Origin of the sequence: Ramlibacter sp. (assembly GCF_035655895.1) — a bacterium.
In the GTDB taxonomy this organism is placed as follows: domain Bacteria; phylum Pseudomonadota; class Gammaproteobacteria; order Burkholderiales; family Burkholderiaceae_C; genus Ramlibacter.
Genome location: NZ_DASRTN010000014.1, coordinates 55,015 through 169,186 on the forward strand (window position 1 = coordinate 55,015; position 114,172 = coordinate 169,186).

The window sequence follows — 114,172 nt, forward strand, 5'->3', positions numbered from 1 at the left end:
TGCAGGCGCATGCACCGGGCCTGACCCTGCTGCCGGTCGACGACGACGGCATCCTGGTCGACATCGACACGGTCCAGGCGCTCGCCCACGCGGAGCAACTGCTGGCCGCGCGCGGCGGCGGCTGACCGCCGGCCCCGGCCGACCGCCGGCTCTGCGCAAGGGTCAGCAGCCTCGACGCACGGGATCGCCCGGGCCGGGCTGTCTGCACAGGGGCACGGCCGCGGCCCTGCGCTGCCGGCGTCAGGTCTTGGTGATCACCGCGCAGGCCAGCCGCGGCCCGGCGTTGCCGGTCGGCTGGGTGGTGTAGTCGTCCGGGTCGCGGTGGACGATCAGGCCCTTGCCGACGATGTCGGCGGCGCCGCTGCCGACGCCGATGGTGGACGAGGTGAAGTCGACCCTGGCCACCCCGTTGGCATCGGCCTTCAGGGTCTGCAGGTCGCCGGCGTGGTGCGTGCCGGCGCCGTGGCGGCCGTGCGGCGCGCCGCCGGGGTTGTAGTGCCCACCCGCGCTCATGCCGTCGCCGCTCGAGCAGTCTCCCTTCTCGTGCACGTGGAAGGCGTGCTCGGCGTTGGGCTTGAGGCCGCGCACCTCGCCCGACACGCGCACCTTGTCGCCGGCCTGCGCGAAGCGCACCTGGCCGCTGGCCGTGCTGCCGCGGGTGGGTTGGAGCTCGGCGGTGGCGGCCGGGCCCGGCGAGGACAGGCCGGCACAGCCGGCCAGGACGAGGGCGGTCGTGGCGGCGACCAGGGGCAGGACTGGGGTCATGGGTGTCTCCGGTGGAAGTGGCCAGGCCGACTGTAGCCGGCACCCGCCGTCGAGCTGGCTCAGCCGCTCACCAGGCGCATCAGCCGTTCGAGGTGGCGGTCGCGGATGTTGTGCCGGCGCAGTTCCTCGAGCGTGCGTGTCGCGTATTCCATGGTGGTGCCGTACTTGCCGCAGGCGTCGCTGAAGATGCGGCGGTATTCCTCGGCCGTCAGGACCCCGGCGTGGCTGGGGCTCTTGCGCGACAGCGTGAAGGCCAGCGCGTTCACCGGGCCGTGCGGGGTCTGGCAGGGGAGCCAGCGCGGGTCGTAGACGGCCATCGCCATCTCGCGTGCCCACAGCCGGGTCATCACCTCGCGGCCTTCGGCCTGGGGGATGCGGAACACCATGCCCTGGCAGCTGCCGCCGGACAGCAGCCCGAACACCAGGCCCGGGCATTCGGGGGTGCCGCGGTTGATGCGGCTCCACATCTTGAGGGCGCGGTGCCAGCCCTGCACGCGCGCCGGGCGTCGCTCGGCGTAGTCGAACTCGGGCCGCCAGATGAGCGAGCCGTAGCCGAACACCCAGAGGTCGCGGTGGCCACCCCACTCGGCAAGGGCCCGCTCCAGCAGGGCTGCCGGATCACGCAGGGGCTGCAGCGCACTCGTCATGGAGTCACTGTAGCGGCTGGCCCGGCCGGTTCGTAACCTGTTCGTCACCGCGGGCCCTGCGCGGCCGTGGCTTGCAGGTAGGATGCCCCGTTCCCTTTGCCAGACTGCAACACCATGCCCCTCCATCCCGTGGTGGCCCGCGTCACCGACCGCATCCGCGAACGCAGCGCGGCGGGCCGCGACCGTTACCTGCGCCTGGTCGACCAGATGGCGGCCCGCGACCGTGGCAGCGACCGGCTGGGCTGCGCCAACGTGGCCCATGCGTTCGCGGCAGCGCCTGCCGACGACAAGTTCAAGATCGTTGTCGAGCGCGCGCCCAACATCGGCATCGTCACCGCGTACAACGACATGTTGTCCGCGCATGCGACGTATGCCCACTTCCCCGACCTGCTCAAGGACGAGGCGCGCCGCCAGGGCGCCACCGCGCAGGTGGCCGGCGGCGTGCCGGCCATGTGCGACGGCGTCACCCAGGGCACGCCGGCGATGGACCTGTCTCTCTTCTCGCGCGACGTCATCGCGATGGCCACGGCCGTTTCGCTCAGCCACGACGTCTTCGACGGCGCGCTGATGCTCGGCATCTGCGACAAGATCGTGCCCGGCCTGCTGATCGGCGCGCTGCACTTCGGTCACCTGCCGACCGTGTTCGTCCCGGGCGGGCCGATGACCAGCGGCCTGTCCAACTCCGAGAAGTCGAAGGTGCGCGAGCTGGCGGCCCAGGGCAAGGTCGGCCGCGAGGCGCTGCTCGAGGCCGAGCAGCAGGCCTACCACTCGCCCGGCACCTGCACCTTCTACGGCACGGCCAACAGCAACCAGATGCTGATGGAGGCCATGGGGCTGCACGTGCCCGGCGCCGCCTTCGTCAATCCGGGCAACGCCCTGCGCGAGGAGCTCACGCGCGAGTCGATGCGCACGGTGCTGCAGCTGACCCGCGGCCGCCGTTTCACCCCGATCGGCCGCCAGGTCGACGAGCGCTGCATCGTCAACGCGATGGCGGCGCTGCTGGCCACCGGCGGCTCGACCAACCACCTGATCCACTGGGTGGCCGTGGCGCGCTCGGCCGGCATCACCATCGACTGGGACGACTTCGCCGAGCTGTCGGCCGTGGTGCCGCTGCTGGCCCGGGTCTACCCCAACGGACAGGCCGACGTGAACCAGTTCCAGGCCGCCGGCGGGCCCGGCTACGTCATCCGCGAACTGCTCGATGCGGGCCTGATGCACGAGGACGTGCTCACGGTGCGCGAAGGCGGGCTGCGCGAGTACACGCGCGAGCCGCAGGAGGAAGGCGGCCGGCTGCAGTGGCGCGACATCGGCCCCAGCCGCGACCTCGGCGTGGTGCGCCCCGCCACCGACCCGTTCAGCCCCACCGGGGGCCTCAAGCTGCTGACGGGCAATCTCGGCCGCAGCGTGATCAAGGTGTCGGCCGTGCCGCAGGACCGCCACGTCATCGAGGCGCCGGCGCGCCTGTTCGACACCCAGGAGGCGCTGATGCAGGCCTTCGCGGCGGGCGAGCTGGAGGAGGCCTGCCGCAGCAACGGGGCCAACGGGCTGGTGTGCGTGGTCCGCTGGCAGGGTCCGCAGGCCAACGGCATGCCGGAGCTGCACAAGCTGACCCCGCCGCTGGCCGTGCTGCAGGGCAAGGGCTACCGCGTCGCGCTGGTCACCGACGGGCGCATGAGCGGCGCCTCGGGCAAGGTGCCCGCCGCCATCCACGTCTCGCCCGAGGCGGCGGCCGGCGGACCGCTGGCGCTGCTGCGCGACGGCGACGTCGTGCGCCTGGACGCGGTGACCGGCCGCCTGCAGGCCGACGTCCCGCACGAGGAGTGGATCCGCCGCGAGCCGGCGCGCATCGATGCCGCCCAGCGCGACGCCAGCGGCGCCGGCCTCGGACGCGAGCTGTTCGCCTCCTTCCGCCGCAACGCCACCGAAGCCGAACAAGGAGCCTGCACATGGGCGTGAACCCCGCCACCCAGCTGACCGCGCTCGACGTGATGCGCGATGCCGCCGTCATCCCCGTCATCGTGCTGGACGACGTGGCCCATGCGGTGCCGCTCGCGCGCGCGCTGGTGGCCGGCGGGATCCGCATGCTGGAGGTGACGCTGCGCACGCCGGCGGCGCTCGCCTGCATCGAAGCCATCTCGCGCGAGGTGCCCGGTGCGGTGGCCGGTGCCGGCACGGTGCGCAGCGCGGCCGACGCGCAAGGGGCGGCTGCCGCGGGCGCCCGGTTCGCGGTCAGTCCCGGCTACACCCGGGCCGTGGGCCAGGCCTGCCGCGACCTGGGACTGCCGTTACTGCCGGGCGTGGCGACCGGAAGCGAGGTGATGGCCGCGCTCGAGGGCGGCTACACCGAGCTGAAGTTCTTCCCCGCGATGCAGGCTGGCGGGCCGGCGATGCTCAAGGCCTTCTCGGGGCCGTTCCACGACGTGCGGTTCTGCCCCACGGGCGGGGTGAGCGCGGCCAACGCCCGCGACTTCCTGGCCCTGCCCAACGTCGTGTGCGTGGGCGGCTCCTGGCTGACGCCGGCCGAGGCGGTGGCGGCCGGCGACTGGGACCGCATCACACGGCTCGCCCGCGAAGCGGTGCAGTTGCGCACCGCCGGCTAGACGCCCGGCTCAGGCGGCACGCAGGCCCGACGGCGAGCCGCCGTGCAGCGTGAACACGCCCACGGCCTCGACCAGCCGCGTCGCCTGCTGGTTCAGGCTGGTGGCCGCGGCGGCGCTCTGTTCCACCAGCGCCGCGTTCTGCTGCGTCACCTCGTCCAGCCGGCCGACCGCCTCGCCGACCTGGCCGATCCCGGCCGACTGCTGCTGGGTGGCGGCGCTGATGTTGGCGATCAGGTCGTTCACCCGGCGGACCTGGCCGACGATCTCGGCCATGGTGCGGCCCGCGCGGGTGACCTGGGCACTGCCCGTCTCGACCTGCTGCACGCTGTCGGTGATCAGCGCCTTGATCTCGCGCGCCGCCTCGGCCGAGCGCTGCGCCAGGCTGCGCACCTCGCCGGCGACCACCGCGAAGCCGCGGCCCTGCTCGCCGGCGCGGGCGGCCTCGACCGCCGCGTTGAGCGCCAGGATGTTGGTCTGGAAGGCGATGCCGTCGATCACGGCGGTGATGTCGGCGATCTTGCGGCTGGCGGCCGAGATGCCTTGCATCGTGGCCACCACCTCGCCGACCACCTCGCCGCCCTGCGCCGCGATCGAGCTGGCCGTGCTGGCCAGGTCGGTGGCCTGGCGCGCCGTGTCGGCGTTGGCCTGCACGGTCGAGGTGAGCTGCCGCATCGACGCGGCGGTCTCCTGCAGGCTGGAGGCCTGCTGCTCCGTGCGCTGGCTCAGGTCGGCGTTGCCGGTGGCGATCTGGCCCGAGCCGGTGGCGATGCTGTCGCTGCTCTGGCGGACCTCGCCGACCAGCCGCACCAGGCCTTCGTTCATCGTGCGCAGGGCCAGCAGCAGCCTGGCGGTCTCGTCCCGCCCATTGGCGCGGATGTCCGAGCGCAGGTCGCCGGCCGCGACCGTCTGCGCGACCTTCACCGCCTGGCCGATGGGGCCGGTGATCGAGCGGGTGACCAGCCAGCCGGCGAGCACGGCGAAGGCGATGGCCAGGGTGGACGCCGCGACCAGGAGCGTGCGGTCGCTGCCGTACCGGTCGTGCGAGGCGCCCACCAGCTCCGACGAGACTTTCTCCGTCAGTGCGGCGTAGTCGTCGGTTGCCCGGATCAGCGCGGCCAGCAGCGGGCGGCATTTCGCGTTCATCTCGGCGATCGCCTCGGGCTTGCGGCCCGTGGTCGCCAGCTCGAGGATGTGCTCGGCCACCGGACCGTAGTTGCGCTCGATGCGCTCGATCTCGGCCACCTTCTCGCGTGCCAGCGGGGACACGCCGGGCGCCCGGGCCATGCTGGTCAGCTGCGCGAGCAGCTTCTGGACGTCGCCGTGGGCCTGCAGCACCACCGCCTTCTCGGCCGCGAGTTCCGCCGGCTGCTCGACCAGCACCAGGTTGCGGGCGGAGATCGCGCGGACGTCGACGGCCTTGCGCAGCGCCGCTGCCGTGTTGGCGCGGGCGTTGACACCTTCCACGAACTCCTGGAACCGCGTGTCCGAGCCGCCCAGCGAGCGCAGGGCGAACCCCGAGACGGCGAGCACGATCAGGACGAGCGCGGCGAAAGTGGTGCCCAGGCGGGCTCCGATGGAAAACTGCGAGAACTGCACGGCGGATCCGGGAAGGAGGAGGGCGGGTCCTTGCATGCTGCGGCGGGCGACGTCCGGGCGATCGTGTGACGAGCGCCGGATCGTCGCCGGACATCGGGGGACTGCGCTGCGGACGGATGTGCCAGCCGCGATGGCGACCGCGGATCAGGCCGCCGAGGCTGCTGCCGCTGCGGCCCCGCCACCAGCACCTGCGCGTAGGCGTCCAGCGCCGCGCGGGCCGCCTGGCGCCAGCCGTCGATCTCGCCGGGGGGCAGCAACCCGGCTTCGGCCGTCCCCAGCAAATGCCCGAGCCGCGCCGCCCCGACCAGCACGGCGGACCCGCGCAGCTTGTGCGCCAGTGCCGCGATGCGGCCGTGGTCCGCGCCCTCCAGCGACGCCTCCACGTCCTGCAGCAGCCCGGTGGCGCTGGCCAGGAACAGCGCCCGGGCCCGGCCGTACAGCCGTTCGTTGCCACGGTAGACACGTTGCACCACGTCGCGCGAGAAGCCTGGCGGCTCGGGCAGTGCCATGGCCATGGCGGGCGGGGCGGCGGACGTCAGGATGGACGCCGCCCCGGCGGCCGCCGCTGGTGGCGTGGACCGCGTCTCCCGGCCGGCGGGGCCGCCGGGGCGTTCTGCGGGGTCGGGGGAAAGGAACGGCATGGGCGCGCTGGTCGACGCCGCGCAGTGCGCGGCAGCAAGCCCGACAGTAACATTTTGTAGCCTGCTGGCGCTAAGCCGTTTGCCTAGCCGCCCGCCGCCGGATTCAGCGGGGCCGCGGGTCGGCAGGACGGGCCGCGCGGCCCAGATGGGTGCCGCTGTCCAGCAGCAGCAGCTCGCCGGTCACGGTGCGCGCGCCGGCCACCAGCCAGACGATGGCCTCGGCCACGTCCTCCGGCGTGCAGGCACGCCCCAGCGGCACCTCGGCCTCGTAGGCACGGCGCACCTTCTCGTAGCCTTCCTCGCCGATGCCGCGCGCGAACCAGCGCGAGGTGATCAGGCCGGGGCAGACCGCGTTGACGCGGATCTCGGGCGCGAGCGTGCGCGCCAGGTGCAGCGTCATCGCGTTCATCGCCCCCTTGGATGCGATGTAGGGCATCGACGACCCGATGCCCAGGGCGCCGGCCACGGAGGACACGTTGACGATGCAGCCCTGCACCGCCTTCAGGTGCGGCACGGCGGCGCGCACCATCTGGAACGTGCCCACGGTGTTGACGCCCAGGATGTGCTGGAACGCCTGCGCATCCAGCGCGTCCCAGCGGGCGGCATCGCCGAACACCGAGGTGCCGGCGTTGTTCACCAGCGCGTCGAGGCGGCCCCAGCGGCCCACCGCCGCGTCGACCAGCGCGCGGCACTGCGCGTCGTCGGCCACGTCGGCCTGCACCACCAGCGCCTCGGCGCCGGCGTCGCGGCAGGCCTGCGCGGTGGCCTGCGCCTCGTCGGCGCTGCGCGAATAGTTGATGACCACGTTCCAGCCGCGGCCGGCCAGTTGCAGCGCGGTGGCGGCGCCGACGCCGCTGGCCGAGCCGGTGATGACGGCGGTCTGCCGGTCCTGCATGGAAGCTCCTTGAACGCGAAAGGGGCCCAGTCTAGGGCCCCTTGCGGCGTCAGAAGCGCATGCCGACGCCGACCCGCAGCACGTCGGGGTTGAGCTTGGTGCTGATGGTCTGGCCGGTGGACAGGGTGGCCGTGGTGCGCAGCAGCGACCGGGCGTACTGCAGGTCGACGAACCAGCGGTCGTCGATGGACGCGGTCACGCCCAGGCCCGGCGTGAAGCCGAACTTCGACTCCACCGACAGGCCCGTGCCGCCGGCCGGGTTCAGCGGATTGAGCGCATTGAGCGTCGCGCTGCCGTGCTCCTTGTGGAAGTAGGCGTAGGTGGCGCCCAGCATCGCGTAGGGCCGGATGCGCGAGGTCGGCGCCAGGAACCGGTACTGCAGGAAGACCGTGGCGGGCAGCACCCGCACGGTGCCGATCGCGCCGACCCCGGCGATGGCGCCGGCGCCGGTGATGGTGTGCTTGAACGCGGGGCCGATCGGCACCTCGACCGACCAGTGGTCCGTGAGCATGCGGCCCACCGCGAGGGTCGGCCGGGTGTCGGCGTCGATGTCGACCGTGGTGCCGGGCGGCGAGGGCGCAGCCAGCGTGCCGCTGGACACGTCGGGCGCGATGCGGGTGATGCCGCCGCTCACCATCCAGGTGCCGGCCGTCTGGCCCTGGGCGGAGAGCGCGCCGGCGGCCAGCGCGGCGGCAAAGGCCACGCGGGCCGGCAGGAATCGGATCGTCATGGAAGCGGTCTCCTCGGGCACGGGGTTCACAGCCAGCCGGCGCGCGCCAGGGCGCGGCTCACGGTGGCGGCCAGCAGGCGGTGGCCGTACGGCGACGGATGGAAGCCGTCGGAGAAGGCCCAGGTCTGCCACCAGCCGGCCGAGGCGCCGGCCGGCGGCGCGGCGTCGAGCGCGGCGGAGGTGCAGGCCGGGAAGCTGTAGGTCGGCAGGCCGGAGCTGTCCGTCCCCGTGGCCGGGCACGACGCCGCCGTGGCATTGGTCAGCCCGTAGGCGGTGAAGTTGGCGACTTCGTCGGTGAGGTCGGCGTAGAAGTCGACCAGCGCGATGCGTGCATCGCCCGCCACGCGGGCACGCAGCCGGTCGTTGAAGGCGGTGATCCACTGGCGGATGGCGCCCTGCAGCGTCGCCGCCGCGGCCGCGCCCGTGCTGCCGCCGCCGCTCGCCGCGGCGACGCCGGCCAGCGCGGCACGGAAGCGCGGCGTCAGGGTCACGTCGGGCATGTTCAGCACCGCCACGTGGGTGGCGCCCTTGTCGAGCGCCTGCGTCTTGATCGCCTCGTAGTAGGTGTCGGCCACCTTCTGCATGTACAGGCCGGCGGCGAGCGCGGGGCCGTTGGTCTGCGGCAGCGTGGCGGCCAGCGTGGCGCTGTCCAGCTGCTGGCCGAGGAAGGCCTGGTAGTTGGCCAGGCCCGGCGCGCCGGCCGACAGGCCCAGGTAGGCGCCGATCAGGTCCTTGGCATCGTTGCCGCCGCCGTCCACCAGGATCAGGTCGCTCGCGGACCAGCGGCCGCCCGCCGCCGTGGCCGCCTGCGACAGCTGCAGCGGGATCGACTGCGGGCCGGCGGCGCCGCCCTGCGACGCGGGATTGACGATGTAGCCGTTGCCGATCGCGAAGTTGGTGCAGCCGGGCGTGCTGTTGGGGGCAAAGGTGGAGCCCGTGAACCGGTAGAAGTTGCACTGGCCGGTCAGGCCGTAGCTCTGCGCGACGATCTCCGGGAACAGCGGGAAGCCCTTGGGGTCGGCCGAGTTCTGCACGGTGGCCTTGGCGCCGAACGTGCCGACATCGGCCAGGCTGTCGCCGGCCACGACCACGCGCGAGAACGAGCTCTTCGGACCCGCGGCATCGCCGCCACCGCCGCAGGCGGTCAGCACCGCGAGCGCGGCGAACGAGGCGGCGGCCAGGGCCGTCGTCGACTTCTTCCAATCCATGGTGTCTCCTGTTGAAGTAGAACGAACCACTGAATAGAACGACCGTTCGTTCTTTTGGGAGGCGCAGGATAGCCCCGCCACGCCGCAGCGGGCCTCAGGGTTTGTGCGCAGGTCTCCTCCTGTCAGAGTTGACAGGGGCGGCGGCCGCCGCGCGCGTATGCTGTGTTCCGTGCGCGTCCCGTCGTTCGACCTCTGGGCACCGAGAACGCTGCGCCGGAGCATCCTGGCGCCGCTGCTCGCCGTGGCCGTGCCTTTGCTGGCGGTCAGCGTCGCGCTGTTCCTGCTGCTGGCGCACGACCAGCGCGAGGAACTCTGGCAGCGCCACTTCACGATGGCCCGCGCGACGTCGGCCGCCGTCGCCCGCGAGATCGACGGAACGCGTGCGCGGCTCGACTCGTTCGCGGCCGGCAGCCTGCTGCTGTCGCTGGAGCCGGGCCAGTTCCGGCAGGATGCCGCCGAGCTCCTGCGCGTGCGCCGCGACTGGCGCACGCTGCTGCTGACCGATGCGCAGGGCAATGCACTCGCGGCCGCGCCCGCCGTCGCCCGGCCGGCCGCACCGCTGGCGCTCGCGGCCGAGGCGGCCCGCACGCAGCGGTCGCTCGTCTCCGCGCTGTACGACTCGGCCGACGGCCGCCAGGTGGTGAGCATCGCGGTGCCGGTGCGTGGCCGCGGCGAACGGCGCGTCATCGTCGCGGAGCTGCGGGTCGAATGGCTGGACACGCTGCTGGCCGACTTCCTCGCGCCGCCGAACGTCGGCGGCCTGCTGGACCAGAACCTGCGCGCGATCGCCCGCAACGTCGATGCACTGAAGTACCGCGGCCGGCAGCCGGCCGAGCCGATGCTCGAGGGCCTGCGCCGTTCCGGGGAGGGCCGGGTGCATGCCCCGACGTTCGAAGGCCGCTCCGCCGACGTGGTCTGGGTGCCGGTCACGGGCACGCCGTGGCGGCTCGCCTTCGCCTATCCGACCGAGGCGCTGCTGGCGCCGGTGCGCAACCGGCTGCTGCTGGTCGCGGTGCTGGCCGGCCTGGCCAGCACCGCGGGCATCGCGCTGGCCCTGGCCACCAGCCGCCGCCTGCGCGCGGCGCTGCGCAAGGTGGGCGCCAGCGCCGAAGGCGCGATCACCGGCCGCGAGATCGACCCGCCGACGACCGGCGTCGAGGAACTCGACCGGATGGGCGAGGCGCTGGCCCAGACGGCGCGCGTCGTGCGGCAGGGCGAGATCCAGCGCGAGCAGCTGCTGACGCGCGAGCACGAGGCCCGGCTGGTGGCCGAGCGCGCCAGCAAGGACAAGGACGACTTCATCGCGATGCTCAGCCACGAGCTGCGCAACCCCGTCACGCCGATCCGCTATGCCGTGCGGCTGCTGCGCGACGACATGCCCCCCACCGCGCTGGCCCGGGCGCGCGACGTCATCGACCGGCAGACGGCGCACCTGGCGCGGCTGCTGGACGACCTGCTGGATGTCAGCCGCATCACGCGCGGCAAGATCGACCTGCAGCGCGAGCCGTTCGACCTGCGCGAGGCCGTGGCGCTGGGGGTCGAGATCGCGCGCCCGCTGGTCGACGCCGCCGGTCACACCCTGACCGTGCGCCAGCCCCCCGGACCGGTGCCCGTGGTGGGCGACAAGGCGCGGATCGCCCAGATCGTGAACAACCTGCTGCACAACGCCGTGAAGTTCACGCCGGGCGGCGGCCGCATCGAACTCGACCTGGCCAGCATCGCCGAGCACGCGGTGATCTCCGTGCGCGACAACGGCATCGGCATCGCGCCCGACCAGATCGAGCGCGTGTTCGGCCTGTTCGCCCAGGCGCACGAGCGCACCAACGGCCCGCAGGGCGGCCTGGGCATCGGGCTGGCGGTGGTCAAGGCGCTGGCCGAGCTGCAGGGTGGCAGCGTCACCGTCACCAGCGAGGGCCGCGGCAAGGGATCGGTGTTCGAGGTCCGCCTGCCCGCGGTGGAACCCGAGCTGCTGGTCTCGATCCCGGCGGCGGGGCTGCCGCAGGCCAGCCCGGGCGTGGCGCAGCTGATGGTGGTCGACGACAACGTGGATGCCACCGACGCCCTGGCGGAGGTGCTGCGCGCGGACGGCTACGCCGTGCAGGTGGCGTACGACGGCATCGCCGCCATGGAGCTGGCGGCCATCGTGCAGCCGCAAGCCATCGTGCTCGACCTGGGCATGCCGCGCGCCTCCGGCTACGACGTGGCGCGCTGGGTCCGCCAGCAGCCCTGGGGGGCGCGCACCTTCATCGTCGCCGTCACGGGCTGGGGGCAGGAACGCGACCGCGAGCGGACGCAGGCGGCCGGCTTCGACGCGCACCTCATCAAGCCGGTCGAGCCGCGGCAGATCGAGGAACTGCTGTCCGCCGCCATCGCCGACCGGGCGCGCACCGCGGCCTGAGCAGGCCGCCTCAGGACATCGACTGGGCCACGCCGCTGATCGCGGCGGCCTGCGGCGCCAGGCCCTCCGTCAACCGCTGCTCGGCCAGCGCCGACGCTGCCGGTGCCGCGGTGGCGGCCGGCGCGGCGGCCGGCATGGACGTGGCGGGCATGGCGGCCGCGGCGCGGCGCAGCCGGCGCGCGATGCGCCAGTCTTCCAGCGGCGTGGTCACGCGGGCCACCAGCATCGCAAGTGGTTCGGTCGCGTGCACCGACAGGCGCGGCAGCCGCAGCGGCTCGTCGTTCCAGCCGGCGCGCGCGCTCACCACCGTGACCGCGCGGGTGAAGCCCGCCTCCCGCACCATCTCCACGTGCTGGGCGGCGTGCAGGCCGTGCGGGTAGGAGAAGCTGCGCACCTCGGCGCCGAGCACGTCTTCCAGCTCCTGGCGGCAGCCGGTGATCTCGTCGCGTGCCTTCGCGTCGGTGCAGGCACACAGGTTGACGTGGTGGCGCGTGTGGCCGCCCACCTCCATGCCGGCCGCCGACCATGTGCGCAGGTGCGCCACGTCCATGAGCGGGGCGGGCGGCACCCCGTTTGCGTGGTCCCACACGTTGCTGCCCCCCAGCTGCGAGCTCACGGCGAAGGCGGTGGCGGTGAACCCCAGCTCGCGCAGCACCGGCAGCGCGTGGTCGAAGTTGTTGCGGTAGCCGTCGTCCAGCGTGATGCCGAACACCCTGCCGGTGAGGCGGCCCGCGAGGTAGGGCTCCAGGTCGCGCAGCGACAGCCCGCGCCATCCGAGCAGGCGCAGGGCGCGCAGCTGGCGTTCGAACTGCGCGGGGGGCAGCACCAGGGATCGGTAGGGTGTGCCACGCGCCGGCGGCGTCGCCGTCTGGTGGTACGACAGGATCGCGATGGGCGCGCGGTGTGGACGGACACCGGCGACGCCCGCGGGGGCGCAGTCCTGGAGCATGGCGTGTCTCCCTTTGTTGTCTCAACCATTCTGGGCGCCTCCACGGCGCTCGGGTAGTAGCCCGGTCGGACTACCCGGCCCGGTCTAGACTTGGCCGCCACACAGGAGACCGCCCATGGCCCTCGCATTGCACGGTTCGCCGATCTCGAACTACTACAACAAGGTCAAGCTCGCGCTGCTCGACAAGGGAGTGCCCTTCGATGAGGTGCTCACCCCGACGGGCCGCACGGACGAGGCTGTGCTCGCCGCCTCTCCGCTGGGCAAGATCCCCTTCCTGCGGCTGGACGACGGCCGCGCGCTGTGCGAGAGCCAGCCCATCCTGGAGTGGATCGAGGCGAGCTGGCCGACGCCGGCGCTGCTGCCCGCCGACGCCTTCCAGGCCGCGAAGGTGCGCGAGCTTGCCACCTTCATCGACTGGCATCTGGAGATCACCGCGCGCAAGCTCTACGGTCCGGCCTTCTTCGGCGCCGACCCCCTGGCGCCCGACGAGGCGGCCCGCCTGCGCCGCGAGCTCGAGGAGCGCATCCGCGCCTTCCGGAGGCTGGCGCGCTTCGCCCCGTTCGTGGCCGGTGACGCGTTCACCCTGGCCGATTGCTGCGCCTTCAACCACCTGCCGCTGGTGGGCCTGGCCACCCGGGCGGTCTTCGGAGAGGACCTGCTGGTGGCCGGTGGCATCGACTACAAGGGCTACCTGCGGCTGGTGGGTGAGCGGCCCTCCGCGCAGAAGGTGGTGGCCGACCGCAAGGCGGCGCAGGCGCTGCTGCGCTGACCGCCTGCTGCGCCCGTCCGCCACCGCAGCGGCGGGCGCGCCGCTTGCCCCTGTCCAGCATGGAGACTCCCCTGATGCCCATCCCGAACGCCGACCTCATCCAAGCCGTGCTCGACGGCAAGGTGGTGCAGGTCACACCGAACGAGGACGGCTGGACCGACATGGAGCCGGGTGCGGCGATCGTGACGCTGGTCCGCGCGGCCCCGGGCCTGCGGTTCCGCGTCAAGCCGCGCGCGGTGGTCAACTGGCTGCCCGTGGTGCGCCACGAGTCGGAAGGCGCGGCGCTGGGCAATGTCTACGTGGACCGCGGCCTGATCCCGCGCGAGCTGCCCTCCGGGCCGGTGGTCAAGGTCATCCGCCTCGAGCTGGATCCGAACACGCTGGAGCCGGTCTCGGTGCGCACCGAATCCCTGCTGCCGCCCGAGGTGCCTCCCCAGGCGTGACCGGGTGCGGGCCGTCGTGCGTCACGTGCGCGCGATGCCGGAGCGCCGGTCTGACGGCAGCCGGTGCGCCGCTGCGGCCAGCGCGTCGGCGCGTTGCAGCGCCGCGTCGAGCGCGGCGGCCACGCCGCGCACCTGCGGGCCCATCAGGTCGAGGTGCCCGCCGGACACCCGCACCACGTCCAGGCCCGAGCGCGCGATGCGGCGCCACACCGGCAGCGGGTCGTCGTAGCCGCCCAGCGGCATCCGGGCCCGCAGGTAGGTGACCGGTGCGCCGGCGAACGGCTCGGGCCGGTATTGCGCCAAGGCCTGCAGCAACGTGTCGTAGACGGCGCGCTGCGCATCGGACAGCCCCGTCGGCGGCTGCAGGCCGGTCGCGGGCGACTCGGCGCCGCGGCCCGCCAGGCGACGCGCGGCTCCCGCGACATAGGCCGGCCACTCGCGCGCGGGCAGGGCGGCCACCGTGCGCCAGCCGCGGCGCCCGCGCGAGAGCGCGCGTGCCAGGGGCGCCAGGTCCTGGTGCACATAGGTGTCGAGCAACGCCACCAGCTCGAGCGTCTCGCCGGCCTGCGCCAGCGCGCGCGCGATCTCCAGGGCGACCAGGCCGCCGAACGAGTAGCCGCACACCGCGTACGGCCCCTGCGGCTGCACGGTGCGCAGCGCCTGCACGTACGTCGCGGCGATGTCTCGCACGTCGCCCTGCGGCGGCTGCGTGCCGTCCACCCCCAGCGCCTGGAAGCCGTACACCGGCCTGGACGTGCACAGGGCCTGCACCAGCGCCCGGCATTCGAGGACGGTGCCGCTCAGGCCGTGGACCAGGAAGAGGGCGGGGCCGGCGCCATCGCGCAGCCGCACCGCCGGCCCCTGGGACATCGCATCGGGCCGGGAGCGAACGAGCTGCGCGAGCTGGCCCAGGGTGGGCGCCTGCAGCAGCGCCGACAGGGGAAGCTCCAGGCCGCTGACCGCCTTCACGCGTGCCATCAGCCGCGCCGCCATCAGCGAATTCCCACCGAGCTCGAAGAAGTCGTCCTCCGGCCGCACCGCGGTCAATCCGAACAGCTCGGCCCAGGAGGCTTCGAGCTCGCGTTCCAGCGGCTGCGTGCCGGCCGCCGCAGAAGCGGCCGCCGTCTGCAGCTGCGCGTGCCGCCGGATGGCGTCGATGCTCTCGGGATTGCGCAGCGCCGACAGGTTGGCGGGGGCGCCGCCCGCGAGGGCGGCGCGCGCGGCGGCATGCGAGAGCTTGCCGTTCTGGGTGACCGGCAGGGCCGGGACTTCGAGGACCCGATCGGGCACGTGCGCCGCCGAGAGCCGGCCCGCCACCTCGCGCCGCACGCGGGCGACGAAGGCCGCACCCGTGTCGACGCCCTCGGCCACGACCACCAGGGCGACGGTCACCGCCTCGCGCGCGGGGGACTGATGCTCCACCACCATCGCTTCGCGGACTCCGGGCATGGTGTGCAGCACCCGTTCGATCTCGCCGGGCGAGACCTTGATCCCGCGCACATTGAGCACGCCGTCCACGCGGCCGTGCAATCGCGCCCCGCCTGCGGGCGAGAACTCGATCAGGTCGCCGTGGCTCCACACGCCGGGGTTCTGCGCGAAGTACGCGGCATGGAAGCACGCGCCGTCGGTGTCGCCGAACAGGCCGAGCGGCCGCGAAGGAAACGGGTTCGCGCACACCAGCTGCCCGATCCCGTCGACCGGGCTGCCGTGGTCCCAGGCCTGCACGTCCAGGCCCAGGCTCCTGCACTGCGCCTCGCCGGGGTGCACCGGCAGGTCGGGGTGGCCCAGGACGAAGCAGCCGATGATGTCGGTGCCGCCCGAAATCGACTGCAGCGGCTGCGGACCGACCGCCTGCGCGACCCAGTCGTACTGCCGGTCATGCAGCACGGAGCCGGTCGAGAGGATCGCGCGCAGCCGCCGCAGGTCGAACTGCGACCCCGGCACCAGGCCGGCCTCCTGCGACATGCGCAGGTAGGGCGGGCTGGTGCCGAAGACCGTCACGGCCTCGTCGGCCGCCAGGCGCCAGAGCCGGTCGACGGTCGGGATGGGTCCGTCCCAGGTGACGATCTCGGCGCCCGACGCGAGGGCGGAGAGCTGCCAGTTCCACATCATCCAGCTGCAGCTGGTGTGGAAGTACAGGCGGTCCTCCGGCCGCAGGTCGGTGTGCAGCCGGTGCTCCTTCACGTGTTCCAGCAACGTGCCGCCGGCCCCGTGCACGATGCACTTGGGGCGGCCGGTCGTCCCCGAGGAGAACATGACGAACAGCGGATGGTCGAACGGGAACGGCTCGAATGCGAACGCGTCGGCGTCCCCGTCGGCCAGCAGGCGGTCCATCCGCTCGACGGCGCAGGTCGCGGCCGCGAGTTCGCCGTCGATGAGGACGACGGCCTGCAGCGAGGGCAGCGCGCGGCACAGGGCGTCGAGCTTCTCGGGCAGGGCCGGACCGCTGTCGAACGGCTGTGGCGCGGCGTGCGCGACCAGGACGCGGGGCGCGAGCGGCGCGAAGCGGTCGATCAGGGCCTCGACGCCCATGTCGGGCGAGGCGGTGGAGAGCGTCGCGCCGACGGCGGCCACCGCGAGCCCCGCCAGGACGGCCTGGCCGTCGTTGCGCAGCACCGCGGCCACCCGGTCGCCCACGCGCAGGCCCAGCGCGTGGAACGACTGCGCGAGCCGCTTCACGGCGTCGCGCAGTTCGCCGCGTCGCCAGCGCACGCGGCGGCCGTCGGCATGCACCGACGTCAGCGCGGGAGCGTCGGCGTCCGCGACGCGCAGGTTCAGGAGGCTGTCGGCGTAGTTCAGCCGCAGCCCCGGGAAGAAGCGTGCGTGCTCGCAGTCGTCGCCGACGCACACCGGCTCGGGCTCGCCCACCAGGCCCAGCGAGTCGCCCGCCCAGTCCACCACCGCGCGCCAGAACCGGCGGAAGTGGCGCACCGAGTGGGCGTGCAGCGCGGCGAAGTCGGTGAACCCGCGCTGCTCCTGCGCGGCGAGCGCGCGGGTGAACTGCGACAGCTGGGAGGCCGGGGCGGGCGGCGGTGCTTCGCGCGCGTGCCCCTCGCTGCCCTCGTCGGCCGGCTCGCGCGGCGGTGTCCCCGCCTTGCCCTCGGATGCGGCCCGTGCCGGCCCGACCACCAACTCGGCCATGCGGTTCTCCCAAAACGACCTGGGAGACAAGTGTGGGCCGAACCCGGCCCGTTCGGGCTGGCCCTAACGGGCCCTTGCGGGCTGCGGACGGATGGGGTCGAGACGGTGCGCCGTCCGGCGCGCCGTCGACGCCTGCCTCAGCGGTAGAAGGCTTCGACCTGGCCCTTGAGCTTGATCATCAGCGGCTGCCCGCGGCGGTCCACCGTCTTGCCGGCGGGCACCCGCACCCATCCTTCGCTGATGCAGTACTCCTCGACGTCCCCGCGCTCCTTGCCGTTGAAGCGGATGCCGACCTCGTGCGCGAAGACAGCCGGCACGTGGAACGGGCTGCGGGGATCGATGGAGAGGCGGTCGGGGAGGGCTGGGCGTGCGGTCTCGGTCATGGCCCGCGATTGTGCCGCGCCGCCGCGGCACGCCGGCGCGCCCGCGCCAGCGCCCCGGCCCGCCCCGGGCTCACTTCACCAGCAGCACGGGGATCGGCGACTCGGCCAGCACGCGCGTGGCCACGCTGCCCATCACCGCACGGCCGAGCATCCCGTAGCCATGGGTGCCCATCACGATCAGATGGGCCTTGGCCTTCTGGGCGGCGGCCACGATCTGCGAGGCCGGTTCGCCCGCCTTCCATTCGCAGCTGGCGCTGATGCCCTTGCGCTGGAGGAACTTCTCGATCGGCGCCAGCACCTTGGCTGCCTCCTCCTCGTGGTAGCCGTTCACCGCGGCGGCGCCGACCATGGTGCGCACCCGTGGTGGCATCGGCGGCTGCACGTTGACGACCACCACCTCGTCGTCGGGGCCGGCCAGGGATTCGTGGGTGGCGAGGAAGGCCAGGGCCTTCTTGGTGAACTTGCTGCCGTCGGCGGCGAGGACGATGCGCATCGGGTCTCCTTCGTGTTGTCGAGGTTGTGCTTGGAACGGCGGTCAGCGTAGCACCAGCACGGGCGTGCTGGCGTGCGTCAGGACATGCTGGGTTTCGCTTCCCAGCAGCACGCGGCTGAGCCCGCGGCGGCCGTGGGAGGCCATCACGATCAGGTCGCACTTGTGCCTGCGGGCGGCGGCGACGATGGCGTCAGCCACGGCGTCGGATCGGGTGACCACGGGCCGCGCCCTGACCCCGGCTTCGCCGGCCTCCTCGGCGACGGCATCGACCACGGCCCGGCCCTTGTCGGCCCATTGCTGCTCGATGCGCGCGATCTGCTCGGGCTCCAGGGCCACGGCGCCTTCGAAGAAGCTCAGCGGATAGCGTGGCACCACGTGCAGCGCCACCAGGTCGGCCCGGGTCGCCGCGGCCAGCCCGATGGCCGACTGCACGGCCTTGCGCGACAGCTTGGAGTCGTCGGTGGCGACGAGGATGCGGCGGTACATGGCGGGCTCCTGCGTTGTCGGATGGCCCGCAGCGTAGGTCTGCGCCGGGTCCCCGGCCTTGACGAAGGTCAACGGCCGGGCACGGCCGTGCCAGGCGCACGGCTCGGACCTGCATGCATCGCGCATGGACCGCGGCCGGCAGCAGCGCCGCAGACCGGGCCGGCGGCTGCCGGCGCGCGCGTGATCGCGTTCCTACTCGCGCGCGCGCCGTCTTCTCACCGCCGGCCCGCCGCCGCGGCGGCAATCTTGGCCAGCCCGCCGCGCGGAAGGCGGGGCAAGGAGTCCCGATGCCTTTCCTGCACCGGCTCATCGCCGTCCTGTTCACGCTGCTCGTCGTCGCCGTCGGCGGCACCGCCGCCCGGGCGCAGTCGGAGCCCACCGTCGACCAGATCTACCAGGCCGCCAACAGCGGCCGGCTGGCGCAGGCCCGGACCATGGTCGACCAGGTCGTGCGCAACCATCCGGACAGCGCCAAGGCGCATTACGTGCGGGCCGAGATTGCCGCCCGTCAGCGCGACGCCGGCCTGGCGCAGCAGGAGCTGGCGGCCGCCGAGCGGCTCGCGCCGGGCCTGCCGTTCGCGCGGTCCGACGCCGTGCAGGCGCTGCGCACCCAGGTCGACCGCCTGGCGCAGGGGCCGGCCGACACCCGCGCGATGGGCGGCCCCGGCGCGCCGGGCGATGTCCGGTCCGCGGCGTCGGCCGGCCCTGGCCTGCCATGGGGCACGCTGGCGATCGGTGCGGCACTGGTGGTCGGGGCGCTGGCCCTGCTGCGCCGGCGCCAGGCCGCACGCACCGCGCCGCTGGGCATGCCGCCCGCGGGCAGCTTCGGCACACCTGGCGCCGGCCCGCACGGCCCGCAAGGCCCGGGTACACCGGGCGCCACGCCCTACGCGGGCCCGGGCATGCAGCCAGGCCCCGCCGGCGCGTGGACGGGCGCGGCCCCTGGCGGTGGGTGGGGACCGGGGGCGCAGGGCCCATCGATGGGATCGGCGCTCGGCCGTGGCCTCGCCACCGGGCTGGCGGTGGGCGCCGGCGCGGTCGCCGCCCACGAGATCGGCCGTCGCATGTTCGACCAGCACCCCGGGCCGCCCGCCCAGCCGGCCGGCAACGACACCGCCGGCTGGTACCCCGGCCCGGACGGCATGGTCAACGCCGACATGGGCGGGCAGGACTTCGGCATCCAGGAGCCGGGGTCCTGGGATGCGGCCCCGGACAATTCGGCCGGGCTGGATGCAGGCGACGTCGGCGGCGGCGGCGACTGGGACACCTGAGCCGCTCGGCGCGCAGGCCCGCGGACGGCCCGCCACCCGCCCTCAGCGCCGGGCCCGACCGGCGCCCCGTTGACCTGCATCAACAGGGTCGGCCGGCTGCGCCGGTAGCCTCCCCGCATGCAGTCCGTCAGCCTTCCCGCGCCCGCGACCACCGTGCCGCCGCCGGCCGCCTGGGTGGCCCTCGACGAGCCCGCCGCCTGGGAGGAGTTCAGCCGCCCGGTGCGCGACCACGAGGGTTGCTGGGAGTCCTACCTCGCGATCGAAGGCATGTTCTGCGCCGCCTGCACCCTGACGATCGAGGAGGCACTGTCGCGCCTGCCGGGCGTGCAGGCGGTGCAGGTCAATGGCGCGACGGCCACCGCGCGCATCGTCTGGGCGCCCGCGCGGACGCGGCCGTCCGAGTGGCTGGTGGCGCTGCAGCGGGCCGGCTACGGCGCGCTGCCGGCCGGCGACCAGCTGGCCGCCGAGCCGCGCCAGCAGGCCCGCCGGCGGCTGCTGTGGCGCTGGCTGGTCGCCGGCTTCTGCATGATGCAGGTGATGATGTACGCGTACCCCGCGTACATCGCCCAGCCCGGCGACATCACGCCCGACATCCAGGCGCTGCTGCGGTGGGCCTCGTGGATGCTGACCGTCCCGGTGGTGCTGTTCTCGTGCTGGCCGTTCTTCGGGTCGGCGCTGCGCGACCTGCGCAACGGCGGCATCGGCATGGACGTGCCGGTCGCCGCCGGCATCGCGATCGCGTTCGGCGCGAGCACGGTCGCCACGCTCGACCCGGCCGGGCCGCTCGGCCGCGAGGTCTGGTACGACTCGCTGACCATGTTCGTGTTCTTCCTGCTGTCGGGCCGGCTGCTGGAGCAGCGCCTGCGCGATCGCACCGCCGGCTCGCTCGAAGCGCTGATGCGCCGGCTGCCCGCCACCGTCGAGCGACGGCGCGAGGACGGCAGCTTCGAGCGCGTTGCCGTGCGCCGCCTGCGGGTGGGCGACCGCATCCGCGTGCTGCCCGGGGAGGCGTTCCCGGCCGATGGCCGCGTGCTCGAAGGCAGCAGCCGCGTCGACGAGGCGCTGCTCACCGGCGAATCCGAACCGCTGCCGCGCACGGCGGGTGACGCCGTGGTGGCCGGCAGCCACAACCTGGCCGGCGCACTGCTGGTCGTCGTCGAGCGGATCGGCGACGACACGCGCTATGCGGCCATCGTGGCGCTGATGGAGCGCGCCGCCGTCGACAAGCCCCGGCTGGCGCAGCTGGCCGACCGCATCGCCGGGCCGTTCCTGGTGGCGGTGCTCGCCGCCGCCGCGGCAGCGGCCTGGGCCTGGTGGCCCGGCGGCGCCGGGCACGCACTGGGCATCGCCGTTGCGGTGCTGATCGTGACCTGCCCGTGCGCGCTGTCGCTGGCCACGCCGGCCGCCACCCTGGCGGCGGCCGGCGCGCTCGCGCGGCGCGGCATCCTGGTGCGGCGCCTGGAGGCGCTCGAGGCCGCCGCGTCGATCGACGTGGTGGTGTTCGACAAGACCGGCACGCTCACGCGCGACCGGATGCAGGTGGCTGCGATCGCCACGCGCGACGGAACGGATGCCGCGCAGGCGTTGCGGCTGGCTGCGGCCCTCGCCCGGCAGTCCCTGCACCCCGCCTCGCGCGCCCTGGCTGCCGCCGACGACGCCGGCGATGGTCCGGCCGAGGCGGCCGAGGTGCAGGAGTTCGCCGGCCGCGGGCTGGCCGGCCAGGTGCGGGCCCGCCCCGGGGCCGTGCCCCGGTCGCTGCGGCTCGGGTCCGCGGCGTTCTGCGGCGCACCCGATCCGGCCGGCGACACCGCCCAGGTCCACCTTGCCGACGAGAGCGGCTGGCTGGCGGCCTTCACGCTCGACGAGTCCCTGCGGGACGACGCGGCCGCCGCGGTCGCACGGCTGCACGCCGACGGGCTGGACGTCCAGCTGCTCTCCGGCGACCGCGCCGCGGCGGTGCGCCGGCTGGCCGCGCGTGCCGGCATCGAACGCTGCTGGGGCGGCCGCTCGCCCGAGGACAAGCTCGCGCACGTGCGGCAGCTGCAGGCGCAGGGGCACCGCGCGGCGATGGTGGGCGACGGCATGAACGACGGGCCGGTGCTCGCGCGGGCCGACCTGTCCGTCGCGATGGGGCAGGCCGCGCCGCTGGCCCAATCGGCCGCCGACGTCGTGGTGCCGGGCGGGCAGCCGGACGCGGTGGCCACGCTGCTGGCGGTGGCGCGGCGCACGCGCCGCATCGTGCGCCAGAACCTCGCCTGGGCGGCGGCCTACAACGCGGTGTCGGTGCCGCTGGCCCTCGTCGGCTGGATGCCGCCCTGGGCGGCCGGGCTGGGCATGGCGGCCAGCTCGCTGTTCGTGGTCGCCAACGCCGCGCGGCTGGCCCGCATCCCCGACGGCGCGCCGCCGCGTTCCACCCTCCGCGCCGACCGCACCGGCGCGCCTGCGGCCGGCGCAGCGGCCCTGCCGGCCGCGGCGCGCTGAGCGCTGGCGCCACCAGGACCTGCCATGGACATCCTCTTCCTGCTCATTCCCTTGTCGGTCGGCCTTGGCCTGCTGATCCTCGGGGCGCTGGGCTGGGCCGTCTGGCGCGGCCAGTTCGACTCGCTCGACGCCGAAGCGCAGCGGATTCTCGACGCCGATTGATGTGCATCAACGGGCGCCGCGCCCGTGCGTTCGACACTGGGAGCGTCACGATCAAGGTGCTCTCAATGAACGACAACTCCCTCCCGGCTGCCCAGTACCACGACACCGTGGTGCGGCAGTTCTCGCTGATGGCCGTCGTCTGGGGCGTGGTGGGCATGCTGGTCGGCGTGTTCATCGCGGCCCAGCTCGCCTGGCCGGAACTCAACTTCGGCATTCCATGGCTCAGCTACGGCCGCCTGCGGCCGCTGCACACCAACGCGGTGATCTTCGCCTTCGGCGGCTGCGCCCTGTTCGCCAGCAGCTACTGGGTCGTGCAGCGCACCTCCCACGTGCCGCTGTTCCTGCCGAAGCTGGCCTCCTTCACCTTCTGGGGATGGCAGGCCGTGATCGTGGCGGCGGCGATCAGCCTGCCGCTGGGCTACACCTCCGGCAAGGAGTACGCCGAGCTCGAGTGGCCGATCGACATCCTGATCACGGCGGTGTGGGTCTCGTACGCGCTCGTGTTCTTCGGCACGATTGGCACGCGCAAGGTGCGCCACATCTACGTGGCCAACTGGTTCTACGGCGCCTTCATCCTGGCCGTGGCCATCCTGCACCTGGTCAACAGCGCCGCCATCCCGGCCGGCTGGATGAAGTCGTACTCGGTGTACGCCGGCGTCCAGGACGCGATGGTGCAGTGGTGGTACGGCCACAACGCGGTCGGCTTCTTCCTGACCGCCGGCTTCCTGGGGATGATGTACTACTTCGTCCCGAAGCAGGCCGAGCGCCCGGTCTACAGCTACCGCCTGTCGATCGTGCACTTCTGGGCGCTGATCTTCACCTACATGTGGGCGGGCCCGCACCACCTGCACTTCACCGCGCTGCCCGACTGGACCCAGTCGATCGGCATGCTGTTCTCGCTGATCCTGCTGGCCCCCAGCTGGGGCGGGATGATCAACGGCGTGATGACGCTCTCGGGCGCCTGGCACAAGCTGCGCGACGACCCGGTGCTGCGCTTCCTGATCGTGTCGCTGTCGTTCTACGGCATGAGCACCTTCGAGGGCCCGATGATGTCCGTCAAGACCGTCAACGCCCTGTCGCACTACACCGACTGGACCGTCGGCCACGTGCACTCCGGCGCGCTCGGCTGGGTGGGCCTGATCTCGATGGGCACGCTGTACTACCTCATCCCGCGCCTGTTCGGCCAGAAGAAGATGTACTCGGTGCCGGCGATCGAGCTGCACTTCTGGATCGCCACCGTCGGCATCGTCCTGTACATCGCCGCCATGTGGATCGCCGGCGTGATGCAGGGACTGATGTGGCGCGCCATCAACGGCGACGGCACGCTGACCTACACCTTCGTCGAGTCGGTCAAGGCGACCTATCCCTTCTACGTCATCCGCGTGCTCGGCGGCCTGCTGTACCTGGCCGGCATGCTGGTGATGGCCTGGAACACCTGGATGACCGTGGCCAACGGCCGTGCGGTGCGCGCGAGCGTGCCGGTGGCGCAGCCCGCCTGAACGAGAGAACGACACCATGAGCAACCAAGCCCAACCCGCCGGCTTCACCCACGAGAAGGTGGAGACCAGCAACTTCCTGATGATCGTGCTGATCCTGCTGGTGGTCGCCATCGGCGGCCTGGTGGAGATCGTCCCGCTGTTCTTCCAGAAGTCGACCACTGTCGCGATCGAGGGCGTCAAGCCGTACGGCGCGCTGCAGCTGGCCGGCCGCGACATCTACCTGCGCGAGGGTTGCTACAACTGCCACTCGCAGATGATCCGGCCGTTCCGCGCCGAGACCCTGCGCTACGGGCACTACTCGGTCGCCGGCGAGTCGGTGTACGACCACCCGTTCCAGTGGGGCAGCAAGCGCACCGGTCCCGACCTGGCCCGCGTGGGCGGCAAGTACAGCGACGAGTGGCACCGCATCCACCTGAACAATCCGCGCGACGTGGTGCCCGAGTCGAACATGCCGGCCTACCCGTGGCTGGAGAAGACGCCAGCCGACGACGCCACGATCGCCGCCCACATGAAGGCCCTGCGGGTCGCCGGCGTGCCCTACACCGACGAGCAGATCGCCAAGGCCCCCGCCGAGGTCAAGGGCAAGACCGAGATGGACGCGCTGGTGGCGTACCTGCAGTCGCTGGGCCTGGCCCTGAAGTGAACACCTGAGCCGAGACCGGACACCACCATGGACGTCACCACCCTGCGCATCGCCGCCACGCTGGCCTGCTTCGCGACCTTCATCGCCATCTTCGCCTGGGCCTACGCCCGCTCCAACCGTGCCCGCTTCGAGGAAGACGCGCACATCCCGTTCCAACAGGACTGAGACGAGGCCGTCATGAGCGACTTCACTGGCAATTTCTGGCCGGCCTACGTGGCCGGCGTCACCCTGGTGGGCATCGTGGCCTGCCTGCTGCTCCTGTGGATCACCGCCCGCAAGAAGGTGGTGGCCACCGCCGACAACACCACCGGCCATGTCTGGGACGAGGACCTGACCGAGATGAACAACCCCATGCCGCGCTGGTGGATGTGGCTGTTCGTGCTGACGATCGTCTTCTCGCTGCTGTACCTGGTCGCCTATCCGGGCCTGGGCACCTACGAGGGCCAGCTGCGCTGGAGCTCCCGCGAGGCCTACGTCAGCGAGGTCGAGAAGGCCAACCGCGAGCTTGCGCCGCTGTACGCGCAGTTCACCGCCCGCAAGGTCGAAGAGGTGGCCGGGGACCCGCAGGCCATGGCGATCGGCGAGCGCCTGTTCATGAACAACTGCGCCCAGTGCCACGGCTCCGACGCGCGCGGCAGCAAGGGCTTTCCCAACCTGACCGATCCCGACTGGCTGCACGGCGGCACGCCCGGGAAGATCGCCGAGACCATCAAGGGCGGCCGCCAGGGCGCGATGCCGCCGATGGCCGCGACCGTCGGCACCCCCGACGACGTCAAGAACGTCGCCAACTATGTGCTGTCGCTGTCCGGCGCGCCGCACGACTCGGTGCGCGCGCAGCTGGGCAAGTCCAAGTTCACCGCCTGCGCCGCCTGCCACGGCATGGACGGCAAGGGCAACCAGGCGATCGGCGCGCCCAACCTGACCGACGACGTCTGGCTGCACGGCTGGGGCGAGCAGGCGATCATCAACATCGTCAACAACGGCAGGACCAACGTGATGCCGGCGCAGGACGGCAAGCTCACCGATGCGCAGATCCACGTGCTGGCGTCGTACGTCTGGGGGCTGTCCAACAAGCCGGTGCCCGCAAAGCCCTGAGTCCCTGACCGCCACCGGTCGCAGAGCCCCGCCCGCGTGCCGACGCGGCGGGGCTTTGCGTCGGGCGCCCCGCGGGGGCGGGCCTGCCAGGCGGCGCGGCGGCCGAAAGCGCCTGCCCCTGATCTAGCGCAAACGCCGGGCGGTCGCGCGGCGGCACGATCGGGGCGTGGGATCGAACCCCCACCCGAGACGCCGGCCATGAACCAGAAAGTCATCCCCATCCTCCCCGTGCCCGCCGCGCAGGAGCAGTCGCTCTACGAGGCGCACAAGAAGATCTACCCGCGGGCGGTGACCGGGCTGTTCGCGCGCTGGCGTTGGGCGTCCGTGTGGCTGACGCAGCTGGTCTTCTACGGCCTGCCTTGGCTGTCCTGGTCGACCGAGGCCGGCAGCCGCCAGGCCGTGCTGTTCGACCTGGCCTCGCGGCGCTTCTACCTGTTCGGCTACGTGCTGTACCCGCAGGACTTCATCTACCTCACCGGGCTGCTGGTGGTCAGCGCGCTCTCGCTGTTCCTCTTCACCGCCGTAGCCGGCCGTCTGTGGTGCGGGTTCGCCTGCCCGCAGACGGTCTACACCGAGATGTTCCTGTGGATCGAGCGCCGCGTCGAGGGCGACCGCCCGCAGCGCATGAAGCTGGACGCCGGCGACCTCACGCTGGAGAAGCTGGTCAAGAAGTGGTTCAAGCACCTCCTGTGGGGCGCCCTGGCGATGTGGACCGGCTTCACCTTCGTCGGCTACTTCACGCCGGTGCGCGAGCTGGCCATGGAGTTCCTGCAGACGCGCATGGGGTCGTGGGAGGTGTTCTGGGTGTTCTTCTACGCCCTGGCCACCTACGGCAACGCCGGCTTCCTGCGCGAGCAGGTCTGCAAGTACATGTGCCCGTACGCGCGCTTCCAGAGCGCGATGTTCGACCGCGACACCCTGATCGTCAGCTACGACGCCGGGCGCGGCGACCCGCGCGGCACCCGCGCGCGCAACGCCGAGCCGAAGTCGCTGGGCCTGGGCTCGTGCATCGACTGCGGGTTGTGCGTGCAGGTGTGCCCCACGGGCATCGACATCCGCAACGGGCTGCAGTTCGACTGCATCGGCTGTGCCGGCTGCATCGACGTGTGCGACACGGTGATGGACAAGATGCACTACCCGCGCGGGCTGATCCGGTTCACCACGCAGAACGCGCTGGCCAACGGCTGGAGCCGGCGCGACATCGTGCGGCACGTGCTGCGTCCGCGCATCCTGGCCTATGCAGCCATCCTGGGGACCCTGTGCCTGGGGCTCGCCTTCAGCCTGGCCGTGCGCACGCCGCTGAAGGTCGACGTGGTGCGCGACCGCGCGGCGCTCTCGCGCATCGTCGCCGGCGGGCGGCTGGAGAACGTCTACCGGCTGCAGGTGATGAACGCGACCGAGGAGACCCAGCACTACCGCATCACGCCGGGCGGCCTCCCGGGACTGGCGATCGCCTCCGACGCCGACGTGACCGTCGGGCCGGCGGAGTCGCGCTGGGTGCCGGTGCGGCTGCAGATCCCCTATGGCTCGGCCGCGCCTGGCTCCCATCCCATCCACTTCGACATCGAAACCCGCAACGGCGATGCGCACGTGCGCGAGAAGTCCGTCTTCCTCGTGCCCCGCTGACGCCAGGAGAACCGCATGCCCCCTGACGCTCCCCCTTCCCGCCCGCCCGCGCCCTGGTGGCGCCACGGCCACGTCTGGCTGGTCGTGGCCGGCCCCGCCGTGGTGGTGGTCGCCTCGGTCGTCACTGCGGTGATCGCCGCGCGCGGCGCCGACACGATGGTGACCGACGACGCCTGGCGCGGCGGCATCGAGATCGGCAAGCAGCTGGCGCGCGACCGCGCCCGCCTGCCGGCCAACCAGGCGCGCAACCATGCCGCCACGCCCACCGCCGACCGCTGAGGCCGACATGCCCGGCCGCAAGCTCATGCGCATCGCCTGGCCGGCGTTCCTGGCCGCCTGCCTGCTGCAACTGGTCGTGTTCGCCCTGGTCGATCCACTGGAGCTGCAATGGGCGGGGCAGGGACTGGGCTGGTCGCGGCAGGCGGTCCATGCCGCCGGCCTCTTCGTGTTCTGGGGTGCCTGCATGCTGGCCAGCGGCCTGACCCTGCTGCTGGCGTCCGACGAGGGCCCCGAGCCCTCGCCGGTGCGGCCGGGCTCGGCCGGCTGACCCGGGCGGCATCGCCGGCGGGGCAGCCGGCAGCGACGGTGCGGTGGCGGGACAGCCCGCAGCGGCCGTGCGGTGGCTCGGCAGTGGCGCCGCAGTGGTGCGGCAGTGACCGGGCGTCGCCCCGGCAGGGGGCGGGCGTGTGCTGTAATTTCAGCCCGATCCGTGCCCATGTCCCCAATGGTTCCTTCCTCCAGCGGCGACGCCCTCGCCGCCCGGCTGTCCGGCCTGCTGGACTCGGCCATGGACGCCATCCTGTCCATCGACGAGTCGCAGGCCATCGTGCTGTACAACCGCGCCGCCGAGAAGATCTTCGGCTGGACGGCTGCCGAGGTGCTCGGCAAGCCGATCGAGCTGCTGCTGCCCGAGCGCTTCCGCGAAGGCCACGCCGCGATGGTGCGGCGGTTCGGCCAGACCGGCGTGACCTCGCGCCGGATGGGCGACGGCACCGTCATCAAGGGGCTGCGCAAGAACGGGGACGAGTTCCCCATGGATGCCTCGATCTCGCAGCTGTCGCTGCCCGAGGGCAAGCTCTACACGGTGATCCTGCGCGATGTCACCGAACGGGTTCGCGCCCGCGAGGAACTGGCCGCCTTCGCGGCCGAGGCCAGCGGCGTGCGCGAGCAGGAGAAGACCCGGATCGCCCGCGAGCTGCACGACGAGCTGGCGCAGTCGCTCACCGCGCTGAAGATGGACACGATCTGGGTGCGCGACCACCTCGGCAGCGAACCGTCGGCGGCCGCGGCCAAGTTGTCGGAGATGCTGGCCATGCTCGACGCCGCGGTGGCCGCCACGCGCCGCATCGCCGCCGACCTGCGGCCGCTGCTGCTCGACGACCTCGGGCTCGCCCCCGCCATCGAGTGGCTGGTGCAGAACTTCCAGCAGCGCACCGGCGTCGCCTGCGAGCTGGACATCGACGAGGACCTGGAACTGGCCGAGCCCTATGCCACCGGCGTGTTCCGCATCGTGCAGGAATCGCTGGTCAACGTGGGCAAGCACGCCCGGGCCTCGCGCGTGCAGGTGCGCGTCGCGCGGGAGGGCGCCGAGATGGTGCTCAGCGTGCAGGACAACGGGATCGGCTTCCGTACTGGCGCGCCGCGCAAGCCGCAGTCGATCGGCCTGGTCGGCCTGCGCGAGCGGGCCCACCTGCTGCAGGGCCGGGTGCAGGTGGCCAGCACGCCGGGAGAGGGCACGCGGGTCGAGGCGCGCATCCCGGTGCAGGAGCCGGCGTGATCCGCATCGTCATCGCCGACGACCACGCGATCGTGCGCGAGGGCCTCAAGCGCATCGTGACCGACGCGGCCGACCTGCAGGTGGTCGGCGAGGCGGGCGACGGCACCGAGGTCATGCAGCGCGTGCGCGAGCTCGCGTTCGACGTGCTCGTGCTCGACCTGTCGATGCCCGGGCGCAGTGGCATGGAGCTGATCAAGCTGGTCAAGGCCGAGAAGCCGCGCCTGCGCATCCTGGTGCTGTCGATGCACCAGGAAACGCAGTACGCGGTGCGCGCCATCAAGGCCGGCGCGAGCGGCTACCTCACCAAGGAGAGCGCGCCGGCGCAGCTGGTGCAGGCGCTGCGCAAGATCGCGGGCGGCGGGGCCTACATCAGCGCCGAGGTGGCCGAGCAGCTGGCGCTCGGTGCCATGCCCGGCGGCGGCGCCGGCGCGCCGCACGAGAGCCTGTCCGACCGCGAGTTCCAGGTCATGCAGCGGCTGGCCGCCGGCGATTCGGTGAGCGACATCGCCGCCGCGCTCACCCTGTCGGTCAAGACGGTGAGCACCCACAAGGCCAACCTGATGGCCAAGATGGGCCTGGGCAACCAGACCGACCTGGTGCGCTACGCCCTCAGGCACGGGCTGATCGCGCAATAGCGCGCGCACGCTGGCCAGCACTCCCGCTGCGGGAGGCCACGGGCGGCCCGGGTCAGCGCTCCACCCGCGCCCACGACAGGCAGCCGGCCGCGACCACCGAGCCGGTCACCAGCCAGGCGCCGTGGCCGTACAGCGCCCGTCCGGCACGGGGCTCGGGCAGCTTCACGGCCCACAGCGAACCGGTGGGATCGACCCAGACCACCCGGCCGTCCACCCGGCTGAAGGCGTCGAACGCCGAGGCCGGCCGCGTGCCCGGACCGAACAGCACCAGCACGTCGCCGCTCTCGGCCGGAGGCGGCCAGGCGGCCAGCAGGCCCGCCGCCAGCACCGCGACCGAGAGGGCGGCGGCCCGGCGCTGACCGCCGCCCGGCGCCGCACCGCCCGAGCGCAGCAGCCGCCAGCCCAGCACCATCACCGTGGCGCCGAGCACCGCGAAGCCCACGTCCCAGGCGACCGGCTGCGGGCTGTCCATGCGGATGTGGTGGATGCCCAGGATCCAGTGGAAGACCACCGCGTCGGCCACGTGCCAGCCACCGAAGCCGATGACCAGCCAGCCGCGCAGCAGGCGTTCGCCGCCGGGGCGGGCGAAGGCGTCCCGGGAGCGCCAGAACACGACCAGGCCGGTCACCGCGATGAGGTACATCAGCACGTGGAAGGCGCCATCGGCCATCACCTGCACCCGCAGATCCTGCAGCCCGGGCCGGTCCACCTTGCTGAGCAGGTGATGCCACTGCAGCACCTGGTGGAACAGGATGCCATCGAGGAAACCGCCGAGCGCCACGCCGAGCAGGACGCCAGCAAGGGGCAGGTGGCGGGAGGCGGGGGACGTCATGCGCGGCTCCGGGACAACGGGAGGCGCCAGTATTCGGGGCGGGGGCCGGGCGGCGGCGGCCTGCCGGCCGAATGCTTACGTCTGTTGCGGCATGGACGACCTGGCATCGCCCCCAGCTGGCCGGCCGGCCAGCCGCCATGTGAGGCCGTGGTGCGAGAAGCGGCGGGCTCAGTTCAGCGGCTGGGGCGCGACGGCGCAGCGGCCCAGCCAGCGCGCCACCACCTCGCCCAGCCGCTGGGCGTCGATCGGCTTGGCCAGGTGGTCGTCCATGCCGGCCTGCAGGCACTCGGCCACGTCCTGCGGGTCGGTGCTGCCGGTCAGCGCCACCACCGGCTTGCGAAAGCCGGCCTGGCGCAACCGGCGCGTGGCCTCCAGGCCGCCCATCCGCGGCATGAGGCAGTCCATCAGCACCAGGTCGGGTTCATGCGCTGCGCAGAAGGCCAGCGCCTCGTGCCCGTCGGCAGCGGTGTGCACGTCGGTGTAGCCAAGCGTCTGGAGCAGCACCTGGCCCACCATCTGGTTGATCGAGTCGTCCTCGACCAGCAGGATGACCGGCTGCGGCGCCGCGGCGCCCAGCGGCGCCTGCGACGGGCTGGCGGGCGCACGGGTGGGGATCGGGTCGGCGGGCGTCATGGCGCAAGGGTCCTGGTGACGATTGGGGCACGGCGCGGTCGCAGCGGCCTAGGCGAATTGCCTAAGCGGCCTGCCGGATTTGCGCAAGGTGGCGCTCAGCCAAGCGCGCGCAGCGTGTCCTCGATCGCCGAGGCGACCTGCTGCGCGCACTGGTCGTGGTAGCCCTGGCCACTGCGCAACTGCGCCTCGGCGTGCTGCGCGGCGACGGCCAGGCTGGCCGCGCCCATCGTGCCGGCCATGCCCTTGATGCTGTGGATCACCCGGCGCAGCTCCTCGTGGGCGGCGCGCTCGCGGGCCGACGCCAGTTCCTGCGTGGATTTCTGCAGGTTGCCGCGGAACACCGGCAGCAGCCGCTCGAACAGCGCGCTGTCGCCTCCCAGGCGCTCGATGGCACCGCGCCGGTCGAGCAGCGGCGGGACCGCCTCGGCGGAGAACGCTGCGGACCGGGCCGCCTCCGATGCGGCCGGTGCGGCCGATGCGGATGTGCTGGCGGCCGGCGCGGCAGCGGCCCTGCGCTGCACATGGCGCAGGAGGGTGGCGATGACCTCGGCCAGCACGACCGGCTTGCCCACGTGGTCGTTCATTCCGGCGGCCAGGCAATCGAGGCGGTCGCTGTCCATCGCGTTGGCGGTCATGGCCACGATCGGCAACTGCAGGCCCAGGTCCTGGCGGATGCGCGACGTGGCGGTCAGGCCGTCCATCACGGGCATCAGGACATCCATCAGCACCGCGTCGTAGGCGCTGTCGGCGGCCAGCCGGTCGACCGCCTTCTGACCGTCCTCGGCGACCTCGACGCGGGCACCCTGCGCGGCGAGCAGTTCGCGGGCGATCTGCTGGTTCACCGGGTTGTCCTCCACCACCAGCAGTCGCAGGCCGGCCAGCGGCTGCGGCGCCTCGCGCACCACCGGCGCGCCGGCGCCGGCGGTGCCGTGCAGCGCGCGCGCCACGGCGTCGCGCAGCATCACCGCCGTCACCGGCTTGACCAGGAAGCCGTCGAGCAGCGCCTGCTCGCGCACCGGGCGCTGGCCGAGCATCTCGCGCCCGTGCGCGGTGACCATCACCACCACCGGCGTGCGCCCGCCGCTGGGCAGCGAGCGGATGCGCATGCTGGCTTCCCAGCCGTCCAGGCCGGGCATGCGCCAGTCGACGAACACGGCCTGGTAGGGATCGCCGTCGGCGGTCGCGCGCGTCAGCAGCGCGATGCCCGCCTCGCCGCTGGCGGCGACGTCGGGACGCCAGCCCTGCGAGCGCGCCAGCGCGGCCAGCGAGACGCGTGCCAGTTCGTTGTCGTCGACGATCAGCACGCGCCCGATGTCGCATTGCGGGTCGGCCGGGCCGGCCGTCGGCTCGCCCGCGACCGGAAACGTCACGCTGAAATGGAACGTGCTCCCCTGGCCGACGGCGCTCTGCAGCTGCAGCTTCGAATCCATCAGCTCGGTCAGCCGGCGGCAGATGCCCAGGCCCAGGCCGGTGCCGCCGAACTGGCGTGCGGTCTGGCTGGTGGCCTGCACGTAGTCGCCGAACAGGCGCTGCTGCTCCTCCACGCTGATGCCGATGCCGCTGTCGACGACCTGGAACTCCACCGTGGCCTGGCCTTCGCGGCGCTCGACCAGCCGGGTGCGCAGGATCACCTCGCCCTGGCTGGTGAACTTGAGCGCGTTGCCGCCGAGGTTGATCAGGATCTGGCGCAGGCGCATGTCGTCGCCGACCAGCTGGTCGGGCACCGCGGGGTCGAGGTCGTACAGCACCTCGACCTCCTTGGCGCCCAGGTTCGCCGAGAGGATCACCGACAGCTCCGACAGCAGCTTCTCCAGCGAGAACGGGCGGCAGTCCAGCTGCATCTTGCCGGCCTCGATCTTGGAGTAGTCGAGCACGTCGTTGAGCAGGCTGAGCAGCGAGCGGGCGGCCCCTTCGGCCTTGACCGCGTAGTCCTCCTGGCGGTCGGTCAGCGGCGTGGAGCGCAGCAGGGTCAGCATGCCCAGGATCGCGTTCATCGGGGTGCGGATCTCATGGCTCATGCTCGAGAGGAACCGGGTCTTGGCCCGGCTGCCCTCCAGCGCCTGGTCGCGCGCGCGGCGCAGCTGCGTCACTTCGTTGGCCAGCGAGAAGAAGCCCTGGACGCGGTCGCCCGGCATGTCCGGGATCAGGTGGACCATCCAGGTGCTCTCGCGTCCGTCGGGCGAGTGCACCACGTGCTCGAACTGCTGCGGCATGCCGTCCATCACGCCTTCGAAGCGGCGCTCGATGGCCTCGAGCGTGTCGACGGGCAGGTCGCGCACGCCGATCGCCTCGTGGGGCTTGCCCTGCAGCCCGAAGATCTCGCGGAAGCGCTGGTTCACGAACAGGCAGCGGCCGTGCTCGTCCCAGTAGGAGATGCTGGCCGGGACGTTGTCCGCAATCGTGCGCATCATGTGCTCGCTGCCCTTCAGGCGCAGTTCGGCCTCCTTGCGGCGGGTGACGTCGACGGCGATGCCCATCCAGCCGAGCGGAGAGCCACCGGCGTCCACCTCCCGCTGCAGCGTGAGCTCGGTCCAGTAGGGCGTGCCGTCTGGTCGCTTTCCGGCCAGCTCCATGCGCCGGCTGCGGCTGTCGCCCGGATCGGCAGCGGGATCGCTCGTGGCGCACGCCTGCGCGTCCTGCCGCGTGCCCAGCACGTCAACCGCGGCTTGGCCGAGCAGCGCCTCCTGGGGGCGGCCGACCAGGCCGACGAAGCCGGCGTTGACCCAGGTCAGGCGGCCCTGCAGGTCGGTGGAGAACACGGCGCTCTGCGTGCGCTCCACGATGGACGCCATGCGCTTCATGTCGGCCCCCATGGCCGCGGCGGCCGCGAGCGCCCGCATCTTGCCAGCCGCCAGCAGCCAGGCCAGCACCGCCAGGCCGATGCTGAGCAGCGCGCCGCCACTGGCGATGATCCAGGGCCCGCCAGCCCAGTCGCCCTCGGCGGTCTCGCGGATGTCCAGGGTGAGGACGCGGTTGCCGATCACGACCGGCCGGACGCTGCTGCGTTCCGACCCGGCCAGCCGCAGCGGCAGGCCGTCGTAGATCAGCCGCCCGTCCGGCGGCGTGCCGTCGTAGAGGCGGAAGGCCAGCTGGCCGCCGGCCGACTCGGCCACGGGCGCCAGCAGTTCGTCGGTGACCATGGGCGAATACAGCAGGGCGACCAGCGCCGAGCGCCGCTGCTCCACGGTGGTGGGCTTGCCGCGGTAGACCGGCACGAACAGCAGCCAGCCCTTGCCGCGGCGCTCGTCCTGCAGCAGCGTGACCGGCTCGGTCATCCAGGACATGCCGCTGTCGATGGCGGCCTGCGCGGCGTCCCGCCGCGTCGGATCGGAGGCGGCGTCGTAGCCGAGCGCGGCCCGGTTGTCCGCGATCGGGGCGATGCTGCGGATCACCAGCAGCTCGGGATGGTCGCCGTCGCTGCGCACCGCGAAGTCGGGCTGGCCACCGGCCTGCTGGCGCCGCACGAACCTGGGCAGGTCGCGGCGCTGCACCCGTTCCACCACGCCGAAGCCGCGCACCCCGGGGAACTCGCGTCCCATGTCGCGGGCGCCCACGTAGGTGTGCAGGTCCTTGTCGTCCAGGCGGCCGGCCATCAGCCAGGCCGCGCGCAGGCTGCGCATGCCGTATTCGGCGCGGCCCATGCGGCGCAGGAACTCGGCCTCCAGCCCATCGGCCTGGCGGTTGAACCGCGCGCGGGCTTCGGACTCCAGGACCTTCGCGTTGCCGTGGGCGGCGACCCAGGTCAGCGCCAGGCCACCCGCCAGGACGGCCAGCGGGAACAGGAAGGTGCGGACCAGTCCGCGTCGGGCATCGGCTCTCATGGGGCCCCTCATCAGGCGCAAGGCGCGGCTCGCACGGGACGCACTCGCCTGGCGCCCGCTGCCGCTGCCTCGCATGCTGGCGGAACGCCGTTCGGCGCGATCGCCGGAAAAGGGGAGGGAAGGGCGGGCTTCTGCGCGCCCGGCGGCGGTCCTCGGAATCGTCCTAGGCCGCCTCGGTCGACGCCGGCCGGCATTCCGGAGTTGTCCGAGCCCTGCAATCAGCCGGCGCCGATGTCGGACACGTCCGACAGGCGGCAAAGTTCATCCCATGCCAGCCAACGCCCCCGTCAGAGTGTTCCTTGCCGACGACTCGGCTCCCATCCGCCAGCGGGTGGCCCAGCTGCTGTCGGTGCGCGCCATGGCCATCGTCGGGGAAGCCCGCACGCCCGAGGCTTCGATCGCGGGCATCCTGTCCGCCCATCCCGACGTCGTCGTGCTCGACGTCCAGCTGGAGGGCGGCACCGGTCTGCAGGTCCTGCGCGCGGTGCGCCGCGCCGACCCGGGCATCGCATTCGTCGTCTTCTCCAACAACTCCGGCCCGGCCTACCGCAAGCGCTACCTCGGCGAGGGCGCGCGCTGCTTCCTCGACAAGTCCAGCGAGTTCGACCAGCTCGCCGCCGTCGTGGCCGACGCCTCGGCCCGCACCGTCCATTGAATCGCCCCGCACCAGGATCCGCCATGAACGCCACCATCGCCCGCCCCGCCGCCGCCCCGATCCACTTCATCGCCACCCGCGAGGAGCCGTCGCCCGCGCCGGCCCCGCTCACCACGCTGTGCTCGAGCTGCCACCTGAAGGACCTGTGCCTGCCGTGCGGCCTGGCCGGCGACGAGGTGCAGCGGCTGGACGGCCTGAAGTTCAGCCGGCGCAAGATCAAGGCCGGCCAGACGCTGTACCGCGCGGGCGACGGCTTCCACAACATCTACGCCGTGCGCAGCGGCACCTTCAAGTCCAGCCTGGCGCTGGCCGATGGCCGCGAGCAGGTCAGCGGCTTCCACATGGCCGGCGAACTGATGGGCCTTGACGGCCTGGCGCAGGGGCGCCACGCGAGCAACGCGACGGCCCTGGAAGACGCGGAGATCTGTTCCATCCCCTATGCGCAGCTGGCCGAGCTGTCCAGTGGCAGCACCAGCCTGCAGATGGTGGTCGGCCGCCTGATGAGCCGCGAGATCGTGCGCGAGCACAGCCTCATGGTCCTGCTGGGCAGCATGAACGCCGAGGAGCGCCTGGCGGCGTTCCTGCTGAACATCTCGCAGCGGATGAAGGCGCGTGGCTACTCGGCGCACGAGTTCCACCTGCGCATGACCCGCGCCGAGATCGGCAGCTACCTGGGCATGAAGCTCGAGACGGTCAGCCGGACCTTCTCGGCGTTCCAGCAGCAGCACCTGCTGGAGGTCGACAAGCGGCACATCCGCATCCTGGACCTGCCGGCGCTGACCCGGGCGTTCGAGATGCGCGTGCAGTGACGGCCGCGGTCGCCTCGCGGCCGACGCACGGCAGTGGACGGATCAGCAGCTGGAGGGACGCTCGCCCGACCGTCCCGCCGGTTGCCGGCGGCTGGCCAGGTGCTCGCGCACGCGGTCGGCACGGTCGCCCACGGCGGCGACCGCTTCCTTGACGTGCTTCTCGCTGGTGTTGAAGTGGCGGGCCCAGGCGCACAGTGCGTACTCCCAGGTCACGTCGATCCGTTCGGCCTTGTGGCCGGTCGATGTCCCGTTGCTGCCCGACATGGCTGGCTCCCGAATGGTTGTTGGCCGCGATCGTAAGGACCGGCTTGCGTCCGGGTTGTAGGACGTGGCTGATCGAGGCTGCGGGCCGCGCACGGCGGGCCGTGCGGGCGCGCCGGGCTGCTGCGTCCGATCCGACGCGCCCCGGCCATCGTGGCGATGTCCGCCCCGGTTTGCCCTGCTTTTCCAGCGTTGGACGGCCCGGGTCCGTGATACCTTCGCCGGCCATGAGTTCCGCCGACCCACCTGCCGCCGGCGCGGCGCCGCTCTCGTTCCAGGAGCGGATGCGGCTCCTCCAGATCGACTGGCAGGCCCAACTGCCCGGGCGGCTCGAGGAGGCGCACCGCCTCCTGATCACCTGCGCTTCCTCGCCCGACGACGCGCCGGCGATGGAGGCGCTGCATCGCCTGATGCACACCCTGGCCGGCTCGGCCGGCACCTTCGGTCTGGCCGAGTTCGGCCTGCGCGCCCGCGCCATCGAGGACGAGCTCGACCGGCTGATGGCCAAGGCCCGCCGCTCGACCGCGGATTTCGGCGGCGTCGCCGTCGCGCTGCAGGCGCTGCGCGACACGCTCGGGAAGGCCTGAACGGGCCATGCCGCTGTTGCCGGTCCGTGCGCTGGTCGTCGACGACGATCCGATCCTGCTGGCGCTGCTGTCGGCCTTCCTGGAGTCGCGTGGCTACGCCGTCAGCCAGAGCGGCGACGGCACCGAGGCGCTGGAGCGCATCGCGACTGGCGACTTCAACCTGGTGGTGACCGACCGCAACATGCCGCGGATGGATGGCCTGGCGCTGTGCCGCGCGATCCGCGCCCGGCCCGAGGCCGGGTACGTGTACTGCATCATGCTCACCGGCAGCTTCGACGAGGCCTCGCTGGTCGCGGCGATGGAGGCCGGCGTCGACGACTTCGTGGCCAAGCCCCTGCGTCCCGCCGAGCTGGGCGCCCGGCTGCGCGCCGCCGAACGGGTGCTCGCGCTCGAGGCGCAGATGGCCTCGCGCAACCTGGAGCTCACCCGGGCCTACGCCCAGCTCAGCCGCGACCTGGAGATGGCGCGCGGCCTGCAGCTGGGCCAGCTGCCGCCGCCGCAGGACTTCGGCGGCTACCGCTTCGACGGCTTGTACGAGGCCTGCAGCTTCGTCGGCGGCGATGTCTACGACCATTTCGCCGTCGGCGACCGCCTGCTGGCCTTCTACCTGGCCGACGTCTCGGGGCACGGCGTGGCCGCCGCGATGATGGCGGTGCACGCGCAGCACCAGCTGCGCTCGCTGTCGTGGCAGGCGGTCGAGGAGGCGCAGGCCGGCGTGGGCGACCTGGGCGCGCTCGCCGCGGGCATCCTGGGCGCCTACAACCAGCGCGTGCTGCAGATGGACCAGGACGGCATGTACCTCACCATGGTCTTCGGCCTGCTCGATCGTGCGACCGGCGAGACGGCACTGGTCCATGCGGGCCATCCGCCGGTGCTGTACTCGGCCGCCGCCGGCCATCCGTTCGAGCCGGTCGGCGAGGGCAGCCTGCCACTGGGCATCCTGGCCGGCGTGCAGTACGAGGCCCGGACCCTGCGCATGCCGCCGGGCAGCCGGCTGGCGCTGTATTCGGACGGCATCACCGATTGCGGCAACGCCGCCGGCGAGGCCTTCGGCACGGCCCGCCTACGCGAGCTGCTGGGTCGGTGCCGCGCGGTGCCGCTGGACGCGGTGCGCGACGCCGTGCTGCAGGCGCTGCGGGGCTGGCGCGGCGAGGCGCTCGAGGACGACGTCACGCTGCTGCTGCTGGAGTCGCATTGACCCATGCGTGCGCGATGCCTGCATGTCCTGCTGGCCGGCCTGGCGCTGGCGTGCTGCGCCGACGCCATGGCTGAGTGGTCGCTCGAGCACGAGGAGACCTTTGCCGGCGGGCGCTGGTTCGACCCGGTCTACTGGCGCCTGGAGACCGGCTTCCTGCGCAACCGCGAGGAACAGTACTACTCGGACCGCAATGCCACGGTCGAGGGTGGCGTGCTGCGGCTGGAAGCCCGGCGCGAGCAGGTGCCCAACGCGCAGTGGCGCGCGGGCAGCCGCGACTGGCGGGTGGCGCCGCGCACTTCGCGCTACACCTCGGCGTCGCTGGTGATGCGCGAGCCGCTGCACTTCGGCCGCGTCGAGGTCGTGGCGCGCACCCCGTCGGGGGCCGGCGTCTGGCCGGCGATCTGGCTGCTGCACGAGAGCGACACCGCCTACGGCGAGATCGACCTGTTCGAGGCGGTCGGCAAGCATCCCGACACGCTCTTCGCCGGCGTGCACTACGGTCGCGATCCACGCACGCGCAAGCACCGCAACGACAGCCGCGTGCTGCCGGGCTTCGACGGCCACTGGCACACCCACACGCTGGAGTGGACGGCCGAGCGGATCAGCATCGCCCTGGACGGCGAGCCCTGGTTCCGCTTCGCACCGCAGGACGCGACGCTGCCCGGCGGGGCCGACCCGTTGCGCCAGCCGATGCGCCTGCGCATCAACCTGGCGCTGGGCGGCAGCTGGGGCGGCAGGATCGACGAGGCGCGGCTGCCGGCCCGTTTCGAGATCGCCTCGATCCGCATCTGGCGCTGGACGCCGGGGCGCGGCGCCGCCGCAGGCGGTCTGGCCGCCACCGCGGTGCCGGCCCCCGCCGCCACCGCCGCCGCACCGGCGGACGCCGCTCCCGCGACCGGTCCTGCACGGCCCGCCACGACCATGCGGTGGGGACGCTGACATGCGAGCGGCACGGCCGTCGATGCACGCACTGGCTGCCCTGCTGGCCGCCGCGCCGGCCTGGGGCCAGCCCGCGGCATCGCAGCGCGGCGGCACCTTCGTCGAGCCGCCTGCACGCATCGACCCCGCGTACCTGCCGCCCGGCCCCGACCAGGTGGCGCAGCCCGGTGACGGCGAGCGCCGGCTGGTGCTGCGGCTCACCGCCGAGCTACCGCTGCGCAGCGCGGCGGCGGCGGGGCAGGGCACGCAGGGAACGCGCGCCGGCTCGCCCACGGTGCAGGCGCTGCTGCGCTGGCAGCCGCTGGACGACCCGGGCTGGTTCGGCCAGCTCGTCCTGTTCCGCCACCTGGACGCCGACCGCCAGCGGCCGTGGGACCCCGACTTCACCTATGCCTTCGGCTATGAGGACGAGGCGCCGGGCCGCTGGAGCCTGGTGTATGCGAACTACACCGGCACCCGCTGGAAGCCCGGCCGCGGCGAGGGCCGCTTCAACCTGCCGCAGGGGCAGTGGACCGCTTCCTGGCGCTTCCTGCTGCCGCCGCCGCTGGAGCAGGTGCTGCTGGTAGGCGACGGCGATGCGGCCGCCTGCCGCACCGACGCCAACTGGGTGCCCCGCTTCACCCGCGCCGACGGCGAGGGGCTCGGCCGCGACAAGCTGTCGTTCGCGCTGGGCTGCCGGTACACGCGCCCGGGCGGGTGGTTCGCCCATGCGACGGCGTTCGCCTGGCCCGACGGGCGCAGGCAGCAGCCCTGGGACCCCGACTACACCTATGGCGCTGGCTGGACCAGCCCCGGCCCGGGCGGCGTCACGGTTCAGTACAACAACTACTCCGGCAACCGCTGGCGCGCGGGCGACCGCGGGCCCGGCGAAGGGCAGCTGCGCAGCGGCAGCCTGTCGGTCAGCTGGGACGTCCCATGGTGAGGGCGGCCCGCTTCTTTCCCCTTAGCATCGCGGCTGCGCGGCAGTGGCGCCGGCCGCAGGAGTTTCCATGGAACTGATCGAGATCGACCGCGCGCAGGCTGTGCCGGTCGTGGTGCCGCGGGTGCGGCGGCTGGACGCCTCGGTGGCGCCGGCGTTCAAGCAGGCCGTGCTGCAGGTGCTGGGCGAGGATCGCCGCCTGGTGCTGGACCTCTCCGGGGTCGACTTCCTCGACTCGAGCGGGCTGGGGGCGCTGGTGTCCATCCTCAAGGCCCTGGGCACGCAGGGTTCGCTCGCGGTGTGCGGCGCCACCGGGTCGGTGCTCAGCCTGTTCAAGCTCACCCGCATGGACAAGGTGTTCCCGATCTGCAGCGACCGGTCCGAGGCCCTGGCCCGGGTCGGCGCCTGAGCCTGGCGGGCGTCGTGCGCGAAGAGGAACTCGAACTGCCGGCCGCCATGGCCGAGGTCGCGGCGGCCACGCAGAAGCTGCGCGGGCTGCTGCCCGACTGGCTCGACGACGACGGCCGCGACGCGATCGAGCTGGCCGTTGCCGAGGCCCTGACCAACGTCGTCAAGCACGGCTATGGCGGCGACAGTGTCGAGACGGTGCGGCTGCGGCTGCTGGAGCGACCCGGCGGCCTGGAGATCGAACTGCTCGACCGCGGACGGCCGATCCCGGACGGACGGCTGGAACAGGCCGACGAGACCACCTTCATGTTCGACCCCACCGACCTAGCCAACCTGCCCGAGAACGGCCTGGGCCTCGCGCTCATCAAGGCGGCATTCGACGAGGTGCGCTACCGCACCCGCCGCGGCGTCAACCGGCTGCAACTGGTGCGGCGCTTCTGACCGACGGACGACCCTGCCCTTGCCCGCCTTCTACTTCGACCGTTTCGAGCACCGCCGGCCGCCCGAGCCGGTCCCGCATTCCCCCGCACGCGAGCTGCTCTGGCAGTTCCTCGTGATCATCGCGCTGGTGCTGGGCGCCAACTACATCCGCTGGCGCTGGACGTCCTCGCTGAACTGGGAGGCGCTGTGGTTCGCCATCCCGCTGGCGGTGGCGGAGACGCTGGCCTACGTGGGCCTGGTGCTGTTCACCTTCAACCTCTGGAAGACGCGCGACATCCCGATGCGGCCGGCGCCGCGCGTCATCGGCGAGTGCATCGAGGGTGCCGGCGAGTGGGGCGAGCGCCCCATCACGGTGGACGTCTTCGTGGCCACGTACAACGAGGACGAGGAGCTGGTGCGGCTGTCGATCCGCGACGCCAAGGCCATCGCGTATCCGCATCCGCTGGACCTGCGCATCCACGTGCTCGACGACGGCCGCCGCCCCGCCATGCGGCAGGTGGCGCAGGAGGAGGGCGTCGGCTACATCACCCGCGCGAGCAACGTCGGCTTCAAGGCCGGCAACCTGCGCAACGCGATGGAGCAGACCAGCGGCGACTTCATCGTCATCTGCGATGCCGACAACCGGCTGTTCCCCACCATCCTGGCCAACACGCTGGGCTACTTCCGGGATCCCGACGTGGCCTGGGTGCAGACCCCGCAATGGTTCTACGACCTGCCCGAGGGCACGCCGCTGCCGCAATGGCTGGGCGAGCGGCTGGGGGCGCCGGGACGCCTGCTGGGCCGCGCGGTCGAACGGCTGGCCGGGCCGGTGCGGCTGGGCGAGGACCCCTTCGTCAACGACCCGCAGATGTTCTACGACGTCATCCAGCGCCGGCGCAACTGGTGCCACGCCAGCTTCTGCTGCGGCGCCGGCTCGATCCACCGGCGCGAGGCCGTGATGCAGGCGGCGCTGCGCACCTACGCCACGTCGGTCGACCGCGAGGTGCGGCGCTTCGTGCGCGACGTGCCCGACGAGCAGCTGCGGGCCGACCTGGGCGACGCGGTGCGCACGCAGGCGGCGCTCGAGCAGGAGCTGACGCCCTACAAGTTCCACGTGTCCGAGGACATCTACACCTCCATCGTGCTGCACAGCGACCCGGTGCGCCGCTGGAAATCGGTGCTGCATTCGCGCGTCGAGTCCAAGATGCTGTCGCCGCAGGACCTGCTGACCTGGATGATCCAGCGCTTCAAGTACGCGGGTGGCACGCTGGACATCGCGCTGCGCGACAACCCGCTGCTGGGTGGCGGCATGAGCCTGCCGCAGCGGCTGATGTACCTGTCGACCTTCTGGTCCTACCTGGGCGCGCTGTGGAACGTGGCGTTTCTGGCCGCGCCCATCCTCTACCTGTTCACCGGGATCGCGCCGCTGTCGGCCTACTCCGGCGCGTTCTACCTGCATGCGCTGCCCTTCATCGTGCTGACCGAGCTGGCGTTCATGGTCGGCACCTGGGGCGTGCGCAGCTGGGACGGCAAAGCCTCGTACCTGTCGTTCTTCCCCGTCAACCTGCGCGCGCTGTGGACCGTGCTGCGCGGCGAGAAGATCAAGTTCCACGTCACCCCCAAGGAGCGGCAGGAGGGCAGCTTCCTGCACCTGGTGTACCCGCAGCTCGCGGTGATCGTGCTCACCCTGGGCGGGCTGGCCTACGCGGCCTGGCGCGTCGTGGTGCAGGGCCACGCGCAGGAGCTGCCCAACCTGGTGGTCAACGTGGCGTGGGGACTGAACAACGTATTCGCGATGCTGCCGCTGGTGCGTGCGGCGATGTGGAAGCCGTCCGAGGACGGCGCGGTCGGCACGCAGCCGGCGCAGCAGCCCGCATGAGCGCGGCCATCGGGAACGAAGCAGGGAACGGCATGGAAAGCAACTGGGTCAAGGCACGCAGCTCGATCGTCTGGATCGCGGCGGTCTGCATCGCGTTCGGCGCGGTGTGGTGGATCGAGCGGGAGTCGGGCCGCGAGCTGATCGCGCGCCAGGCCACGGCGCCGCGGCCCGCGGCCGCCCGCCAGGCGCTGCCCGCCAGCCCCGACCTGCCCGGGGCGCCGACACCGCGCCCGCTCACGGCGCAGGAGCAGCAGTGGGCCCGGCTGGCCTGGACCTACTTCGAGCGCAACACCGATCCCGGCACCGGCCTGGTCGCGGCCGTCGAGGGCCTGCCCTCGGCCTCGCTGTGGGACACCGCCTCCTTCCTGCTCGCACTGCTGGCGGCGCGCGACCTGGAGCTGGTCGATGGCAGGAGCTTCGATGCGCGCCTGGCCGCGGCGCTGGCGTCGCTCGGCCGCATGCCGCTGTACGACGGTGCCTTGCCCAACAAGTCCTACGACGTGCACAGCCTGGCGATGACCGACGACCGCCGCCGGCCTGACGGCGCCGGCACCGGCTGGTCCGCGATCGACGTGGCGCGCCTGCTGGTGCCGCTGAACGTCATCGCGTGGCGGCACCCGCAGCACACCGCGGCGGCCCGCCGCGTCATCGCGCGCTGGAACCTGGCGCGGCTGGCGCGCGAGGGGCAGCTGCAGCGCCTGCAGGCGGGCGAGGGCGGCCCCCCGCAGCCGGTGCAGGAAGGCCGGCTCGGCTACGAACAGTACGCGGCACGCGCGCTCGCGCTGGCGGCCCTGGACGTCGACGTGGCGGCGGACCCGCTGGCGCACCTGAAGCTGGTGGACATCGAGGGCGTCGGCGTTCCGGTCGACGCCCGCGAGCCGGAGCGTGACGGCGTGCAGAACCCGGTGGTCAGCGAACCCTGGATCCTGGACGGCCTGGAGTTCGGCTGGTCCCGCCACGGCCGCGAACTGGGCTGGCGCGTGTACCGCGCGCAGGAAGAGCGCTTCCGCCGCACCGGCGTGAAGACGGCCGTCACCGAGGACCACGTCGACCAGGCGCCGTACTTCGTCTACAACAGCATCTACAGCGGCGGCCGTCGCTGGGAGGCGGTGTCGGGGAAGGGCGAGGTGCTGCCGCAGCTGCGCACGCTGTCCACCAAGGCCGCCTTCGGCTGGTATGCCCTGCTGCGCACGCCCTACGCCACGCAGCTGGTGGCGGCCGTCGCGCCGCTGAACGATCCCGCCCGCGGCTGGTATGCCGGCGCGTACGAGGCGGGTGGACAACCCAACCGGTCGGTCAACGCCAACACCAATGCCGTGGTGCTGGAGAGCCTGGCCTACATCGCCCGCGGCCCCGTGCTGCAGTTCCGTTGAGCATGAACACCGTTCTTCCGATCTCCCGCCTAGCCACCCTCCTGCTGGCCGCCGCGCCGCTGCTGGCCGGCGCGCAGGCGCTGGGCGCCGCCGACTGCAAGCCGGGCGAGCTGCCCGCCGCGCGCCACGAGCGCCGCCTGGGCCCGCTCACCGAGCGCGAGCTCGGGATGGCCCGCACCGCCTGGAAGTACTTCGAGAACAACACGCAGCCGTCGGGGCTGGCCAACGCGGTCGACAACTACCCGTCGACCACGATGTGGGACACCGCCTCCTACCTGGGCGCCATCGTCGCGGCGCGCGAGCTGGGCGTGATCGCGCCGCAGCAGGCCGACGAGCGCCTGGCCAAGGCGCTCGCCGCGCTGGGCGGGCTGGCCTTCTTCCGCGACGAACTGCCCAACAAGGTCTACCACACGAAGACGCTGGAGAAGGTCGACTACGCGAACCGGCCCGGCGAGATCGGCTTCTCGGCGCTCGACCTGGGCCGGCTGCTGGTGCTGCTCAAGGTGGTGAAGGAGCGCTACCCGCAGCATGCCGAGGCGGTCGACCGCTTCGTGCTGCGCTGGAAGTGGACCCACGTGGTCGACCGCACCGGCATGATGTTCGGCGCGATCCTCGACAAGGACCGCAACGTGCAGTACGTGCAGGAAGGGCGTCTGGGCTACGAGGAGTACGCGGCCAAGGGCTTCCAGCTCTGGGGCATCCCCACCGAGCTGGCCGCGCGCCCCGAGCCCTACGCGACCACCCTGATCTACTGCGTCGAGGTGCCGTATGACGCGCGCGATCCGCGCAAGTACTCGCAGCACAACTACGTGGTGACCGAGAGCTACGCGCTGGACGGCATCGAGTTCAACTGGGATCTCGCGTCCGACCGGGACACCGACGACCGGCGCCACAGCCATGGGTGGATGGCCGACTTCGCCCACCGCGTCTACCAGGCCCAGGAGAACCGGTGGCGTGCCACCGGCATCCTGACCGCCCGCTCCGAACACCAGCTGGATGCCGAGCCGTACTTCGTCTACGACACGGTGTTCACCGACGGCTATGCCTGGAACACGATCACCGAGCCGGGCCAGTACGTGCCGCAGTTCGCGGCGGTGTCGCTCAAGGCCGCGCTGGGCATGTGGGCGCTGTGGAAGTCCGACTACACGGACCGGCTGTTCGAGGAGATCACCCGGCACGCCGACCCCGGCCGCGGCTTCATGGAGGGCATCCTGGAGAACGGCAAGGGGCCGATCCGGGCGTACACCGCCAACAACAACGGCATCATGCTGGAGACGCTGCTGTTCAAGGCGCAGGGCAAGCTGCTCAAGTGGGGCCCGGGCACGCCCGGACTGTGGGAGCGCAGCGGCCCCGGCCGCACCGACGGGCGATCTGCCGCATCGGTGCCGTCGCCCGCCCCTGCGCCCGCGGCGGCAGGATGCGGCCGGCCGGCGAGCGCGCCGTGCTGATGCGCCGGCGCGCGTGGGGTGCGCTGCCGCTGGCGGCGATGCTCGCCGGTTGCGGCGCGGTGGGCCGCCCCGGCGGGGCGGCATCGTTCGCCAAGGGCCCGCCCGCCGGCCTCTCGGCGCAGGAGTTCCAGTGGGCCCGCACGGCCTGGCGCTACCTGGAGAACAACACCGACTACGACAGCGGCCTGGTGCCCGGCATGGACCGGCAGCCCACCTTCACCGCATGGAACGCCGGCGACGCGCTGGCCGCGACCATCGCCGCGCACGAGCTGCAGGTGATCGACGCGCAGGAGTTCGACCTGCGGCTGTCGCGGCTGCTCGGCTTCCTGGGCACGATGGACCTGTCCGACGGGCAGTTGCCCAACAAGGCCTACCGGGTCGACGGCGGCAAGATGGTGGGCTTCGACAACCGCGAGGCCGACATCGGCTGGTCGGCGGTGGACATCGGCCGGCTGCTGCTGTGGCTGCGCATCGCCGGCCAGCGGCATCCGCGCTTTGCCGAGTACGCCGACAAGGCAGTGCTGCGCTGGCGCTTCTGCGACGTGGTCGACGCCTGCGGGGTGCTGCACGGCAGCCTGCGGTCCGACGGCCGGCTGGTGCGCTACCAGGAAGGCCGACTGGGCTACGAGCAGCTCGCAGCCGCCGGCTACGCCGCGTGGGGTTTCGACGTCCGCGCCGCCAGCCGGTTGCCGCCCACCGTGGCGACCACCATCCTCGGCCGGCACGTGCTGGTCGACGCGCGCGATCCACGCACCAGCGGTGCGCAGGCCCCGGTGCTCACCATGCCCTACGTGCTGGCCGGGCTCGAGTTCGGCTGGCAGGCACCCGACGGCAGCACCGCGCTGCGCGAGCCGGCGCAGCAGGTCTTCCGGGTGCAGGAAGAGCGCTGGCGCCGCGAGCACCAGTTCACCGCGCGCAGCGACTACCAGCTGCCGGTGGCCCCGTACGTCGTGCTCGATGCCGTCCATGCAGCCGGTTACGCCTGGAACACCATCGACGGCGAGGGGCGCGAACACGACAAGCTCGCGATGGTGTCCACCAGGGCCGCGTTCGGCATGGCGGCGTTGTGGCCGGGCGAGTACGGCGACCGCCTGCTGCAGTCGCTGCAACAGCTGCACGACCCTGATCGCGGCTGGTTCGAAGGCCGCTACGAGACCGGCGCGCCGAACACCACCATCACCCTGTCGACCAACACGGCGGTCCTGGAGGCGCTGCTGTACAAGCTGCGCGGTCCGCTGTACGCGCGCGATCCGTCGCCGGGGCTGTTCCAGCGCGTCACCGCCGATCCCTTTGCGCGCCTGGGCCGTTGCTGGCCGGGCGAGCGGGAGGGCTGCGCGGCGCCGCAGCGCTGAGCCGGAGCAGGCCGATGGCGCCGATCGCCGCCCGTCCCGCGCTGTTCCTCGCACCGCACTACGACGACGTCGCCCTGTCCTGCGGCGGCACGGCCGCTTCCTTCGCCGCGGCGGGGCACCCGCCGCACATCGTGACCGTGTTCGCCAGCGAGCTGGTGCACGGCATGGTCGGGGGCTTCGCCGCCTGGAAGCACGAGCGCTGGGGCCTGCGCGACCCCGATGCGGTGCATGCCACGCGCCGCGCGGAAGACGAGCGCGCTGCCCGCACGCTGGGCTGCAGCCTGCGCTGGCTGGGCCTGCCCGACGCGATCTACCGCGGCGACCGCTATGCCAGCGACGGCGCGCTCTACGGTGACCTGCATCCCGAAGAGCACGCCCTGGCCGACCACCTGGCCGAGGAGGTGCTGCACCTGCCCGAGTGGTCCCAGGGCATGCTGGCGGTGGTACCGCTGGGGGTGGGTCGGCACGTCGACCACCAGCTGGTGTTCGCCGCCGGCCGGCGCCTGGCCGCCCGCGGGGTGGAGGTCTGGGCCTACGAGGATCTGCCCTACGGCATCCACACGCCGTCGGCGCTGCCCGCGCGCCTGCAGGAGCTGGGCGCTGCCGTCGGGCCGGCGCTGCTGCAGCCGGTCGGGCCCGGGCTGCCGGCCAAGCTCGAGGCGATCGCGGCCTATGCCACCCAGGTGCCGGTGATCTTCCGGTTCACCTCCGATTTCCGCTCGGCGGTCCGCGCGCATGCCCTGGCCGCGGGCGGGGAATCCGGGCCGGCCGAGCGGTTCTGGCGCGTGCGGGCGGGCGACAATGCCGGCCCCTTCGCGACAGGAACCGCACCATGACGCTGCGCCCCCTCGGCCGCTCGCCCCTCCAGGTCTCGCCGCTGTGCTTCGGCGGCAACGTGTTCGGCTGGACGGTGGACGAGAAGACCTCCTTTTCCCTGCTGGACGCCTGGCTGGATGCCGGCTTCAACTTCATCGACACCGCCGACGTCTATTCCCGCTGGGCCCCGGGGCATGCGGGCGGCGAGTCGGAAACCGTGATCGGCAAGTGGCTGCGCCAGGGCGGCCGCCGGGAGCGCGTCGTGCTCGCCACCAAGGTGGGCATGGACATGGGCGAGGGCCGCGTCGGGCTCGCGCCGGCGCGCATCCGCGAGGCGGTCGAGGCCTCGCTGCGCCGGCTGCAGACCGACTGCATCGACCTCTACCAGGCGCACCAGGACGACGAGGCCACGCCGCTGGAGGACACGCTCGAGGCCTTCGCGGCGCTGGTCAAGGAGGGCAAGGTGCGCGTGCTCGGCGCCTCCAACTACGGGGCCGACCGGCTCGCCCAGGCGCTCGACACCAGCCGCCGGCTGGGCTTGCCGCGCTACGAGAGCCTGCAGCCGCTCTACAACCTGTCCGACCGCGCCGTGTTCGAGGCGCAGCTCCAGCCGCTGTGCCGGAAGGAAGGCCTGGGCGTGCTGAACTATTACGCCCTCGCGGCCGGGTTCCTGACCGGCAAGTACCGCAGCCCAGCCGATGCCGGCAAGAGCCCGCGCGGCCAGGGCGTCACGAGCAAGTACCTCAACGCGCGGGGCCTGCGCATCCTGGCCGCGCTCGACGCCGCGGCCACGCGCCTGGGCAGCACGCCGGGGCGGGTCGCCATCGCCTGGCTGCTGGCGCAGCCCGGCATCACCTCGCCGATCGCCAGCGCGACCTCGCTCGTTCAGTTGCAGGACCTGGTCGAGGCCACCCGCCTGACACTCGATCGCGAGACGCTGGCCGAGCTCGACCGGGCAAGCGCGACAGGCTGAGTAACGCGCTGAGTGACGGCCCACGGCGGGAGATGCGCCGGTAAACTGGCCTCCGATGACCGAGCCCGCCGAGCCCCGACCGTTCCTGCCGGGGGCATCTGACGACGCCAGCGAGACGGCGCGCCTGTTCGCCGCCACCGACTGGTCGGCCACGCCGCTGGGCCCGGCCGACCACTGGCCCAGGAGCCTGCGCACCGCGGTGAGCATCTGCCTGAACTCGCGCTTCCCGATGTTCGTGTGGTGGGGCGAGCAGCTCGTCAACATCTACAACGATGCCTACGTCCCGGTGCTGGGCAAGCGGCATCCCAACGCATTCGCACGGCCCGCGCGGGAGTCCTGGAGCGACATCTGGGACGTGCTCGGGCCGCAGGTCGAGACGGTCATGCGGCAGGGGCGGGCCACGTGGAACGAGCGGGTGCTGCTCGTGATGGAACGCAACGGCTACCCCGAGGACACCTGGTTCACCTGGTCGTACAGCCCGGTGCAGGACGACCAGGGCGGCATCGGCGGGCTGTTCTGCGCCTGCGTGGAGGAAACGCCGCGCGTGCTGGCCGAGCGCGAGCGCGACCGGCTGATGCGCGAGGCGCAGGACACCGCGCACACCCTGCGCACCTGGTTCGACAACGCGCCCGGCTTCATCGCGGTGCTGCGCGGCCCGCAGCTGGTGTTCGAGATGGTGAACAAGGCCTACTACCAGCTGGTGGGCCACAAGCCGCTGGAGGGCAAGCCGGTGTGGGACGCACTGCCGGAACTGCGCGACCAGGGTTTCGAGGAGTTGCTGCAGCGTGTGTACGACAGCGGCGAGCCCTTCGTCGGGCGCGCGCTGCCGCTGCGCGTGCAGATGGAGCCCGGCGGCCCCTGGACCGAGCGCTTCGTCGACCTGGTCTACCAGCCGGTGCAGGACGCGCAGGGCCAGGTCGCCGGCATCTTCGCCCAGGGGCACGACGTCACGGAGCAGGTGGTGGCCGTGCGTGCGCTGGAGACCGCCGACCGCCGCAAGGACGAATTCCTGGCCACGCTGGCGCACGAGCTGCGCAATCCCCTGGCGCCGATCCGCCAGGCGGCGACCCTGGCTCAGACGGCCTCGTCCGATCCGGCACGCCGCGACTGGGCGCTGGACGTGATCCAGCGGCAGGCCGGCCACATGGCACTGCTGCTGGACGACCTGCTGGACATCTCGCGCATCTCGCGCGGGCGGTTGCCGCTGCGGCGCCAGCACATGGACCTGCAGGAGGCGGTGCAGGCGGCGCTGGAGACCGTGCGGCCGCTGATGGACCGCAAGGAGCACCACCTGCGGGTGGACATCCAGCCGGGCATCGCCCTGTTCGCGGATCCGATCCGGCTGGCGCAGGTGCTGTCCAACCTGCTGTCGAATGCCGGCAAGTACACCGACCCGGGCGGCCACATCGAGCTGCGCGCGCAGGTCGCGGGCGACCAGCTGGCGCTGGTGGTGCGCGACGATGGGATCGGCCTGTCGCCCGAGGCCCAGCAGGAAATCTTCGGGATGTTCTCGCAGGTGTCCAACGCGCTGGAGCGGGCCGAGGGGGGGCTGGGCATCGGCCTGGCGCTGACCCGGGCGCTGGTCATGCTGCATGGCGGCACGATCGAGGTCCACAGCGACGGGCCGGGCCGCGGCTCGCAGTTCACGGTCCGTCTTCCGCTGGGCAAGGAAACCATGGCACCACCAGGCGAGGACGTGCCGCCGCAGCCGGCACCGGCGCCGCTCGGAGGGCGCAGCATCCTGGTGGCCGACGACAGCCCCGATGCGCTGGAGACGATGGCGGCCCTGCTGGAGATGGACGGGCACCGCGTGCGGGTGGCCAGCGACGGCCGCCAGGCGCTCGCGGCGGCGCAGGCGGCCCCCCCGGACGTGGCGGTGCTGGACATCGGCATGCCGGGACTCAACGGCTACGAGGTGGCGCGCCGCATCCGTGCGCAGCCCTGGGGGGCCGATGTGCTGCTGATCGCGCTGACCGGCTGGGGCCAGGCCGAGGACGTGGAGCGGGCGCATGCCGCCGGCTTCGACCACCACGTGACCAAGCCGGTCGACTTCGAGGCGCTGCAGCGGCTGGTGGGCGGCGAGGGCGCCGCGGCGGGCTGACGCCGGTCAGCGGCGGGTGGCCAGCCGCGCCACCGTGGCGAGCACGCGGGCCGGCTCCATCGGCTTGGTCACGTGCTCGGCAAAGCCGGCGGCCAGCGCGCGGGTGCGGTCTTCCGGGCGCGCGAACGCCGTGAGCGCCACCGCCGGAACGCACCCGCCCAGGTCGTCCGGCAGCCGGCGCACCCGCCGCAGCAGTTCGTAGCCGTCCGTGTCGGGCATGCCGATGTCCGACAGCAGCAGGTGCGGCCGCAGGTCCTGCACCGCCCGCAGGCCCGCTTCGGCGTCTCCGGCGGTGGCCACCTGCGCGCCGCAATCCTCCAGCAGCCGGCGCAGCAGGTCCCGGGCATCCGCCTCGTCGTCGACCACCACCACCCGGATGCCCGCGAGCTGCGGCGCCGCCGTGGGGACCTCGGCGCGCGTGGCGGAGGCGACGGCGGCCCCGGCCGTCTCCTGCGCCAGCGGCAGGCGGATGGTGAAGCGGGCACCGCGGCCCTCGCCGGCACTCTCGGCGCGCACGGTGCCGCCGTGCAGTTCCACCAGGTGGCGCACGATCGACAGGCCCAGCCCGAGCCCGCCGTGGCGCCGCGTGATCGAGCCGTCGGCCTGGCGGAACCGCTCGAACAGGTGCGGCAGGAACGTGGCCGGGATGCCGCTGCCGGTGTCCTCGACGACGATCTCCGCATGGCCGGCCAGCCCCCGCAGCGCCACCGCCACCCGGCCCCCGCGCGGGGTGAACTTCACCGCGTTGGCCAGCAGGTTCCACACGGTCTGCTGCAGCCGCGCGGCGTCGCCCTGCACGGCGGCAACCGGTTCCAGCGACGCCACCAGCGCGACGCCCGCGGCGTCCGCCGTCGGGCGGACGACCTCGAGCGCGGCCTGCACGAAGGTCGCCGGCAACACCGGCTGCAGTTCCAGGCGCAGCTTGCCGGAGGTGATCCGGCTCATGTCCAGCAGGTCGTCGATCAGCTTGACCTGGACGCGGGTGCTGCGGTCGATGACCTCGACACCCTTGGCCAGCTCGGGGGATGCACCGGCCAGGCGGCCGCGCAGGATGTGCACCCAGCCCAGGATGGCACTCAGGGGCGTGCGCAGCTCGTGCGACAGCGTGGCCAGGAACTCGTCCTTGAGCGCGCCGGCCCGCTCGGCCTCGTGCCGCGCCGCGCGCTCGCTCTCGAGCAGCGCCTTGCGCTCGTCCAGCGCACGCTGCAACTGTTCCTGCGCCTCGCGCCAGGCCGTGATGTCCTGCACCACGCCGGTCATCCCGCTCAGCCGGGCGTCGGCACCTGTTTGGGCGATGCCGCTGGCGCAGACCCACCGCAGCGCGCCGTCCGTCCCACGGAGGCGGTACTCGATGCGGTAGTCGCTGTCGGTGCGGATCGCCTCCAGCACGGCCTGCCGGGCGCGGTCCCGGTCGTCCTCGTGCAGCAGCTCGCGCAACCTGGCGCGCGCGATCGGCACGCCGCGGGGCACGCCGTAGATGTCGGCAGCGGCGTCGCCCAGCACGACGTCGTCGCTGGCGGCATCCCAGCTCCAGTCGCCCAGGCCGCCGGCCCGCAGCGCCAGGCTGAGCCGGCGATGGGCGTCGGACAGCGCGCGGGCCGCCCGGATCCGCTCGAGCGCCTCCCAGCAGCGGTCGACCACCGTCTGCACCAGCTCCACGTCGTGCGCCGACCAGCGGCGGGGCCGCGCCTGGTGCACGGCCATCGCGGCGACGAAGCGGCCGTCCTTGTGCAGCGGCAGGCAGATCACCGACTGGATCCGCGTCGCGCGGTAGGCCGCCAGGTCGGTCCCGGCGGTGCGGGGGTCGCGGTCCACGTCCTCGTTGACGTAACCCTCGTTGCGCTGCATCAGCCGCAGCACCGCGTCGCCGAAATCCCGGAAGCGGTAGCGCCCGACGATGCTGTGCACGCCGCTCTCGGTGAAGTCGCCGATCACGTCGAAGGTGTCCTGGTCCTCCAGCACGTTCGCGTACGCGCAGCGGTCGGCGCCCAGGTGCCGGCCGAGCCGCTCGGCGGTGACCCGCATCACGTCCTCGGGCCGCTCCAGCCCCCGGGTGGCCTGCCCGAGGTCGTCCAGGAAACGCAGGCGCGCCTCGTTCAGCACGCGCCGCGTGGTCTCGGCGAAGGTGACCAGCACGCCGGCGACCCGCTGCTGCTCGTCGCGCACCGGGCTGTAGGAGAAGTTGAACCAGCAGTCTTCGGGGTAGCCGTAGCGCTCGATGGTGAGCTGGAAGTCGTCGAAGCCGAACGACTCGCCGGCCTGCACCTGTCGCCACATCGGCCCGATCGTGGGCCAGATCTCGTGCCAGGTGTCCGGCGCGCGCCCGCCCAGGGCGGCCGGGTGCTTGGCACCCAGGATGGGCGCGTAGGCATCGTTGTAGAACTGCAGGAAGTCGCTGCCCCAGGCGAGGTACATCGGCAACCGGCACTCCAGCAGCAGCTGCACCGCGGTGCGCAGGCTCTGCGGCCAACCGGACGGCGGCCCGAGCGGCGAAGCGCTCCAGTCGTGGGCGCGCATGCGCGCCCCCATGTCGCCGCCCCCCTGCAGGAAGGACTCCGGCGCTCCAGCGTCCATCGGCGCGGTGCTCAGGCCTCGGGCCCGCGCGGCGTGCGCAAGCCGGCGATCGCACCCAGCAGCAGGTGCGGCTTCAGCGGCTTGGCCAGGTGCAGGTCGAAGCCGGCCTCCAGCGTCTTGCGCTGGTCCTCCGGGCGCGCGAACGCGGTCAGCGCCACCATGGGCAGCCGGCGCCCCTGGCCCGACTGCGCTTCCAGCCGCCGCACCTCGCGGGCGAGCTCGTGGCCGTCGCGCCCGGGCAGCCCGATGTCGCTGACCAGCACCTGCGGCCAGGCCTGGCGCAACTGCAGCAGCGCACCGTCGTAGTCGCGCGCGATGCGCACCCGCGCGCCGCGGTCGCTGAGCACGATGGTCATCATCTCGCCGGCCTCACGGTCGTCCTCCACCACCAGGACGTCGACGTCGTGCAGTGCGTGGGCGGCGACCTCCAGGTCGTCGTCCCAGAGCGTGTCGGGTCCGGTCTCGGGGGCGGCCGCCGCCGACGGGATGGCCGGCAGGTCCACCCACATCAGCGTGCCGTGGCCCGCCCCTTCGCTCTCGGCCCCCACCTCGCCGCCGTGCAGGTCGACCAGGTGCTTGACGATCGACAGCCCCAGCCCCAGGCCGCCGTGCCGCCGGTTGCCAGGCGCGTCGCTCTGGCTGAAGCGGTCGAACAGGTGCGGCAGGAACTCGGGCTTGATGCCGGTGCCGTGGTCGCGCACGCCCAGCAGCAGCCGGTCACCGCGCCGTGCCAGGGTGATGCGCACCACCGAGCCGTCCTGCGAGAACTTGATGGCATTGGTCATCAGGTTCCAGAACACCTGCTCGTAGCGGGCCGGGTCGATGAACGCCTGTTCGTGCGCGGATTCCAGGTCGGCCTCGATGCGGATGTGCTTCTCGTCGATGGCGAAGCCGAGCGAGGCGATGGAGTTGCGCAGCAGCTCGGCCGGGTCGACCCATTGGCGGTCCAGCTGCAGCTTGCCCGAATTGATGCGCGAAACGTCCAGGATGTCCGAGATGATCCGCGCCTGGGTCTTCACGTTGCGCTCGATCGCGTCCAGGCCCTTCATGGTGTCGGGCGTGGCGCCGCGCCGCTTGAGGATGTGCACCCAGCCGATGATGGCGTTGAGCGGGGTGCGAAGCTCGTGCGACAGCACGGCGATGAAGTCGTCCTTGGTGCGGCTGTGGCGCTCGGCCAGCGCGCGCGCGGCCTGTTCGCGCTCCAGCACCTCGTGGCGGCGCAGCTCCAGCGCGTGGCGTTCCGACACGTCGATCGCCGTGGCGATGCGCAAGCCGTTGCCGACGGTCGGCGACACGCTCCACTGGATGTGGATGGCGCTGCCGTCGGCGCGCAGCAGGGGGAACTCGCCGCGCCAGGGCTCCTGGCCGTCGCCGCCGAAGGCCGCCAGCGCCTGCTCGCGGCCATGGCCCGGCGCCATGTCGGCCAGCGGGCGTCCCAGCACGTCGTCCGGCGTGCGTCCGAGCATCTGCAGCATCGCCGGATTGGCGTCGGTGAAGCAGCCCTGGGCATCGACCAGCGCGATGCCGCTGTGCGCCTGGTCGTAGATGGCGCGGAAGCGCTGCTCGCTGCGGCGCAGGGCGTCCTCGGCCATGCGCGCGCGGATCAGGGCCTGCAGTGTGGCGATCAGCACGGCCGGCTCGACCGGGTGGACCATGTAGCTGTCGGCCCCCGCGTTCAGCCCGGTGACATGGTCCTCGTTCTTGATGAAGGCGGCCGACAGGTGCACCACCGGCAGCAGCTGGGTGCCGGGACGGGCGCGCAGCTCGCGGCAGACCTGGAAGCCGTCCATGTCGGGCAGGTGCACGTCGAGCACGACCGCCGACACGCCGCGCGCCGCGATGGCCAGTGCGTCCCCGCCGCTGCCCGCTTCCACGGTGCGGAACCCGGCAGCGCGCACGACGCGGCTGGTCGAGTAGCGCGTGGCGGGGTTGTCGTCGACCACGAGCACCGTGTGCGCCCCGCGGTCGATGGTGCTGTGCAGCGAAACCGGATCAACCATGCTCGGGAGAATCCTCGACCTGCACCGGGATCGTGACCGAGAACACAGAGCCCTTGCCCGCCTCGCTCTCGAAGTTGACGCTGCCCCCGAGGACGCCGGCCAGCCGCTTGGACAGGGCCAGGCCCAGCCCGGTGCCGCGCAGCCGCTTCTGCAGCGGCGACTGCACCTGCGAGAAGTCCTGGAAGATGGCGTCGTGGAACTCGGGTGCGATGCCGATGCCGGTGTCGGACACCGAGAAGGTCACGCGCCCGCCGTCGCAGCGCGCACTCACGCGGACCTCGCCGCGGGTGGTGAACTTCAGCCCGTTGGAGATGAAGTTGCGCAGGATCTGCGAGAGCTTGCGGTCGTCGGTGTAGAGCTTGGGCACGTCGTGCGGCTCCTCGAAGACGAGGTGCACGTCGGGGTTGGTGAGCACCGGCTTGAACATCCCGCGCAGCGCGGAGAACAGGTCGACCATCTCGAACCAGGCCGGCGAGATCTCGACCCGGCCGGCCTCGACCTTGGCCAGGTCCAGCAGGTCGTCGACCATCTCGGCGAATTCCGTGGCGGTCTGCTGGATGAAGCCGACCTGGCGCTCCTGCTCCTCGGTGAGCGGGCCGTCGACGCGGTCGGCCAGCAGCCGCGCGATGCTGCGGATCGAGTTGATCGGCGTGCGGAATTCGTGGCTCATGTAGGCCAGGAAGCGGCTCTTGAGCTCGGTGGCCTCGCGCAGCTGGTCGGCCTGCGCGTCGAGCTCGGCATACAGCGCGAGCACGCCGCGGTTGGTTTCCTCCAGCTCGGCGCGCAGGGCCTGGGCCTCGCGCTGCGCGGTGTCCAGCGCCTGGGCCAGCGCGTCGGGGGAGGGCGTCGCGTCGGGATGGGGCATGGTCTTCAGTCCTTGCGCCGCAGCACGGCGACGGTCGCGTCGTCGCGCCCACGGCAATGGTCCCGCGCCAGCAGCGCCGCTGCGATCGCGGGATCGCGTTCCAGCACGGGGCGCAGCTGCTCGGGTTTCCAGCGGGTCTCGATGCCGTCGCTGCACAGCACGACGAGTGCGTGCGCGGGCCAGACCGCCGCGGTTTCTTCCGGGCTGCGCATCGCGAGGCCCGCGGTGCCGTGCTGGGTCAGCAGGGTGCGATCCTCGACGCCGGACACCACGCGCCCCAGCACGTTGCCGGCGCCCGCGATGCGCAGCGTGCCGGCCTCGGCGTCGGCGAGCATCAGGCTCACCGCGGCGCCGCGCGTGGCGCGCAGGCGCGCATGGGTGCGCTCCAGCAGCCGGCGCGGTCCACCCAGGGGCTCTTCGGCGAACACCGCCACGGCCTGGGTCGCGGCTTCGGCGGCGTCCGGGCCGTGGCCGAGGCCGTCGGCCACCAGCAGGGCTGCACGGGCGCCGTCGAGCGCGAACGCCCAGGCATCGCCGCAGACGATCTCGCCGGGCGCGGCGAGCGACACCGCGCCGGTGCAAACGCGCGCGCTGGCGTCGCGCGGGGACGCGGCCGAGCGCACCCGTGCGAGCACGATGGTGCCTTGCGGCTGGCTGCTGTGGATGTCGAAGTCGTCGGCCAGCCGCCGCACGGCCCCCAGGCCGGTGCCCGGGGTGCCGCCGGTGGAGAAGCCGTCGTTCAGGCTGCGCTCCAGGTCGGGAATGCCGGGGCCGCGGTCGATCGCGATCACCTCCACCTCGCGCCGGCCCGGCCGCGGCGACAGCAGCAGCCGGCCGCCGCTGGCATGGCGCAGCAGGTTGGTGCCCAGTTCGGTGACGATGATCGCCAGCCGGCCGGCCTCGACGTCGTCCAGCCCGCAGTCGGCCGAGAGCTGCGCCGCGTGCCGGCGCGCTTCGCCGACCCGGCTGGGATCGCCCATCGGGAAGTCCGCGTGGAAACCGCCCGTGATCACTTCCATCGGGTGATGCTCACGCGCGTGCCCTGGCCCGGCGAGGATTGCACGTCGAACTCGTGGACCAGGCGCTTGCTGCCGGGCAGGCCCAGGCCCATCCCGCCGCCGGACGTCCAGCCATCGGTGAGGGCCAGCTGCATGTCGGCAATGCCGGGGCCCTGGTCCTCGAAGTGCAGGCGCAGGCCGCGGCGGATGCCGTCCTCGACCACTTCCCAGCGCATCTGTCCGCCGCCGCCATGCACCACCGTGTTGCGCGACAGCTCGCTGGCCGCCGTGATCATCTTGGTCTGGTCGACCAGCGAGAACTTCAGCTGCTGCGCGAGCGCGCGCACCTTCTGCCGGCTGGCGACGATGTCCTCTTCGGTGCGCACGGTCAGGACGCCCTGGGCAGCTTCAACGGACAAGGGCGCTCCCCCGGCCGGCCGCGGCCAGCAGTTCCATGCCGCGCTCGACGTTGAGCGCCGTGCGGACGCCTTCCAGCGACAGGCCCAGCTCGACCAGGGTGATCGCCACGGCCGGCTGCATGCCGACCACCACCGTCGTGGCATCGAGGATGCGCGAGATGCCCGAGATGCTGGCCAGCATGCGGCCGACGAAGGAGTCGACGATCTCCAGCGCGCTGATGTCGATCAGCACGCCCTTGGCGCTGGTGACCGAGATCTTGTTGGCGAGGTCGTCCTGGAGGGCCATCGCCATCTGGTCCTGCATGTCGACCTGGATGGTGACGAGCAGCGTGCTGCCCATCTGCAGGATCGGGATGCGGTACATCGGTTCAGACCGCCGACTTGGTGATGCTGTAGCCGCGCTGCTGCAGCGCGAGCGCCAGCGCGTCGGCCAGGCTGGCCTTGGAGGCGATGCCTTCCAGGTCGATCCCCAGGTGCACGATGGTCTGCGCGATCTGCGGCCGGATGCCGCTGATGATGCATTCGGCGCCCATCAGCCGGATCGCGCTCACGGTCTTGAGCAGGTGCTGGGCCACCAGGGTGTCCACCGTGGGCACGCCGGTGATGTCGATGATGGCCAGCGTGGCGCCGGTGTCGACGATGCGCTGCAGCAGCGTTTCCATCACGGTCTGGGTGCGGCTGGAGTCGAGGGTGCCGATCATCGGCACCGCCAGCACGCCTTCCCACAGCTTGATGACCGGCGTCGACAGCTCCAGCAGGTCCTGCTGCTGGCGCTGGATGATGTCCTCGCGGGTCTGCTGGTACGTCGAGACCGTCCACTGGGCCATCTTGTCCACCAGGACCGAGATCGCCCAGACCGCCGCCAGCTGCGCCTGCGCATCCGGCACCGAGCGCTGCAGGGCGGTGAACAGCGGCCGCTTGAAGGCGAGCACGAAGGTGCTGGTGTCGGCAGCGCTGCGGCCCTGGGCCGCGCGCGACCGCGACAGGGTCTCGAGTGACTGGCGCAGGGCCGTCCAGTCGGCGCCGTTGAAGGCCTGCGGGTCGGCGCCGGCTTCAAGCGCGGTGCGCACGCCCGCGACGATCTCGAGGACCTCGGTCTGCATGGCCCGCCGTGAAGCGTCGGTGGCGCGGCCGCCGACGGCGGCGCCGGCCTCCTGCAGCCATTCGGCAATGATCTGTTCTTCGTGTTGGCTCAGGAGGGCCAGCACGGTTTGGTTCTGTGGTGTCATGGACGGGGGAGGGCAGGCGCCCGGAAGGAAGGCCCAAGGATTCTAGGGATGAGTTCAGGCGCTGCGTGTAGGACGCCTCCGACCTGCCCAGCATGGCTTGCCCGGGGCGGCGCCCCGGTGGGCCCCGGGGGACGGCATGGCCGACCGGCGCGTCCGACCGGGGATGCGCATCATGGCGCAAGCGGAGACACCGCAGGATCCGTGGGGCAACTCCCCTGGCCCGGCGGGGCGGGGCCCGCCTGGCGCCCGCGACGCGTCTTGCGACCCGGCGCCCGTGGCGGGCGGCAGCGAAGAATTTACAATGGACGGGTTTCCGGCAAGCTGCGGACTGCGCAGCCTGACCGGTTTGCGGCAGGTCCGGCCGCACCGCCGGCGGCGCCTTGCAGATCGCATCCCGTCCGGCCGCGTGCCGGCCCTCCATCCTGGTCTTCCCACGCCCGTCCCTGGTGCACGGCGGGCGGGCGCCGACCATGGGCCTGGCAGGCGCCGCATCGGGGAACATCGAGACGAAGGGGATTGGCGATGGCCAAGGAAGAACTGATCGAAATGCGAGGCCGGGTGGAAGAAGTCCTGCCCGACTCGCGCTACCGCGTGGTCCTGGAGAACGGCCACAACCTGATCGCCTACAGTGGCGGCAAGATGCGCAAGAACCACATCCGCATCATCGCGGGTGACTACGTGACGCTGGAGTTGTCGCCCTACGACCTGAACAAGGGCCGGATCATGTTCCGGCACCTGCCGCCGCGTGACGGCACCGGCGGCCCGCCCGGCGGCGGCCACCGGCGCTGAACGGCCTCAGGGCTGGCGCGTCCAGCCGCCGCCCAGCGTGCGGTACAGCAGCACCTGGTTCTGCAGGCGCGCCAGGCGCGTCTGGATCTCCGACTGCCGCGCCGTGAACAGCGAGCGCTGCGCGTCCAGCAGGTCCAGCGTGCTCGCCACGCCGGCGTCGTAGCGCAGCTGCGACAGCCGCACCCGCACCGATTCCGCTTCCGCCACCCGGGCCTGGGCCTCCAGCTGCTCGGTCAGCAGGGTGCGCCCGGCCAGTGCGTCCGACACCTCACGGAACGCCGACTGGATGGCCCGCTCGTACTGGGCCACCGCGATCTCGCGCTGCACGTTCGCCGCTTCCAGGTTGGCCCGGTTGCGGCCGGCGTCGAAGATCGGCAGCAGCAGCGACGGTGCGATGGTGTAGGCCCACTTGCCACCGCCGTCGAACAGGCCGGACAGCTCCGTGCTCGCCCGCCCCGCGCTCGCGGTCAGCGAGATGCGCGGGAAGAATGCCGCACGCGCGGCGCCGATGCTGGCGTTGGCGGCGATCAGCTGCTGCTCGGCCTGGCGCACGTCGGGACGCTGCACCAGCACCTCCGACGGCACGCCCGCCGGCAGGTCGGCAAAGGTCGTCGTGGCCAGGGTGGTGCCGGTCGAGAACGAGGTGGGAAGCGCCTCGCCCAGCAGCAGGCCCAGGGCGTTGAGGTCCAGCGCGCGCTGGCGCTGCTGCTGCGCGAACGCTGCCCGGGCCGTCTCGGCCAGCGACTGCGCCAGGCGCAGGTCAAGCTCGGAGGAGACGCCGTTGTCGAAGCGCAGCCGCGTGAGCCGCAGCGTCTCCTCGCGCGTGGCCAGGGTCTGCTGCGTGAGCGCCAGCAGCTCCTCGTCGGCCACGAGGCTCAGCCAGGTGGCGGCGACGGAGCCGACCAGCGTGACCTGCGCGGCCCGGCTGCCTTCCTCGGTGGCGAAGAACTGCGCCAGCGCGGCCTCGCTGAGGCTGCCGATGCGGCCGAAGAAGTCGAGCTCCCAGGCGGTGACGGCCAGCCCGACCTGGTAGGTGGTGAGCTGGTCGCCGCTGATGGGGCTCGGGGCCCGGCTCGCGCTGAGCGAGGCGCCCAGGTTGGGGTAGCGGTCGGCCCGGCGGATGTCGTACTGCGCGCGGGCCTGCTGCACGTTGAGCATGGCGACCCGCAGGTCGCGGTTGTTGACCAGGGCGGTCCCGATCAGGTTGCGCAGGCGCTCGTCGGCGAAGAACCGCTGCCACTCGAGCACCGGCGCGGCGGTGCCTTCGCTGGCTGCGGGATAGGGGATGGTTGCCGGCACCGGGGCGGCCGGGCGCTCGTAGGCCGGGATCAGCGAACAGCCCGCCAGCAGTGCGGCGGCCGCCGCGGCCGCCCATGTCCTCGTCATCGCTCTCATACCTGGTCCCCCCGGGTCGCGCCGGGCGGCAACTCGTGTCCGAACTCGTGCGCGTGCAGCTTGCGCTGCCGCTCGCTGCCCCGGAAGATGCCCCGCACGACGACGAAGAACACCGGGACGAAGAAGACGGCCAGGGCGGTGCCGGTGAGCATCCCGCCCAGCACGCCGGTGCCGATGGCACGCTGGCTGGCCGAGCCGGCGCCGGATGCGACCACCAGCGGCAGCACGCCCAGGCCGAAGGCCATCGAGGTCATGACGATGGGGCGGAACCGCAGGTGCGCCGCCTCCAGCGCCGACTCGATCACGCCCTTGCCCTGCGCCTGCAGGTCCTTGGCGAACTCGATGATCAGGATGGCGTTCTTGGCCGACAGGCCGATGATGGTGATCAGGCCGACCTGGAAGTACACGTCGTTGGCGTAGCCGCGCAGCAGGGTGGCCAGCAGCACGCCGAGCACGCCCAGCGGCACCACCAGGATCACCGCCAGCGGGATCGACCAGCTCTCGTACAGCGCTGCCAGGCACAGGAACACCGCCAGGATGGCGAAGCCGTAGAGGATCAGCGCCTGGGCCCCGGCGAGCTTCTCCTCGCGCGACTGGCCGGTCCATTCGTAGGCGAAGCCGGGCGGCAGCTGGCCGGCTAGCCGCTCCATCTCTTCCAGCGCGGCGCCGCTGCTGTAGCCGGGCGCGGCGGCGCCCGAGATGCGCATCGCGGGGTAGCCGTTGTAGCGCACGGTCTGCATCGCGCCGGTGATCCAGTGCGTGCTCGCGAAGGCCGACAGCGGCACCGTGCGGCCCTGGGCGCTCACCACGTTGATGCGCAGCAGGTCCTCGGGCTGCATGCGCGCGGGCGCGTCGGCCTGCACGATCACCCGCTGCAGGCGGCCGCGGTTCGGGAAGTCGTTGATGTAGGCCGAGCCCAGCGAGGTGGACAGCGCCGTGTTGATGGCGTCGAAGGTCACACCCAGCGCCTGCGCCTTCTCGCGGTCGATCTCCAGCTGCAGCTGCGGCGCGTCCTCCAGGCCTTCCGGGCGAACCTGCGTGAGCACCTTGCTCTGCGACGCCATGCCCAGCAGCTGGTTGCGCGCGGCGATCAGCGCCTCGCGGCCGTTGCCGCCGCGGTCCTGCAGGCGGAAGGTGAAGCCGGAGGCCGTTCCCAGCTCGGGGATGGGTGGTGGGCTGAGCGGGAAGATGAACGCGTCGCGGATGCCCGACAGCGCACCGAACGCGCGTCCGGCCAGCGCCTGCGCCGAGGCGTTCTCGCCCTTGCGCTCCTCCCAGTCCTTGAGCGTGACGAACGCCAGCGCGGCGTTCTGGCCCTGGCCCGAGAACGAGAAGCCCAGCACGCCCACCATGCTCTGCACCTCGGGCTGCTTGAGGATGAAGGCCTCGACCTGTTCCATCACGGCGCGCGTGCGCTCCTGGGTCGCGCCCGGCGGCAGCTGCACGTTCACGATGATGTTGCCCTGGTCCTCCTGCGGCAGGAACGAGGTCGGCAGGCGCATGTAGAACAGCGCCACCGCGGCAGCGATCACGCCGTAGAGGATGAGCCACCAGCGCGCCTTGCGCAGGATGCGCGAGACCACGCCTTCGTAGCCGTGCGCGGTGCGGCTGAAGCCGCGGTTGAACCAGCCGAAGAAGCCGCGCTTCTCGACGTGGTGGCCGGCCTCGACCGGCTTGAGCAGGGTGGCGCACAGCGCGGGCGTGAGCGACAGCGCCATGAAGGCCGAGAAGGCGATCGACGCCACCATCACGGCCGAGAACTGCCGGTAGATGTTGCCGGTCGAGCCGGCGAAGAACGCCAGCGGCACGAACACCGAGATCAGCACCACGGTCACGCCGACGATGGCGCCGGAGATCTGGCCCATCGCCTTGCGCGTCGCCTCGCGCGGCGGCAGGCCTTCCTCGCTCATGATCCGCTCGACGTTCTCGACCACCACGATGGCGTCGTCCACCACGATGCCGATCACCAGCACCATGCCGAACATGGTCAGCACGTTGATCGAGAAGCCCAGCGCCAGCAGCGTGGCGAAGGTGCCCAGCAGGGCCACGGGCACCACCAGCGTGGGGATGATGGTGTAGCGCCAGTTCTGCAGGAACAGGAACATCACCACGAACACCAGCGCGACGGCCTCGACCAGCGTCTCGACCACCTGGCTGATGGAGATGCGCACGAAGCGCGAGCTGTCGTACGGGATGTCCCACTTCATGCCGTGCGGGAAGTAGGGCGCCAGCTCCGCCATGCGCTTGCGGACGGCGGTGGCGGTGGCCAGGGCGTTGCCGCTGGGGGACAGCTGCACGCCGATGCCGGTGGACGGCTTGCCGTTCAGGCGCGCCGAGGTGGCGAAGGTCTGGGCGTTCAGCTCCACCCGGGCCACGTCCTTGAGACGGACGGTCGAGCCGTCGGTGTTGGCGCGCAGGATGATGTTGCGGAACTGCTCGACGTCGGTCAGCTGGCCCGCCACCACCACGGTGGCCGACACCGCCTGACCGGCCTCGATCGGCAGGTCGCCGATGGAGCCGGCGGACACCTGCGCGTTCTGGGCGCGGATGGCCGCGTTGACCTCGGCTGGCGACATGTTGAAGCCGACCAGCTTGACCGGGTCGATCCACACGCGCATGGCCGCTTCGGTGCCGAACAGCTGCGCCTGGCCGACGCCGGCGATCCGCTGGATCTCGGGCAGCACGTTGCGCGAGGCGTAGTCACCGAGGTCGACCGGGGTGAAGTTGGGGTCGTCCGACGACAGGATGGTGAACAGCAGGAAGTTCGAGCGCGACTTCTCCACGCGCACGCCCTGCTGCGTCACGGCCGCCGGCAGCCGCGGCGTCGCGCGCGACAGGCGGTTCTGCACGTCCACCTGCGCGAGGTCGGCGTTGGTGCCGGGCTCGAACGTGATGGTGATCTGCCCCACGCCGTTGGCCTGGGTCACCGATTCCATGTAGATCAGGCCCGGCGAGCCGTTCATCTCCTGTTCGATGACGGTGATGACGCTTTCCTCGAGCGTGCGGGCGGAGGCGCCGGGGTAGGTGGCGCTCACCACGATGGCCGGCGGGGCCACGGGCGGGTACTGCGCGATCGGCAGCTGCGTGATGGACACGGCGCCGAGGACGATCAGGAACAGCGCGATGACCCACGCGAAGATGGGCCGGTCGATGAAGAACTTGGCCATGCGGTGCCGGCCTCGTCAGGAACGCTGGGCGGAGGAGGCAGCGCGCGGAGCGGAGGCGCCGGCACCGGGCGCGGAAGCGGGCGCTGAAGCGCCTGCGGCCGCGGCAGGCGCGGTGCCGGCGGCGGTCCAGGGCACCGGCTTGACGGGGGCGCCCGGCCGGATCTTCTGGAAGCCGTCGACCACCACCTGTTCGCCGGCCTTCAGGCCCTCCAAGATGATCCAGCGGCCGTTCTGCGCCGTGCCGACCTTCACCGGACGCGGCGAGACCTGGCCGTCCGCGCCCACGACCATGACGCTGTCGCCCTGGCCGGACCGCGTGACCGCCTGCTGCGGCACCTGGATGACGTTGGTGGCGCGGGCCTGCTCCAGCCGCACGCGCACGTACATGCCGGGCAGCAGCAGGCCGGTGCCGTTGGGCACTTCCGCGCGCAGCTGCACCTGGCCGCTGGCGGGATCGACCTGGAGGTCGGAGAACAGCAGGCGGCCGGCCTGCGGGTACTCGCTGCCGTCCTCCAGCAGCACGCGCACCTGCGTGCCCTCGCCGGAGCGCTTGAGGCGGCCCTGCTCGAGGGCGCGGCGCAGGTTGAGCACCTCGGTCGAAGACTGCGTGATGTTGACGTACAGCGGATTGATCTGCTGCACCAGCGCGAGCGGGGTGGCCTCCCCTTGCCCGACCAGCGCGCCCTCGGTCACCAGCGCGCGCCCGATGCGGCCGGAGATCGGCGACGTGACCAGCGAGTAGTTCAGGTTGATCTGGGCGGTCTGCACCGACGCCCGGCCGGCCGCGACCTCGGCCTCGGCCGCCTTCTGGGCGGCGACGGCGTTCGCATATTCCTGCTTGCTGATGGCATTGGCCTCGACCAGCGGCTTGTAGCGCTCGGCCAGCGCGGTGGCCTGCCCGAGGTTGGCCTGGGCGCGCGCCAGCGTGGCCTGCGCGCTGGCGGAGGCGGCCTGCAGTTGCGCGGGGTCGATGCGGAACAGCGGCTGGCCGGCCTTGACATCGCTGCCTTCGCGGAACAGCCGCTCCTGGACGATGCCGGCAGCGCGCGCCCGCACCTGCGCCACGCGCGACGCTTCCAGGCGGCCGGGCAGCTCGGTCACCAGGCCGACGTCGCCCACCGAGACGGTCACCACACCCACTTCCGGCGGCGGCATGCCACCACCGGGCGGCGCGCCCGCGGCGGGATCGGCCTGCTTGCCGCAGGCGGCGAGCAGGACGGCGGCGAGCAGGAGGAAGAGACGGAGGGGCTGGGGCGAGCGCTGTTCGGCCATCGGGTGCCAGTGGGGCAAAAGCGGGGCAGTATACGGACGTTGGTTGCTGTTCACGGGCGCGGGGATTTGCCGCAACGTGGCCGTGACGGCTGCAGCAGGTGCAAGGCGCATGCCACAATCGCCGCGCGTCCGGCGCCCCCGGGCGATGGCCCTGCCGCATGACCGAATCCGCCTGCTCCGCACCCGCCTGCACCCGGCCCGCCTGGCGCGCTGGCGGGCGGGCTGCTGCCCAGGAGCCCTGCACGTGAGCGCGCGCCCACTGCAGCGCGTGCTCCTGGTGGAGGACGACGCGGACATCCGCACCATTGCAGCGCTCGCCCTCGAGACCGTGGGCGGGCTGACCTTGCAGGCCTGTGCGTCCGGCGCGGAGGCGCTGGCGTGTGCACCTGCCTTCGGGGCCGACCTGCTGCTGCTGGACGTGATGATGCCCGGCATGGATGGGCCGACGACGCTGGCGCGGCTGCGCGAGCTGCCCGCGACGGCCACCACCCCCGTGGTCTTCATGACCGCCAAGGTGCAGGGCAGCGAGATCGCCCACTACCGCAGCCTGGGCGCCGTCGGCGTGATCACCAAGCCCTTCGATCCGATGAGCCTGGCCAACGAAGTCCAGGTGCTCTGGCAGCAGGCGCACGGAAGCCGCTGAACCGATGGACGCACCGGCCCGCTTCGAACTCGAACGCACGGCTGGCTATGCCATTGCACGGGTGTGCGGGCCGGCCCGTGCCGAGGACTACGCCGCGGCGATCCGCGCGCTGGCGCGCTACACGCGCGAGCAGCAGCTGCGCCACGCGCTGGCCGACTGCCTCGGGGTCACGCTCAAGCTCGGCTTTTCCGACCACTACGCCATCGGCCGCCACATCGCCGACGAGCTGCACCATCTCGACCGCATGGTGACGGTGCTGCCCGAGCCCATGATCACCCGGGCCAGCGAGAAGGTCGCAGCCGGCGCGGGGCTGCAGCTGCGCGTGATGAGCGATCTGGCCGCCGCAGTGGCCTTCCTCGAGGAGGGCCTGCGCGCGCCGGCCGCGGCCGGCCAGGCGGGCGGGCCGGTGCAGGGCTAGCGCGGGCCCTGCGACTGCCAGCGGCTGTAGGCCTCGTCCATGCGCTGCTGGCGCGTGGAATCGGCGCCCGCCGCGGTGGACGATGCGCCTGCGGAGCCGCCGCGGCGGCCCGAGGCGCCCATCGTCCCGGTCCCGCCCTGCGTCGTGCTGTCCTGCGCCTGCTGGTCGCGGCCATCGGCACGGTTCAGGGCGTTGCGCGTCTTCTCGCCGATGCGTTTGGCACCGCGCTTGGCCTTGTCCACGACCGTGCCACCGGTGCCCGGGCCGGCGGCCGGGCTTTGGCCCGTGGACGATGCGTTCCCGGTCTGGGCGGAGGCGGCGGCGACGCCGAGACCGAGCGAGCAGGCGAGGAGGATGCTGGCGATCTTCATGGGGTGTCCTTGGTCCTGGGAGGGTTGGCGCGCATCTGACGCCGCCGGCGGCCGCGCCGGTGTCGGACGGTGCAGCATCCCGCTGTCTGCGGCTGGCCCGGCGCGGCGTGGGCCGCCCCGCGTGCGACCGGTGTCGGCGGTGTCGGCCGTGTCGGCCGCTCGGCTCCGGGGCCGGTTCGCGGGCCGCCCCGGGCAGGCGCGACGCCACGCGTGGCAACCGCCTGCCTCGGGGCGGCCGCGGTCGTTCTGCGGTAAGGTCGGAGCCCGTCCACGACTCGCCCGCGCACCTGCCATGAGCCCAGCCTTCGATGTCGCCGAGGTCGTCCGCGGCCTGCACGCCGCCCGCGACGAATGGCGTGCCGCACGCAACCGCACCGGCGAGGCGCGCGGCCGCGAACTGCCTTCGCCGCAGGCCGTCGAGGCACTGGTCGAGCAGCTCAAGGGCGCGCTGTTCCCGATGCGGCTGGGCCCCGCCGACCTGCGCAGCGACACCGAGGATTTCTACGTCGGCCACACGCTCGACACCGCCCTGCGTTCGCTGCAATGCCAGGCGATGCTGGAGTTGCGGCATGCCGCCCGCGAGGCGCCGCCGCCCGACGACGAGCTGCGCGCACGCGCGGGCGCGCTGGTGCGCGACTTCTCGCTGTCGCTGCCGGCGGTGCGCCGGCTGCTCGACACCGACGTGCTCGCGGCGTGGCATGGCGATCCGGCGGCGCGCAGCGTCGACGAGGTGCTGCTGTGCTATCCGGGCGTGCTCGCCATGATCCACCACCGCCTGGCGCACCGGCTGTACGAGCTCGGGCTCCCGCTGCTGGCGCGCATCGTGGCCGAGATCGCCCACAGCCGCACCGGCATCGACATCCATCCGGGCGCGCGGATCGGCGCCGGCTTCTTCATCGACCACGGCACTGGTGTCGTGATCGGCGAGACCGCGGTCATCGGCGAGCGCGTGCGGCTCTACCAGAACGTCACGCTGGGCGCCAAGCGGTTCCCGGTGGGCGAGGACGGCCATCTCACCAAGGGCCTGCCGCGGCACCCGGTGGTCGAGGACGACGTGGTGATCTACGCCGGGGCCACGGTGCTTGGCCGGGTCACGCTGGGCAAGGGGGCCGTGATCGGCGGCAACGTGTGGCTGACCCAGGACGTGCCGGCCGGCGACACCGTGGTGCAGGCGCTGGCCAGCCAGCTGGGCGACGGCAAGGCCGCCCGCTGAGGCGCCCGGGCCTCAGGCCTGCCCGCTGTCGGGCGCCTGGCTGGCGCGGAACGAGTCGGTGTACAGCGGCACGGTGTGCATCCGGCCGGTGGTCTCGCCAGGGGCCGGCACCAGGTCGGCCAGGGGCGTGACCGAGGGCCCGTGCTCCTCGCGCGGCACCGACGCCGGATGCGCCGCCTTCGAGGGTGTGCTGGTGATCGCCGAGGCGAAGTACAGGCAGGTCAGGTCCTTCTCCAGCTGCTCGTCGGCGACACCGGTGCGCTCCGCCAGTGCCTCGAAGGTCGCGGCGCGCGTGGCGAGCATGTGCAGCAGCGCGAGCTGCGTGTCGGTGAGCCAGTTCGCCGGCACGCGCGGCGCGCCGCGGTAGTAGATCAGGCGGTGCATGTACGACGGCGGCAGCAGGCCCACGTCCGTGTGCAGCACGTAGGTCCAGGAGAGCTGGTTGACCGGCACCACCTCGAACATGGGCGGCATCGTGTCGCTGGTGACCGGCAGGCGGTCCCAGGCGGCACCGGCCAGCTCGTGCGGCTGCAGGTCCGGCGACAGGCCGGCGACGCCCTTGCGGAAGTTCATTGCGGCCAGCAGGCGGCCGTCGCGGCTGACGTGGTAGATGCCGTGCCGCAGCTTGGCGCCGCGGCGGATGATGTCGCGCGCCAGGGCCAGCCGCGCCCGCAGCGGCCGCAGCTGTTGTTCCAGCACGACGATCGCGGCGATGGTGCTGGCGCGATCGTCGAGGTCGAAGGACAGCGAGACGCCCACGCTGAGCGGCAGCGGGCGCGCCATGGCGAGCGGCTTGGCGACGTCCAGCAGGCTCAGGCGGGTGATGCGCTGGGTCGGGATGGCGGGATGGATGTTGATGGTGGCGCCCGGCACGACCTGCACCTTGGCGCCATGGATGATCCAGGCATCGGCGTCGCCGAAGGCGCTGAACTGCCAGCGGACGTGGCCGTCGCGTGCCTGCAGGATGTCCGCGAGACGCGAACGCTGGTCGGCATCGAAGCCGGCCAGGCCCAGCCAGAGGATCGGTTGTTCTCGCGTGCCGTCAGCCATTGCTCTCGTTGGATTGCACCCTGCCACATGCGCACGGAAGGGCCCGTGCCTTCCCATCATGGCAAACCCGGCGGACTTCGCGCAAGAAGGACCGACCCTTTGTCCGACCGTCGGGTGGCGGGTCAGCGCGGTGTCAGGATCTTCCCGTTCCCTCGGGGCGGCGTGGTGACGTGTGTGCGTGTGTGCGTGTGTGCGTGTGCAGTCATCCACCCCGTGCGGCGGCGGGCAGGCGCCCCGGGGCCGGCGAGGCGCCCGGCCGGTGCTCGAAGCGCAGCACGCCGTCGTCGATGCGCGAGAAGCGCAGTGTGAGCAGGTCCAGCAGGTAGTTCTGGTACAGCCGCCAGGGTTTGCGGTCGCCCTGCTTGGGCAGGCGCGCGGCGGCGCGCTGGACGTAGCCCGAGGAGAAGTCGATGAACGGCTGCTCGGCCACCGAGGAATCGCGCTGTGGCGTCGCCGACGTGTAGCCGTGCCGGTCCAGGTGCGCGAGCAGCCGCCCGACGTAGCGGGCCGTGAGGTCCGCCTTCAGCGTCCACGAGGCGTTGGTGTAGCCGAAGGTCGAGGCCAGGTTGGGCACGCCGCTGAACATCATGCCCTTGTAGACGAGCGACCTGGACAGGTCGCACGGGCGGCCGTCGACCGACACCGCCACGTCGCCCAGCACGTTGAGCGTCAGCCCGGTGGCGGTGACCACGATGTCGGCTGGCAGCTCCTGCCCCGAGGCCAGGCGGATCCCGGTGGCGGTGAAGCGCTCGATCCGGTCGGTCACCACCGATGCCTTGCCCTCGCGGATGGAGCGGAACAGGTCGCCATCCGGCACCAGGCACAGGCGCTGGTCCCACGGCCTGTACGCTGGCGTGAAGTGGCGCAGGTCGTGGCCCGGCGGCAACTGCTGGCCCGCCAGGGCCACCAGACGTCGGCCGATCGCGTCGGGCCAGCGACGCGCCAGCCGGAAGAACAGCTGCTGCAGCAGCACGTTCTTGGCGCGCACGAGCCGGTACGCGAGCATCGGCGGCAGCAGGCGCTTGAGCCGTTCGGCCACGGCGTCGACGCCCGGGCGCGACACCACGTAGGTCGGCGAGCGCTGCAGCATGGTGACGTGGGCTGCCGTCCGGGCCATCGCGGGCACCAGCGTCATCGCGGTGGCGCCGCTGCCGATCACGACCACCCGCCGGCCGGCGTGGTCGAGCGACTCCGGCCAGAACTGCGGATGCACGATGCGGCCGCCGAACCCGGCCTCGCCCGGGAACTCGGGCCGGTGCCCCTGCGCGTAGCTGTAGTAGCCGCTGCACATCCAGAGGAAGCGGCAGGCCACTTGCGTCCGCTCGCCCGTGCCGACGCGCTCGATCTCCAGCAGCCAGCGTTGCTCCGCGCTCGACCAGTCGGCCCGCACCAGCCGCTGCCCGAACCGGATCTGCCGGTCGATGCCGCGCTCGGCAGCGGCCTCGCGCACGTACGCGCGGATCGACGGGCCGTCGGCGATCGCCTTGGCGGCGCGCCAGGGCTTGAACTCGTAGCCGAGCGTGTACATGTCCGAATCCGAACGGATGCCCGGATAGCGGAACAGATCCCAGGTGCCGCCGATCGCGTCGCGCGCCTCCAGGATGGCGTAGCGCCGCTCGGGGAAGCGGGCCTGCAGGTGGGCGGCGGCGCCGATGCCCGAGAGCCCGGCGCCCACGATCACCACGTCGAGCTGTTCCGGTGCGCCACCTGGCACCGCGGCGCGGGCCACGGCCTCGTGCAGGAAGCGCGCGGCGGCGCGCACCGACGCGCGTGCCTCGGGCAATCGCCACACCAGTTGCCACACGTGCGAGACCACAGGCCAGACGCGCAGGTCCACCGGCACGCCGGCGGCGCGCGCCTTGTCGGCCAGCCGAACGCTGTCGTCGCGCAACGCCTCGTCCTGGCCCACGTGGACCAGCAACGGCGGCAGGCCGCGCAGGTCGCCGAGCAGCGGCGATGCATGCGGATGGGCGGCGTCGGCGCCGGCCAGGTAGGCGTCGGCCAGATGGTGCAGGCCGTCGCCGCGGAACATCGCGTCGCGCCCGGCGTTCTCGTGCAGCGACGCGCTGCCGCCGGTCAGGTCGGTGGCCGGCGAGAACAGGGCGGCGGCGGCCGGCAGCGGCTCGCCCGCATCGCGCAGCCGCAGCATCAGCACCAGCGCGAGGTTGCCACCGGCGCTGTCGCCCGCCACCACCAGCCGGTGGGCACCGCCGCGCGCCTGCTGCTCCGCCCACAGCGCGCGCCACACGGCCAGCGTGTCGTCGGGGGCGGCGGGCCAGGGATGCTCGGGTGCCAGCCGGTAGTCGGGCACGAACACCCGCAGGCCCTGCCGCGCCAGCGCGGCCGTCAGCGGGCGGTGGGTGCGCGGCGAGCAGCCGACGAAGCCGCCGCCGTGCAGGTAGAGCAGGGTGGCCCGGGTGTCGCCCTGCTCGGGCTCGACCCATTCTCCGGCCACGCCACCGACGCTCGCGGGGGTGTAGCGAACGCCAGCCGGTGGCGGCAGCGGCGTGGCGAAGGCGGCGCGCACCCGCGCGATGTCGCTCAGGTCGCCCAGCGCCGGCCGCACGCGGCGGCGCACCAGGAACGTGGCCACACGGGCCTGCCAACTGGCCATCTCTCGTCTCCTCGGAATGTCAGGTCGCGGCGCGGGCCCGGCGCGCGATGTCGCGCGCCGCCAGGGCCCAGTACCGCACGGGGAACAGCCGCTGCAGCAGCGCCGCCTGGCGCGCATCGCGCCCGACCAGCACGCGCGGCGCGCGGCGGGCGATCGCCTGCGCGATGGTGCGGGCCGCCACTTCGGGCGGCAGCGTCAGCAGCTGCTGCCAGCGCTGGCGTTCGCGGGCCACCAGGTCGGCCGGGGCATCGGCCGGCAGCCGGGCACGGTCGCCGATGGCGGTGCGCACGCCGCCGGGGTGGACCAGCGTCACCCCCACCGGGGACTCGGCCGCCTCCAGTTCGTGGCGCAGCGATTCGGAGAAGCCGCGCACCGCGAACTTGCTCGCGCAGTAGGCGGTCTGCCCGGGCGGCGCGATGATCCCGAAGATGCTGGAGACGTTCACCACCTGGGCGGCCTCCTCGCGGGCCAGCACCGGCAGGAAGGCGCGGGTGAGGCGCACGACGGCGCCGAAGTTCACCTCCATCAGCCACTCGAAGTCCTCGGCGGCGACCTGGTCGAAGGGGCCGCCGAGCGCCACCCCGGCGTTGTTGACCAGCACGGTCACCCGGCGGTGCACCGCCAGCACCCGGCCGGGCAGGGCGGCCACGGCGCGGCGGTCGGCGACGTCCAGCGGGTGCGTGCTGACCAGGATGCCGGCCGCACGCACCTTCTCGGCGGCGGCCTGGAGGTCGGCCGCCCGGACGTCGACCAGGGCCAGGTGCATGCCGCGCCCGGCCAGCTCCCGCGCCAGCGCCGCGCCGATGCCGCTGGCCGCGCCCGTGACGACGGCCACGCCGCCGCTCAACTGCCAATTCGTCCGACCCATGGCTGGCTCCTCCGAAAGGAGTAGCACTATAGGCTGTGGTCTGGGCCGCGACTGTCGCGTCGGTGCGGGAGGCGAACGGTCTGTGCGCTGCGCATCCTGGCGCTCTCGGCATCACCCCGCCCGGGGCCACGGTGCCGAGCCACTGCTCGCCGGTCTCGACCCGCGTGTCCTTTCGTTCACTGGAGGCGTCGGGTCGAACCGTTGACCAGGTACACCGCCATCGGGTCGGCGGCGTGGGGCTGCGCCTGGCGGTCGCGCAGCCGCTCCACCGTCTGGATGATCTTGGCGATGTCCGCGGACAGCGCCGGATTGCCCGGGCTCAGGCCCAGCCCGTGGCGCAGGTGCTGCAACGCCTGGGCAATCCCGCCGGTGGAGAGTGCGCGGAACCCGCGCACGAAGTGCCCGAGCGGATCGTCTGCCGGCAGGTCGAGGAGGGGCTCCCACGTCGCGAGGGCCACGGCGGAACGTTCGCAGCTGAACTGCAGCAGTCCCAGCTGGTAGCGCGCCAGGTGGAACGCCGGCGCCAGCGACACCGCCTGTGCGAAAGCGTGTTCGGCGCCCATCAGGTCGCCACGGCCGGCCAGCTCGGCCCCGATCAGGAAGTGCGGGATGCCCGATGCGGGATCGATCCCGGCCGCACACGTGAAGCAGGCGATGGCGTGGTCCGCGTCGAGGTCGGCACTCGCGGCCATTCCCCTCGCGATGAGTTCCTCGAAGCGCGTGTCGTGGGACATGGCGGGCTCCTGTGCGTGCCGGCTGGCGGTTGTCGCTCCCATACATCCACCCGATCGGCCGCGGGTTTAGCCGCTAAACCGCGCTGCTGCCGCGCGGATGTATTCGGCAGGGCCCGGCGGGAGCGATGACGCCATCCGCCGCGTGGCCCAGCGACACGCGAGGCACTCCATGGTGGCGATCGTCAGCGGCAACAGCCTGGGCCTGGACCTCACGTCCCGCACCGTTCTGGCGCACCTCGGCCCGTCTGCCGACACCTGGCGGGGTGCCAGCGGCGAGCGGCTGTCCGTGAACGTGGCCAACGGCAACCTGGTGGTGCAGGACACCGATGAAACCGTCATCGGCCGGGGCCCGGACGCCGTCGCCCTCAGGACCTACAACAGCCAGGGGCTGCTGGACGACGACAACGGCGACAACTGGATCAATGGCCTGGTGCTGCAACCACTGCGGCTGACCGGGGGCCTGGGCATGCCGGGAAGTTCGATGTCCCGCACGGGGCGCGATGGCTCGGTGGCCCATTTCGCGTGGAATGCCGTCCGTGATGCCTACGTCACCTCGGACGGCGAGGGTGCGCACGACAGCATCCGGCTCGTCGGATCGGGAGAGCGGCTCGAATGGCAGGACGGCAGCACGGGTGCCGTCGAGCAGTACGACGCCCACGGCGCGTTCCTCCTGCGCTGCAGCCGGGATCCCGGTGGCAGCGCCCTGAGCTATGCCTACGACGCGTCGCAGAGGCTGGCCTCCGTCGCCACTGCGGGCGGCGACACCGTGTTCTATCTCTACGAGGGCTCCAACCTGGCCGAGATCCGCACCGTCGCCTCCGACGGCTCCGGCACCACCCGCGTCCGCTACGCCTACGACGCGGCCAACCGCCTGGTCCTGGTGACGGTCGACCTCTCGCCGCAGGACGACAGCATCGAGGACGGACGGGTCTACCGGACGCAATATGCCTACGACGGCACGAGCCGGCGGCTCAGCTCCGTCACCCAGAGCGACGGCACCAGCCACACCTTCACCTATGTGCAGGTCGGCGACAGCCACCGCGTCGCCTCGGTGCGCGACGGGGCGGGGCACACGACCACCTTCACCTACCAGTTGGCGGCCGGCGCCCCAGGTCGCACGACCGTGACCGACGCGCTGGGCCAGGTCACCCGCTACGAGTCCGACGCCGCCGGCAGGCTCGTCCAGATCCTGGCACCTGCGGTCCGCGGCGTCTCGGCGAGCACCCGGTTTGCCTACGACAGCGATGGCAACGTGGTGAGCGTCACCGACGGCGAGGGCCGGACGACCACCTTCGGCTACGACGATCGGGGCAACCAGGTCGCCAGCCGCGATGGCGCGGGCAACACCATTGCCCGCTCGTTCGACGACCGCAACCAGCTCCTGACCGAGACCCGCTTCGTCGTGCCCGACCCGGATGTCAGCGGCCCCGCGAATCCGGCCGAGCCGCTGACGGCGCGCTGGGTCTATGGCGGCGGTGCCGGGCATCTGCTGCGCTTCTCGATCTCGGCCGCGGGCTGCGTCACCGAGTTCCGCTACAACGCGTTGGGCGAGCAGGTCACCAGCATCACCCATGCGCTCGCCCGCTTCCCGGTCGAGACGCTGGGCTTCTCGGCGGCCCCGACGGAAGCCGAGCTGGTCGCATGGTGCGCGACCCTCGACCCGGCGGCGACGCAGCGCACCGACTTCTCCTACGACGGGCGCGGGCAGCTGCACCTGGTGAGACGCTATGCCCGCGTCCTCCCGGATGGCAGCGGCGTCGCGGACGGCACCGAATCGACCGAACGCTTCGTCTACAGCGCCTCCGGGTGGCTGCTGCAGACGATCGACGCCGCAGGGTCGGGCACGAGCACGACCTACGACGGACTCGGCAGGCCCATGTCCACGATCGACGCTCTCGGGCAGGTGACGACGATCTGGTACGACGATGCAGGCGGCCGGACCGTGGTGGCCCTCCCGGGCGGCCTGGTCAAGACCAGCTGCCGCGATGCAGCAGGCCGGCTGGTCGCGGACATCGACTCGAGCCCGTCCGCGGAGGTGCTCGGCGAGACGCGGTACTTCCACGACGCGGCCGACCGGCTGGTGATGACCCTTGGACCGACCGGCGTGCGGCACTGGAGGGTGTATGACGCCGGCGGAACGCTGGCGGCCGAGATCGACGGCAATGGCAGCGTGACGGAACACGGCCACGATCGATCAGGGCTGGCCACCTTCACGACGACCTATGCCAACGCGGTGGATCCGGCCACCTTGGTCGATGGGGACGGGCAACCACGCTCCGACCTGACGATCGACGGAATCCGTCCGCTGCGGTCGCCCGCCGATTTCACCCTCTGGCGCAGCTACGACGGCGCTGGCCGGCTCCAGCGCACCGCGCAGACCGTCGGCCTCGCCCAGGACGTCGCAGTGACCGAATGGCGCTACGACGGAGCCTCGCGCGTGGTGGCGCAGATCCAGTACGCCAACCTGCTTCATGTCGCCGGCGGCGCCGACATGATGACGATCGACCGTCCTGCTCCTTCCACGCTTGACCGCGTGACGAGGAACTTCCACGACGCGCAAGGGCGCCTGCTGGGCACTCTCGACCCCGAGGGCTTCCTCACCACCTACCAGTACACGCCTGCGGGCCACCGCTGGCTGCGCGTTGCGCATGCCCAGGCGACCGATCCTTCGCTGCGTGCGACTGCCAGCCTGGCCGAGCTCATGCCACCGGTCGGCGATGCCGACCAGCGCACCGTGTGGTTGCATGACGGAAAAGGGCAGGTCATCGCCGAAGTGGACGCCGAGGGCTTCCTCACCGAGCGCGTGTTCGACGCCGCAGGGCGTGTGGCCCGTTCGGTGCGCTACGCCATCCCCGCGATCGGCGTGCCGGGGCCCGGCAGCCATGTGGCCGACCTCCGTCCGGGGAGTTCGGCGGCCGATCGCGTGACCCTGCGTTCATGGGATGCCCTCGGCCGCCTGGCCGAAGAGACAGATGCTGCGGGAACGGTCACCCGCTACCGGTTCGACGCGGCGGGACGCGTCACCTCGACCGTCAGTGCCGCCGGAACCTCGGAGCAGCGAACGGTGGTCGCTGCGTACGACCTGCAAGGCCGGCTCGTCGGCGAACTGTCCGCGCAAGGCTCAGCGCTGCTCACCGGGGGGCAGACCGCGGAGGAGGTCGACGCGGTCTGGGCAGGCCATGGCATCCGGCATACCTATGACGCCGCGGGCCTGCGGACCTCCAGCACCGATCCATCCGGGAGCCGGACGCTGTTCTTCTACGACGAGGATGGTGCCCTCACGCACACCATCAATGCGCCGGGCGAGGTGCAGGAGACGCGGCGCGACAGCTTCGGTCGCGTGGTCGAGCAGGTCGTCTACGGCGCCAGGATCTCCATGACCGGGCTCAGCGGCGGCCTGGCCGGACCGGCGCTGCGGGCGGCCCTGGCCGCCGTGGCCGACGCCGCCGTGGACGCGAGAACCGGGACAAGCTACACCCGCGACTCCCGCATCGCACAGACGCGCGATGCATTGGGCTTCACGACCGGGTTCGCCTACGACGCATTCGGCCAGGAGATCCTGCGTCAGTCCGACCTCGGTGGCGGCCTGTCGCTCGGGAGGACGCGCGCCTACGACCGCCGCGGGCTGCTCGTCGTCGAGACCCATGCGGGCGCTGGTGTGGCGGCCGTCACATCCACCATTCACGACGCGTTCGGCCGCACGGTCCGCACGATCGATGCGAACGGCCATGTCCACCAACAGGCCTGGGACCGGCTGGGCCGGATGGTGGTCACCGAAGATCCGACGGGTGGCAAACGCACCACCAGCTACGACGCATTCGACCAGGTGCTGTCGCAGCGCGACGCCTCGGGTCATGTCACGACCTATGCCTATGACACCGCGGCAAGAACGCTGACCGTCACGACCCCGGAAGGCATCGTCACGACCACCGAGTCGGGCCGTCATGGCCAGGTGCTGCGGATCACCGACGGCGCCGGACGCAGCACGAGCTTCACCTACGACCCCGATGGGCGACTGCTGCAGACCACGACCCCGCTCACGACGGAAACGCGGATCCTCGACGGCGCCGGTCGCGTCCTGGAAACGACCGACGCCAACGGCAACCGCGTCCGTTACAGCTACGACGCCGCGCAACGGGTCGTGTCGCGAACCGTCGATCCCGGGGGCCTGGATCTCGTCACCCGCTACGGCTACGACACCTCGGGCCGGCAAGTCCTGGTCGTGGACCCGACGGGCGTGCACACCGCCATCGAGTACGACCGGAAAGGCCAGCTGCTGCGGCAGACCGTCGATCCGGGCGGGCTCCGGCTGCAGACGGCGTACGCCTACGACGGCCAGGGACGGATGCTCACGGTCACGACCCCCGAGGGGACGGTGACGCGCTCCACCTATGACGCGCTCGGTCGCCGCGTCATGGAGCAGGTCGATCCGTCCGGATTGAACCTCACACGCCGCTGGTCGTACGACCAGGCCGGCAACGTGACCGGGAGCATCGACGCGAACGGGCAGCGCACCCGGTTTGCCTACGATGCCGCCAACCGGCTGGTCTTCGAAGTGGATCCGCTCGGCCATGTGCGCCAGACGACCTATGACACGGCCGGCCACGTCTCCCGTGTGGCCAGGTATGCCACGCCGGTCGCGCTGGACGGGCTGGCCGAGGCGCCGGACGTCGCATCCCTCGAGGCACGGCTGATCAGCCAGCCAGCCCAGGACGAGGTGGAGCATCGCGTCTACGACGCCGACGGCCGCCTGACCTGGACGATCGACGGCACCGGGGGCGCGGTGCGCATGGTCCGCGACGCCACCGGCAATGTGGTGGAGCAGCGCGCCTACGCGCGTCGCGTCGCACTGACCGGCTGGGAACCGGGCACGCCGCCTCCGGTGGCGCCGGACGCGATGCACGACGCCCGGACCTCGACCGTCTACGACGCGCTGGGCCGGGCGATCTACACGGTGGACGGGGTGGGCGCCGTGGTCTCCCGCCGCTACGACGGCAACGGCAATCTGCTGAGCCAGACGTCCTATGCACGGGCGGTCGACCCTGGTGTGGGGCGCACGGCCGACGCCATCGAGGAGGCACTGCGGGAGGTGGCCGCTCCGTCGCGCGATGCGAGCGTGCGTTCCCTGTTCGACGCTGCCAATCGGCCCGTCTGGTCGGTGGACGGTACCGGTGCCGTCACGCAGTTCGTGTACGACCGCGCTGGCAACGTGGTGCGCACGGTGAAGTACGCGAATGCGATCGCCGCCCAGGCTGCCCCGGCGTCCGTGGCGCCCTCGTCGCTCGACCGCGTCCACTCCATGGCCTACGACACGGCGAACCGGCTGGCGTTCGAGGTGGACGCGGTGGGCGCGGCGACCGAATGGACGCATGACGCGGGCGGCAACGTGGTTCGCCGGATCGCCTTCGCAGAGGCGATCGCGCCATCGCGGATCGCCGCCCTGGCCGGCGACGCCGCCGCGGTCCGCGCCGCCCTGGTTCCGGATGCGTCCAGGGACCGGGTCGTGCGGTTCGCCTATGACGCGGCGGGGCGCCAGGTCTTCGCCGTGGACGCGGAAGGGGCCGTCACGCAGACCCGCCATGACGGCGTCGGCCATCCGACCGAGGTGACGTCGCACGCGAACCTGCTCGCGGCGGTTGCGCCGTCCGTGGTCCTGTCGGTGTCCCAGCTGGCCGCGATGCTCGTGCCGGATGCGGCGGCCGATCGCGTGACGCGGCAGGCCTATGACGCAGCAGGCCGGCTCGTTTTCGAAGTCGACCCGCTCGGGGCGGTCGAGGGCCGTGGCTACGACGGAGCCGGGCGCCTGCAAAGGGTCACCCGCTTCCACCATGTGATCGGCACGGCGACGGGTGCGTCCGCGTCCGCCATCGCGCGCGCGGTGCAGCCATCCGCCCAGGATCGCGTCGAGACGTTCAGCTACAACGCGGCCGGGCAGCGCCTCGCGGCCAGGGACGCCCTGAACGGCACCTCGAGCTGGAGCTACGACGCCATCGGCAGGACGCTGAGCCACGCCAATGCGCTCGGCGCGGTCTGGACGTACGAGCACGACCAGGCCGGCCGCGTGCTGGCGGAGGTGTCGCCGCAGGTCGCCGTGACATCCGTTGTCGGCGCAGGCCCCGGCGGGGTGGTCCTGGGCCCCACGGAGCAGGCCGCGGTCGTGACGCTGTTCTCCTACGACGCGCTCGGCCAGCTGGTCGCGCGCACCGAAGCGTCGGGTCGGCTGGAGCAGCGGACCACGCGCTACGAGTTCGACGCGCTGGGCCGGCAGGTGCGGGTGGTCCACCCGCCGGTGGGCGTCTATGCGGCCGCGGCCGACACGCCGGCGGCCAACGGGGCCGCTGGCGCGGCCCAGCGGGTGGAGAGCCTCCGCGCACTGGACTCCTTCACCGTGTACGACACGCTGGGCAATGCAGTCGCGAACCGGGATGTCGGCGGGGCAGTGAGCCAGCATGTCCACGACCGCGCGGGACGCGTTCTCTTCGAGATCGACGCGATCGGCCAGGTGACCGGCTACGTCCGGAATGCGTTCGGCGAGGTTGTCCGGCTGGTCCGGTATGCGGGCAGGACCGCGCTGGCACCGCTGCTGCTGGACACGGGTGCACGGACGGTCAGCCGCGAGCAGGTCGAGGCAGCGCTGGCTGCGGCGCCAACCGAGCGCCTGCAGGATCGCGCCATCGTCACCACGTACGACCGGGCAGGACGCGCCACGGAGGTGGTGGAGCCCACCGCCTACGTGGTCGAGACCAGCGCCACGGGAGGCAGGCAGACCGGGCAGGCGGGCAGGACGACCCGGACGCAATACGACGCCTTCGGGCAGGCGGTCCAGGTGCGGAGCCTGCGGAACGCAGCCACCGGCAACTGGTCGGTGACGACCCGCTACTACGACCGGGCGGGACGCGAGACGGCCACGGTCGATGCGCTCGGCTATCTCACGCTGCGGACGTTCAATGCCGACGGGCAGCTGATCGAAGTCATCGAGTGCGCGACCGCGATGGCCCAGGGCGGCTGGGGCCTGGGCGGGTTCACGGTGCCGACAGGCGATGCGGCCCGGGACCGGATCGTCCAGTCCAGCTACGACCTGCTCGGGCGGAAGATTGCCGACGTCCGACTGAACGTCGAGTTCAGCAACGCCTCCGATGGGACCAGCACCCGTGGGCAGCTGGTGACCAGCTACGGCTACGACGCCCTGGGCAACCAGACCAGTGTCACCGCCGCCGATGGCGCCACCACCTTCACCCGGTACGACAAGCTCGGGCGGGTCGACAGCATCGCCGGTCCGCTGCGGCCCGGCCCCGCCCCCGGAACCCAGATCGCCCCCCTCGTGAGCTTCCGGCGCGACGCGTACGGCAATGTCGTCGCCCGCACCGAGCATGCGTCCGGTGCCCTGGACCCTGCCGCCAGCTCCCACATGCCTGCCGCCAGCTCGCCGGCTGACCGGCTCACCCTCACGGCCTATGACACGTTCGGCCGTGCCATGCAGACGGTGGACGCGAACGGCTCGGGCGAATTCCTGTCCTATGACGCCCAGGGCCACGCGGCCAAGCGCTGGCAGGGCGTGACCGGCAACGACGGGGTGACCCGGACGCGTTTCGAAGTCAACGTCTACGACCTCCTGGGCCAGCTCGTGCAGACGAGGACGCCGGCACCAACGACGTCGCTGCGCCATGGCCTGACCTATGGCTACACGCCGGGCTACAGCGACGAGTCGCGCAGCGAGGACGGATTCTTGCAACTGGACTGGTCCGGGCTGATCGAACCGGGTGGCGGCGCCGTGCGCGTCCAGGTGGACTACATGGACTGGGTCGGGGCGCCGCCGCTGGTCCGGGAGTTCGGTGCCGCTTCCGCTGCGGCCGGTGTGCGCTTGGCGTCCGGCCCGGGCCGCGACTGGATCAGCGCGTTCCACATCTCGCAGTGGGACGGCTCGGCGTGGGTGGTCCGGTGGTCGGGCAGCCCTGCCCAGGCCACGGGCTCATCCATCGCGGACGCCGGGCAGGCCGAGGCAGGGTGGGTCTCCGAAGACCGCGAATACAACGCATTCGGCGAGATGACACGGCATGGCGTGCAAGGCGGCCGGCAGGAGTACTTCGACTACGACGGGGGGGGGAGGCTGTGGCGCACCAATGCCGGCGACGGAATCGATCGCATCCAGCTGTACGACGTCCAGGGCCATGTGGCCGCCGAGATCCGCAGCGCCGGCTCCGCCCGCGGCGACGCCAACCTGCGGGGCTTCCTGAGTGCGCAGGCCGCCGATGCGAACCCGTCGCTCCAACGGGTCGATTTCACCTATGACGCGCTGGGCCGCATCACCCGCCAGCAGTTGCCGGAGCGGCTCGAGATGCAGGGCGGCATCTCCGTCCAGCGGTCCTTCGTGAGCGCCACCGTCGTCCAGAGCGCTGCGCCCAGCTACTACGAAGGCGGCACCGTGCAGGTGCCTCCCGCGGTCGCCATGAACCGGGTGCATCTCGGCTGGAACAGCCTGGCCGGTCTGGGCTCGGGGGACGTGAAGGTGTCCATCGAGTACCTCACCGCCGTCATCGCAGACCAGGTCACGGACGAGAGCGGAACCCCACGCGGGACGACCTACCACGGCGGCGTCCTGCGCACCCGCACGATGGCCGCCGTGGCCGGGGATGCCGCTGCTTCGGGCGTGGACTTCGAATGGCCGGAACCGTGGGAGGGCATGGATTGGGGAGTCAGCGCCGTCACGCGGGTCGTCGTCTCCAAGAAGGACGCGTACGGCAACTGGGTGGTGGTGATCGACCAGATGCCGGGGTACGGCCGCAACGCCATCGAGGTGGCCATGCCACCGGACCCGGCGGCCAGCGTGCGACTCGAAATGCGAGCGGCCGGGACTGCCGGTGACGCGGGCTGGTGGACGGCCGGGCTGGTCGCCTTCGGCAACAGCGGCCGCTTCGACGCGGGCGGGCTGGCGCCAGGCAGCTACCAGTACCGCGTGTCGGTGCTCGCACCCGGGCAGTCCGTGCGGACGATCGGGGCCGGCACGATGGACCTGACGGCCGCGCCGCTCAACACCATTCCGGCCGCCATCCAGTACGGTCCCGATGGAGCTGGCATGCTGGCCTGGCAGGCTCCGGGGGCGGCCATGCAGCAGGCGCTGCGCTTCCGGCCGGCCGGCAGCACGGGCGCATGGTCGAGCCTGCCGATCGCACCCGGCACCGATGGCCTGCGCAGTCGCGCGGACACCAGCGGCTTGCCGCCAGGCGCATACCAGTTTGAGTTGCTCTGGACCGCGGTCGATGCCGGGATTCCCGTGGCGCATGCCACGGGCACCTTCACCGTGCTGGCGGCCGTCCCCAGCGCCTGGGTTCCGCCTGCCAACCTCCCCCACATCGGGGGTGTCTCCACCGGGACCCTCATGGCCGGCGCCATCTTCGTCGCGGACGAAAGTGGGAACGGGTCCTGGCAAGGCGGCTCGCCGGTGCCGGCCCTGGTCTGGCGGGCCGCCGACGCCACGCTCGCACGGTACCGCGTGCCCGGGGGCGCCTGGCACGCCCTGGCCATCGACAACCGGGACCAGGCGGCCGACGAATCGGGCGCGCCCGCCGGTTTCCAGAAGGTCTCCCTGGCGTCGCTGCCCCCCGGAACCTACGAGTTCCAGGTGCTGTCCGGCGCACCCGCCCAGGCCACCGCCGTCGTGACCATCCACGCCGCCCCGAGCGGCTTCTGGAACACGGTCACCGAACAGGTCCGCGTCGTGCAGCCGGTCGTCATCGGCTACGCGCCCATCTACGAAACGCGCTACGCGACGCAATGGATCTCCTATTCGGCCTGGGTCCCCGAACCCCCGTACATCGTCGGGTACGACGAAGGCGGCTACCCGGTCTATGCGTACCCCGGACACTGGGAGTTGCGCTGGTATCCGCAGACCTATGCCTACCAGGTGGAGGTCGGACAGCAGCCCGTCTATGCCACGGATGAGAGCGGGAACATCGTCTACCAGGTGGTTTACGTGGCCCAGCAACGGCAGGTCTGGGTGCAGCCCGCGACGCCGGCACCGACCGTCACCGTCACGACGCCTCCGTATGTCCCGGGCTACTGGACCGCGCCGGTACCCGTGCGCTACGCCGTCGCGACCGATCCCTCGCCAGGGTCCCTCGCGCTCAGCACGTCCGATGGCGGGGTCCTGACGCAGTCGGCCAGCTTGAGCATCGGCGACCGATGGTTGCGGCCAGTGGTGGACCAGAAGGTCGATCGCTGGGGAAACATCGTCGAGGTCACCGATCCGCGATCGGCGGAGTGGAAGACCCGGTACGAGTACAACGCGTCGAACCAGCGGATCCGGGAGATCCGCCCCGACGCGGCGGGCGCGACCGGGGCGGGCAGCCCGACGACCGACACGTTCTACGACAAGCTGGGCCGCCAGGTGGCCGTGAAGGATGCGAACGGGCATGTCAACGGCAGCGTCTTCGACGCGGGCGGCAACCTCGTCGAGGAAAGGCATGCCGATGGCGGCGTGGTCCGCCACGGGTACGACGCGTTCGGCGAGCGCGTGCGCACCGAGGATGCCGCCGGCAAGCTCACCCGGTTCACCTACGACCGCATGGGGCGCCTGCTTGCCAGCGAGCGCGCAGCGGTCGCCGTCTACCGGGCCAACGGCAGCAACCAGACCGAGTGGGTGGCCACCCGCACCCTCGTGGACGCCTGGACCTACGACCAGCTGGGTCGGAAGCTGAGCCAGACGAACGGCAACGGGGAGACGGTGCGCTATGCGTACGACCTGCGCGGCAACGTGATCGAATCACGCCAGCCTCTCGGCCAGACCGTGCGCGCCGCGTTCGATGCGCAGGGCCGCAAGGTGGCCGAGGTCGATGCGAACGGCATGGCCAGCACCTGGAGCTACGACTTCTTCGGCCGGCTGACCACGCACACCGACCTCGGCGGCACGCGCTACAGCTACGCCTACGACAACGCGTGGCAGCTGGTCAGCCAGACCAGCACCGCTGGACAGGCGCTCACCTTCGGCTACGACGCTGCGGGCCAGCAGACCTCGATCACCGACTGGGCGACGGGCAAGGTCAGCACCTACCTGTACGACCTGGGCGGTCGACGCATCCGCGAGCGCGTCGTGCAGGGCGGAATTGCCTACCAGGACAACCACCTCGCCTATGACGCTGCGGGCAACCTGCGTGACGTCGCCGACGGACGTGTCCACCTCACGATGGAGTACGACAAGGTCGGCAACCGCAAGCGCGTCATGTCCACCGTGAACTACCAGGGCGTCGCCGGCGAGGCCACGGCGTCGAGCGACCGCCACTTCCTCTATGACGCGATGGACCGCCAGGTGGTCGTGGACGCAGTCGACGCAGCGGGCAACATCGGGCGCCAGGGACACCTGATCACCTACGACACCAGCGGCAACCGCACCAGCGATGTCCACTGGACGGACCGGGTCGCCACGGAGACCAGCGACCCGGCCATCATCGGCTTCAACGCGTTCGGCGTGGCCCTGTACCGCACGACATCCCGGTTCGTCCGGTCCGAGGGCCTGAGCACGGAGACCTACCAGTACGACGCGCTCGATCGTCTCCAGAGCGTGATCCGGGACGGCGTGCAGATCGACATGCGGCTGTACGACGGCGCAGGCCGCGTCGTGCAATCCGGCTCGCCGGGCAACCTTCCGACGCCGTATGCCGACATCATCAACGCCGGTCTCCCGCCCGGTGAGATGAACGGCAACGAGACCCGCACCCAGCGCTACGACGGCAACGGTCGGCTGCTGCACCAGAAGGTCCTGGGAAGCGACGGCGTTGCCAAGGTGGACATCAGCTGGGATCCCGACGACCGGATCCCGTACGCGATCGGCTGGGTGGGTGGCGGCGCGGGGTACGACGCGGCAGGCAACGTGCTTGGCTACCTGGTCCACAAGCAGGAGGGACAGCGGTCCATCAACCGCTACTCGACGCAGCTGCGCCGAGGCGAGGGTTACCAGGTCGGCACGACCTCCATGACCTCGACTGCCTTCAACCCCGCGAGCACCGCCGAGCATTACGACGCCAATGGCATGCTGGTCGGGGTCACCGATTCCATCCAGCCCGGCAACAACCGCACCTTTGTCAACGACGCCGGCGGGAGGGCGCTGTGGGTGAACCAGGGCGGCCGGGTGCAACGGCAGCTGGTGGTCGGTGGCGAGGTGATGGGCGTGTATGGCGTCGGCGTGGACCGGTCCAGTCCCGCGTCAGGGGCCCTGGCGAATCCGAACTTCGCGGATCTGGTCGATTTCGACTTCGGCTATGCGCCGGTCACGGCCGCCTACCCCGCAGCAGCGCCCGGCGCGTACACGGTCCAGGCCGGCGACACGTTGCAGGCCATCGCCCGCTCGGCCTATGGTGACAGCAAGTTGTGGTTCCGCATCGCGGATGCCAACGGATTGCGCACCAGCAGCGACATCAGGGCCGGCCAGACCCTGAACATCCCGAACCGGGTGGGCACCAGCAGCAACGACGCCACCACGTTCAAGCCGTACGATCCCGCGCGCATCCTCGGCGACATGGCTCCGGCGATGGCCATGCCGTCCCATGGCGATGACTGTGGCGGTGTCGGCAAGCTGCTGATGGTGGTGGTGGCCGTGGCGGTGACGGTCTACACCGGTGCGCCAGGTGGCGCTGTGAACAGCTTCTGGGCCTCGGCCCTGAACGCACCGGTCAGTGCCGGCAGCGTTGCCGTCGCCACTGCAGCCACGGCTGCCGCGGCGGGCTCGATTGCCGGCCAGGTGGCGGGGCTTGCGACGGGCAGCATCAATTCCTTCGACTGGCGAGGTGTCGGCTTGTCGGCCTTGAGCGGAGGCATCACGCAGGGGCTCCCTCCCCTGCAGTTCGCAGGAAGTCCCGTGGCGGGTGTCGCACTGCGGGCCGGGGTGGCGAATGCGATGACGCAAGGCATCGGCGTGGTGACCGGACTGCAGCGCCGCTTCGACTGGCGCGGTGTCGCAGCCACCGTCGTCGGCAGCGCGGTCGGAGAGTTCCTGGGACAGCAGACTGGCCTGTCCGCCGGCGCCACGCCACCCTCAGGGATGACCCCTGCCCAGTATCTCCTGACCAGTGCTGCGAAAGCCTTCGCCGCCGGCCTGGTGACCGCCGCTGCGCGCGGCGGGCGCGTCGCGGTGCAGCAGGTGGCGGTGGATGCGTTTGGGAATGCGCTGGGACAAGCGATGGAGGGCAGCAACAACGGAACTCCACACTTGCCTTTTGATGACCGAGGTGAGAGTCTTGCCGTAGAGCCAGCGACGCTCCTACCCGATCCAACGATCAACGAGCAGGCAACAGCTGAGGCTCATCGAGCGAAGATTTATCCGCCCGTGGAGCTCGACGATTCGATTGCTTCAGAAAGCGATACGACTCCTAGCGGCGAGTGGCAGTCAAATAGCCAAACTGAACCTGGCTTTCTCAAGGTTTGGGGTTCGAGGCAGTCGATCGGCCGCATCTGGGAAATCCATCAAGTTGCTGGCGCCCGCATCGTCAGGCAGGAATTGAGCAAACTCTCATTCGAAGAGCAAATCAGGTCTGGCTTCTATGGTCGGGAGGACTTGTTGATTGACGCCGTCAATCAAGCGCATCTGTCTATTGACGCACCCGTGTACCAGACGCCGGAATGGTCGTTTATGCACGCAATGAGCGGACCTCAAGATGCAGCATCCGATGCTAGACGCGGTTTGCCACTCGGCACCACCTCGAGCGAGAAGGCTAATGCATATGTCCGGTTCAAGTTCGACCGAGCACTAGAGGCAGCTGCCCAAGGCCTCTATGACGCGGCATTCACACACCTAGGCTATGCGATTCACACGCTGCAAGACTCGACATCTCCCCAGCACCACGGTTTTCAGTTGTGGGATCCCATCCAGCCGAGACCTACACCGAATTGGGGGTGGGCCCAACCACTGGCTGACTTCGGAAGCTCGGTTATCAACATGCCAGGTGCCCTTGCCAACTTCCTAGAGGGGGCCGCCCATGGTGCTCAAGAGGTGTTCAATGTTTCGGACCGCAGTAATTTTGCGCGAGCCACCCGCGATGCGATACTGTGGTTCGTGGCCCGCAAGGTTCCTGAGGGCGATCTCTTTGCGCGCTACGGCGCTGATTTCAAGAAGAGCGCCACACCACTTCCATTTGCGCCCTTGATAGGTTTGTCAAGATGAACACAGAACGGCAAGCACTCCAGATGGTCGTCGGCATGGCACTGACCTCTCCGGTACATGCGCACGGCTTCGGCGCTGCCGAAATCGGGTTTGCTGCAGAACTCGTCGCCTTTTTTGCACTGGCTTCTGCAGTTTTCATCTCTGAGAAGAACCGTGTGCGAGCGATTTTTCTTGTCGGAGTGCTGACAGGAGCAACGCTGTTAATCTGGATCATTGCATTCGGACTGCTGGGATCTATTCGGGGTGTGGTCCCATCCGACGGAGATATCCCTCTAACGCTTCTCGTAGGTTTGGTTGGCGCAGCCCCCGTTTTGGTGTTGGTGCGGAGGTCGCCTTTCATAGGAAAGCGGGACTAGCTTTCGCGGCCTCAGAGCGAGCGTTCTCGAGCTGCGAGTAGGACAGTCTTCTTGCTAGACGAGTGAATGGCAATGCGCGTTTCTGACTTGAGCTTCCCGTCGAACGCGACCCATAGTTGAGGCGGAAGCAACTCCGAGTGTTCGGCGTGCTGCCCTCGCTCAATACAGTTCAGCCAGAAGTTCATACGACCTCGCCCGCGCCGCATGGTCATGAATCTGCGACGTGATCATCAGTTCGTCCGCCCCGGTCCGCTCGATGAACTCCCGGATGCCGCGCCGCACGGTGTCGGGTGATCCGATGGCGGTGCAGGCCAGCACCTCGCGCAGCATCGCGTTGGCTTGTGGGCCGATCTGGTCCAGGTAGCCCGGCACGGGCGGCGGCAGCTTCGACGGGCGGCCGGTGCGCAGGTTCACGAAGGCCTGCTGCATCGACGTGGCCAGCAGCTGCGCTTCTTCGTCGTTGTCGGCCGCGAAGACGTTGAAGCCCAGCATCACGTACGGTTTGGCAAGCTGGGCCGACGGCTTGAAGGTGGCGCGGTAGACCTCGATGGCCTGCATCATCTGCGCCGGCGCGAAGTGCGACGCGAAGGCGTACGGCAGGCCCAGCATGGCCGCCAGCTGCGCGCCGAACAGGCTGGAGCCGAGGATCCACACCGGCACCTTGGCCCCGCGGCCGGGGACGGCCTGGACGGTCTGGCGCGGCTCGTCGGCCATGAAGTCCATCAGCTCCACCACGTCGTTCGGGAACGCGTCGGGATCGCTTTGCAGGTCGCGCCGCAGCGCACGCGAGGTCTTGGGGTCGGAGCCCGGCGCGCGTCCCAGGCCCAGGTCGATGCGGCCGGGGTACAGCGCCTCCAGCGTGCCGAACTGCTCGGCGATCACCAGTGGCGAATGGTTGGGCAGCATGATGCCGCCGGCCCCCACGCGGATGCTGCGCGTGGCGCCGGCCACGTGGCCGATCAGCACCGCGGTGGCGGCGCTGGCGATGCCGGGCATGCCGTGGTGCTCGGCCAGCCAGTAGCGCTGGAAGCCCAGGCGTTCGGCGTGGCGGGCCAGGTCGACGGTGTTGCGGAAGGACTGGGCGGCGTCGCTGCCCTCGGCAATGGGCGCGAGGTCGAGGACGGAAAGCGGTGTGGACATCCGGGGCACATGGGGTCGGCGCCCGGGGACAGCAAGCCCTGCGGGCCGGCTGGCTGCGGCGGCTCAGCGGATGGCGGCGCCACGCTCGCCTCGCTCCCCCGCTGCGCTGCCGTCGCGTTTCGTCCGCGCCGGGCGGCGAAACGCGCCGCGCGCGCTGCGCTGTCGCGGACCATCCGTGCGGTGGCGTGCTGGCGGGAAGCCGCGCGGCACGCCAGGCAGCGTTCACTTCCTGAACCGAAGCTCGCGGGACTCGGAGACTTCGTCGTAGATCTGCTGGATGAACGTGTACACCCCGCGCGTGTCGATGCGGTTGTGGTCGGGGATGATGTCCTTGCCGGTGCGCACGTTCCACACCAGTCCGTAGTTCTCGCTCCCGAGCGCCTGCACCTGCCGCAACTGCAGTCCGCCGCACAGCCGCCGCTCCCAGCGGGGGGGCAGGTCCAGCAGGCCGTCGGCCGTGGTCGCGGTGCGGAAGAACTCGCGGCGCAGCTGCGCCGGGTCGCTGGGGCGCCCCTGCGCGTCGGTGCAGGGGCCCGGGCCGTCGGCGGCGCTGGGCGTCTGGCTGGCCGCGGCGGCGTGCTCGCGGTCCACCGTGAGTTCGTGCGTGATGTAGCGGTCGATGTGGCCGTGCGTCAGGCGCATCGCCTCCGATTCGTGGGGCGACGTCGCCGGGTACTGGAAGATGCTGTTGACGAAGCGGGCGACCGGGAACGCCACGCCGGTGGCCTGGTCGGCATCGGAGGTGATCGAGATCAGCAGCGGCGGCGCGTAGCTGCGGTTGCGGTACCGCATGGCGGCGCGGTGCACCGCCTCGTAGCGCGTGGCCTCGAAGGCGGGATTGAGCAGCACCACCAGGTCGGCGATGCCCCGCTCCCGCTGCGTGCTGGGCCGTTTCACGTCCAGGTCGGTCTGCGATTCGCTGGAGAGCGTCTCCAGCAGGTAGGGCGAGGCGGCGGAATAGAGGATCAGCGCGCCGAAGCTGTGGCCGACCATGATGGTGCGCACCGGGCAGCCGAAGCCGTCGGTGCGGGCGTTCTCCGAGCCGCAGTTCTTCGCCTCGCGCGGCCGGTTGTAGTGGTCGCGCACGGCCTTGAGGCGGGCGAAGAACTCGCGGATCGTGCCCTCCGACACGTGGTGGGCCGCGTTCTTGCGGCCCCAGAACGTGAGGTCCTTGACGTAGGGCACCTTGATCGTCGCGCCGTTCCAGCCCACGTAGTAGCCGATCACCTGCCGGTTCCGCGCGGTGCGCGTCTGGTAGGCCAGCAGGTCCCGGAAGCGGTTCAGGTCGCGGTCGCCCACTTCAGCCGAGTGGTGCCAGCCGTGCACGAACACGTAGGTGACCACCTCCTTGCCCGATTGCAGCGTCTGCGTCAGGTCGGCGATGGCGCAGTCGACCTGGTCGTCCATGCCGGGCTGGTTGTCGGGCGCCGAATACGACCAGCCCTGGTCGTCGAACTCCAGGAAATGCAGCTTGTAGGGCGGATTGGCCGACTCGATGGGGGTGACCGAATCGGCCGGGGCGTCCCCCTGGCTGCGGGTGTCGCATCCCTTCGCCAGGTTTGCCTTGACCAGCGGCCGGTGCGGCATGTCGGCGCATCCGGTGGCCAGGACCGCCAGGCCCACGAGGAGAACGGCACGAACCAGCAGCGCGCGGGTGGCGGACATGGAGGCCTCCGTCAGCGAAGAGGCTGGCAATCTAGTGCACGGTTCGCGCCAAGGCAAACACCAATGGTGAGGAAACGCTGCTGCCGATGAGCAGCGTGGCTGGCGGGCCGGCGGGCGCCGTCCGCCGGCTCGCGGCCGCCAGAGCCGCCGCTGCGTCAGCGGCTGGCGGCGCCCAGCGCCGCCAGCTTGGCGCGGACCTGCTCGCGCACGTTCTGCGTCGCGGTGCCGCCCACCACCTTGCGGGCCTCGACCGAGCCGCGCAGCGACAGCACGTCGAACACGTCCTGCTCGATGCTCGCGTGGAAGTCCTGGAGCGTCTGCAGCGGCAGCTCGGACAGGTCGACGCCCTGCTCCTGGGCCTTCTTCACCGCGTGCGCCACGGTCTCGTGGGCGTCGCGGAAGGGCAGCCCTTTCTTCACCAGGTAGTCGGCCAGGTCGGTGGCGGTGGCGTAACCCTTGCGCGCGGCGGCCTCCATGGCGGGGGCATTGACGGTGATGCCACGCATCATGTCGGCGAAGATGCGCAGCGTGTCCTTGAGCGTGTCGACGGTGTCGAACAGCGGCTCCTTGTCCTCCTGGTTGTCCTTGTTGTAGGCCAGGGGCTGGCCCTTCATCAGGGTCACCAGCGCCACCAGGTGGCCGGCCACGCGGCCGGTCTTGCCGCGTGCCAGTTCGGGCACGTCCGGGTTCTTCTTCTGCGGCATGATCGACGAGCCGGTGGTGAAGCGGTCGGCGATCCGGATGAAGCCGAAGTTCTGCGACATCCACAGGATCAGTTCTTCCGACAGCCGGCTGATGTGCACCATGGCCAGCGTGGCGGCGGCGGTGAACTCGATGGCGAAATCGCGGTCGCTCACCGCATCCAGCGAGTTCTGGCACAGGCCTTCCATCTCCAGCGCGTCGGCCACGGCCTGGCGGTCCAGCGGGTAGCTGGTGCCGGCCAGCGCGGCGGCGCCCAGCGGCAGGCGGTTGACGCGCTTGCGCACGTCGGCCATACGCTCGGTGTCGCGGGCGAACATCTCCACGTAGGCCAGCATGTGGTGGCCGAAGCTCACCGGCTGCGCCACCTGCAGGTGGGTGAAGCCGGGCAGGATGACGTCGACGTTCTTCTCGGCCAGCTCCAGCAGCGCCTTCTGCAGATCGAGCAGCAGGCCCGAGATCAGGTCGATCTCGTCGCGCAGCCACAGGCGCACGTCGGTGGCCACCTGGTCGTTGCGGCTGCGGCCGGTGTGCAGCCGCTTGCCGGCGTCGCCCACCAGCTGGGTCAGGCGCGCCTCGATGTTCAGGTGCACGTCTTCCAGGTCCAGCTTCCACTGGAAGGCGCCTGATTCGATCTCCTGGGAGATCTGTGCCATGCCGCGCTGGATCTCGGTGAGATCCTGCACCGAGATGATGCCCTGGCCGGCCAGCATGCCGGCGTGCGCCAGCGAGCCGCGGATGTCGGCGCGCCACAGGCGCTTGTCGAAATCGACGCTCGCGGTGTAGCGCTTGACCAGGTCGCTCACCGGCTCGGAGAACAGGGCCGACCAGGCCTGGGACTTTTGATCGAGTTGGGACATGTGGCAGCCGGGCGACGCCGCTCCGGTTCTGGTTGCGCCCGATGGTGGCCGGGCGGGGGAGTTCACCAATAATCGGGCAGCGCCCGACTCAACGATGAAAGATTCGCAAATTTTATCGAGCTTCCAGGATCCGCCCGAGCTGGCGGAGGCGCGGGCCCGCGCGCGCGCCCTGCCGCTGTATGACGCCTGCCACGTGGGCGTGGTGCTGCGGGCCGTCATCCTGGTGGAGGCGGCGATGGCCGTGGCGGCCCTGTTCGGTGCCGCCGACTGGCGCGAATGGCTCACCCGGGTCACCCTGCTCAGCGCCGCGGCCGTGCCGGCGACCCTGGTCTGGCTCATGGCCGCCTGCGGGCTCAAGGACGTGATCGCCCGCCTGCCACGCGTGCTGCAGCACGCCATCGGCATCGCCCTGGGCGCGGCGGCCGGCCTGGTCGGCTGCAGCATGCTCGCGATGGCCAGCCTGCCGGTGCCGCTGCCCTGGCTGGCCTCGGCCTGCGCCGGCGCGCTGTTCGCCACGGTGGGCATCGCCGCCCTGGTGCTGCGCGCCAAGGGCCGGATGCCGGCCGACACGACCGCCCGCCTGTCGGAGCTGCAGGCCCGCATCCGTCCGCACTTCCTGTTCAACACGCTCAACACCGCCATCGCCCTGGTGCGCGGCGATCCGGCCCGGGCCGAGGCCGTGCTCGAGGACCTGAGCGACCTGTTCCGCCATGCCCTGGCCGATCCGCGCGAGGCGGTGACGCTGGAGGAGGAGGTGGAACTGGCGCGCCGCTACCTGGAGATCGAGGAGGTGCGCTTCGGCAAGCGCCTGCAGATCGAATGGTCGCTCGACCCGCAGGCAGCCTCGGCCAAGGTGCCGCCGCTGCTGCTGCAGCCGCTGGTCGAGAACGCGGTCAAGCACGGCGTGGAGCCCAGCACCACCGGCGCCCAGGTCAAGGTGAGCACGCAGCGGCGCGGCGCCACCGTGGTCATCAAGGTGACGAACACCGTGCCGGCGGGACAGGGCGCGCCCGGCCACGGCCTGGCGCAGCACAACGTGCGCGAACGCCTGCGCCTGCTGCACGACGTGCAGGCCCAGTTCCGCACGGTGCTCAAGGACGGCGTCTACCAGGTCAGGATGGAGGTGCCGGCGTGATCCGCCGGCGCCGTTGCGGGGGAGCAGGGGCGCCAGGCGCCAGGGAGGTCGCATGACGATGGAGATCCTGCAGGTTCTGGTGGTCGACGACGAGGCGCTGGCGCGCGCACGGTTGCGCACGCTGCTGGGCGACTGCCGCTCGCCGGCGGTGCAGGTGGTGGCCGAGGCCGGCAACGCCACCGAAGCCATGGAGGCGCTGCGGCGCCAGCCCGTCGACGCGGTGATGCTGGACGTGCGCATGCCTGGCGCCGATGGGCTGGCGCTGGCGCAGGCGCTGCGCGGCATGCCGCGCGAGCCGGCCGTGGTGTTCGTCACCGCGCACTCCGAGCACGCCGTGGCCGCCTTCGAACTGGAAGCGGTCGACTACCTCACCAAGCCGGTGCGGCTCGAGCGGCTGCAGGCTGCCTTGCAGAAGGTGGAGCGCCTGCTCGCAGCCCGCCGCGGACCTGCGGATGAGCACAGCGAGACGCTGGTGATCCAGGACCGTGGCAGAACGGAGCGCGTTCCGTTGTCGGAGGTTCTCTATTTCAAGGCGGAACTGAAATACATCACGGTCCGCACATCAGCCAAAAGCTATATCCTCGACGCATCGCTCAGCGATCTCGAGGAACGGCATGCCGCGCAGTTCATGCGCATCCACCGCAACGCGCTGGTGGCCAGGCGCGCGGTGCGGGCCCTCGAGAAGCACGACGACCCCGAAGAGGGCGAAGGCTGGGCGGTTCGGCTCAATGGCATCGACGAGTTGCTGGCGGTCTCGCGGCGGCAGCTCAGTGCGGTGCGGGAAGCCTTGACACGTTGAGGGAGGTTCATCGGGGACTCGGTGGTCGCGAGATTGGGTTCCCATGAACGAAGAACAGCAGGTCCAGCAAGTCCTCGAGTCGGTTCCGCCGCCGCAGGACATCGATCCGAAGGCGCCCCCGCAGGTCGTCCTCCATCCCCACGCCAATCCACGCAACCTGAGCCTGATCGTCCTGGCGACGCTGGGCGTGCTGGCCATCCTGAAGTGGGCCAGCGCCTTCTTCATCCCGCTGATGCTGGGGTTCGTCTTCTACTACGCCCTGTCGCCGGTGGTCGAGGCGATGGCACGGTGGCACATTCCGCGCGCGCTGGGCGCCGCCGTCCTGATCCTGGGCATCCTGGGCGGCAGCGGGGCGGCGGTCTACTCGATGGCCGACGACGCGAATGCGCTGATCGAGTCGCTGCCCAACGCGGCGCAGCGCCTGCGCGACGTGGTGGTGGAGCGCACCCGCCAGCGCAACAGCACGCTCGACACGGTGCAGAAGGCCGCCGCCGAACTCGAGAAGGCCACGCAGCAGACCGACCCGCGCGCGCGCCAGGCCACCAACCGCGGCGTGCAGCGCGTCATCGTCGAGCGCCAGCCGTTCGACATCCGCGACCACCTGTGGACCGGCAGCATCGGCCTGGCGACGCTGGTCGGACAGGTCACGCTGGTGACGTTCCTGACCTACTTCCTGCTGCTGTCGGGCGACACGTTCCGCCGCAAGCTGGTCAAGATCACCGGCCCGTCGCTGTCGCAGAAGAAGCTGACCGTGCAGGCGCTGGACGAGATCAACGCGCAGATCCAGCGCTACCTGCTGGTGCAGCTGCTGGCGAGCGTGGGCGTGGGCGTCGCCACCGGCGTGGCGTTCGCGATGCTGGGGCTGAACCATGCGGCGGTGTGGGGCGTGGCGGCCGGGGTGCTGAACCTGGTGCCCTACATCGGCTCGATCCTGGTGACCATTGCCGCGGCGCTGGTGGCGTTCATGCAGGGCGGCGACATCGAACTGCCGGTGATGGTGGCGGGCACCTCGCTGCTGATCAACACGATCGAGGGCAACCTCCTGGTGCCCTGGCTGACCAGCCGCGCCAGCCGGATGAACGCCGTCTCGGTGTTCATCGGCGTGCTGTTCTGGGGTTGGCTGTGGGGTGTCTGGGGCCTGCTCCTGGGCATCCCGATCATGATGGTCATCAAGGCCGTCTGCGACCGGGTCGAGGACCTCAAGCCGGTCGGCGAACTCCTGGGAACGTGATTTGCCCCGAGGGACACCATGCTGGAACTGCTGACCGACCCACAGGCCTGGATCGCGCTGCTGACGCTCACCGCCCTGGAGCTGGTGCTGGGCATCGACAACATCGTGTTCATCTCCATCCTGGTGGAGAAGCTGCCGGCCGAGCGCCGCAAGATGGCGCGCCGCATCGGCCTGTTCATGGCGATGTTCCTGCGGCTGGGGCTGCTGCTGGTGCTGTCGTGGATCATCGGCCTGACCCAGCCGCTGTTCACGCTGCCGCTGGTGCACCAGGAGATCTCGGGGCGTGACCTGATCCTGATCGCGGGGGGCCTGTTCCTGATCTGGAAGGCCACCGGCGAGATCCACCAGTCGCTGCAAGCCGAGATCCACCATGACAGCCCCGGCAAGGCCAAGGCCGCCACCTTCGGCGGCGTGGTGCTGCAGATCATGCTGGTCGACATGGTCTTCTCGCTCGACTCCATCATCACCGCCGTCGGCATGGTCGACGAGCTGGCGGTGATGATGGCCGCGGTGGTGGTCTCGGTCGGGATGATGATGGTGTTCGCCGGCGCCATCGGCCGCTTCATCTCGGCCCATCCGACGGTGAAGATGCTGGCGTTGTCGTTCCTGGTGATGGTGGGCATGGTCCTCATCGCCGACGGGTTCGAGCACCACGTGCCCAAGGGCTATGTCTACTTCGCGATGGCGTTCTCGATTGCGGTGGAGATGCTCAACCTGCGCTTGCGGCGCCGCGCCACGGTGCCGCTGCAGCCAGGCTCCGGCTACGAGCGGGCCGCCCAGGAGCCCTGACGCCAGCCGGCTGCGCCCGCGCCAGGAACTCGCGGGCTGCCGCGAGGTCCAGCTGGGAAGCCCCGTGATCCCTCGCCATCCGATGCCGCACGCCCTCCGCCCGCCACCCCCGCCAGCCCCGCGACCCCCGCTGCGCCTGCCGCTGGGCCTGGCGGCCGCGCTGCTGGCTAGCGCGACCCTGGCACCCGCGCAGACCACGAGCGGCCAGCAGCCCGACGCCAGGCGCTGGGACGCGACCATCGCCGATTTCGCCAAGGCCGACCAGGCCCGGCGGCCGGCCGCGGGCGGGGTGCTGTTCGTGGGAAGTTCGTCGATCCGGCTGTGGCAGCACCTGCCGGAGGATTTCCGGCAGGCGCCGCTGGTGATCAACCGCGGGTTCGGCGGCTCGACCATGGCCGACGTGCGCCACTACGCGCGCCAGCTGGTCATCCAGTACCAGCCGCGGCAGGTGCTGGTCTACGCCGGCGACAACGACCTGGCGGAAGGCCGGCGTCCGGCCGACGTGCTGGAGGACTTCCGGGCCTTCGTCGAGACGGTGCGCAGCGAACTGCCGGGTGTGCGGATCAGCTACATCTCGGTCAAGCCCAGCCCGCTGCGGCTGCAGCTGCTGCCCAGGGTCCGCGAGACCAACACGCTGCTGGGCGACTATGTGAACACGCTCCCGAACGCCAGCTTCATCGACGTCTTCACGCCGATGGTCGACGGCCAGGGCCTGCCGCGCGCCGACCTCTACGGGCCAGACCGGCTGCACATGAACGCCGCCGGCTATGCCCTGTGGCGCCAGGTGATCGCCAGCCACGTGGCCGTGGCGGACAACCCGCCCGCGGGCACCAACACCGCGGCGCCTAGCCTGCCCCCGTCGCGCTGACGGCCGAAGCCGCCCGCCGGGGCGCACCGGGCGGGCGGTCCAGCCGCGTGCTGAGCCAGGCCACCAGCACCATGAAGCCCAGCGCGCCGGCCACCAGCGGCAGGTCCGTGGTCCAGGGCCGGTCCAGCCGGTTGCCCATCGTCCCGAGCACCACCAGGACGGCCACCAGGTGGGCACAGAACGCCGGCAGCGAGGCCGCGCCCAGGATCTCGAGCGCCCGGATGCGCGGCAGCCGCTGCGCCAGCCAGGGGCCGAAGCGGATCGCCAGGACCATCAGCACCAGGAGGTTGAGCAGCCGCAGCGGCCCGACCTGCCACTTGTCGAACAGCAGGTTGAGCGCGGGAGACGCCGGGAACGGCGCCTGCCCGATCGCGTGGCGCCAGGTGAAGCCGATGGCGCCGAGCAGCACCGCCAGCACCACGGCCCAGCGTGGAAACGCGAACGAGGGTGGCGCGCTCGCGTGGCGCGAGGCGCCCATCCACAGCCCCATCACCCACAGCAGCTGCCAGGCGAAGCCGTTGAAGGCCCCGTTCTGCTCGTACGGCACCGGCAGCTGCAGGCCGCGCTGGAACAGGCCGTAGACCAGCTCGGACAGCCCGAACTGCGCGCCCAGCCAGAGCGCCAGGCTGCCGGCGAGCACCGGCATCCAGCCGCGCGTGAGCGCGAGCGAGAAGGCCCAGGGGCTGAGCAGCATGAACAGGATGTACATCGGCAGGATGTCCAGCAGCGGCGGCTCGTAGAGCAGCAGCAGGCCGCCCAGCAGGCCGGCGCCCGGGCGCTGGAGGTAGAAGCTCAGCAGGTCCTTCACGGCCGGCTGGTCGACCTTGACACCGACAAAGGCGATCACGGTGAACAGGAAAGCCAGCATCGCCACGTGGCAGCCGTAGACCAGCAGCGCGCGGCGGAAGAACGCCTGGCGCATCGGCCCGATGCCGCGCTGCACCGCCAGCTTGCCGTACACCATGCCCGCCATGAAGCCGGACAGCAGCACGAAGCCTTCGGCGGCCGAGACGTAGCCGAAAGGCTGGCCGAGCGGGCTGGTCAGGCGCGACGGCAGGTGCGTCAGCGTCATCAGCACCAGCATCAAGCCGCGCAGGGCATCGATCTCCCAGCGGCGTTGCGAGGGGGGCGGCATGCGCGATGGACGGGCAGACGCCGCCGAAGTTCAGCGATGAGCTTGGTATCAGCCGGTGTTACGCAGGCCGGCGGCGATGCCGTTGATCGAGATGTGGATGCCGCGCCGCACCCGCTCGTCGGCCTGGCCCGCGCGGTAGCGCCGCACCAGTTCCACCTGCAGGTGGTGCAGCGGATCGATGTAGGGGAAGCGATGCCGGATCGATCGCTGCAGCGAGGCGTTGCCCGCGAGGCGGCTGCGCTCTCCGGTGATCAGCTGGAGCGCCTCGACCGTGCGCTGCCATTCGGCTTCGATGGCCGCGAAGATCCGCTTGCGCAGCCGGCCATCGGCCACCAGCCCGGCGTAGCGCGAGGCCAGCGCCAGATCGCTCTTGGCCAGCACCATGTCCATGTTGGAGAGCAGGGCGCGGAAGAACGGCCACTGGCGGTGCATCTTCTGCAGCAGCGCCAGCCCTTCCTTGCGCGGCCGCCGCGGATCGGCCAGGAAGCCCTGGACCGCCGAGCCGAAGCCGTACCAGCCGGGCAGCGTGAGGCGGCATTGCCCCCAGCTGAAACTCCACGGGATGGCGCGCAGGTCCTCGATGCGCTGGCTCGGTTTGCGTGAGGCCGGCCGCGACCCGATGTTGAGCTCCGCGATCTCGCGGATGGGCGTCGAGCCGAAGAAGTAGTCGGTGAAGCCCGGCGTCTCGTACACCAGGGCGCGGTAGGCGGCCATGCTGGCGCCCGAGAGCGCTTCGGCTGCTTCGAGGAAGGACTCGGGTGCCGGCTTGGTCGGCTGCAGCAGCGTCGCCTCCAGCGTGGCCGCCACCAGCGTTTCCAGATTGCGCCGCCCGATCTCGGGGTTGGCGTACTTGGAGCCGATCACCTCGCCCTGCTCGGTCAGACGGATCTGGCCGCGCACCGTGCCCGGCGGCTGCGCCAGGATGGCCTGGTAGCTGGGGCCGCCGCCACGGCCCACGGTGCCGCCGCGGCCGTGGAACATGCGCAGGCGGATGCGGTACGGCAGCCGGTCGAACAGGTCCACCAGCGCGATCTCGGCCCGGTACAGTTCCCAGTTGCTGGTGAAGATGCCGCCATCCTTGTTGCTGTCGCTGTAGCCCAGCATCACGTCCTGCTCGGCGCCGGAGCGCTCCACCATCCGGGCCACGCCCGGCACCGCATAGAACTCGCGCATGATCGGCGCGGCGTTGCGCAGGTCCTCGATCGTCTCGAACAGCGGCACCACGATCAGGTCGGCCACGGCGTGGTCGTCCAGGACGCCGCGCATCAGCCCCACCTCCTTCTGCAGCAGCAGCACCTCCAGCAGGTCGCTCACGGCCTCGGTGTGGCTGATGATGTAGTGGCGCACCGCGTCGCGGCCGTAGCGCTGGCGCATGCGCAGCGCGGCCTCGAAGATGGCGATCTCGCCGCGCGTGTGCTCGGAGTACGCCGCGCCGACCACCCGCAGCGGGCGGGCGTCGGAGAGCAGGCGCAGCAGCACCTCGCGCCGGGCCGGCTCCGGCAGGTTGGCGTAGTCGGGTTCGATGCGGGCGGTGGCCAGCAGCTCGGCGACCACGGCCTCGTGCTGATCGGAACTCTGGCGCAGGTCCATGCTGGCCAGGTGGAAGCCGAACACCTCGACCGCCCGGATCAGCGGCTGCAGGCGATGGCCCGCCAGCGCCCCCGAGTGGCCGGCCAGCAGCGATGCGCGGATGGTGCACAGGTCGGCGTGGAACTCCTCCGAGGTGCGGTAGGGGTTCTGCGGCGGCAGCAGGTGACGCGCGGCATCGCCGCCGGTGTACTCCTTCAGCGTGGCGGCCAGCCGCGAGTACATGCCGGCGAGCGCCCGCCGGTAGGGCTCGTCCTCGCGGTGCTCGTTGCGGTCGGGCGAGCGTTCGGCCAGCGCCCGCATCTCGGGCGTCACGTCCACCAGCATCGCCGAGATCGACAGTTCGCGGCCGAGGAAGTGCACTTCGGTCAGGAAATGGCGCAGCGCCACCTCGCATTGCCGGCGCAGCGCCTGCTCCAGCGTCTGGGCGCTGACGTTGGGGTTGCCGTCGCGGTCGCCGCCGATCCACATGCCCATGCGCAGGAAGCTGGCGACCGGCTGCTGGCCCAGTTCGCGCTCCAGGCCGGCATAGAGCTTGGGGATCTCACGCAGGAACGTGGCCTCGTAGTAGGACAGCGCGTTCTCGATCTCGTCGGCCACCGTCAGCTTGGTGAACCGCAGCAGGCGCGTCTGCCACAGCTGCATGACGCGGGCACGGATCTGCGCTTCGTTGGCGGCGAGCTCGCGCGGGGCCAGCGCGTCGCGCGGCTGGGCGCGCGCCTTGATCTCGTCGCGCTGCGTGAGCAGCTCCGCGATCTCGCGTTCGGCGTCCAGGATGCTCTGCCGCTGCACCTCGGTCGGGTGGGCGGTCAGCACCGGGGAGACGAAGCTCTCGGCCAGCGCCTGCGAGATCGCCTTGGGGCTGATGCCGGCCCAGCGCAGCCGCGCCAGCGCGACCTCGATCGAGCCCTCCTGCGTGTCGCCCGCACGCTCGTGCACCAGGCGCCGCCGGATGTGGTGGCGGTCCTCAGCCAGGTTGGCCAGGTGGCTGAAGTAGGTGAAGGCGCGGATGACGCTCACCGCCTGGTCGCCGCTGAGGGTCTTGAGCAGCGTCTTGAGCGCCCGGTCGGCCTCCTGGTCGGCGTCGCGCCGGAAGGCCACCGACAGCTTGCGGATGCGCTCGACCAGCTCGAAGGCGGCCACGCCTTCCTGCTCGCGGATGACGTCGCCGAGGATGCGTCCCAGGAACCGGATGTCCTCCACCAGGGGGCGCTCGTTCTCGCGGGCGCGGCGGGCGGGAGTGTCCGGTGTGGTGGATGGCATGTGGTGCTTATTTTTTCGGCAGCCCGGATGCTAGCATCGGGTCACCCCCAGGATTACGAACAGGTTTCGACCGTGAGTCAGATCGTCATCGCCACCCGCGAAAGCCGCCTCGCGCTGTGGCAGGCCGAGCATGTGCAGGCGCTGCTGGCCGACCTCGGCCACCCGGCCACGCTGCTGGGCATGACCACCAAGGGCGACCAGATCCTGGACCGCAGCCTGAGCAAGGTCGGGGGCAAGGGCCTGTTCGTGAAGGAGCTGGAAGTCGCGCTGGAAGAGGGCCGCGCCGACCTGGCCGTGCACTCGCTCAAGGACGTCCCCATGGACCTGCCCGAGGGCTTTGCGCTGGCCTGCGTGATGGAGCGCGAGGATCCGCGCGATGCGCTGGTGTCGCCCCGGTACGCGTCGCTCGACGCGCTGCCGCAGGGCGCCGTGGTCGGCACCTCCAGCCTGCGCCGCGTGGTGCTGCTGCGGGCGCTGCGGCCGGACCTGCGCATCGAGCCCTTGCGTGGCAACCTCGACACCCGCCTGCGCAAGCTCGACGACGGGCAGTACGACGCCATCGTGCTGGCGGCGGCGGGGCTCAAGCGGCTGGGCCTGGCGGACCGCATCCGCATGGTGTTCGAGCCGGCGCAGATGCTGCCGGCGGCGGGGCAGGGCGCGCTGGGCATCGAGATCCGCAGCAGCCGCGACGACCTGCGCCGGGCGCTGCAGCCGCTGGCCCACCAGACCACCTGGCTGGCGGTCGCGGCCGAGCGCGCCGTCAGCCGTGCCATGGGCGGCAGCTGTTCGATGCCGCTGGCGGCGCATGCCACGCTCGACGGCGAGGTGCTGCGGCTGCAGGCCGCCTGGGGCGACCCCGACGGCGCGGCGCCGCTGGTGCGCGCCCAGGTGAGCGGCGCGGTGGGTGGTCTCGAGGACGCGGCGGCGCTGGGCATCGACGCCGCGGCCCGGCTGCGCGCCGGCGGCGCGCGCTGACGGGCCGCCCATGCGGGTGGTGCTGACCCGCCCGGCGCCGGACGCGGGCCGCTGGCAGCAGGACCTGCGCCTGCGCGGCCACGAGGTGCTGCGTCTTCCCCTCATCGAGATCGGCGATGCGCCGCAGCCCGCGGCACTGGCGCAGGCGCGCGCCTCGCTCGACCGGTTCCAGGCGGCCATGTTCGTCAGCGCGAATGCCGTCCAGCAGTTCCTGCGCGACGGCCAGCCCTGGCCGTCGCCGGCCCGGGCCTGGGCGACCGGCCCCGGCACCGTGCGGGCGCTGCAGGCCGCCGGGGTTCCCGCGGGGCTGATCGACGCGCCGCCGGCGGACGCCGCCCAGTTCGACTCGGAGGCGTTGTGGACCGAGGTCGCGGTCCGCGTGCAGCCAGGCTGGGACGTGCTGCTGGTGCGCGGCGCCGGCAACGACGGATCGCCGGCCGGCCGCGACTGGCTGGCGCGCCGCCTCGACGCGGCGGGCGCCCGGGTCACCACAGTGGCCGCCTACACGCGCCGGCTGCCGAAGTGGTCCGGGGCGGATCGCCATGCGGCCGCGGGTGCGGCGCGCGACGGGTCGGTCTGGCTGTTCAGCAGTTCGGAGGCCATCGCCAACCTGCAGTCGCTGCTGCCTGGCCAGGGCTGGGACGCGGCGCGCGCAGTCGCGACCCACGAGCGCATCGCGCAGGCGGCGCGCGAGGCCGGCTTCGGTGTCGTGTGCCCGTCACGGCCGGAGCCGGCAGCCGTGGTGGCCGCCCTAGAATCGCTCGGATGAGTGCAGAGACCGTTCGCGACACCGAGTCCGCGCCGCCCGTTCCCGCACTGGAGCCCCGTCCCGCCCCCGTTGTCCCGGCCGCCCGCAGCCGGTCGGCCCAGCTGGTCGGCTGGGTGCTCGGCACGGCCACCGTGCTGGCCCTGGGCTCCAGCGTCATGCTGTGGCAGAAACTGTCCACCATCCAGGAGCAACTGGCCCGCCAGAGCGCGGATGCGGGCAGCAACGCGGTGGAGGCGCGCACCCTGGCCCGCCAGGCCCAGGACCTCGCGCGCGACGTCGCGGCCCGCCAGGCGGCCACCGACGCGCGCATCAGCGAGGTGGCGCTGCAGCGCACCCAGCTGGAAGACCTGATGCAGAGCCTCTCGCGCTCGCGCGACGAGAACCTGGTGGTCGACATCGACGCCAGCCTGCGCCTGGCGCAGCAGCAGGCCCAGCTCACGATGAGCGCGGAACCGCTGCTCGGGGCGCTGCGCGCGGCGGACCAGCGGCTGGCCCGTGCCGCCGAACCGCGGCTGGCCCGCATCCGCACGGCCGTCACGCGTGACATGGAGCGGATCCGGACCGCCGCGGTGGCCGACGTGCCGGGCCTGCTGTTGCGCATCGATGAGATGGCGCGCCAGGTGGACGACCTGCCGCTGGCCAATGCGGTGGGGCCCGGCACGACGCGCGCCGCGCCGCGGCCGGAGACGGCGCCCGCCCGGGCCTTGCCCTGGTGGCAGCAATGGCTGGAAGGGGTGCGCGACGAAGCGCGAGCGCTGGTGCGCGTGAGCCGCGTCGACCAGCCGGAAGCGGCCCTGCTGGCGCCGGAGCAGGGGTTCTTCCTGCGCGAGAACCTCAAGCTGCGGCTGATGAACGCGCGGCTGGCCTTGCTGGCGCGCCAGACCGACGCGGCGCGTGCCGACGTGGCGAGTGCCGCCGTGGCACTGAACAGGTACTTCGACCCTGCCGCCCGCCGGACGCAGGCCATGGCCAGCGCGATGCAGCAGGTGCAGACGCAGCTGCGTGTGGTGGAACTGCCGCGGGTGGACGAGACGCTGGCGGCGCTGGCCACGGTGGCGGGACGCTGACGATGCGCGCGGCCCTCTGGCTCCTGGCCCTGTTCGGCATCGCGGCCGCAGTCGCCCTGTTCGCCGGCAACAACCAGGGCACGGTGACCGTCTTCTGGCCGCCGTACCGCATCGACCTGTCGCTCAATCTCGTGCTGCTGCTCCTGCTGGCGGCCTTCCTGTTCCTGCATGCGGCGCTGCGGGCGCTGTCGGCGCTGTTCGACCTGCCGCGCCAGGCTCTGCGGTGGCGCACCCAGCAGAAGGAGCGCGGCATGCACGCCCAGATGCTGGACGCGCTCTCCCACCTGCTGGCGGGTCGCTTCATCCGCGCCCGCAAGTCGGCGGAAGCCGCCCTGGCGCAGGAAGCGTCGCTGGCCACCGGCGGCGCACCACTGGCCAACGGCGCGCAGCTGCGCACGCTGGCCCACCTGGTCGCCGCCGAGAGCGCGCAGGCGCTGCAGGACCGGCCCGCGCGCGACGAGCACCTCCAGCGGGCGCTGGAGCAGACCGCCGCGCGCGATGGGCAGGAAACGCACGAGGGCGCACTCATGCGGGCGGCCCGCTGGGCACTGGAGGACCGGGAGCCGCAGCAGGCGATCGGCTGGCTGAAGGGCCTGCCTTCGGGCGCCGGCCGACGCACCCTGGCCCTCCGGATGAAGTTGCGGGCGGCCCGCCTCGCCCGGCACACCGCCGACGCCCTCGAGACGGCGCGCCTGCTGGCCAAGCACCGGGCGTTCTCGCCGGTTGCCGCCGAGAGCCTGGTGCGCGGCCTGGCCACCGACCTGCTCAACGGCGCGCACGACCCGGCCCAGTTGCACAAGGCCTGGCTGGCCCTGGAGCCGGCCGAACGGGAAATGCCCGAGCTGGCGATCCACGCGGCGCAGCGCCTCGTGCGGCTGGGCGGCGATGCGGCGCTGGCGCGCGAATGGCTGCTGCCCGTCTGGGAGCGCCAGCACCAGCTGGGCGACAGCCTGAAGGTCAAGCTGGTCTGCGCGCTGGAGCAGGGCCTCGATTCCATCGACGGCGCCTGGCTGGCGCGCATCGAGGCCGCCCAGCGCACCAACCCGCGCGACGCGACGCTGCAGTACCTGGCGGGCATGGCCTGCATGAAGCGGCAGCTGTGGGGCAAGGCGCAGCAGCTGCTGCGGCAGGCTGCGCTCGCCCTGCAGGATCGTTCGCTGCACCGCAATGCCTGCCGCGCGCTCGCCCAGCTCGCCGAGGAGCGCGGCGACGGCGAGGCGGCCACGGCCGCCTGGAAGCAGGCCGCGCAGGATTGAGCGACACACCGCGCCGCAGTGGCCGTGCGTGTGGCCGCGGTCCTCGCCGTGGTGAACGCGGCCGGCAGCGGCCCGCACGCAGCCACAGCCACAGCCACAGCCACAGCCACAGCCACAGCCACAGCCACAGCCACAGCCACAGCCACAGCCACAGCCACAGCCACAGCCACAGCCACAGCCACAGCCACTGCCACTGCCACTGCCACTGCCACTGCCACAGCCGCAGCCGCAGCCGCAGCCGCAGCCACAGCCACAGCCACAGCCACAGCCACAGCCACAGCCGCAGCCGCAGCCGCAGCCACAGCCGCAGCCACAGCCGCAAGACGGACGAGCGACAGGCCAGGCGAGGCTCGGCGAGATTCGCGAGGGCAGGGCCGGGCGAGCTGGAGCAGGTGCGCGGGCAGGTCGCCGTGCCGTCCCGAGAACAGCGTTCGCCAAATGACAAAGGGAGCCCGAGGCTCCCTTTGTCATTGGCGGGCGGCGCAAGGCCGCTCCGGGGTCACTGCAGCGGGGGCTGCTGTTGCGGCTGCTCGAACGGCAGCTTCATGTCGCGCAGGTCGCGGCGGGTTTCCACCAGCACCAGCGGACCCTCGTCGACAACGACCACCGGCGGCCGCTCGCGCGGCACGCGGGCCGGTTTGGGTTCGGCAGCGATCGCGGCTTGCACCGCGGCGATCTTCTCGGCATCCGAGTTCACCCACTGCAGGCCCGAGCTGGCGGCGATCTGCGCGAGGTGGTCCACCGGCAGATCGAACGGTTGCACCTGCGGCAGGCCGGCAGCCGCGGCCGGGGTGACCGACGCGGTGGCGGACTGGACGGCGATCGGCGCGATCGTGGGGGCCGGCGCCGGCGCCGGTGCCGGTGCCGGTGCCGGTGCCGGTGCCGGTGCCGGTGCGGGCACCGACACGGCCGCAGGCGCCGCGGGCGAGGCGCTCGCCTCGGCTCCCGTCTCCTCGCTCACGAACCCGGTCGCGTAGCGCGGCCGGCGCTCGGCAGCCGCTTCGCCGCTCTCGGCCGCCTCAGGTGCCACGGCCGGGGCCGTGTCCGCCGGACCTGCCTCGCCGTTGCGTTCGCGGCGGTCGCGTCCGTAGCGGTCGCGCGAGCGGCGCGGCTCGCGGCGGCCGTCGCCCTCGCGCGTCGCTTCCGCCGCTTCACCGCTGGCGAGGGCCTGCGGCGCCTCCCCGTCCAGTGCGGCGGCAGCCTGGGCGCTGGATTGGCCCTCGACCGCGGCGGCCTCGGTCACCGCTTGCGGGGCCTGCTCACGTGGACGGCGCTCGCCGCGCTCGCGGCGGCCTTCGCCGCGTTCACCGCGTTCACCGCGTTCACCGCGTTCACCGCGCGGGGCGCGCTCGGCGCGGGGCTGCTCGCCGGCATCGCCGACGGGCTGCTGGGCACCGGAGGCGGTCAGCTCGGATTCGACACGCTGCTCGTCGCTGCGGCGCTCGTCGCGCCGACCCTGGCGCTCACCACGGCCCTCACGCGGTTCGCGCGGTTCACGTGCTTCGCGGCCCTCACGCGGTTCACGCGCCTCGCGAGGCTCACGGCCTTCACGGGCTTCGCGAGGCTCGCGGCCTTCACGGGCTTCACGGCCTTCCCGCGCTTCCCGGGGTTCACGACCTTCGCGCGGCTCGCGGGCCTCCCGGGGCTCGCGTCCCTCACGTCCCTCACGGGGCTCGCGCGGCTCGCGTCCCTCGGCCCGTTCGCCACGGGGGCCACGCTCGCGACGGCCCTCGCCTTCGGCGCGGGCTTCGCCGTTGCGCGGCTGGCCTTCGCCGGCTTCGGCGCGTTCCCGGCGCTGCTCATGGTCGCGGCCACGGCCTTCGCCGCCGCGGTTGCGATCACGGCCGCGGCCGCCTCGCCGGCTGTCGCCACCGCGTTCGCCGCGCGCCTCTCGCTTGTCCTCGGTCTTGGCCGGTGCTGCGGCTGGTGCCGGGGCGGGCGCGCTGGAGGGCGCCAGGCCGAACAGGCTCTTGAACCAGGAGACGAAACTCGGCTCCGGAACGGCCGGCGCGGGCGCCGGAGCCTGGGCCGGTGCGGGTGCCGCGGCCGCCTGCGGCGCCGGCTCCACCTTCTCGGGCTTGGGCGGGGCGATCGGCGCCGGCATGTCGGGCAGCACGCCCTTGATCACCGGGTCCTGCTTGTTGGCGCGCTCCTGCGACCGGCGGGTGACCTCGGTCTTCTCCTCGACGTCCTCGGCCATGTGGTAGCTGGCCTTCAGGTTGTCCAGGCGCGGGTCATCGTGCTTGAGGCGCTCGAGCTTGTAGTGCGGCGTCTCGAGCGACTTGTTGGGCACCATGATCACCGCGATACGCTGCTTGAGCTCGATCTTCGCGATCTCGGTGCGCTTCTCGTTGAGCAGGAACGACGCGACCTCCACCGGCACCTGGCAGTGCACGGCGGCGGTGCTGTCCTTCATCGACTCTTCCTGGATGATCCGCAGGATCTGCAGGGCCGAGCTTTCGGTGTCGCGGATGTGGCCGTGGCCGCCGCAACGCGGGCACGGGATGGAGGCGCCTTCCGACAGGGCCGGGCGCAGGCGCTGGCGGCTCATCTCCATCAGGCCGAACTTGCTGATCGTGCCGAACTGGACGCGGGCGCGGTCCTGGCGCAGCGCGTCGCGCAGGCGGTTCTCGACCTCCCGTCGGTTCTTCGACTCTTCCATGTCGATGAAGTCGATGACGATCAGGCCGCCAAGGTCGCGCAGGCGCATCTGGCGCGCCACCTCGTCGGCGGCTTCCAGATTGGTGCGGGTGGCGGTCTCCTCGATGTCGCCGCCCTTGATGGCGCGGGCCGAGTTGACGTCGATGGAGACCAGCGCCTCGGTGTGGTCGATCACGATCACGCCACCGGACGGCAGCTTCACCTCGCGGGCGTAGGCCGACTCGATCTGGTGCTCGATCTGGAAGCGCGAGAACAGCGGCGCGTCGTCGCGGTAGCGCTTCACCCGGGCGGCGTGCTCGGGCATGACGTGCGACATGAACTGCTGGGCCTGATCGTAGATCTCGTCCGTGTCGATCAGGATGTCGCCGATGTCGTTGTTGAAGTAGTCGCGGATGCAGCGGATGACCAGCGACGACTCCTGGTAGATCAGGAAGGCGCCCCTGCCGCCCTTGGCGGCGCCGTCGATCGCGTTCCAGAGCTTGAGCAGGTAGTTCAGGTCCCACTGCAGCTCGGGCGCGCTGCGGCCGATGCCGGCGGTGCGCGCGATGATGGACATCCCGTTGGGATATTCCAGCTGGTCCATCGCCTCCTTGAGCTCGGCGCGGTCGTCACCCTCGATGCGGCGCGAGACGCCGCCGCCGCGCGGGTTGTTGGGCATCAGCACGACGTAGCGGCCGGCCAGCGAGATGAACGTGGTCAGGGCCGCGCCCTTGTTGCCGCGCTCTTCCTTTTCCACCTGGACCAGCAGTTCCTGGCCTTCGCGGATCGCCTCATTGATGCGCGCCTGCGAGGCCGACACGCCGGGCTGGAAGTACTGCTTGGAGATCTCCTTGAACGGCAGGAAGCCGTGGCGGTCCTCGCCGTAGTCGACGAAGCAGGCCTCCAGCGAGGGCTCGACGCGCGTGACGACGGCCTTGTAGATGTTGCCCTTGCGCTGTTCGCGCCCTTCGATCTCGATTTCGTAGTCGAGGAGCTTCTGCCCGTCGACGATGGCCAGCCGGCGCTCTTCGGCCTGCGTGGCATTGATCAGCATCCGCTTCATTGCGTCACCTTCTTGTTCTCACATACATCCGACCCGGGGATGGGTCCACGATGCCGTGCTGACGCGAGGCGAAACGAAAGCGGAACGGCCGGACGCGGCGCGTGCTGGAGCCCTGGAGGCTATGTCAGCAGGCGGTGCGGCGGCGCGTGGATGAGGGCGAGGCGGGGGCCGGGGCGCAGGGTCGCAGGAACTGCAACCTGCGGGGCGCGGGCAAGGTGCCGGGGCGGCCCAAAGCCCGCGACGGTGGGCATCAGCCACCGCCAGCAGGCCAGGAAGAGCGCCATCAGCACAGGGGTCTCGCTTTGATCCGCTGCCAGCAGGATCGCTGGCGAGCTTGTATTCCGGTTGGGTTTCGTCTTGGAGCGTCGGCGGCTTCGGCGTCCGGCCGGCCATTGCAGCTCCTTGGGCTGGCAACCTGCCTGGCAAGAACGACGTCGGCATCGACCTGCCGGCGTCGCCGGTGCAAGAGGGTGGACTAAACTCCAGCCAAATCAAACACTTACGGCAAGACGCCAGTGAAACGCATTATAGGGGCCGCGGCGTCCGGCGCCCAGGCAGAAGTGAAGATCGTCGAAGTCGGCGAGGATTCCGCCGGCCAGCGGCTCGACAACTTCCTGCTGCGGGAGTTGAAGGGCGTGCCCAAGACCCACGTCTACCGCATCATCCGCAGCGGCGAAGTGCGGGTGAACAAGGGCCGCGCCGCCGCCGACTCCCGGGTGGAAGCCGGCGACCTAGTGCGGGTGCCGCCGGTGCGCCTGCCGGAGCGGGTGGTCGAGGCGGCCGCCCGGCCCGCGCCGGCGCGGGAATTCCCGATCCTGCTGGAAGACGACCACGTGCTGGCACTGGACAAGCCGGCCGGCGTGGCGGTGCACGGGGGCAGCGGCGTCAGCTTCGGTGTCATCGAACAGTTGCGCCAGGCGCGTCCGCAGGCCAAGTTCCTGGAACTGGTCCACCGGCTCGACCGCGAAACCTCGGGCGTGCTGCTGGTGGCCAAGCGGCGTTCGGCGCTGACCCGGCTGCAGGACCAGTTCCGTGGCCGCGAGACCGGCAAGACCTACCTCGCGCTGGTCACCGGCGCCTGGCCTGCCGCCAAAAAGGTGATCGACCTGCCGCTGCACAAGTACCTGGTGGCCGGCGACGAGGCCGCCGCCGGCGAGCGGCGGGTGCGGGTGGTCGGCAAGGACGACCCGGAGGGCATGCGCTCGATCACGCTGGTGAAGGTGGCCCGGCGGCTGGGTGCCTACACCCTGCTGGAAGTGACGATCAAGACCGGCCGCACCCATCAGATCCGCGTGCACCTGGCGTCCCAGGGGCATCCCATCGCGGGGGACGACAAGTACGGCGACTTCGAACTGAACAAGGCGCTGCAGCGGCAGGGCCTGCGCCGCATGTTCCTGCACGCCTGGCGTTTACAGTTCCAGCATCCCGCCTCGGGCGAGCCCGTCGCCCTCGAGGCGGCGCTCCCCACCGACCTCCAGCAGTTCGCAGACCGCCATGCCCAACCCACGGCCGCGCCAGTTTGACCTGATCGCCTTCGATTGGGACGGCACGCTGTACGACTCGACCAGCGTGATCGTGCAATGCATCCAGCGTGCCGTGGTGGACGTCGGCGGCCGCAAGCCGACCGACCACGCCGCTGCCTATGTCATCGGGATGAGCCTGGCCCAGGCGCTCGCGCGTGCCGCCCCCGATGTTCCCGAGGAGAAGTACCCCGAACTGGGCGCGCGCTACCGGCACCACTACTACCAGCACCAGGACGACCTGAGTCTCTTCGACGGCGTGCTGCCGCTGCTGCACGACCTCAAGGCGCGGGGCTTCCGGCTCGCGGTGGCCACCGGCAAGTCGCGCCGCGGGCTGGACGAGGTGTTGCGCGCCCAGGAGCTCCAAGGGCTGTTCGACGGCTCCCGCACCGCCGACGAGACGGCCGGCAAGCCCCATCCTCGCATGCTGCACGAGCTGATGCGCCAGTTCGGCACGGTGCCGGAGCGCACGCTGATGATCGGGGACACCACGCACGACCTGCAGATGGCGCTCAATGCCCGGTGTCCATCGGTGGGCGTCAGCTACGGTGCGCACGAGCCCGGCACCTTCCATGAACTGCAGCCGCTGCACATCGCGCACTCGGTGCAGGAACTGGACGCCTGGCTACGGGACAACGCCTGAGCCACCATGCACGCGGTCGACCTGTGCGGCAGCAAGGACCTGGTCGAGGGCGGCGCGGCCGTGCCGTTCGACGTGGTGTACGGCGGCCAGACCTGCCGCGCGTTCGCCGTCCGCTGGCAGGGGCACGTGCAGGCCTACCTGAACCGCTGTGCCCATGTGGCGATGGAGATGGACTGGCAGCCCGACCGGTTCTTCGACGACACCGGCCAATGGCTGCTGTGCGCCACCCACGGAGCGGTGTACCGGCCCGACACCGGCGCCTGCGCGGGCGGCCCCTGCCGGGGCGGGCTGGTGAAGATCGCCCTGACAGAGCAGGACGGCGTGGTGCGCTGGCATACTGCCTGGAACCTGCAACCCCTTGCCTTCTGACCCTCCACCTCCCATGAGCGACCCCATGACGCCCGGCGCTTCGCCGCAAGATCCTTCGCCGTCCGCCGCCGCGGGCCTGCAGCCCGGCTGGGAACGGCAGGCGATGGAGCGCCTCATGTTCGCCACGCTCGCGGAGCAGCGCAAGGCGCGTCGCTGGCGCAACTTCACGCGGCTGGCCTGGCTGGCCTTCCTGGTGTTCCTCACCTGGACCTTTCTCTATCGCGGCGCGCCCAAGGCCGACAAGACGCTGCCGCACACGGCGGTGGTGGAGATCAAGGGCGAGATCGCGGACGGCGCGGACGCCAGTGCCGAATTCGTCGTGGCCGCCGTGCGCGCCGCCTTCGAGGACGAGGGCGCCAAGGGCATCGTGCTGCTGATCAACTCGCCCGGCGGCAGCCCGGTGCAGGCTGGCATCATCAACGACGAGGTGCGCCGCCTGCGCGCCAAGTACAACAAGCCGGTGTACGCAGTGGTCGAGGAGACCTGCGCCTCGGCCGCGTACTACATCGCCTCGGCCGCCGACAAGATCTACGTGGACAAGGCCAGCATCGTCGGCAGCATCGGGGTGCTGATGGACGGCTTCGGCTTCACCGGCCTCATGGAGAAGCTGGGCGTCGAGCGCCGCCTGCTCACCGCCGGCGAGAACAAGGGCTTCCTCGACCCGTTCACGCCGATGACGGACAAGCAGCGCGCGTACGCCCAGACCATGCTGGAGCAGATCCACAAGCAGTTCATCGACGTGGTGAAGGCTGGGCGCGGCAAGCGCCTGAAGGACTCGCCGGAGCTGTTCTCCGGCCTGTTCTGGACTGGGCAGCAGGCCGTCGACATGGGCTTGGCCGACCAACTCGCCAACCTGGACTTCGTGGCCCGCGAAGTGATCAAGGCCGAGGAACTGGTGGACTACACCCGCCGCGAGAACGTGGCCGAGCGCCTGGCCAAGCGCTTCGGCGCCGCCATCGGCGAGGGCGCCGTGCGCGCCATGCGCAGCGTGCCGTCGGTGCGCTGACGCTCAGCGGCCGAGCAGGAAGACGGCCGGCGTGTCCCCGGTGACGGGCACTGCCTCACGCCGCCACTGGGCCACCGGCCGGCTCGCGACCCGGCCGCCGGGTAGCGTCAGGCCGGTGGCCACGGCCACCCGGGTGTCGCCCTGCAGGCCCTCCAGCAGGGACTGCCACAAGGCGGCGTTCCGGTATGGCGTCTCGATGAACAGCTGGGTCTGGCCGGTCCGCCCGGCGATCGATTCCAGTTCGCGCAGGCGCTGCGTGCGCGGCCCCGGTTGCTGGGGCAGGTAGCCGACGAAGGCGAAGTTCTGTCCGTTGAGGCCGCTGGCCGCCAGCGCCAGCAGCAGTGACACCGGCCCGACGAGCGGGACCACCGCGACGCCCAGCTCGTGCGCGGCGCGCACCACCGAGGAGCCCGGATCGGCCACCGCCGGCATCCCCGCCTCGCTGACCAGGCCGACATCGTGGCCCTGCAACGCCGCTGCCAGCAGCGGCTTGGCGTCGAATCCGCCCGCATGGTCGCCCTTCTTGTGCACGTCCCTGGGCAGCTCGGCGATGGACAGCGCCTGCAGCGGCTGCGCCAGCGGGTGGGTCTCGTTGACGCGCTTGAGATAGGCACGGGTCGACTTCGCGTTCTCGGCAATCCAGTGACCCAGGCGCGCAGCGACGTCCAGCGTCGCCTGCGGCATCACCTGCGCCAGCGGAGCCTGCTCGGCGCAGCCGAAGTCCAGCGGCGCCGGCACCAGGTACAGGATGCCGGGCATCAGGGCACCTGCAGGCCGGCAGCCCGCAACAGGCGGCAGGTGCGGATCAGCGGCAGGCCGATGAGCGCGGTGGGATCGTCGCTGTTGATGGACTCGAGCAGTGCGATGCCCAGACCTTCGCTCTTGGCGCTGCCGGCGCAGTCGTACGGCTGCTCCAGGCGCAAGTACGACTCGATCTCGGCATCGCCGAGGTCGCGAAAGCGCACCCGCACCGGTGCCAGGTCCGACTGCTCGAATCCTGCGTCGAGGCAGACGACCGACAGCGCTGTCTGGAAGACGACCGTGCGGCCGCGCATGCGCCGCAGCTGGGCGGTTGCCCGCATGTGATCGCCCGGCTTGCCCAGTGGCTCCCCATCCAGGTCGGCCACCTGGTCGGAGCCGATCACGACCGCGTGGGGGTGCCGCGCCGCGACCGCGCGCGCCTTCGCGAGGGCCAGCCGCCGGGCGAGTGATTCCGGCCGCTCGCCGGCCTGCGGGGTCTCGTCCACCCCGGGCGCGACGACGTCGAACGGCAGCCGGAGACGGTCCAGCAGTTCGCGTCGATAGGCGGACGTGGAGCCGAGAATGAGCGTGCGGGGCATGGGTCGATTCTCTTACACTGACCCCGATGAACAGGCAGTTCAGCCCCACCCGGCTCGATGTGCGGGCCTTCGCCGAAGACGCGGCGCAGCTTTCCGGCACCGCCCGCGTGGGCGATTTCAAGCGACTCGCGGCCGAGGCGGCGGGGCAGGGCAACGACCGGCCCGTGCAGTGGTCCGCGCAGGGCGAGATGCTCAACCCGCGCCACGTGCAGCCCCAGGTCTGGGTGCACCTGCGGGCCGATGCCGTTCTGCCGATGACGTGCCAGCGTTGCCTGGAGCCGGTCGACGTGGCCCTGCAGGTCGACCGTCCGTTCCGCTTCGTCGCGGACGAGGAAACCGCCGCGGCTGAGGATGACGAGGCCGAGGAGGACCTGCTGGCGATCAGCCGTGCGTTCGACCTGCTGCAGCTGATCGAGGACGAGCTCCTGATGGAGGTGCCGGTGGTGCCCCGGCACGAAGTCTGCCCGGCGCC

General features: G+C 71.8%; 92 protein-coding genes and 1 pseudogene (2 of these 93 running past the window's edge). 53 read left to right on the top strand and 40 right to left on the bottom strand.

All coding sequences use genetic code 11. From position 1 onward, the window contains the following. Positions 1 to 125 carry the final stretch of a nucleotidyltransferase family protein gene (locus VFE82_RS17235; protein ID WP_414708782.1) on the top strand. It extends 433 nt beyond the left edge of the window, so the window shows 125 of its 558 coding nt (coding positions 434-558); its start codon lies beyond the left edge, outside the window; its stop codon occupies positions 123 to 125. Between the two features lie 115 nt (positions 126 to 240). Here the strand turns inward: VFE82_RS17235 and VFE82_RS17240 are convergent, their stop codons facing one another. Together VFE82_RS17240 and VFE82_RS17245 are read right to left on the bottom strand one after the other, a co-directional pair. After that, the gene (locus VFE82_RS17240; RefSeq protein WP_325001567.1) at positions 241 to 765 is read right to left on the bottom strand and encodes a superoxide dismutase family protein; all 525 of its coding nucleotides are present in this window, start codon (positions 763 to 765) and stop codon (positions 241 to 243) included. 59 nt (positions 766 to 824) lie between these two features. Then, on the bottom strand, positions 825 to 1,412 hold the full coding sequence (locus VFE82_RS17245) for a gamma-glutamylcyclotransferase (RefSeq protein WP_325001568.1): 588 nt from the start codon (positions 1,410 to 1,412) through the stop codon (positions 825 to 827). Between the two features lie 114 nt (positions 1,413 to 1,526). Between VFE82_RS17245 and edd the strand changes: the two genes are divergently transcribed. Together edd and eda are read left to right on the top strand one after the other, a co-directional pair. Next, positions 1,527 to 3,368 (top strand): phosphogluconate dehydratase, encoded by a 1,842-nt coding sequence (gene edd, locus VFE82_RS17250; RefSeq protein WP_325001569.1) that lies wholly within the window; start codon positions 1,527 to 1,529, stop codon positions 3,366 to 3,368. Further along, positions 3,359 to 4,012: a bifunctional 4-hydroxy-2-oxoglutarate aldolase/2-dehydro-3-deoxy-phosphogluconate aldolase gene (eda, locus tag VFE82_RS17255; protein ID WP_325001570.1), complete on the top strand. Its 654-nt coding sequence runs from the start codon at positions 3,359 to 3,361 to the stop codon at positions 4,010 to 4,012. Before edd ends, eda begins: the two co-directional genes overlap by 10 nt. Positions 4,013 to 4,021: 9 nt before the next feature. Here the strand turns inward: eda and VFE82_RS17260 are convergent, their stop codons facing one another. The 5 genes from VFE82_RS17260 to VFE82_RS17280 all read right to left on the bottom strand — a co-directional run bounded on the left by VFE82_RS17260 (position 4,022) and on the right by VFE82_RS17280 (position 9,082). After that, entirely contained in the window at positions 4,022 to 5,608 is a 1,587-nt protein-coding gene (locus VFE82_RS17260) for a methyl-accepting chemotaxis protein (protein ID WP_325001571.1), read from the bottom strand. Further along, positions 5,545 to 6,249 carry an Hpt domain-containing protein gene (locus VFE82_RS17265; RefSeq protein ID WP_325001572.1) on the bottom strand — a complete coding sequence of 235 codons (705 nt, stop codon included), beginning with the start codon at positions 6,247 to 6,249 and terminating at the stop codon, positions 5,545 to 5,547. Before VFE82_RS17265 ends, VFE82_RS17260 begins: the two co-directional genes overlap by 64 nt. A gap of 103 nt (positions 6,250 to 6,352) precedes the next feature. Further along, on the bottom strand, positions 6,353 to 7,144 hold the full coding sequence (locus VFE82_RS17270; protein ID WP_325001573.1) for an SDR family oxidoreductase: 792 nt from the start codon (positions 7,142 to 7,144) through the stop codon (positions 6,353 to 6,355). Positions 7,145 to 7,193: 49 nt separating this feature from the next. Continuing rightward, positions 7,194 to 7,874, bottom strand: coding sequence for an OmpW/AlkL family protein (locus VFE82_RS17275; RefSeq protein WP_325001574.1), 681 nt, complete (start codon positions 7,872 to 7,874; stop codon positions 7,194 to 7,196). 26 nt (positions 7,875 to 7,900) lie between these two features. Continuing rightward, a complete protein-coding gene (locus VFE82_RS17280; protein WP_325001575.1) occupies positions 7,901 to 9,082 on the bottom strand; it encodes an SGNH/GDSL hydrolase family protein in 1,182 nt (393 codons plus the stop codon). Between the two features lie 169 nt (positions 9,083 to 9,251). Here VFE82_RS17280 and VFE82_RS17285 point away from each other — a divergent pair, with 169 nt between their 5' ends. Next, positions 9,252 to 11,480, top strand: coding sequence for a hybrid sensor histidine kinase/response regulator (locus VFE82_RS17285; RefSeq protein ID WP_325001576.1), 2,229 nt, complete (start codon positions 9,252 to 9,254; stop codon positions 11,478 to 11,480). A gap of 10 nt (positions 11,481 to 11,490) precedes the next feature. On the opposite strand, the gene VFE82_RS17290 is transcribed toward VFE82_RS17285, so the two are convergent. Continuing rightward, positions 11,491 to 12,429 (bottom strand): polysaccharide deacetylase family protein, encoded by a 939-nt coding sequence (locus VFE82_RS17290; RefSeq protein ID WP_325001577.1) that lies wholly within the window; start codon positions 12,427 to 12,429, stop codon positions 11,491 to 11,493. A 115-nt stretch (positions 12,430 to 12,544) separates the two neighbouring features. Between VFE82_RS17290 and VFE82_RS17295 the strand changes: the two genes are divergently transcribed. Next, positions 12,545 to 13,198: a glutathione S-transferase gene (locus VFE82_RS17295; RefSeq protein WP_325001578.1), complete on the top strand. Its 654-nt coding sequence runs from the start codon at positions 12,545 to 12,547 to the stop codon at positions 13,196 to 13,198. 74 nt (positions 13,199 to 13,272) lie between these two features. Further along, a complete protein-coding gene (locus VFE82_RS17300) occupies positions 13,273 to 13,641 on the top strand; it encodes a hypothetical protein (RefSeq protein WP_325001579.1) in 369 nt (122 codons plus the stop codon). A 21-nt stretch (positions 13,642 to 13,662) separates the two neighbouring features. Here the strand turns inward: VFE82_RS17300 and VFE82_RS17305 are convergent, their stop codons facing one another. The 4 genes from VFE82_RS17305 to VFE82_RS17320 form a co-directional block, all read right to left on the bottom strand. Then, entirely contained in the window at positions 13,663 to 16,782 is a 3,120-nt protein-coding gene (locus VFE82_RS17305; protein ID WP_325001580.1) for an acetoacetate--CoA ligase, read from the bottom strand. 137 nt (positions 16,783 to 16,919) lie between these two features. Beyond that, complete coding sequence (locus tag VFE82_RS17310) at positions 16,920 to 17,165, bottom strand: DUF3297 family protein (RefSeq protein ID WP_325001581.1); 246 nt, start codon at positions 17,163 to 17,165, stop codon at positions 16,920 to 16,922. Positions 17,166 to 17,235: 70 nt separating this feature from the next. After that, entirely contained in the window at positions 17,236 to 17,658 is a 423-nt protein-coding gene (locus tag VFE82_RS17315; protein ID WP_325001582.1) for a universal stress protein, read from the bottom strand. Between the two features lie 42 nt (positions 17,659 to 17,700). Beyond that, complete coding sequence (locus tag VFE82_RS17320; RefSeq protein ID WP_325001583.1) at positions 17,701 to 18,144, bottom strand: universal stress protein; 444 nt, start codon at positions 18,142 to 18,144, stop codon at positions 17,701 to 17,703. 287 nt (positions 18,145 to 18,431) lie between these two features. Between VFE82_RS17320 and VFE82_RS17325 the strand changes: the two genes are divergently transcribed. From VFE82_RS17325 to VFE82_RS17380, 12 genes are all read left to right on the top strand, one after another. Further along, positions 18,432 to 19,415, top strand: a complete 984-nt coding sequence (locus VFE82_RS17325; protein ID WP_325001584.1) for a hypothetical protein — start codon at positions 18,432 to 18,434, stop codon at positions 19,413 to 19,415. 117 nt (positions 19,416 to 19,532) lie between these two features. Then, on the top strand, positions 19,533 to 21,896 hold the full coding sequence (locus VFE82_RS17330) for a cation-translocating P-type ATPase (protein WP_325001585.1): 2,364 nt from the start codon (positions 19,533 to 19,535) through the stop codon (positions 21,894 to 21,896). A 24-nt stretch (positions 21,897 to 21,920) separates the two neighbouring features. Further along, positions 21,921 to 22,058, top strand: a complete 138-nt coding sequence (gene ccoS, locus VFE82_RS17335) for a cbb3-type cytochrome oxidase assembly protein CcoS (RefSeq protein ID WP_325001586.1) — start codon at positions 21,921 to 21,923, stop codon at positions 22,056 to 22,058. A gap of 65 nt (positions 22,059 to 22,123) precedes the next feature. Next, a complete protein-coding gene (gene ccoN, locus VFE82_RS17340; protein ID WP_325001587.1) occupies positions 22,124 to 23,557 on the top strand; it encodes a cytochrome-c oxidase, cbb3-type subunit I in 1,434 nt (477 codons plus the stop codon). A 16-nt stretch (positions 23,558 to 23,573) separates the two neighbouring features. Further along, positions 23,574 to 24,200, top strand: a complete 627-nt coding sequence (gene ccoO / locus VFE82_RS17345; protein WP_325001588.1) for a cytochrome-c oxidase, cbb3-type subunit II — start codon at positions 23,574 to 23,576, stop codon at positions 24,198 to 24,200. Positions 24,201 to 24,227: 27 nt separating this feature from the next. Next, a complete protein-coding gene (locus VFE82_RS17350; RefSeq protein ID WP_325001589.1) occupies positions 24,228 to 24,365 on the top strand; it encodes a cbb3-type cytochrome c oxidase subunit 3 in 138 nt (45 codons plus the stop codon). Between the two features lie 12 nt (positions 24,366 to 24,377). Further along, positions 24,378 to 25,295, top strand: coding sequence for a cytochrome-c oxidase, cbb3-type subunit III (gene ccoP, locus VFE82_RS17355; protein ID WP_325001590.1), 918 nt, complete (start codon positions 24,378 to 24,380; stop codon positions 25,293 to 25,295). 198 nt (positions 25,296 to 25,493) lie between these two features. Continuing rightward, positions 25,494 to 26,921 (top strand): cytochrome c oxidase accessory protein CcoG, encoded by a 1,428-nt coding sequence (gene ccoG / locus VFE82_RS17360; RefSeq protein ID WP_325001591.1) that lies wholly within the window; start codon positions 25,494 to 25,496, stop codon positions 26,919 to 26,921. Between the two features lie 15 nt (positions 26,922 to 26,936). After that, the gene (locus VFE82_RS17365; protein ID WP_325001592.1) at positions 26,937 to 27,200 is read left to right on the top strand and encodes a FixH family protein; all 264 of its coding nucleotides are present in this window, start codon (positions 26,937 to 26,939) and stop codon (positions 27,198 to 27,200) included. 7 nt (positions 27,201 to 27,207) lie between these two features. After that, the gene (locus VFE82_RS17370) at positions 27,208 to 27,468 is read left to right on the top strand and encodes a hypothetical protein (RefSeq protein WP_325001593.1); all 261 of its coding nucleotides are present in this window, start codon (positions 27,208 to 27,210) and stop codon (positions 27,466 to 27,468) included. Positions 27,469 to 27,636: 168 nt separating this feature from the next. Beyond that, a complete protein-coding gene (locus VFE82_RS17375) occupies positions 27,637 to 28,698 on the top strand; it encodes a PAS domain-containing sensor histidine kinase (RefSeq protein WP_325001594.1) in 1,062 nt (353 codons plus the stop codon). After that, positions 28,695 to 29,333, top strand: coding sequence for a response regulator transcription factor (locus VFE82_RS17380; RefSeq protein ID WP_325001595.1), 639 nt, complete (start codon positions 28,695 to 28,697; stop codon positions 29,331 to 29,333). Before VFE82_RS17375 ends, VFE82_RS17380 begins: the two co-directional genes overlap by 4 nt. Before the next feature lie 52 nt (positions 29,334 to 29,385). Here VFE82_RS17380 and VFE82_RS17385 read toward each other — a convergent pair whose 3' ends face one another. From VFE82_RS17385 to VFE82_RS17395, 3 genes are all read right to left on the bottom strand, one after another. Beyond that, positions 29,386 to 30,165, bottom strand: a complete 780-nt coding sequence (locus VFE82_RS17385) for a DUF2243 domain-containing protein (protein WP_325001596.1) — start codon at positions 30,163 to 30,165, stop codon at positions 29,386 to 29,388. A gap of 168 nt (positions 30,166 to 30,333) precedes the next feature. After that, positions 30,334 to 30,798 (bottom strand): response regulator, encoded by a 465-nt coding sequence (locus VFE82_RS17390; RefSeq protein ID WP_325001597.1) that lies wholly within the window; start codon positions 30,796 to 30,798, stop codon positions 30,334 to 30,336. A gap of 95 nt (positions 30,799 to 30,893) precedes the next feature. Next, a complete protein-coding gene (locus VFE82_RS17395; RefSeq protein WP_325001598.1) occupies positions 30,894 to 34,619 on the bottom strand; it encodes a CHASE domain-containing protein in 3,726 nt (1,241 codons plus the stop codon). 268 nt (positions 34,620 to 34,887) lie between these two features. Between VFE82_RS17395 and VFE82_RS17400 the strand changes: the two genes are divergently transcribed. Continuing rightward, positions 34,888 to 35,274 (top strand): response regulator transcription factor, encoded by a 387-nt coding sequence (locus VFE82_RS17400; RefSeq protein ID WP_325001599.1) that lies wholly within the window; start codon positions 34,888 to 34,890, stop codon positions 35,272 to 35,274. A 23-nt stretch (positions 35,275 to 35,297) separates the two neighbouring features. Continuing rightward, positions 35,298 to 36,083 carry a fumarate/nitrate reduction transcriptional regulator Fnr gene (gene fnr, locus VFE82_RS17405; RefSeq protein WP_325001600.1) on the top strand — a complete coding sequence of 262 codons (786 nt, stop codon included), beginning with the start codon at positions 35,298 to 35,300 and terminating at the stop codon, positions 36,081 to 36,083. Between the two features lie 42 nt (positions 36,084 to 36,125). Here the strand turns inward: fnr and VFE82_RS17410 are convergent, their stop codons facing one another. Next, positions 36,126 to 36,347, bottom strand: coding sequence for a DUF3606 domain-containing protein (locus VFE82_RS17410; RefSeq protein ID WP_325001601.1), 222 nt, complete (start codon positions 36,345 to 36,347; stop codon positions 36,126 to 36,128). A 224-nt stretch (positions 36,348 to 36,571) separates the two neighbouring features. On the opposite strand from VFE82_RS17410, the gene VFE82_RS17415 reads away from it, so the two are divergent. The 13 genes from VFE82_RS17415 (at position 36,572) to VFE82_RS17475 (ending at position 50,757) form a co-directional block, all read left to right on the top strand. Next, on the top strand, positions 36,572 to 36,931 hold the full coding sequence (locus VFE82_RS17415; protein ID WP_325001602.1) for an Hpt domain-containing protein: 360 nt from the start codon (positions 36,572 to 36,574) through the stop codon (positions 36,929 to 36,931). Between the two features lie 7 nt (positions 36,932 to 36,938). Next, positions 36,939 to 38,129 carry a PP2C family protein-serine/threonine phosphatase gene (locus VFE82_RS17420; RefSeq protein WP_325001603.1) on the top strand — a complete coding sequence of 397 codons (1,191 nt, stop codon included), beginning with the start codon at positions 36,939 to 36,941 and terminating at the stop codon, positions 38,127 to 38,129. A 3-nt stretch (positions 38,130 to 38,132) separates the two neighbouring features. Further along, complete coding sequence (locus tag VFE82_RS17425) at positions 38,133 to 39,068, top strand: glycoside hydrolase family 16 protein (RefSeq protein WP_325001604.1); 936 nt, start codon at positions 38,133 to 38,135, stop codon at positions 39,066 to 39,068. A 1-nt stretch (position 39,069) separates the two neighbouring features. Beyond that, positions 39,070 to 39,990: a hypothetical protein gene (locus VFE82_RS17430; protein ID WP_325001605.1), complete on the top strand. Its 921-nt coding sequence runs from the start codon at positions 39,070 to 39,072 to the stop codon at positions 39,988 to 39,990. 67 nt (positions 39,991 to 40,057) lie between these two features. After that, entirely contained in the window at positions 40,058 to 40,396 is a 339-nt protein-coding gene (locus VFE82_RS17435) for an STAS domain-containing protein (protein WP_325001606.1), read from the top strand. A gap of 14 nt (positions 40,397 to 40,410) precedes the next feature. Further along, positions 40,411 to 40,836 (top strand): ATP-binding protein, encoded by a 426-nt coding sequence (locus VFE82_RS17440; protein WP_325001607.1) that lies wholly within the window; start codon positions 40,411 to 40,413, stop codon positions 40,834 to 40,836. Positions 40,837 to 40,855: 19 nt separating this feature from the next. Beyond that, entirely contained in the window at positions 40,856 to 42,694 is a 1,839-nt protein-coding gene (locus VFE82_RS17445) for a glycosyltransferase (RefSeq protein WP_325001608.1), read from the top strand. After that, positions 42,691 to 44,067 carry a DUF3131 domain-containing protein gene (locus tag VFE82_RS17450; RefSeq protein ID WP_325001609.1) on the top strand — a complete coding sequence of 459 codons (1,377 nt, stop codon included), beginning with the start codon at positions 42,691 to 42,693 and terminating at the stop codon, positions 44,065 to 44,067. Before VFE82_RS17445 ends, VFE82_RS17450 begins: the two co-directional genes overlap by 4 nt. A gap of 2 nt (positions 44,068 to 44,069) precedes the next feature. Continuing rightward, positions 44,070 to 45,515, top strand: a complete 1,446-nt coding sequence (locus VFE82_RS17455) for a DUF3131 domain-containing protein (protein ID WP_325001610.1) — start codon at positions 44,070 to 44,072, stop codon at positions 45,513 to 45,515. Further along, positions 45,515 to 46,867 (top strand): DUF3131 domain-containing protein, encoded by a 1,353-nt coding sequence (locus tag VFE82_RS17460; protein ID WP_325001958.1) that lies wholly within the window; start codon positions 45,515 to 45,517, stop codon positions 46,865 to 46,867. The genes VFE82_RS17455 and VFE82_RS17460 overlap by 1 nt, the downstream gene beginning before the upstream one ends. A 14-nt stretch (positions 46,868 to 46,881) precedes the next feature. Continuing rightward, positions 46,882 to 47,703: a PIG-L deacetylase family protein gene (locus VFE82_RS17465; protein ID WP_325001611.1), complete on the top strand. Its 822-nt coding sequence runs from the start codon at positions 46,882 to 46,884 to the stop codon at positions 47,701 to 47,703. After that, positions 47,700 to 48,656: an aldo/keto reductase gene (locus VFE82_RS17470; protein WP_325001612.1), complete on the top strand. Its 957-nt coding sequence runs from the start codon at positions 47,700 to 47,702 to the stop codon at positions 48,654 to 48,656. The genes VFE82_RS17465 and VFE82_RS17470 overlap by 4 nt, the downstream gene beginning before the upstream one ends. A gap of 55 nt (positions 48,657 to 48,711) precedes the next feature. Then, entirely contained in the window at positions 48,712 to 50,757 is a 2,046-nt protein-coding gene (locus VFE82_RS17475; protein WP_325001613.1) for a hybrid sensor histidine kinase/response regulator, read from the top strand. Positions 50,758 to 50,763: 6 nt separating this feature from the next. Here the strand turns inward: VFE82_RS17475 and VFE82_RS17480 are convergent, their stop codons facing one another. From VFE82_RS17480 to VFE82_RS17510, 7 genes are read right to left on the bottom strand one after another with little or no spacing between them, the layout of a single operon-like run. After that, positions 50,764 to 53,331 carry a hybrid sensor histidine kinase/response regulator gene (locus VFE82_RS17480; protein ID WP_325001614.1) on the bottom strand — a complete coding sequence of 856 codons (2,568 nt, stop codon included), beginning with the start codon at positions 53,329 to 53,331 and terminating at the stop codon, positions 50,764 to 50,766. A gap of 11 nt (positions 53,332 to 53,342) precedes the next feature. Beyond that, positions 53,343 to 55,331: a hybrid sensor histidine kinase/response regulator gene (locus tag VFE82_RS17485; RefSeq protein ID WP_325001615.1), complete on the bottom strand. Its 1,989-nt coding sequence runs from the start codon at positions 55,329 to 55,331 to the stop codon at positions 53,343 to 53,345. Then, entirely contained in the window at positions 55,324 to 56,196 is an 873-nt protein-coding gene (locus VFE82_RS17490) for a sensor histidine kinase (RefSeq protein WP_325001616.1), read from the bottom strand. Before VFE82_RS17490 ends, VFE82_RS17485 begins: the two co-directional genes overlap by 8 nt. 5 nt (positions 56,197 to 56,201) lie before the next feature. Continuing rightward, entirely contained in the window at positions 56,202 to 57,215 is a 1,014-nt protein-coding gene (locus VFE82_RS17495; RefSeq protein WP_325001617.1) for an ATP-binding protein, read from the bottom strand. Beyond that, positions 57,206 to 57,613, bottom strand: a complete 408-nt coding sequence (locus VFE82_RS17500; protein ID WP_325001618.1) for an anti-sigma regulatory factor — start codon at positions 57,611 to 57,613, stop codon at positions 57,206 to 57,208. The genes VFE82_RS17495 and VFE82_RS17500 overlap by 10 nt, the downstream gene beginning before the upstream one ends. Next, a complete protein-coding gene (locus VFE82_RS17505) occupies positions 57,603 to 57,977 on the bottom strand; it encodes an STAS domain-containing protein (RefSeq protein WP_325001619.1) in 375 nt (124 codons plus the stop codon). The genes VFE82_RS17500 and VFE82_RS17505 overlap by 11 nt, the downstream gene beginning before the upstream one ends. Before the next feature lie 4 nt (positions 57,978 to 57,981). Next, positions 57,982 to 58,842 (bottom strand): STAS domain-containing protein, encoded by an 861-nt coding sequence (locus tag VFE82_RS17510; protein ID WP_325001620.1) that lies wholly within the window; start codon positions 58,840 to 58,842, stop codon positions 57,982 to 57,984. A 522-nt stretch (positions 58,843 to 59,364) separates the two neighbouring features. Between VFE82_RS17510 and infA the strand changes: the two genes are divergently transcribed. Beyond that, positions 59,365 to 59,631 carry a translation initiation factor IF-1 gene (gene infA / locus VFE82_RS17515; protein WP_325001621.1) on the top strand — a complete coding sequence of 89 codons (267 nt, stop codon included), beginning with the start codon at positions 59,365 to 59,367 and terminating at the stop codon, positions 59,629 to 59,631. A gap of 6 nt (positions 59,632 to 59,637) precedes the next feature. On the opposite strand, the gene VFE82_RS17520 is transcribed toward infA, so the two are convergent. The 3 genes from VFE82_RS17520 to VFE82_RS17530 are packed head-to-tail and all read right to left on the bottom strand — an operon-like array spanning position 59,638 to position 65,465. Beyond that, on the bottom strand, positions 59,638 to 61,026 hold the full coding sequence (locus VFE82_RS17520; RefSeq protein ID WP_414708774.1) for an efflux transporter outer membrane subunit: 1,389 nt from the start codon (positions 61,024 to 61,026) through the stop codon (positions 59,638 to 59,640). Then, positions 61,023 to 64,193, bottom strand: a complete 3,171-nt coding sequence (locus VFE82_RS17525) for an efflux RND transporter permease subunit (protein WP_325001623.1) — start codon at positions 64,191 to 64,193, stop codon at positions 61,023 to 61,025. The genes VFE82_RS17520 and VFE82_RS17525 overlap by 4 nt, the downstream gene beginning before the upstream one ends. Before the next feature lie 15 nt (positions 64,194 to 64,208). Beyond that, a complete protein-coding gene (locus tag VFE82_RS17530) occupies positions 64,209 to 65,465 on the bottom strand; it encodes an efflux RND transporter periplasmic adaptor subunit (RefSeq protein ID WP_325001624.1) in 1,257 nt (418 codons plus the stop codon). Positions 65,466 to 65,709: 244 nt separating this feature from the next. Here VFE82_RS17530 and VFE82_RS17535 point away from each other — a divergent pair, with 244 nt between their 5' ends. Then, entirely contained in the window at positions 65,710 to 66,108 is a 399-nt protein-coding gene (locus tag VFE82_RS17535; RefSeq protein ID WP_325001625.1) for a response regulator, read from the top strand. Between the two features lie 4 nt (positions 66,109 to 66,112). Continuing rightward, positions 66,113 to 66,526: a hypothetical protein gene (locus tag VFE82_RS17540; RefSeq protein ID WP_325001626.1), complete on the top strand. Its 414-nt coding sequence runs from the start codon at positions 66,113 to 66,115 to the stop codon at positions 66,524 to 66,526. Here the strand turns inward: VFE82_RS17540 and VFE82_RS17545 are convergent. Beyond that, positions 66,523 to 66,897: a hypothetical protein gene (locus tag VFE82_RS17545; protein WP_325001627.1), complete on the bottom strand. Its 375-nt coding sequence runs from the start codon at positions 66,895 to 66,897 to the stop codon at positions 66,523 to 66,525. The genes VFE82_RS17540 and VFE82_RS17545 overlap by 4 nt on opposite strands. 292 nt (positions 66,898 to 67,189) lie before the next feature. Between VFE82_RS17545 and epsC the strand changes: the two genes are divergently transcribed. Next, positions 67,190 to 68,110: a serine O-acetyltransferase EpsC gene (epsC, locus tag VFE82_RS17550; RefSeq protein WP_325001628.1), complete on the top strand. Its 921-nt coding sequence runs from the start codon at positions 67,190 to 67,192 to the stop codon at positions 68,108 to 68,110. Positions 68,111 to 68,122: 12 nt separating this feature from the next. On the opposite strand, the gene VFE82_RS17555 is transcribed toward epsC, so the two are convergent. The 5 genes and pseudogenes from VFE82_RS17555 to VFE82_RS17575 form a co-directional block, all read right to left on the bottom strand. Beyond that, entirely contained in the window at positions 68,123 to 69,160 is a 1,038-nt protein-coding gene (locus VFE82_RS17555) for a hypothetical protein (RefSeq protein ID WP_325001629.1), read from the bottom strand. Positions 69,161 to 69,362: 202 nt separating this feature from the next. Beyond that, positions 69,363 to 70,901: a flavin-containing monooxygenase gene (locus VFE82_RS17560; RefSeq protein ID WP_414708783.1), complete on the bottom strand. Its 1,539-nt coding sequence runs from the start codon at positions 70,899 to 70,901 to the stop codon at positions 69,363 to 69,365. A gap of 66 nt (positions 70,902 to 70,967) precedes the next feature. Beyond that, positions 70,968 to 71,891, bottom strand: a pseudogene (locus VFE82_RS17565) (alpha/beta hydrolase); the annotation flags it as partial. Continuing rightward, the gene (locus VFE82_RS17570) at positions 71,794 to 72,642 is read right to left on the bottom strand and encodes an SDR family NAD(P)-dependent oxidoreductase (RefSeq protein WP_325001630.1); all 849 of its coding nucleotides are present in this window, start codon (positions 72,640 to 72,642) and stop codon (positions 71,794 to 71,796) included. The gene VFE82_RS17570 and the pseudogene VFE82_RS17565, both read right to left, overlap by 98 nt. 176 nt (positions 72,643 to 72,818) lie before the next feature. Next, positions 72,819 to 73,376 (bottom strand): hypothetical protein, encoded by a 558-nt coding sequence (locus tag VFE82_RS17575; protein WP_325001631.1) that lies wholly within the window; start codon positions 73,374 to 73,376, stop codon positions 72,819 to 72,821. 169 nt (positions 73,377 to 73,545) lie between these two features. Here VFE82_RS17575 and VFE82_RS17580 point away from each other — a divergent pair, with 169 nt between their 5' ends. Next, entirely contained in the window at positions 73,546 to 87,525 is a 13,980-nt protein-coding gene (locus tag VFE82_RS17580; protein WP_325001632.1) for a LysM peptidoglycan-binding domain-containing protein, read from the top strand. After that, a complete protein-coding gene (locus tag VFE82_RS17585; RefSeq protein ID WP_325001633.1) occupies positions 87,522 to 87,881 on the top strand; it encodes a hypothetical protein in 360 nt (119 codons plus the stop codon). Before VFE82_RS17580 ends, VFE82_RS17585 begins: the two co-directional genes overlap by 4 nt. Before the next feature lie 159 nt (positions 87,882 to 88,040). Here the strand turns inward: VFE82_RS17585 and VFE82_RS17590 are convergent, their stop codons facing one another. The 3 genes from VFE82_RS17590 to argH form a co-directional block, all read right to left on the bottom strand. Further along, positions 88,041 to 89,021 carry an LLM class flavin-dependent oxidoreductase gene (locus VFE82_RS17590; RefSeq protein WP_325001634.1) on the bottom strand — a complete coding sequence of 327 codons (981 nt, stop codon included), beginning with the start codon at positions 89,019 to 89,021 and terminating at the stop codon, positions 88,041 to 88,043. Positions 89,022 to 89,243: 222 nt separating this feature from the next. Next, positions 89,244 to 90,686: a hypothetical protein gene (locus tag VFE82_RS17595; RefSeq protein WP_325001635.1), complete on the bottom strand. Its 1,443-nt coding sequence runs from the start codon at positions 90,684 to 90,686 to the stop codon at positions 89,244 to 89,246. Positions 90,687 to 90,841: 155 nt separating this feature from the next. After that, positions 90,842 to 92,245, bottom strand: coding sequence for an argininosuccinate lyase (argH, locus tag VFE82_RS17600; RefSeq protein ID WP_325001636.1), 1,404 nt, complete (start codon positions 92,243 to 92,245; stop codon positions 90,842 to 90,844). Positions 92,246 to 92,339: 94 nt separating this feature from the next. On the opposite strand from argH, the gene VFE82_RS17605 reads away from it, so the two are divergent. From VFE82_RS17605 to VFE82_RS17625, 5 genes are all read left to right on the top strand, one after another. After that, positions 92,340 to 93,380, top strand: a complete 1,041-nt coding sequence (locus VFE82_RS17605; RefSeq protein ID WP_325001637.1) for a sensor histidine kinase — start codon at positions 92,340 to 92,342, stop codon at positions 93,378 to 93,380. A gap of 58 nt (positions 93,381 to 93,438) precedes the next feature. Continuing rightward, on the top strand, positions 93,439 to 94,179 hold the full coding sequence (locus VFE82_RS17610) for a LytTR family DNA-binding domain-containing protein (protein ID WP_325001638.1): 741 nt from the start codon (positions 93,439 to 93,441) through the stop codon (positions 94,177 to 94,179). A 43-nt stretch (positions 94,180 to 94,222) separates the two neighbouring features. Next, the gene (locus VFE82_RS17615) at positions 94,223 to 95,410 is read left to right on the top strand and encodes an AI-2E family transporter (protein ID WP_325001639.1); all 1,188 of its coding nucleotides are present in this window, start codon (positions 94,223 to 94,225) and stop codon (positions 95,408 to 95,410) included. An 18-nt stretch (positions 95,411 to 95,428) separates the two neighbouring features. Next, positions 95,429 to 96,199, top strand: coding sequence for a TerC family protein (locus tag VFE82_RS17620; RefSeq protein ID WP_325001640.1), 771 nt, complete (start codon positions 95,429 to 95,431; stop codon positions 96,197 to 96,199). An 82-nt stretch (positions 96,200 to 96,281) separates the two neighbouring features. Then, positions 96,282 to 97,067, top strand: coding sequence for an SGNH/GDSL hydrolase family protein (locus tag VFE82_RS17625; protein WP_325001641.1), 786 nt, complete (start codon positions 96,282 to 96,284; stop codon positions 97,065 to 97,067). Here VFE82_RS17625 and opgC read toward each other — a convergent pair. Continuing rightward, positions 97,045 to 98,202 (bottom strand): OpgC domain-containing protein, encoded by a 1,158-nt coding sequence (gene opgC / locus VFE82_RS17630; protein WP_325001642.1) that lies wholly within the window; start codon positions 98,200 to 98,202, stop codon positions 97,045 to 97,047. The two genes, VFE82_RS17625 and opgC, sit on opposite strands and share 23 nt — an antisense overlap. 48 nt (positions 98,203 to 98,250) lie before the next feature. Continuing rightward, positions 98,251 to 101,052, bottom strand: a complete 2,802-nt coding sequence (gene ppc, locus VFE82_RS17635) for a phosphoenolpyruvate carboxylase (protein ID WP_325001643.1) — start codon at positions 101,050 to 101,052, stop codon at positions 98,251 to 98,253. A 27-nt stretch (positions 101,053 to 101,079) separates the two neighbouring features. Between ppc and hemC the strand changes: the two genes are divergently transcribed. The 4 genes from hemC to VFE82_RS17655 are packed head-to-tail and all read left to right on the top strand — an operon-like array spanning position 101,080 to position 105,119. Further along, positions 101,080 to 102,027 (top strand): hydroxymethylbilane synthase, encoded by a 948-nt coding sequence (gene hemC, locus VFE82_RS17640; protein ID WP_414708775.1) that lies wholly within the window; start codon positions 101,080 to 101,082, stop codon positions 102,025 to 102,027. 10 nt (positions 102,028 to 102,037) lie between these two features. Further along, on the top strand, positions 102,038 to 102,796 hold the full coding sequence (locus VFE82_RS17645) for a uroporphyrinogen-III synthase (RefSeq protein ID WP_325001645.1): 759 nt from the start codon (positions 102,038 to 102,040) through the stop codon (positions 102,794 to 102,796). After that, positions 102,793 to 103,863 carry a uroporphyrinogen-III C-methyltransferase gene (locus VFE82_RS17650; RefSeq protein ID WP_325001646.1) on the top strand — a complete coding sequence of 357 codons (1,071 nt, stop codon included), beginning with the start codon at positions 102,793 to 102,795 and terminating at the stop codon, positions 103,861 to 103,863. The genes VFE82_RS17645 and VFE82_RS17650 overlap by 4 nt, the downstream gene beginning before the upstream one ends. Before the next feature lie 2 nt (positions 103,864 to 103,865). Beyond that, positions 103,866 to 105,119: a heme biosynthesis protein HemY gene (locus VFE82_RS17655; RefSeq protein ID WP_325001647.1), complete on the top strand. Its 1,254-nt coding sequence runs from the start codon at positions 103,866 to 103,868 to the stop codon at positions 105,117 to 105,119. 499 nt (positions 105,120 to 105,618) lie between these two features. On the opposite strand, the gene VFE82_RS17660 is transcribed toward VFE82_RS17655, so the two are convergent. Continuing rightward, positions 105,619 to 108,822 carry an Rne/Rng family ribonuclease gene (locus VFE82_RS17660; RefSeq protein ID WP_325001648.1) on the bottom strand — a complete coding sequence of 1,068 codons (3,204 nt, stop codon included), beginning with the start codon at positions 108,820 to 108,822 and terminating at the stop codon, positions 105,619 to 105,621. Between the two features lie 515 nt (positions 108,823 to 109,337). Between VFE82_RS17660 and VFE82_RS17665 the strand changes: the two genes are divergently transcribed. The 4 genes from VFE82_RS17665 to VFE82_RS17680 are packed head-to-tail and all read left to right on the top strand — an operon-like array spanning position 109,338 to position 112,360. Beyond that, on the top strand, positions 109,338 to 110,345 hold the full coding sequence (locus tag VFE82_RS17665; protein WP_414708776.1) for an RluA family pseudouridine synthase: 1,008 nt from the start codon (positions 109,338 to 109,340) through the stop codon (positions 110,343 to 110,345). After that, positions 110,317 to 110,985, top strand: coding sequence for an HAD-IA family hydrolase (locus tag VFE82_RS17670; RefSeq protein ID WP_325001650.1), 669 nt, complete (start codon positions 110,317 to 110,319; stop codon positions 110,983 to 110,985). Before VFE82_RS17665 ends, VFE82_RS17670 begins: the two co-directional genes overlap by 29 nt. 6 nt (positions 110,986 to 110,991) lie before the next feature. Further along, positions 110,992 to 111,354 carry a Rieske (2Fe-2S) protein gene (locus VFE82_RS17675; RefSeq protein WP_325001651.1) on the top strand — a complete coding sequence of 121 codons (363 nt, stop codon included), beginning with the start codon at positions 110,992 to 110,994 and terminating at the stop codon, positions 111,352 to 111,354. 13 nt (positions 111,355 to 111,367) lie between these two features. After that, positions 111,368 to 112,360 (top strand): S49 family peptidase, encoded by a 993-nt coding sequence (locus tag VFE82_RS17680; protein WP_414708777.1) that lies wholly within the window; start codon positions 111,368 to 111,370, stop codon positions 112,358 to 112,360. 3 nt (positions 112,361 to 112,363) lie between these two features. Here the strand turns inward: VFE82_RS17680 and VFE82_RS17685 are convergent, their stop codons facing one another. Further along, a complete protein-coding gene (locus VFE82_RS17685) occupies positions 112,364 to 113,119 on the bottom strand; it encodes an SAM-dependent methyltransferase (RefSeq protein ID WP_325001652.1) in 756 nt (251 codons plus the stop codon). Further along, complete coding sequence (locus VFE82_RS17690) at positions 113,119 to 113,700, bottom strand: Maf family nucleotide pyrophosphatase (protein ID WP_325001653.1); 582 nt, start codon at positions 113,698 to 113,700, stop codon at positions 113,119 to 113,121. The genes VFE82_RS17685 and VFE82_RS17690 overlap by 1 nt, the downstream gene beginning before the upstream one ends. A 26-nt stretch (positions 113,701 to 113,726) precedes the next feature. Between VFE82_RS17690 and VFE82_RS17695 the strand changes: the two genes are divergently transcribed. Then, positions 113,727 to 114,172, top strand: partial view of a DUF177 domain-containing protein gene (locus VFE82_RS17695; protein WP_325001654.1) — the 5' portion only. 97 nt of this gene lie beyond the right edge of the window; only the first 446 of its 543 coding nucleotides appear in the window; it begins with the start codon at positions 113,727 to 113,729; the stop codon falls past the right edge of the window.

Excerpts from the sequence above, each read along its gene's own strand:
- VFE82_RS17240 (WP_325001567.1), bottom strand. The coding sequence starts at position 765 with ATGACCCCAGTCCTGCCCCTGGTCGCCGCCACGACCGCCCTCGTCCTG.
- VFE82_RS17245 (WP_325001568.1), bottom strand. The coding sequence starts at position 1,412 with ATGACGAGTGCGCTGCAGCCCCTGCGTGATCCGGCAGCCCTGCTGGAG.
- edd (WP_325001569.1), top strand. The coding sequence starts at position 1,527 with ATGCCCCTCCATCCCGTGGTGGCCCGCGTCACCGACCGCATCCGCGAA.
- eda (WP_325001570.1), top strand. The coding sequence starts at position 3,359 with ATGGGCGTGAACCCCGCCACCCAGCTGACCGCGCTCGACGTGATGCGC.
- VFE82_RS17265 (WP_325001572.1), bottom strand. The coding sequence starts at position 6,249 with ATGCCGTTCCTTTCCCCCGACCCCGCAGAACGCCCCGGCGGCCCCGCC.
- VFE82_RS17270 (WP_325001573.1), bottom strand. The coding sequence starts at position 7,144 with ATGCAGGACCGGCAGACCGCCGTCATCACCGGCTCGGCCAGCGGCGTC.
- VFE82_RS17275 (WP_325001574.1), bottom strand. The coding sequence starts at position 7,874 with ATGACGATCCGATTCCTGCCGGCCCGCGTGGCCTTTGCCGCCGCGCTG.
- VFE82_RS17280 (WP_325001575.1), bottom strand. The coding sequence starts at position 9,082 with ATGGATTGGAAGAAGTCGACGACGGCCCTGGCCGCCGCCTCGTTCGCC.
- VFE82_RS17290 (WP_325001577.1), bottom strand. The coding sequence starts at position 12,429 with ATGCTCCAGGACTGCGCCCCCGCGGGCGTCGCCGGTGTCCGTCCACAC.
- VFE82_RS17295 (WP_325001578.1), top strand. The coding sequence starts at position 12,545 with ATGGCCCTCGCATTGCACGGTTCGCCGATCTCGAACTACTACAACAAG.
- VFE82_RS17300 (WP_325001579.1), top strand. The coding sequence starts at position 13,273 with ATGCCCATCCCGAACGCCGACCTCATCCAAGCCGTGCTCGACGGCAAG.
- VFE82_RS17305 (WP_325001580.1), bottom strand. The coding sequence starts at position 16,782 with ATGGCCGAGTTGGTGGTCGGGCCGGCACGGGCCGCATCCGAGGGCAAG.
- VFE82_RS17310 (WP_325001581.1), bottom strand. The coding sequence starts at position 17,165 with ATGACCGAGACCGCACGCCCAGCCCTCCCCGACCGCCTCTCCATCGAT.
- VFE82_RS17315 (WP_325001582.1), bottom strand. The coding sequence starts at position 17,658 with ATGCGCATCGTCCTCGCCGCCGACGGCAGCAAGTTCACCAAGAAGGCC.
- VFE82_RS17320 (WP_325001583.1), bottom strand. The coding sequence starts at position 18,144 with ATGTACCGCCGCATCCTCGTCGCCACCGACGACTCCAAGCTGTCGCGC.
- VFE82_RS17325 (WP_325001584.1), top strand. The coding sequence starts at position 18,432 with ATGCCTTTCCTGCACCGGCTCATCGCCGTCCTGTTCACGCTGCTCGTC.
- VFE82_RS17330 (WP_325001585.1), top strand. The coding sequence starts at position 19,533 with ATGCAGTCCGTCAGCCTTCCCGCGCCCGCGACCACCGTGCCGCCGCCG.
- ccoS (WP_325001586.1), top strand. The coding sequence starts at position 21,921 with ATGGACATCCTCTTCCTGCTCATTCCCTTGTCGGTCGGCCTTGGCCTG.
- ccoN (WP_325001587.1), top strand. The coding sequence starts at position 22,124 with ATGAACGACAACTCCCTCCCGGCTGCCCAGTACCACGACACCGTGGTG.
- ccoO (WP_325001588.1), top strand. The coding sequence starts at position 23,574 with ATGAGCAACCAAGCCCAACCCGCCGGCTTCACCCACGAGAAGGTGGAG.
- VFE82_RS17350 (WP_325001589.1), top strand. The coding sequence starts at position 24,228 with ATGGACGTCACCACCCTGCGCATCGCCGCCACGCTGGCCTGCTTCGCG.
- ccoP (WP_325001590.1), top strand. The coding sequence starts at position 24,378 with ATGAGCGACTTCACTGGCAATTTCTGGCCGGCCTACGTGGCCGGCGTC.
- ccoG (WP_325001591.1), top strand. The coding sequence starts at position 25,494 with ATGAACCAGAAAGTCATCCCCATCCTCCCCGTGCCCGCCGCGCAGGAG.
- VFE82_RS17365 (WP_325001592.1), top strand. The coding sequence starts at position 26,937 with ATGCCCCCTGACGCTCCCCCTTCCCGCCCGCCCGCGCCCTGGTGGCGC.
- VFE82_RS17370 (WP_325001593.1), top strand. The coding sequence starts at position 27,208 with ATGCCCGGCCGCAAGCTCATGCGCATCGCCTGGCCGGCGTTCCTGGCC.
- VFE82_RS17375 (WP_325001594.1), top strand. The coding sequence starts at position 27,637 with ATGTCCCCAATGGTTCCTTCCTCCAGCGGCGACGCCCTCGCCGCCCGG.
- VFE82_RS17385 (WP_325001596.1), bottom strand. The coding sequence starts at position 30,165 with ATGACGTCCCCCGCCTCCCGCCACCTGCCCCTTGCTGGCGTCCTGCTC.
- VFE82_RS17390 (WP_325001597.1), bottom strand. The coding sequence starts at position 30,798 with ATGACGCCCGCCGACCCGATCCCCACCCGTGCGCCCGCCAGCCCGTCG.
- VFE82_RS17395 (WP_325001598.1), bottom strand. The coding sequence starts at position 34,619 with ATGAGAGCCGATGCCCGACGCGGACTGGTCCGCACCTTCCTGTTCCCG.
- VFE82_RS17400 (WP_325001599.1), top strand. The coding sequence starts at position 34,888 with ATGCCAGCCAACGCCCCCGTCAGAGTGTTCCTTGCCGACGACTCGGCT.
- fnr (WP_325001600.1), top strand. The coding sequence starts at position 35,298 with ATGAACGCCACCATCGCCCGCCCCGCCGCCGCCCCGATCCACTTCATC.
- VFE82_RS17410 (WP_325001601.1), bottom strand. The coding sequence starts at position 36,347 with ATGTCGGGCAGCAACGGGACATCGACCGGCCACAAGGCCGAACGGATC.
- VFE82_RS17415 (WP_325001602.1), top strand. The coding sequence starts at position 36,572 with ATGAGTTCCGCCGACCCACCTGCCGCCGGCGCGGCGCCGCTCTCGTTC.
- VFE82_RS17420 (WP_325001603.1), top strand. The coding sequence starts at position 36,939 with ATGCCGCTGTTGCCGGTCCGTGCGCTGGTCGTCGACGACGATCCGATC.
- VFE82_RS17425 (WP_325001604.1), top strand. The coding sequence starts at position 38,133 with ATGCGTGCGCGATGCCTGCATGTCCTGCTGGCCGGCCTGGCGCTGGCG.
- VFE82_RS17430 (WP_325001605.1), top strand. The coding sequence starts at position 39,070 with ATGCGAGCGGCACGGCCGTCGATGCACGCACTGGCTGCCCTGCTGGCC.
- VFE82_RS17435 (WP_325001606.1), top strand. The coding sequence starts at position 40,058 with ATGGAACTGATCGAGATCGACCGCGCGCAGGCTGTGCCGGTCGTGGTG.
- VFE82_RS17450 (WP_325001609.1), top strand. The coding sequence starts at position 42,691 with ATGAGCGCGGCCATCGGGAACGAAGCAGGGAACGGCATGGAAAGCAAC.
- VFE82_RS17455 (WP_325001610.1), top strand. The coding sequence starts at position 44,070 with ATGAACACCGTTCTTCCGATCTCCCGCCTAGCCACCCTCCTGCTGGCC.
- VFE82_RS17460 (WP_325001958.1), top strand. The coding sequence starts at position 45,515 with ATGCGCCGGCGCGCGTGGGGTGCGCTGCCGCTGGCGGCGATGCTCGCC.
- VFE82_RS17465 (WP_325001611.1), top strand. The coding sequence starts at position 46,882 with ATGGCGCCGATCGCCGCCCGTCCCGCGCTGTTCCTCGCACCGCACTAC.
- VFE82_RS17470 (WP_325001612.1), top strand. The coding sequence starts at position 47,700 with ATGACGCTGCGCCCCCTCGGCCGCTCGCCCCTCCAGGTCTCGCCGCTG.
- VFE82_RS17475 (WP_325001613.1), top strand. The coding sequence starts at position 48,712 with ATGACCGAGCCCGCCGAGCCCCGACCGTTCCTGCCGGGGGCATCTGAC.
- VFE82_RS17480 (WP_325001614.1), bottom strand. The coding sequence starts at position 53,331 with ATGGACGCTGGAGCGCCGGAGTCCTTCCTGCAGGGGGGCGGCGACATG.
- VFE82_RS17485 (WP_325001615.1), bottom strand. The coding sequence starts at position 55,331 with ATGGTTGATCCGGTTTCGCTGCACAGCACCATCGACCGCGGGGCGCAC.
- VFE82_RS17490 (WP_325001616.1), bottom strand. The coding sequence starts at position 56,196 with ATGCCCCATCCCGACGCGACGCCCTCCCCCGACGCGCTGGCCCAGGCG.
- VFE82_RS17495 (WP_325001617.1), bottom strand. The coding sequence starts at position 57,215 with ATGGAAGTGATCACGGGCGGTTTCCACGCGGACTTCCCGATGGGCGAT.
- VFE82_RS17505 (WP_325001619.1), bottom strand. The coding sequence starts at position 57,977 with ATGTACCGCATCCCGATCCTGCAGATGGGCAGCACGCTGCTCGTCACC.
- VFE82_RS17510 (WP_325001620.1), bottom strand. The coding sequence starts at position 58,842 with ATGACACCACAGAACCAAACCGTGCTGGCCCTCCTGAGCCAACACGAA.
- infA (WP_325001621.1), top strand. The coding sequence starts at position 59,365 with ATGGCCAAGGAAGAACTGATCGAAATGCGAGGCCGGGTGGAAGAAGTC.
- VFE82_RS17520 (WP_414708774.1), bottom strand. The coding sequence starts at position 61,026 with ATGAGAGCGATGACGAGGACATGGGCGGCCGCGGCGGCCGCCGCACTG.
- VFE82_RS17525 (WP_325001623.1), bottom strand. The coding sequence starts at position 64,193 with ATGGCCAAGTTCTTCATCGACCGGCCCATCTTCGCGTGGGTCATCGCG.
- VFE82_RS17530 (WP_325001624.1), bottom strand. The coding sequence starts at position 65,465 with ATGGCCGAACAGCGCTCGCCCCAGCCCCTCCGTCTCTTCCTCCTGCTC.
- VFE82_RS17540 (WP_325001626.1), top strand. The coding sequence starts at position 66,113 with ATGGACGCACCGGCCCGCTTCGAACTCGAACGCACGGCTGGCTATGCC.
- VFE82_RS17545 (WP_325001627.1), bottom strand. The coding sequence starts at position 66,897 with ATGAAGATCGCCAGCATCCTCCTCGCCTGCTCGCTCGGTCTCGGCGTC.
- epsC (WP_325001628.1), top strand. The coding sequence starts at position 67,190 with ATGAGCCCAGCCTTCGATGTCGCCGAGGTCGTCCGCGGCCTGCACGCC.
- VFE82_RS17555 (WP_325001629.1), bottom strand. The coding sequence starts at position 69,160 with ATGGCTGACGGCACGCGAGAACAACCGATCCTCTGGCTGGGCCTGGCC.
- VFE82_RS17570 (WP_325001630.1), bottom strand. The coding sequence starts at position 72,642 with ATGGGTCGGACGAATTGGCAGTTGAGCGGCGGCGTGGCCGTCGTCACG.
- VFE82_RS17575 (WP_325001631.1), bottom strand. The coding sequence starts at position 73,376 with ATGTCCCACGACACGCGCTTCGAGGAACTCATCGCGAGGGGAATGGCC.
- VFE82_RS17580 (WP_325001632.1), top strand. The coding sequence starts at position 73,546 with ATGGTGGCGATCGTCAGCGGCAACAGCCTGGGCCTGGACCTCACGTCC.
- VFE82_RS17585 (WP_325001633.1), top strand. The coding sequence starts at position 87,522 with ATGAACACAGAACGGCAAGCACTCCAGATGGTCGTCGGCATGGCACTG.
- VFE82_RS17590 (WP_325001634.1), bottom strand. The coding sequence starts at position 89,021 with ATGTCCACACCGCTTTCCGTCCTCGACCTCGCGCCCATTGCCGAGGGC.
- VFE82_RS17595 (WP_325001635.1), bottom strand. The coding sequence starts at position 90,686 with ATGTCCGCCACCCGCGCGCTGCTGGTTCGTGCCGTTCTCCTCGTGGGC.
- argH (WP_325001636.1), bottom strand. The coding sequence starts at position 92,245 with ATGTCCCAACTCGATCAAAAGTCCCAGGCCTGGTCGGCCCTGTTCTCC.
- VFE82_RS17605 (WP_325001637.1), top strand. The coding sequence starts at position 92,340 with ATGAAAGATTCGCAAATTTTATCGAGCTTCCAGGATCCGCCCGAGCTG.
- VFE82_RS17610 (WP_325001638.1), top strand. The coding sequence starts at position 93,439 with ATGGAGATCCTGCAGGTTCTGGTGGTCGACGACGAGGCGCTGGCGCGC.
- VFE82_RS17615 (WP_325001639.1), top strand. The coding sequence starts at position 94,223 with ATGAACGAAGAACAGCAGGTCCAGCAAGTCCTCGAGTCGGTTCCGCCG.
- VFE82_RS17620 (WP_325001640.1), top strand. The coding sequence starts at position 95,429 with ATGCTGGAACTGCTGACCGACCCACAGGCCTGGATCGCGCTGCTGACG.
- VFE82_RS17625 (WP_325001641.1), top strand. The coding sequence starts at position 96,282 with ATGCCGCACGCCCTCCGCCCGCCACCCCCGCCAGCCCCGCGACCCCCG.
- opgC (WP_325001642.1), bottom strand. The coding sequence starts at position 98,202 with ATGCCGCCCCCCTCGCAACGCCGCTGGGAGATCGATGCCCTGCGCGGC.
- ppc (WP_325001643.1), bottom strand. The coding sequence starts at position 101,052 with ATGCCATCCACCACACCGGACACTCCCGCCCGCCGCGCCCGCGAGAAC.
- hemC (WP_414708775.1), top strand. The coding sequence starts at position 101,080 with ATGCTAGCATCGGGTCACCCCCAGGATTACGAACAGGTTTCGACCGTG.
- VFE82_RS17645 (WP_325001645.1), top strand. The coding sequence starts at position 102,038 with ATGCGGGTGGTGCTGACCCGCCCGGCGCCGGACGCGGGCCGCTGGCAG.
- VFE82_RS17650 (WP_325001646.1), top strand. The coding sequence starts at position 102,793 with ATGAGTGCAGAGACCGTTCGCGACACCGAGTCCGCGCCGCCCGTTCCC.
- VFE82_RS17655 (WP_325001647.1), top strand. The coding sequence starts at position 103,866 with ATGCGCGCGGCCCTCTGGCTCCTGGCCCTGTTCGGCATCGCGGCCGCA.
- VFE82_RS17660 (WP_325001648.1), bottom strand. The coding sequence starts at position 108,822 with ATGAAGCGGATGCTGATCAATGCCACGCAGGCCGAAGAGCGCCGGCTG.
- VFE82_RS17670 (WP_325001650.1), top strand. The coding sequence starts at position 110,317 with ATGCCCAACCCACGGCCGCGCCAGTTTGACCTGATCGCCTTCGATTGG.
- VFE82_RS17675 (WP_325001651.1), top strand. The coding sequence starts at position 110,992 with ATGCACGCGGTCGACCTGTGCGGCAGCAAGGACCTGGTCGAGGGCGGC.
- VFE82_RS17680 (WP_414708777.1), top strand. The coding sequence starts at position 111,368 with ATGAGCGACCCCATGACGCCCGGCGCTTCGCCGCAAGATCCTTCGCCG.
- VFE82_RS17685 (WP_325001652.1), bottom strand. The coding sequence starts at position 113,119 with ATGCCCGGCATCCTGTACCTGGTGCCGGCGCCGCTGGACTTCGGCTGC.
- VFE82_RS17690 (WP_325001653.1), bottom strand. The coding sequence starts at position 113,700 with ATGCCCCGCACGCTCATTCTCGGCTCCACGTCCGCCTATCGACGCGAA.